This is a genomic window from Trichocoleus sp. FACHB-90 (assembly GCF_014695505.1).
Taxonomy (GTDB): Bacteria; Cyanobacteriota; Cyanobacteriia; order Cyanobacteriales; family FACHB-T130; genus Funiculus; species Funiculus sociatus.
On record NZ_JACJOK010000069.1, the window covers coordinates 57672 to 172105 of the forward strand.

General features: G+C 45.2%; 110 protein-coding genes, 3 pseudogenes and 1 riboswitch (2 of these 114 cut by a window edge). Of the genes and pseudogenes, 57 read left to right on the plus strand and 56 right to left on the minus strand.

The genetic code is table 11. The annotated features are described in order from the left end of the window. Window positions 1-36, minus strand: partial view of a sensor histidine kinase gene (locus tag H6F74_RS19735; protein ID WP_190443897.1) — the 5' end (the start) only. Its footprint begins 1206 nt before the window's first position; only the first 36 of its 1242 coding nucleotides appear in the window; it begins with the start codon at window positions 34-36; its stop codon lies beyond the left edge, outside the window. 173 nt (window positions 37-209) lie between these two features. Further along, window positions 210-539 carry a DUF1830 domain-containing protein gene (locus tag H6F74_RS19740; RefSeq protein ID WP_190443898.1) on the minus strand — a complete coding sequence of 110 codons (330 nt, stop codon included), beginning with the start codon at window positions 537-539 and terminating at the stop codon, window positions 210-212. A 205-nt stretch (window positions 540-744) separates the two neighbouring features. Further along, window positions 745-972: riboswitch (cyclic di-AMP (ydaO/yuaA leader) on the plus strand. Window positions 973-1073: 101 nt separating this feature from the next. Here H6F74_RS19740 and ntrB point away from each other — a divergent pair. The 5 genes from ntrB (at window position 1074) to H6F74_RS19765 (ending at window position 7107) form a co-directional block, all read left to right on the plus strand. Beyond that, window positions 1074-1922, plus strand: coding sequence for a nitrate ABC transporter permease (gene ntrB, locus H6F74_RS19745; RefSeq protein WP_190443899.1), 849 nt, complete (start codon window positions 1074-1076; stop codon window positions 1920-1922). Window positions 1923-2173: 251 nt separating this feature from the next. Then, a complete protein-coding gene (locus H6F74_RS19750) occupies window positions 2174-3628 on the plus strand; it encodes an ABC transporter substrate-binding protein (protein ID WP_190443900.1) in 1455 nt (484 codons plus the stop codon). A 72-nt stretch (window positions 3629-3700) separates the two neighbouring features. After that, on the plus strand, window positions 3701-4537 hold the full coding sequence (locus tag H6F74_RS19755) for a nitrate ABC transporter ATP-binding protein (protein WP_190443901.1): 837 nt from the start codon (window positions 3701-3703) through the stop codon (window positions 4535-4537). A gap of 59 nt (window positions 4538-4596) precedes the next feature. Then, window positions 4597-5328 carry a universal stress protein gene (locus H6F74_RS19760; RefSeq protein ID WP_190443902.1) on the plus strand — a complete coding sequence of 244 codons (732 nt, stop codon included), beginning with the start codon at window positions 4597-4599 and terminating at the stop codon, window positions 5326-5328. A 441-nt stretch (window positions 5329-5769) separates the two neighbouring features. Beyond that, window positions 5770-7107: an SLC13 family permease gene (locus H6F74_RS19765; protein ID WP_190443903.1), complete on the plus strand. Its 1338-nt coding sequence runs from the start codon at window positions 5770-5772 to the stop codon at window positions 7105-7107. Between the two features lie 82 nt (window positions 7108-7189). Here H6F74_RS19765 and H6F74_RS19770 read toward each other — a convergent pair whose 3' ends face one another. From H6F74_RS19770 to H6F74_RS19780, 3 genes are read right to left on the minus strand one after another with little or no spacing between them, the layout of a single operon-like run. Further along, a complete protein-coding gene (locus H6F74_RS19770; RefSeq protein WP_190443904.1) occupies window positions 7190-7399 on the minus strand; it encodes a chlorophyll a/b-binding protein in 210 nt (69 codons plus the stop codon). A 44-nt stretch (window positions 7400-7443) separates the two neighbouring features. Continuing rightward, window positions 7444-7641: a high light inducible protein gene (locus H6F74_RS19775; RefSeq protein ID WP_190443905.1), complete on the minus strand. Its 198-nt coding sequence runs from the start codon at window positions 7639-7641 to the stop codon at window positions 7444-7446. 44 nt (window positions 7642-7685) lie between these two features. Continuing rightward, complete coding sequence (locus H6F74_RS19780; protein WP_190422335.1) at window positions 7686-7886, minus strand: chlorophyll a/b-binding protein; 201 nt, start codon at window positions 7884-7886, stop codon at window positions 7686-7688. Between the two features lie 1029 nt (window positions 7887-8915). Here H6F74_RS19780 and H6F74_RS19785 point away from each other — a divergent pair. From H6F74_RS19785 to H6F74_RS19805, 6 genes are all read left to right on the plus strand, one after another. After that, window positions 8916-12062, plus strand: coding sequence for an MFS transporter (locus H6F74_RS19785; RefSeq protein ID WP_190443906.1), 3147 nt, complete (start codon window positions 8916-8918; stop codon window positions 12060-12062). Between the two features lie 158 nt (window positions 12063-12220). Next, window positions 12221-13549 (plus strand): arsenic transporter, encoded by a 1329-nt coding sequence (locus H6F74_RS19790; RefSeq protein ID WP_190443907.1) that lies wholly within the window; start codon window positions 12221-12223, stop codon window positions 13547-13549. Between the two features lie 193 nt (window positions 13550-13742). Further along, window positions 13743-15380 (plus strand): ATP-binding protein, encoded by a 1638-nt coding sequence (locus H6F74_RS19795; RefSeq protein ID WP_242022220.1) that lies wholly within the window; start codon window positions 13743-13745, stop codon window positions 15378-15380. 124 nt (window positions 15381-15504) lie between these two features. After that, complete coding sequence (locus H6F74_RS30615) at window positions 15505-15636, plus strand: hypothetical protein (RefSeq protein WP_277875828.1); 132 nt, start codon at window positions 15505-15507, stop codon at window positions 15634-15636. A gap of 56 nt (window positions 15637-15692) precedes the next feature. Continuing rightward, window positions 15693-15878: a hypothetical protein gene (locus H6F74_RS19800; protein ID WP_190443908.1), complete on the plus strand. Its 186-nt coding sequence runs from the start codon at window positions 15693-15695 to the stop codon at window positions 15876-15878. 138 nt (window positions 15879-16016) lie between these two features. Continuing rightward, complete coding sequence (locus H6F74_RS19805; RefSeq protein ID WP_190443909.1) at window positions 16017-17873, plus strand: PAS domain S-box protein; 1857 nt, start codon at window positions 16017-16019, stop codon at window positions 17871-17873. Window positions 17874-17924: 51 nt separating this feature from the next. Here H6F74_RS19805 and H6F74_RS19810 read toward each other — a convergent pair whose 3' ends face one another. The 6 genes from H6F74_RS19810 to H6F74_RS19835 all read right to left on the minus strand — a co-directional run bounded on the left by H6F74_RS19810 (window position 17925) and on the right by H6F74_RS19835 (window position 25302). Further along, window positions 17925-18374 carry a hypothetical protein gene (locus H6F74_RS19810; RefSeq protein ID WP_206756332.1) on the minus strand — a complete coding sequence of 150 codons (450 nt, stop codon included), beginning with the start codon at window positions 18372-18374 and terminating at the stop codon, window positions 17925-17927. Window positions 18375-18392: 18 nt separating this feature from the next. Further along, complete coding sequence (gene secF / locus H6F74_RS19815; protein WP_190443910.1) at window positions 18393-19370, minus strand: protein translocase subunit SecF; 978 nt, start codon at window positions 19368-19370, stop codon at window positions 18393-18395. Further along, complete coding sequence (gene secD / locus H6F74_RS19820; protein ID WP_190443911.1) at window positions 19367-20794, minus strand: protein translocase subunit SecD; 1428 nt, start codon at window positions 20792-20794, stop codon at window positions 19367-19369. The genes secF and secD overlap by 4 nt, the downstream gene beginning before the upstream one ends. Window positions 20795-20898: 104 nt before the next feature. After that, the gene (locus H6F74_RS19825; protein WP_190443912.1) at window positions 20899-21882 is read right to left on the minus strand and encodes an alpha-ketoacid dehydrogenase subunit beta; all 984 of its coding nucleotides are present in this window, start codon (window positions 21880-21882) and stop codon (window positions 20899-20901) included. 232 nt (window positions 21883-22114) lie between these two features. Beyond that, the gene (locus H6F74_RS19830) at window positions 22115-22459 is read right to left on the minus strand and encodes a DUF4870 domain-containing protein (protein ID WP_190443913.1); all 345 of its coding nucleotides are present in this window, start codon (window positions 22457-22459) and stop codon (window positions 22115-22117) included. Window positions 22460-22722: 263 nt separating this feature from the next. After that, window positions 22723-25302 (minus strand): PAS domain-containing protein, encoded by a 2580-nt coding sequence (locus H6F74_RS19835; RefSeq protein WP_190443914.1) that lies wholly within the window; start codon window positions 25300-25302, stop codon window positions 22723-22725. A 411-nt stretch (window positions 25303-25713) separates the two neighbouring features. On the opposite strand from H6F74_RS19835, the gene H6F74_RS19840 reads away from it, so the two are divergent. The 16 genes and pseudogenes from H6F74_RS19840 to H6F74_RS19905 all read left to right on the plus strand — a co-directional run bounded on the left by H6F74_RS19840 (window position 25714) and on the right by H6F74_RS19905 (window position 41225). Further along, window positions 25714-27363 (plus strand): peptide chain release factor 3, encoded by a 1650-nt coding sequence (locus H6F74_RS19840; RefSeq protein WP_190443915.1) that lies wholly within the window; start codon window positions 25714-25716, stop codon window positions 27361-27363. Window positions 27364-27827: 464 nt separating this feature from the next. Then, window positions 27828-30506 carry a zinc metalloprotease HtpX gene (locus tag H6F74_RS19845; protein ID WP_190443916.1) on the plus strand — a complete coding sequence of 893 codons (2679 nt, stop codon included), beginning with the start codon at window positions 27828-27830 and terminating at the stop codon, window positions 30504-30506. A gap of 411 nt (window positions 30507-30917) precedes the next feature. After that, entirely contained in the window at window positions 30918-32525 is a 1608-nt protein-coding gene (locus H6F74_RS19850; protein WP_190444102.1) for a cyclic peptide export ABC transporter, read from the plus strand. Between the two features lie 267 nt (window positions 32526-32792). Further along, entirely contained in the window at window positions 32793-33002 is a 210-nt protein-coding gene (locus H6F74_RS19855; protein ID WP_190443917.1) for a hypothetical protein, read from the plus strand. Between the two features lie 16 nt (window positions 33003-33018). Next, window positions 33019-33828, plus strand: a complete 810-nt coding sequence (locus tag H6F74_RS19860; protein WP_190443918.1) for a lycopene cyclase domain-containing protein — start codon at window positions 33019-33021, stop codon at window positions 33826-33828. Window positions 33829-33875: 47 nt separating this feature from the next. Beyond that, window positions 33876-35336: an RtcB family protein gene (locus H6F74_RS19865; protein ID WP_190443919.1), complete on the plus strand. Its 1461-nt coding sequence runs from the start codon at window positions 33876-33878 to the stop codon at window positions 35334-35336. Window positions 35337-35499: 163 nt separating this feature from the next. Next, window positions 35500-36384 (plus strand): GTP-binding protein, encoded by an 885-nt coding sequence (locus tag H6F74_RS19870; RefSeq protein ID WP_190443920.1) that lies wholly within the window; start codon window positions 35500-35502, stop codon window positions 36382-36384. 4 nt (window positions 36385-36388) lie between these two features. Continuing rightward, window positions 36389-36820: an archease gene (locus tag H6F74_RS19875; RefSeq protein ID WP_190443921.1), complete on the plus strand. Its 432-nt coding sequence runs from the start codon at window positions 36389-36391 to the stop codon at window positions 36818-36820. Between the two features lie 397 nt (window positions 36821-37217). Then, window positions 37218-38681: a hypothetical protein gene (locus H6F74_RS19880; RefSeq protein ID WP_199301441.1), complete on the plus strand. Its 1464-nt coding sequence runs from the start codon at window positions 37218-37220 to the stop codon at window positions 38679-38681. Window positions 38682-38836: 155 nt separating this feature from the next. Then, window positions 38837-38986, plus strand: coding sequence for a hypothetical protein (locus tag H6F74_RS29450; RefSeq protein WP_199301443.1), 150 nt, complete (start codon window positions 38837-38839; stop codon window positions 38984-38986). Continuing rightward, window positions 38956-39069, plus strand: a pseudogene (locus H6F74_RS31110) (archease); the annotation flags it as partial. The gene H6F74_RS29450 and the pseudogene H6F74_RS31110, both read left to right, overlap by 31 nt. 661 nt (window positions 39070-39730) lie before the next feature. Continuing rightward, a pseudogene (locus tag H6F74_RS31115) lies at window positions 39731-39943 on the plus strand (high light inducible protein). Window positions 39944-40057: 114 nt separating this feature from the next. Then, window positions 40058-40201: a chlorophyll A-B binding protein gene (locus tag H6F74_RS19890; protein ID WP_190444104.1), complete on the plus strand. Its 144-nt coding sequence runs from the start codon at window positions 40058-40060 to the stop codon at window positions 40199-40201. Between the two features lie 37 nt (window positions 40202-40238). After that, entirely contained in the window at window positions 40239-40415 is a 177-nt protein-coding gene (locus H6F74_RS19895; protein WP_190443922.1) for a hypothetical protein, read from the plus strand. 251 nt (window positions 40416-40666) lie between these two features. Further along, window positions 40667-40992 (plus strand): annotated as a pseudogene (locus H6F74_RS31120) (hypothetical protein); the annotation flags it as partial. 2 nt (window positions 40993-40994) lie between these two features. Then, the gene (locus tag H6F74_RS19905; RefSeq protein ID WP_190443924.1) at window positions 40995-41225 is read left to right on the plus strand and encodes a hypothetical protein; all 231 of its coding nucleotides are present in this window, start codon (window positions 40995-40997) and stop codon (window positions 41223-41225) included. Here the strand turns inward: H6F74_RS19905 and H6F74_RS19910 are convergent. The 9 genes from H6F74_RS19910 to H6F74_RS19945 form a co-directional block, all read right to left on the minus strand. Continuing rightward, window positions 41197-42165 (minus strand): hypothetical protein, encoded by a 969-nt coding sequence (locus tag H6F74_RS19910; protein ID WP_190443925.1) that lies wholly within the window; start codon window positions 42163-42165, stop codon window positions 41197-41199. The two genes, H6F74_RS19905 and H6F74_RS19910, sit on opposite strands and share 29 nt — an antisense overlap. Before the next feature lie 571 nt (window positions 42166-42736). Continuing rightward, window positions 42737-43291, minus strand: coding sequence for a general stress protein (locus H6F74_RS19915; RefSeq protein WP_190443926.1), 555 nt, complete (start codon window positions 43289-43291; stop codon window positions 42737-42739). Between the two features lie 903 nt (window positions 43292-44194). Then, window positions 44195-44689 carry a DUF2243 domain-containing protein gene (locus tag H6F74_RS19920; RefSeq protein WP_190443927.1) on the minus strand — a complete coding sequence of 165 codons (495 nt, stop codon included), beginning with the start codon at window positions 44687-44689 and terminating at the stop codon, window positions 44195-44197. Window positions 44690-45067: 378 nt separating this feature from the next. Further along, window positions 45068-46081 (minus strand): transposase, encoded by a 1014-nt coding sequence (locus H6F74_RS19925; RefSeq protein ID WP_190444105.1) that lies wholly within the window; start codon window positions 46079-46081, stop codon window positions 45068-45070. A 494-nt stretch (window positions 46082-46575) separates the two neighbouring features. Continuing rightward, entirely contained in the window at window positions 46576-47568 is a 993-nt protein-coding gene (locus tag H6F74_RS19930; RefSeq protein ID WP_190443928.1) for a PAS domain-containing protein, read from the minus strand. A 678-nt stretch (window positions 47569-48246) separates the two neighbouring features. Next, window positions 48247-49050 (minus strand): phytanoyl-CoA dioxygenase family protein, encoded by an 804-nt coding sequence (locus H6F74_RS19935; RefSeq protein ID WP_190443929.1) that lies wholly within the window; start codon window positions 49048-49050, stop codon window positions 48247-48249. A 966-nt stretch (window positions 49051-50016) separates the two neighbouring features. Beyond that, complete coding sequence (locus H6F74_RS30120; RefSeq protein ID WP_190443930.1) at window positions 50017-50958, minus strand: WGxxGxxG-CTERM domain-containing protein; 942 nt, start codon at window positions 50956-50958, stop codon at window positions 50017-50019. A gap of 14 nt (window positions 50959-50972) precedes the next feature. Then, window positions 50973-51143, minus strand: a complete 171-nt coding sequence (locus H6F74_RS29670; RefSeq protein ID WP_206756333.1) for a hypothetical protein — start codon at window positions 51141-51143, stop codon at window positions 50973-50975. Between the two features lie 270 nt (window positions 51144-51413). Further along, window positions 51414-52496: an iron-containing redox enzyme family protein gene (locus H6F74_RS19945; protein WP_190443931.1), complete on the minus strand. Its 1083-nt coding sequence runs from the start codon at window positions 52494-52496 to the stop codon at window positions 51414-51416. A gap of 249 nt (window positions 52497-52745) precedes the next feature. Between H6F74_RS19945 and H6F74_RS19950 the strand changes: the two genes are divergently transcribed. Beyond that, complete coding sequence (locus tag H6F74_RS19950; RefSeq protein WP_190443932.1) at window positions 52746-53333, plus strand: Uma2 family endonuclease; 588 nt, start codon at window positions 52746-52748, stop codon at window positions 53331-53333. 137 nt (window positions 53334-53470) lie between these two features. Beyond that, window positions 53471-53827, plus strand: a complete 357-nt coding sequence (locus H6F74_RS19955) for a hypothetical protein (RefSeq protein WP_190443933.1) — start codon at window positions 53471-53473, stop codon at window positions 53825-53827. Here H6F74_RS19955 and purQ read toward each other — a convergent pair. After that, window positions 53791-54465, minus strand: a complete 675-nt coding sequence (purQ, locus tag H6F74_RS19960; RefSeq protein ID WP_190443934.1) for a phosphoribosylformylglycinamidine synthase subunit PurQ — start codon at window positions 54463-54465, stop codon at window positions 53791-53793. The two genes, H6F74_RS19955 and purQ, sit on opposite strands and share 37 nt — an antisense overlap. Before the next feature lie 80 nt (window positions 54466-54545). After that, complete coding sequence (gene purS, locus H6F74_RS19965) at window positions 54546-54824, minus strand: phosphoribosylformylglycinamidine synthase subunit PurS (RefSeq protein ID WP_190421235.1); 279 nt, start codon at window positions 54822-54824, stop codon at window positions 54546-54548. A gap of 157 nt (window positions 54825-54981) precedes the next feature. Between purS and H6F74_RS19970 the strand changes: the two genes are divergently transcribed. Further along, complete coding sequence (locus tag H6F74_RS19970; protein WP_190443935.1) at window positions 54982-55386, plus strand: Fur family transcriptional regulator; 405 nt, start codon at window positions 54982-54984, stop codon at window positions 55384-55386. A 50-nt stretch (window positions 55387-55436) separates the two neighbouring features. Here H6F74_RS19970 and H6F74_RS19975 read toward each other — a convergent pair whose 3' ends face one another. After that, window positions 55437-56420: an SPFH domain-containing protein gene (locus tag H6F74_RS19975; protein ID WP_190443936.1), complete on the minus strand. Its 984-nt coding sequence runs from the start codon at window positions 56418-56420 to the stop codon at window positions 55437-55439. A 44-nt stretch (window positions 56421-56464) separates the two neighbouring features. After that, the gene (locus tag H6F74_RS19980) at window positions 56465-56965 is read right to left on the minus strand and encodes an NfeD family protein (RefSeq protein WP_242022223.1); all 501 of its coding nucleotides are present in this window, start codon (window positions 56963-56965) and stop codon (window positions 56465-56467) included. 198 nt (window positions 56966-57163) lie between these two features. Between H6F74_RS19980 and H6F74_RS19985 the strand changes: the two genes are divergently transcribed. Continuing rightward, a complete protein-coding gene (locus tag H6F74_RS19985) occupies window positions 57164-59179 on the plus strand; it encodes a protein phosphatase 2C domain-containing protein (RefSeq protein ID WP_190443937.1) in 2016 nt (671 codons plus the stop codon). A 112-nt stretch (window positions 59180-59291) separates the two neighbouring features. On the opposite strand, the gene H6F74_RS19990 is transcribed toward H6F74_RS19985, so the two are convergent. After that, window positions 59292-59465 (minus strand): hypothetical protein, encoded by a 174-nt coding sequence (locus H6F74_RS19990; protein WP_190443938.1) that lies wholly within the window; start codon window positions 59463-59465, stop codon window positions 59292-59294. Between the two features lie 36 nt (window positions 59466-59501). On the opposite strand from H6F74_RS19990, the gene H6F74_RS19995 reads away from it, so the two are divergent. Continuing rightward, complete coding sequence (locus H6F74_RS19995; protein ID WP_190421300.1) at window positions 59502-59726, plus strand: ferredoxin-thioredoxin reductase variable chain; 225 nt, start codon at window positions 59502-59504, stop codon at window positions 59724-59726. Window positions 59727-59773: 47 nt separating this feature from the next. On the opposite strand, the gene H6F74_RS20000 is transcribed toward H6F74_RS19995, so the two are convergent. The 3 genes from H6F74_RS20000 to H6F74_RS20010 all read right to left on the minus strand — a co-directional run bounded on the left by H6F74_RS20000 (window position 59774) and on the right by H6F74_RS20010 (window position 62014). Beyond that, window positions 59774-59998 (minus strand): hypothetical protein, encoded by a 225-nt coding sequence (locus tag H6F74_RS20000; protein WP_190443939.1) that lies wholly within the window; start codon window positions 59996-59998, stop codon window positions 59774-59776. Window positions 59999-60061: 63 nt separating this feature from the next. Beyond that, on the minus strand, window positions 60062-60853 hold the full coding sequence (locus H6F74_RS20005; RefSeq protein WP_190443940.1) for a YdcF family protein: 792 nt from the start codon (window positions 60851-60853) through the stop codon (window positions 60062-60064). Between the two features lie 111 nt (window positions 60854-60964). Continuing rightward, window positions 60965-62014 carry a saccharopine dehydrogenase NADP-binding domain-containing protein gene (locus tag H6F74_RS20010; RefSeq protein ID WP_190443941.1) on the minus strand — a complete coding sequence of 350 codons (1050 nt, stop codon included), beginning with the start codon at window positions 62012-62014 and terminating at the stop codon, window positions 60965-60967. A 114-nt stretch (window positions 62015-62128) separates the two neighbouring features. Here H6F74_RS20010 and H6F74_RS20015 point away from each other — a divergent pair, with 114 nt between their 5' ends. Then, on the plus strand, window positions 62129-62782 hold the full coding sequence (locus H6F74_RS20015) for an HAD-IA family hydrolase (protein ID WP_190443942.1): 654 nt from the start codon (window positions 62129-62131) through the stop codon (window positions 62780-62782). 174 nt (window positions 62783-62956) lie between these two features. Here the strand turns inward: H6F74_RS20015 and H6F74_RS20020 are convergent, their stop codons facing one another. The 5 genes from H6F74_RS20020 to H6F74_RS20040 form a co-directional block, all read right to left on the minus strand. Then, a complete protein-coding gene (locus tag H6F74_RS20020) occupies window positions 62957-63484 on the minus strand; it encodes a hypothetical protein (RefSeq protein WP_190421251.1) in 528 nt (175 codons plus the stop codon). A 142-nt stretch (window positions 63485-63626) separates the two neighbouring features. After that, entirely contained in the window at window positions 63627-67883 is a 4257-nt protein-coding gene (locus H6F74_RS20025) for a hypothetical protein (protein WP_190443943.1), read from the minus strand. Window positions 67884-67899: 16 nt separating this feature from the next. Further along, window positions 67900-68490 (minus strand): phage tail protein, encoded by a 591-nt coding sequence (locus H6F74_RS20030; protein ID WP_190443944.1) that lies wholly within the window; start codon window positions 68488-68490, stop codon window positions 67900-67902. Between the two features lie 14 nt (window positions 68491-68504). Beyond that, on the minus strand, window positions 68505-68699 hold the full coding sequence (locus H6F74_RS20035; protein ID WP_190443945.1) for a hypothetical protein: 195 nt from the start codon (window positions 68697-68699) through the stop codon (window positions 68505-68507). Window positions 68700-68790: 91 nt separating this feature from the next. Next, on the minus strand, window positions 68791-71148 hold the full coding sequence (locus H6F74_RS20040) for a substrate-binding domain-containing protein (protein ID WP_199301445.1): 2358 nt from the start codon (window positions 71146-71148) through the stop codon (window positions 68791-68793). Window positions 71149-71363: 215 nt separating this feature from the next. Between H6F74_RS20040 and H6F74_RS20045 the strand changes: the two genes are divergently transcribed. Further along, window positions 71364-71573, plus strand: coding sequence for a Nif11-like leader peptide family natural product precursor (locus H6F74_RS20045; RefSeq protein ID WP_190421259.1), 210 nt, complete (start codon window positions 71364-71366; stop codon window positions 71571-71573). Window positions 71574-71849: 276 nt separating this feature from the next. On the opposite strand, the gene H6F74_RS20050 is transcribed toward H6F74_RS20045, so the two are convergent. The 4 genes from H6F74_RS20050 to H6F74_RS20065 form a co-directional block, all read right to left on the minus strand. Continuing rightward, window positions 71850-73835, minus strand: coding sequence for an ATP-binding protein (locus tag H6F74_RS20050; protein WP_190443946.1), 1986 nt, complete (start codon window positions 73833-73835; stop codon window positions 71850-71852). After that, a complete protein-coding gene (locus H6F74_RS20055; RefSeq protein ID WP_190443947.1) occupies window positions 73832-75175 on the minus strand; it encodes a DUF4255 domain-containing protein in 1344 nt (447 codons plus the stop codon). Before H6F74_RS20055 ends, H6F74_RS20050 begins: the two co-directional genes overlap by 4 nt. A gap of 112 nt (window positions 75176-75287) precedes the next feature. Further along, on the minus strand, window positions 75288-75962 hold the full coding sequence (locus H6F74_RS20060) for a response regulator transcription factor (protein WP_190443948.1): 675 nt from the start codon (window positions 75960-75962) through the stop codon (window positions 75288-75290). 91 nt (window positions 75963-76053) lie between these two features. Then, window positions 76054-77199, minus strand: coding sequence for a HAMP domain-containing sensor histidine kinase (locus H6F74_RS20065; RefSeq protein ID WP_190443949.1), 1146 nt, complete (start codon window positions 77197-77199; stop codon window positions 76054-76056). A gap of 245 nt (window positions 77200-77444) precedes the next feature. Here H6F74_RS20065 and H6F74_RS20070 point away from each other — a divergent pair, with 245 nt between their 5' ends. The 8 genes from H6F74_RS20070 to H6F74_RS31125 all read left to right on the plus strand — a co-directional run bounded on the left by H6F74_RS20070 (window position 77445) and on the right by H6F74_RS31125 (window position 82432). Beyond that, entirely contained in the window at window positions 77445-78002 is a 558-nt protein-coding gene (locus H6F74_RS20070) for a Pvc16 family protein (RefSeq protein WP_190443950.1), read from the plus strand. Window positions 78003-78047: 45 nt separating this feature from the next. After that, the gene (locus H6F74_RS20075; RefSeq protein WP_190443951.1) at window positions 78048-79766 is read left to right on the plus strand and encodes a phage tail sheath C-terminal domain-containing protein; all 1719 of its coding nucleotides are present in this window, start codon (window positions 78048-78050) and stop codon (window positions 79764-79766) included. 83 nt (window positions 79767-79849) lie between these two features. Next, on the plus strand, window positions 79850-80320 hold the full coding sequence (locus H6F74_RS20080; RefSeq protein ID WP_190443952.1) for a phage tail protein: 471 nt from the start codon (window positions 79850-79852) through the stop codon (window positions 80318-80320). Window positions 80321-80424: 104 nt separating this feature from the next. Then, window positions 80425-80925 (plus strand): phage tail protein, encoded by a 501-nt coding sequence (locus tag H6F74_RS20085; RefSeq protein WP_190412609.1) that lies wholly within the window; start codon window positions 80425-80427, stop codon window positions 80923-80925. Between the two features lie 121 nt (window positions 80926-81046). Continuing rightward, complete coding sequence (locus H6F74_RS20090) at window positions 81047-81553, plus strand: phage tail protein (protein WP_190443953.1); 507 nt, start codon at window positions 81047-81049, stop codon at window positions 81551-81553. Beyond that, a complete protein-coding gene (locus H6F74_RS20095) occupies window positions 81540-81899 on the plus strand; it encodes a hypothetical protein (protein ID WP_190443954.1) in 360 nt (119 codons plus the stop codon). The genes H6F74_RS20090 and H6F74_RS20095 overlap by 14 nt, the downstream gene beginning before the upstream one ends. Before the next feature lie 9 nt (window positions 81900-81908). Further along, window positions 81909-82289 (plus strand): phage tail assembly protein, encoded by a 381-nt coding sequence (locus tag H6F74_RS20100; protein WP_190443955.1) that lies wholly within the window; start codon window positions 81909-81911, stop codon window positions 82287-82289. Next, window positions 82283-82432 (plus strand): DUF6760 family protein, encoded by a 150-nt coding sequence (locus H6F74_RS31125; RefSeq protein ID WP_347269536.1) that lies wholly within the window; start codon window positions 82283-82285, stop codon window positions 82430-82432. The genes H6F74_RS20100 and H6F74_RS31125 overlap by 7 nt, the downstream gene beginning before the upstream one ends. Here H6F74_RS31125 and H6F74_RS20105 read toward each other — a convergent pair. Beyond that, window positions 82407-82592 (minus strand): hypothetical protein, encoded by a 186-nt coding sequence (locus tag H6F74_RS20105; protein WP_190443956.1) that lies wholly within the window; start codon window positions 82590-82592, stop codon window positions 82407-82409. The genes H6F74_RS31125 and H6F74_RS20105 overlap by 26 nt on opposite strands. 30 nt (window positions 82593-82622) lie before the next feature. Next, complete coding sequence (locus H6F74_RS20110; RefSeq protein ID WP_190443957.1) at window positions 82623-83420, minus strand: DUF928 domain-containing protein; 798 nt, start codon at window positions 83418-83420, stop codon at window positions 82623-82625. Between the two features lie 508 nt (window positions 83421-83928). On the opposite strand from H6F74_RS20110, the gene H6F74_RS20115 reads away from it, so the two are divergent. The 3 genes from H6F74_RS20115 (at window position 83929) to H6F74_RS20125 (ending at window position 87462) form a co-directional block, all read left to right on the plus strand. Further along, complete coding sequence (locus tag H6F74_RS20115; protein ID WP_190443958.1) at window positions 83929-86244, plus strand: CHASE2 domain-containing protein; 2316 nt, start codon at window positions 83929-83931, stop codon at window positions 86242-86244. A 58-nt stretch (window positions 86245-86302) separates the two neighbouring features. Further along, entirely contained in the window at window positions 86303-86632 is a 330-nt protein-coding gene (locus tag H6F74_RS20120; protein ID WP_190443959.1) for an ArsR family transcriptional regulator, read from the plus strand. A gap of 68 nt (window positions 86633-86700) precedes the next feature. Further along, complete coding sequence (locus H6F74_RS20125) at window positions 86701-87462, plus strand: MinD/ParA family protein (protein ID WP_190443960.1); 762 nt, start codon at window positions 86701-86703, stop codon at window positions 87460-87462. Between the two features lie 30 nt (window positions 87463-87492). Here the strand turns inward: H6F74_RS20125 and H6F74_RS20130 are convergent, their stop codons facing one another. The 5 genes from H6F74_RS20130 to dxr form a co-directional block, all read right to left on the minus strand. Further along, window positions 87493-87711, minus strand: a complete 219-nt coding sequence (locus H6F74_RS20130) for a hypothetical protein (RefSeq protein WP_190443961.1) — start codon at window positions 87709-87711, stop codon at window positions 87493-87495. Between the two features lie 63 nt (window positions 87712-87774). After that, entirely contained in the window at window positions 87775-88476 is a 702-nt protein-coding gene (locus tag H6F74_RS20135; RefSeq protein WP_190443962.1) for a tetratricopeptide repeat protein, read from the minus strand. A gap of 238 nt (window positions 88477-88714) precedes the next feature. Beyond that, a complete protein-coding gene (locus H6F74_RS20140) occupies window positions 88715-88975 on the minus strand; it encodes a hypothetical protein (RefSeq protein ID WP_190443963.1) in 261 nt (86 codons plus the stop codon). A 72-nt stretch (window positions 88976-89047) separates the two neighbouring features. Beyond that, on the minus strand, window positions 89048-89998 hold the full coding sequence (locus H6F74_RS20145) for an Rpn family recombination-promoting nuclease/putative transposase (RefSeq protein WP_190443964.1): 951 nt from the start codon (window positions 89996-89998) through the stop codon (window positions 89048-89050). Between the two features lie 76 nt (window positions 89999-90074). Continuing rightward, window positions 90075-91268, minus strand: coding sequence for a 1-deoxy-D-xylulose-5-phosphate reductoisomerase (gene dxr, locus H6F74_RS20150; protein WP_190443965.1), 1194 nt, complete (start codon window positions 91266-91268; stop codon window positions 90075-90077). 232 nt (window positions 91269-91500) lie between these two features. Between dxr and H6F74_RS20155 the strand changes: the two genes are divergently transcribed. The 4 genes from H6F74_RS20155 (at window position 91501) to H6F74_RS20170 (ending at window position 96089) form a co-directional block, all read left to right on the plus strand. Next, on the plus strand, window positions 91501-92607 hold the full coding sequence (locus H6F74_RS20155; RefSeq protein ID WP_190443966.1) for an SIS domain-containing protein: 1107 nt from the start codon (window positions 91501-91503) through the stop codon (window positions 92605-92607). Beyond that, on the plus strand, window positions 92600-93877 hold the full coding sequence (locus H6F74_RS20160; RefSeq protein ID WP_190443967.1) for a mannosyltransferase family protein: 1278 nt from the start codon (window positions 92600-92602) through the stop codon (window positions 93875-93877). The genes H6F74_RS20155 and H6F74_RS20160 overlap by 8 nt, the downstream gene beginning before the upstream one ends. Window positions 93878-93989: 112 nt before the next feature. Beyond that, window positions 93990-95384: a DUF2079 domain-containing protein gene (locus H6F74_RS20165; RefSeq protein ID WP_190443968.1), complete on the plus strand. Its 1395-nt coding sequence runs from the start codon at window positions 93990-93992 to the stop codon at window positions 95382-95384. 30 nt (window positions 95385-95414) lie between these two features. Next, window positions 95415-96089, plus strand: coding sequence for an acetoacetate decarboxylase family protein (locus H6F74_RS20170; protein WP_190443969.1), 675 nt, complete (start codon window positions 95415-95417; stop codon window positions 96087-96089). A gap of 273 nt (window positions 96090-96362) precedes the next feature. On the opposite strand, the gene H6F74_RS20175 is transcribed toward H6F74_RS20170, so the two are convergent. The 3 genes from H6F74_RS20175 to H6F74_RS20185 all read right to left on the minus strand — a co-directional run bounded on the left by H6F74_RS20175 (window position 96363) and on the right by H6F74_RS20185 (window position 99838). Beyond that, on the minus strand, window positions 96363-96842 hold the full coding sequence (locus tag H6F74_RS20175; protein WP_190443970.1) for an orange carotenoid protein N-terminal domain-containing protein: 480 nt from the start codon (window positions 96840-96842) through the stop codon (window positions 96363-96365). A 305-nt stretch (window positions 96843-97147) separates the two neighbouring features. Next, window positions 97148-97924: a Uma2 family endonuclease gene (locus H6F74_RS20180; protein ID WP_190443971.1), complete on the minus strand. Its 777-nt coding sequence runs from the start codon at window positions 97922-97924 to the stop codon at window positions 97148-97150. Between the two features lie 555 nt (window positions 97925-98479). Next, window positions 98480-99838, minus strand: coding sequence for a 1-acyl-sn-glycerol-3-phosphate acyltransferase (locus H6F74_RS20185; protein ID WP_242022225.1), 1359 nt, complete (start codon window positions 99836-99838; stop codon window positions 98480-98482). An 81-nt stretch (window positions 99839-99919) separates the two neighbouring features. On the opposite strand from H6F74_RS20185, the gene H6F74_RS20190 reads away from it, so the two are divergent. The 3 genes from H6F74_RS20190 (at window position 99920) to H6F74_RS20200 (ending at window position 103318) form a co-directional block, all read left to right on the plus strand. Then, window positions 99920-101725 carry a proline--tRNA ligase gene (locus H6F74_RS20190; protein WP_190443972.1) on the plus strand — a complete coding sequence of 602 codons (1806 nt, stop codon included), beginning with the start codon at window positions 99920-99922 and terminating at the stop codon, window positions 101723-101725. Between the two features lie 63 nt (window positions 101726-101788). Then, window positions 101789-102601 (plus strand): DUF2993 domain-containing protein, encoded by an 813-nt coding sequence (locus H6F74_RS20195; RefSeq protein WP_190443973.1) that lies wholly within the window; start codon window positions 101789-101791, stop codon window positions 102599-102601. A gap of 90 nt (window positions 102602-102691) precedes the next feature. Further along, window positions 102692-103318 (plus strand): GerMN domain-containing protein, encoded by a 627-nt coding sequence (locus H6F74_RS20200; RefSeq protein ID WP_190443974.1) that lies wholly within the window; start codon window positions 102692-102694, stop codon window positions 103316-103318. 72 nt (window positions 103319-103390) lie between these two features. On the opposite strand, the gene H6F74_RS20205 is transcribed toward H6F74_RS20200, so the two are convergent. Continuing rightward, a complete protein-coding gene (locus H6F74_RS20205) occupies window positions 103391-104287 on the minus strand; it encodes a Uma2 family endonuclease (protein WP_190443975.1) in 897 nt (298 codons plus the stop codon). Window positions 104288-104342: 55 nt separating this feature from the next. Then, window positions 104343-105557 (minus strand): RNA-guided endonuclease TnpB family protein, encoded by a 1215-nt coding sequence (locus tag H6F74_RS20210; protein ID WP_190443976.1) that lies wholly within the window; start codon window positions 105555-105557, stop codon window positions 104343-104345. Between the two features lie 677 nt (window positions 105558-106234). Here H6F74_RS20210 and H6F74_RS20215 point away from each other — a divergent pair. Continuing rightward, window positions 106235-106714, plus strand: a complete 480-nt coding sequence (locus H6F74_RS20215) for a GNAT family N-acetyltransferase (RefSeq protein ID WP_190444109.1) — start codon at window positions 106235-106237, stop codon at window positions 106712-106714. Between the two features lie 366 nt (window positions 106715-107080). Here H6F74_RS20215 and accB read toward each other — a convergent pair whose 3' ends face one another. From accB to H6F74_RS30620, 3 genes are all read right to left on the minus strand, one after another. Beyond that, window positions 107081-107596, minus strand: coding sequence for an acetyl-CoA carboxylase biotin carboxyl carrier protein (gene accB, locus H6F74_RS20220; RefSeq protein WP_190443977.1), 516 nt, complete (start codon window positions 107594-107596; stop codon window positions 107081-107083). 256 nt (window positions 107597-107852) lie between these two features. Next, complete coding sequence (efp, locus tag H6F74_RS20230; protein WP_190420829.1) at window positions 107853-108416, minus strand: elongation factor P; 564 nt, start codon at window positions 108414-108416, stop codon at window positions 107853-107855. Between the two features lie 365 nt (window positions 108417-108781). Then, window positions 108782-108910, minus strand: coding sequence for a hypothetical protein (locus H6F74_RS30620; protein WP_277875830.1), 129 nt, complete (start codon window positions 108908-108910; stop codon window positions 108782-108784). A gap of 14 nt (window positions 108911-108924) precedes the next feature. Between H6F74_RS30620 and H6F74_RS20235 the strand changes: the two genes are divergently transcribed. Together H6F74_RS20235 and H6F74_RS20240 are read left to right on the plus strand one after the other, a co-directional pair. After that, the gene (locus H6F74_RS20235) at window positions 108925-110064 is read left to right on the plus strand and encodes a peptidylprolyl isomerase (protein WP_190443979.1); all 1140 of its coding nucleotides are present in this window, start codon (window positions 108925-108927) and stop codon (window positions 110062-110064) included. Window positions 110065-110103: 39 nt separating this feature from the next. Beyond that, window positions 110104-110445 carry a hypothetical protein gene (locus H6F74_RS20240; RefSeq protein WP_199301447.1) on the plus strand — a complete coding sequence of 114 codons (342 nt, stop codon included), beginning with the start codon at window positions 110104-110106 and terminating at the stop codon, window positions 110443-110445. A gap of 39 nt (window positions 110446-110484) precedes the next feature. Here the strand turns inward: H6F74_RS20240 and H6F74_RS30125 are convergent, their stop codons facing one another. Both H6F74_RS30125 and H6F74_RS30130 read right to left on the minus strand, forming a co-directional pair. Then, a complete protein-coding gene (locus H6F74_RS30125) occupies window positions 110485-110856 on the minus strand; it encodes a Uma2 family endonuclease (RefSeq protein WP_242022229.1) in 372 nt (123 codons plus the stop codon). A gap of 10 nt (window positions 110857-110866) precedes the next feature. Further along, window positions 110867-111118 carry a hypothetical protein gene (locus tag H6F74_RS30130; protein WP_242022231.1) on the minus strand — a complete coding sequence of 84 codons (252 nt, stop codon included), beginning with the start codon at window positions 111116-111118 and terminating at the stop codon, window positions 110867-110869. A gap of 136 nt (window positions 111119-111254) precedes the next feature. Between H6F74_RS30130 and thiL the strand changes: the two genes are divergently transcribed. After that, window positions 111255-112247 (plus strand): thiamine-phosphate kinase, encoded by a 993-nt coding sequence (thiL, locus tag H6F74_RS20250; RefSeq protein ID WP_190443980.1) that lies wholly within the window; start codon window positions 111255-111257, stop codon window positions 112245-112247. Window positions 112248-112366: 119 nt separating this feature from the next. On the opposite strand, the gene H6F74_RS20255 is transcribed toward thiL, so the two are convergent. Beyond that, window positions 112367-113380: a type I glyceraldehyde-3-phosphate dehydrogenase gene (locus H6F74_RS20255; protein ID WP_190443981.1), complete on the minus strand. Its 1014-nt coding sequence runs from the start codon at window positions 113378-113380 to the stop codon at window positions 112367-112369. 137 nt (window positions 113381-113517) lie between these two features. Between H6F74_RS20255 and H6F74_RS20260 the strand changes: the two genes are divergently transcribed. Next, window positions 113518-113733 carry a hypothetical protein gene (locus tag H6F74_RS20260; protein WP_190443982.1) on the plus strand — a complete coding sequence of 72 codons (216 nt, stop codon included), beginning with the start codon at window positions 113518-113520 and terminating at the stop codon, window positions 113731-113733. A gap of 263 nt (window positions 113734-113996) precedes the next feature. Here the strand turns inward: H6F74_RS20260 and nadD are convergent, their stop codons facing one another. Then, window positions 113997-114434, minus strand: the 3' portion of a protein-coding gene (nadD, locus tag H6F74_RS20265; RefSeq protein ID WP_190443983.1) for a nicotinate (nicotinamide) nucleotide adenylyltransferase. Its footprint extends 165 nt past the window's final position; 438 of the gene's 603 nt are visible here — the last part of the coding sequence; its start codon lies off the right edge, out of view — the gene reads right to left on this strand; its stop codon occupies window positions 113997-113999.

Here is a 114434-nt window from a genome sequence, read left to right on the forward strand (position 1 = left end):
TTCAGATTTATTGATGAGTAGTTGACTAAAATCCATTATGGCTTAGGCGCTCTTGAGTCTTTAAGCGTAGCACTTCCTAAATTTACCTTACCTTAAGGAGTACACGAGCTGACTAAGCCCAATGTTTTTGAGCGCCTACCTAGCCATTGAAAACCCAGCTTTATGCCTCTAATTCATAATCAATTTTAGGCTTAGTTAGCTGACTGTTTTCATTCCAACTCGCTGCTATTTTCATAAACGCGCAGGAGATCGCATTTGATTTTATCGACTAATTTTGTACTTCCTTTCATGCCTTTCTCAATTTCAAGTTGAGCATCGGGCATGGCATCAAAAAATAAACGCTCTCCCGGAAAAACTATCTTTTCAAAATTAAAGTTATCAATATTAGTAAGTCGTGCAATTTGAATTTGGCTAGTAGAATTAGTATAGAAGCAAAGGATTTGCTCAGAAGATTCAGAAGCCAGAGGGGAAAGTGTTTCAAGGATAGTTGCCACCTTATAACTCCTATAATGTTTAGTTATCTCTTCTATTTTTAACATAATGTATTTGCACTTCGCCACACTATCTGCCTAAAGAAAGGTGATAGGTTAAGCATTGATGTATAGCTGGATTCAAACTTACAAAATTTTAGAATAAATGACAGTCAACTTTTCAGTACAAATACGGAGACAAAAAATATAAAAACTTATATGCCGTGAGTAAGATAGACGAATTATAAAAGGAGTGTTAAACTCGACAGAGGTTTGAGTAAGTCAGCCTAATCCAGTGTTTTGCAGCCTATAAGTCGGCCTGGAAGCTGGAGCGGAGGAACCAAATTTTGGGGCATATCTGGAACAAGGTGATAGGTAGAAGGCAAAAGGTGGAATAAAAAGATTATTCATCCTTCCTCTTTGATTCTTCATCGAACGTCTAGAGGGGCATCTCTCAGCCCTAGCCCGTCAGCTAACTTCGTAGGCATTGAGAGGAGACTGGTAAAGTCAGCATTTTTCGGAATGTTCTGAACTTGTCAGTGTCCCCGGCTGGTACTGCTCTCGTTTCGTGTACCAAAAAGAGTGACTCTGAGGAGCTTCATAATGATATTGCAGCTGAATCTGTCTGCGATCGCTGTTGCTGGGCAGGTAGCCTGGAAACGAGCAAAACCTGTGATAGTCCGGGATGTAGTTATACTTCCTGCCCTTGGTTTTTTGGGGTTGATATTACTGTGGTGGATGGTAGCCTTGTGGCGAAGCGATTTGATGCCCACCCCAGCCCAGGCTTTAGTTGCTAATTTGGACTTTATTCTCAACCCCTTCTATGAACGCGGCCCCGGAGATTTGGGGATTGGATGGTTATTACTAGCCAGTTTGCGACGGGTATTAATTGGTTTTGGACTGGGTGCGCTGGTGGCAATTCCCATTGGTTTTCTGATCGGGATGTCCAAACCAGCGATGATGGCACTCAATCCCGTAATTCAAATTCTCAAACCCGTATCGCCGCTAGCTTGGCTACCTATCGCCTTAGCTATCTTCAACTTGGCAGACCCCTCAGCAATCTTTGTTATCTTCATCACCTCTTTGTGGCCTACGATTATCAACACCGCACTGGGGGTTTCTAGCGTTTCCAAAGATTATCTAGATGTAGCACGAGTGCTGGAAATGCCACGCTGGCGACGGATAACTAAGATTATTTGGCCTGCAAGTTTGCCATACATTTTTACTGGTTTGCGGATTAGCTTAGGTATTGCTTGGCTGGTAATTGTTGCTGTAGAAATGCTCACTGGTGGAATTGGAATCGGCTTCTTTGTTTGGGATGAGTGGAGCCGCTTAAACCTGAGTTCCGTATTTCTAGCAGTGCTGGTAATTGGCTTAACTGGGTTACTTTTAGACTACGCAGTTGATCAACTTCAGGCTTTAGTGACTCACCGCCGTCCTAAAGCTTCTTAGAAACATCCGGCGAATAGAATTCGCAGCTACGCAAACAAAACTCGCCGAAGCTTGCGGTTTCAACATACTTAATACTTACATAGCCTCGCATTCTGCGGACTTAACTTGCATCGCTGCACATTATCTTCGCTAGGGCTAAGGTACGCTTTCTACAGGAATTGCTGTTAAATACTCAATTCCTGTGATGACTAATAGGTAACTGTTAAACCCAGTGGCGTTTGGTTGAGTTAAAGCATTAAAAAACCAAAACTATGAGTTACACCCCAGATTGGACGCGACGAAAATTTCTTGAGGGCATGGGTGCCACAGCAGCAGGGATGGCATTATCTTCATGTACAATTAGCGGCGATCGCTCTGCCAAAGGACTCACCGAAGAAGCTAGGGCAATCGAACAGGTAGTAAAACCTGGCGATTTAGAAAAATCTGACATTACCGTTGGCTACGTTCCCGTTAATGACTGTGCGCCCTTTGCGATCGCATGGAAAAAAGGATTTTTCCGCAAATACGGCCTTAACGTCAAACTCATCCGCGAAGCTAGCTGGGCAACCTCCCGCGACGGATTAATATTTGGGCGCACCGATGCCGCGCCTGTTGTCTCCGGAGCCGTAACTAATGCCAGAATCGGAGCCGAAGGCGCACGCCACGCTCCCATGTGTGCCGCTATGGTAATTCACCGTCACGGTAACGCCATGACGATGAACAAAGCTATGTGGGATTTTGGGTTGCGCCCCTGGCATGAGTACCAACAACAGTATGGCGATCGCGCTTTAGAAGAATTTGGTAAACAATTTAGAGCCTACTTTGACAGTCAACCACCAGAACGCAGAGTTTGGGCTGTTGTACTCAGTTCATCCATTTACGAATACTTCGTCCGCTATTTATCTGCCGCCGCCGGAATCGATCCCATCAAAGAGTTTCGCGTCATCATCGTTCCCCCGCCGCAGATGGTTAGTAACGTGCGGATTGGTGCAATGCAAGCCTACATGGTTGCAGAACCTTGGAATACACGAGCAATTTACGAAAAAGCAACTACAGGCGAACAGGGAATCGGTTTTACCTTCGCTCAAGGTAAAGAAGTATGGTTGGGACACCCAGACCGACTTTTGGGAGTGATGGAAGAATTTATTGATAAAAATCCTAAAACTTATCGTTCCCTGGTCAAGGCAATGATTGAAGCCTGCCAGTATTGCAGCAAACCCGAAAACCGCCAAGAAGTAGCCACGCTACTTACCGAGCGCTCGTTTACGGGTGCAAAACCTAAAAAAGGCCCAGTGGATAAGTTTACGCGCCCTGCAATTATGGGTGAATACAACTATGGGGGCTTTGATGGCAAAGACCGCACTATAAAATCCACTGACGGCACAATTTTCTTTGATATTCCTAACGGTATTCCCAAAGAGCCAGGAGAACATTCAACGTTTCTCTGGCGCTCCAGAAGCATTTGGTTGATGACTCAAGCAGCTCGTTGGGGACAAATTAAGGAATTTCCTAAAAATGCCGAACAACTGGCAAGCAAAGGCTGGCGAACCGACCTCTATCGCAATATTGCCGCAGAAATGGGAATTGAGTGTCCTAAAAATGATTACAAAGTAGAACCACCTGATGTATTCATCGACAAAAAAGGCTTTGATCCCAGCAATCCAGTGGGGTATCTCAACAGTTTTGAAATTCGGGCGAACCGTCCTACTCGTTTCTTCATGTCTTAATTAATAGCCATTAGGTAATTGGGCAGGCGATTAAAAGGCAATTACAACTCATCTAACATTCAGGAGGCTTTTATGACTCAATTTACTTCTTACTCAACAGGTACTAATGAAACCTTACCTGGTAATGGTTTTCTGGAGATTGAAAATATCGTCAAGTCCTACCCAACTGCCGATGGAGGTGAGTTTGTAGTTTTGGACGGTGTAAATCTCACCATAAAGGAAGACGAATATATTTCTGTGATTGGGCACTCTGGCTGTGGCAAATCAACGCTACTCAAGATGGTAGCTGGTTTAGAAAAAGCCACTTCCGGCTCAGTGCGACTGGAGGGCAAAGAGATTCGTAAACCTGGAGCCGAGAGAATGATGGTATTTCAACATTACTCTCTGTTACCGTGGTTAACGGTCAAAGAAAACATCCGTTTGGCTGTGGATGAAGTCCTGAAAAAAGCCACCCGTGCCGAAAAAATAAGCATTGTTAATGAACACCTAGCAATGGTGAATTTGAATGCCGCCGCCGACAAATATCCCGATGAAATTTCCGGCGGTATGAAACAGCGGGTAGGCATTGCACGGGCCTTAGCAATTCGCCCTAAAATGCTGTTAATGGATGAACCTTTTGGGGCATTAGATGCGCTGACCAGGGGGAAATTGCAGCGACAGGTACTCGATATTTGGGAAAAACAACGGCAAGCGGTAATGATGATTACCCATGATGTGGATGAAGCGTTGTATATGTCAGATCGGATTGTGCTGATGACGAATGGGCCTCACGCCAAGATTGGGGAAATTTTGGAAGTGCCTTTTCCTCATCCACGCGATCGCCAACAAATCCGCGAATCTAAGGAATACTACGAGCTACGCAACCATGCTCTAAATTTCCTAGATCGCTACTTCACTCAAGACGAGTAAATTCCACCCGCCTCTTATCTCTTATCCATCATTTGTTTTATTTGAATGAGGTAAAAGCTGTGAATATTAAGCCAATGTTGGTACGCCTTGAAAGCGCAATCGGTCGAAATGATTTAATGGAACAAATGATGTTGCTGCCTGGGTCAGTTTCATCATCTTCTGTTAACACTGAATCCAAAAAATCAGTCAACTTAATCGTTGGTTACAACAGATCCCCCAGCAGTCAAACCGCTCTGGATGTCGCTCTGTGGATTGCCCATCAAACTCGTTTAGTCACCAAGAAGCAAGTCACAGTTCAAATTGTCTATGTTGTAGATGACAATTCCAGCAATCATCATCCAAATTTCTTCGACTTTAAGCCAGCAAGTAACCCATCAATTCAATACAGCCCATTAAATTCCAAAGCATCTGCATTCAAGTCTGCAACACCTGTCTTTACTCAACCAACACATCAGCCAGTAGCAGCAAGCCCACGGGTGACATCGGTAGATCCTTCCTATTTCAGAGCAATGTTCTATCAGGATCAATTCGCGCAAGCAAACCGAGTCTTATCACAAGCAAGAAGCCTTGCTGAAGAATGGAGCAGTTCTTTCAAGGCTCATCTCCGCTTTGGTTGCCTTGCGGCGGAACTAAAGAAAGCTGTTGAAGCTGAAGCGGCAGCGGCACTGCTGCTAGGCTGTAATTCTATCAATCATCCGCTTGTCCAGCAACTAGGTGATGATTTCCCTTGTCCGGTACTGGGTATTCCTAGTGTGCTAAATTTGCAGGAGGATTTTAACCAAGACCAGTAGCCATAGTTGTTGTGAAAACTTGCTACTACTTATACCGAGTTGCCGTCAAACACATCCTTATTAACTCTCTTAGAGGACGTCTGAAAAGTCATAATCGAGACGCTTAGAGGGTGGAGATCCCCCTTGCATCCCCCTTCTCAAGGGGGACTAAGACTTGATTCTCCCCCCGATGAATTGGGGGGCTGGGGAGGATCAAACTAACTTTTGACACTGGGACATCCTCTTAGGTTGGGCGATAGGGAAACCCAACCTGCTATCAGTGAATGCAACTTGGGATCAATGCAATTGAGGAGGGGGGGCAATCACGATCCGTGTAAATGGATCGTGATTGCCCCCCCTCTTTAATCATTCTTTGAATGTGCGACACTACAATTATTATTTACTAACTAATTTTTCCAGTAAGATGCAAGCAGTAATAAAATTCAGCCCTTGAGGTATTGTGTGGAAAACTGGCAAGGCATTATTGCTACCGTAACATTTATAAGTGTCATTGTATTAATCATGACCGAATGGCTGCACCTAACGATTGCTGCCTTTGTGGGAGCATTGCTACTGGTACTTACCAACGTCATGACTTTGACAGAAGCTATTGACTACATCAGTAAAAGTCATGGAACGCTGGGCTTATTCTTTGGAGTCATGGTACTCGTGCGGGCATTTGAGCCAACCAAGATATTTGACTACTTAGCAACTCAAATGGTGCTGCTAGCCAAAGGGGAAGGCAAACGGCTATTACTAGGTATTGTAGGCATTACTACCCCAATTTGTGCAGTTTTACCCAATGCAACAACAGTAATGTTGTTGGCACCTTTAATTCCCCCAATGGCACAAGAAGTAGGGGTAGATTTTGTTCCCTTACTGATTCTAATGGTATTTGTTGCCAACAGTGCTGGGCTATTAACGCTAGTTGGAGATCCAGCCACATTTATTGTGGGTGATGCAGTCAATATCAGCTTTACAGATTACTTAACTCGCCTCAGTTTAGGTGGATTAATTTCTGTTTTGACAGTTTGCATCATGTTACCTTTCTTATTTCCCAAAACTTGGCGCAAAAAGTTGGACGATTTGGAGCATCTGCCACACCCTAAAATTAATCATCCGCGAGTTTTGGCAGTAGGCGCCTTAATCGTAGCTTTCGTGCTGATATTTTTTGTGGTAGGAGAAACGCTACCAATTCCTATGTCACCTGCCACAGTTGCTTTATTAGGAGCAGCTTTGGCAATGCTCCTTTCTCACCATAGCAAGATTGATACAGTCAACAACATATTGCGGGATGTTGACTGGAGTACCTTGCTATTTTTTATGTGTACTTTTGTACTAATTGGAGGTTTAGAAAAAACCGGAGTTATTAACGGATTATCAGGAGTATTAGCAGTAATATTAGGACGCAATATTTTCTTGGGTTCCCTACTTTTGCTATTTTCAGTAGGTATACTATCGAGCGTTGTCCCTAATATCCCGCTAGTGGTGGCAATGGTGCCGTTACTCAAACAGTATGTAGTTAACGTCGGCTTTGTAGGATCAGAAGTGCTAGAACCGGGCTTTCAAGGGCAGTTTCCACCGGAAGTTCTACCCTTATTTTATGCCATGATGTTTGGTGCCACTTTAGGAGGAAATGGCACTTTAGTTGGAGCATCTTCCAACATCGTAGCCGCGGGAATTTCTGAGTTACACGGGCGGCGAATTTCGTTTAAAACTTTTCTGCGTTACGGCATCCCAGTAGCGGCAATACAACTTATTGGCGCAGCTTTGTATGTGATAGTGCGATTTTTACTCTAGACGATGCAAATTTAGTATATTAGCCAGGAAAAATAAAAAGGCAAAAATGATTCTTTATTTTTGCCTTTTTATTTTTACCTTTTTAGTGGGTGTATGAAACCAGGTGCAGCACGTCGCGAAGTACGCTATAGCCAGCCAGATCCCAAAGTAAGTAGGCAAGAAAACCGATCATAGCTAAGCGTCCATTCCACAGTTCGGCTTGGGGATTCCAACCAAACAGGAAAGCATTACGATCTTTACCATTGTACTCAGTAGCAACAGGTGGAGTTGTAGTTGTAGGGCGAGATTGCATTGTTTTTGGCTCCTGAATAAAGTGTGTAGTGAAGGGTTTAATTGTTATTTAATTATTGGCAGTACGTCACGAAGGAAGCTAACGCCGGCAATATCCCACACTAGGTAGGCCATAAAACCGATGGCGGCTAAGCGTCCGTTCCACAGTTCTGCTTGGGGATTCCAACCAAAGATAAAAGCGTTACGGTCAACGTTGTTGTAAGCTTTAGCAACAGGAGGTAAATCAAGGGTGTTTTTTTCCATTGTTTTTGCTCCTAACAATCAATCAAAATGCGGACTAGAGAAATTTAGTATCCAACCAGGTTCAGCACGTCGCGAAGTACGCTATAGCCAGCTAAATCCCACAGTAGGTAAGCAAGAAAACCAATCATTGCTAAGCGTCCGTTCCACAGTTCGGCTTGGGGATTCCAGCCAAAGATAAAAGCGTTACGGTCAATACCATTAAATGCTTTGGAAGTTGTAGGTAAATCAGTAGGGCGAGTTTCCATTGTTTACAGTCCTTAATAAATCTTTGTACTTTTATACTAAGCATCCTCATTGGATAGGCTCTCTGCCTGTAGTAGCAACCTGCACACCCTTCTAAGGGAGGATTTTGAGGTATTTTGGGAAAGGTAAGCCTATCGAAAGAGGGCAAGAAAGAGTCAGGGCGACAAAATTCTTCTTCTCGGCTAAGATAGGACGCTTTTGAGGTATTTTGGGAAAGGTAAGCCTACCGAAAGAGGGCAAGAAAGAGTCAGGGCGACAAAATTGTTCTTCTCGGCTAAGATAGGACGCTTTTGTTGCTAACAGCGGGTAGGAATATCATTTGTGTAGAGATTTGATGGGCTACCAACCAATCCCTCCAACCAAGCAAAAAAGGGGGCTAATGTGTAGCGTCACTAATGAAAATAGGTATAAATTCAATCAGGTGTTAATACCTAAAAAACTTAGCTTATCGACAATAATTTCCCAGTTGTAGAAACTTGAATTAGCTATAAATGACTTCTGGGTGTTTTAAGCAAACAAATTAAATAGAGAAAGCTAGACTTTCGTTAAATATTATTGCTTTACTACTTAAATTGAACTGTTAGTCGCGATCGCATCTTCTCCCTCTAGCTGCTCAAAAGAGCAGCTATCCTTCCGTAGCGTAGCGCCCTCATCTTACCAAAGGCATATATTTCAGACCTCAGGAGGATGCTGTAACCTGCCGTAGTCGGCGATTCTGACGTACATAGGCGATTTTTGCCACAAATGCCACAAATACAGAGTTCCTGCTTAAGTAGGTGAGTAGAAAGAAGCCAAAAACACAAAAAACCCGTTTTTTTGAAAAAAGCGGGTTATGTCGTGGTCATTATACTCTTAAATTGGCCAGCATAACTTGACCAAGAATCAAGAATGAGTGAAAAAGTGGCAAAAAAAAAGTAGGCTAAGGGTGCCAAAAACGCAGATTTTCGTGGCTGATAGTGGAGGCAGTTCATAATGACTACTTACTTAATTTATAATTTGCGCTGGCTTTAAGGTTCTGGGAAGGAAAAACCATGTTTGAAACTACGTCAGGAATAATGGAACTGGACAAAGCGCTATTTTGGATAGGGCAACTTACGCCAGTCGATCCAGCAGTAAACACGCCAGAACGAGCGGCACTTGTATTTTCAGGGCCAGAGTTTTTTGTGGCGCTGATTGCTGGGGTGGTGCTGGCGTTTGCATTGCAATTACTGTTAACAAACCTCTCCGTCGCCGCCGGGATTTCTTACTTAGGTCATCAATCAGATTCAAGTTCTAATGATGATAATGAATCTGGTAGCTTGGGCGGGACAATTCGCAAAATAGGGACAGCAGTCGGAATTTGGACGCTGGTGACTGTCACCATTGCGTTAGCGATCGCGTGTTTCCTGGCTGTGAAACTCACCCTGGTTAGCAGTAGCGGTTTAGGTGCCATTATTGGTTTGGTAATTTGGGCGACCTACTTCTGCCTGCTATTTTGGGTAAGTTCAACGACAGTGGGATCGTTAGTTGGTTCAGTCGTTAATACTGCAACCAGTGGCTTCCAAGCAATTGTCGGCACAGCAACCGCCGCCATAGGTGCACAAGCTGTTAACAATCAAGTTGTATCAACCGCAGAGGCGGCAGCAGCAGCAGTGCGGCGAGAACTGGGATCGGGGATAGATCCTTCCAGCATCCGCGAAACGCTGGAGGATTATTTAGGCGCTTTGCGTCCCCCAGAACTCGATATGCAAAAGATTCGAGGTGAATTTGAAAGATTGCTGAGTGACCCGCAACTAAAAGCGATCGCTAACACCGACAATCTCCGCAACATCGACCGCCAAACCTTTATAAACTTGGTAAGCGATCGCACAGACCTTTCAAAACGCGACATGAACCGCATCGTCGATCAACTCGAAGGCGTGTGGCGGCAAGCCGTGGGATCGCGAGAGCAACAAACAGATCGGATGGGCGAACTGCTCAACTATCTGAAGTCTGCACAACCTGGTCAAGTGAAGTCAGATGATATCAACGCCAAACTCGACCAGCTGATTGCAGAGATGCGGGACTCTAAGAAATCCGATCAAAAATCAGCTGACGAAGCAGCTCCTGGCCCAATTCAGCTAACCGTTCAGCAGGGTTTAACTAGCCTCATGGGATTGGCAATGGGACGCACGGATCTCTCAGATTTAGATGTGCAAACCATCTTAAGTTCGCTCTCCAAAGCTAAAAACAAAGTAACCGAGCAAACTGACAAACTAGCGACACAAGCAGGAGTTAAACCAGAACTCCCCTACAGCACCATTCGAGCCGATGTAGAAAACTACCTGCTCAACACCTACTCCTGGCAGATCACCCGACCAGGACTCAACCGGGAATTCAAAGAAGTCATCTACGATCCCCAAGCCGATCCGGGGACAATTCGCCGCGAATTAGAGCAACTAGACAGGGGGTATTTTGCCAACCTGCTGCAACAGCGGGGCGTATTTACCCAAGACAAAATCAACGACATTGCCGATCAATTAGAAGGTATCCGCCAAGAAGTTTTGGTGACAGTGCGCGCAGCTGAGGAAGAAGAAAAGACGCAGATCCTGCGTCGCCGAGTGGAAGAATATATCCAAACAGCTCCCACAACTGAACTCACTGCACCAGGCATCAACGACAATTTCAAAGGGGTGCTAGAAGATCCAGATGCCGACCACGAGACACTTGAGCGTCGCCTTGCTTTGTACGATCGCTATGCCTTGATGCAATTGCTTCGGGGACGTACAGACATCACCGAGGAACAAGCCGATCAAATCAGTGCCAATCTGGAACAATCACGCGATCGCGTCCTCATTGAATCCCAAGCCCTGCAAGACCGGGTAAAATCCGAAACCGAGGCGCTGTGGGTGAATTTAGAGTCTTATCTGCGGAACACAGGTAAAGACGAACTGAATCCCGAAGGCATCCAGCGGGATCTAAAAACTCTTCTTTCCGACCCGCAAGCCGGACTATCAGCGCTACAAGCAAGGGGTTCTCGCTTTGACCGCGATACCTTAGTCCAGCTACTAAGTCAGCGGCAAGACTTGAGCGAAGATCAGGTCAATCAAATCATCGATCAGGTGCAAAATTCTTGGAGCAACGTTGTCCACGCACCACAAATGGTCATGGATAAAGCCAAACAGCAGGTAGACAAAACCAGCACTGCTCTAACAGATTACCTGCGAAACACAGGTAAGGATGAACTGAATCCCGAAGGCATCCAGCGGGATTTGACCAGACTGCTCTCTGACCCCAAACAAGGTGCGACCGCACTGCGGCAACGTCTGTCTCAAGTAGACCGCGATACTTTGGTGAAGCTGCTGAGTCAGCGGCAAGACCTCAGTGAAGATCAGGTAAATCAAATCATCGATCAGGTGCAGGGTACGATCAAAAACATCGTCAGAGCGCCCCGTCGCTTTGCCACCCGGACTCAGACACAAATTCAAGATTTCCAAAGCACCCTGGAAGACTACCTGCGGAATACTGGCAAAGACGAACTCAACCCAGAAGCAATTAAGCGCGATTTGCAGTTGTTGCTGCACGATCCGCGCACCGGAGTTGAGAGTATAACAGATCGCTTGTCGCACATCGACCGCGATACGATGATCTCCCTAGTGTCGCAACGGCAAGATATTTCTGAGGAAGAAGCTACCCGAATTGTGGATCAAGTCCTCTCGGTACGCGACCAATTTGTTGAGCAAATTCGCAGCATTCAGCGGCGAATTCAAGACACGGTTGACGGCATTTTTGCCCAGATTCGCAACTACCTCAACTCGTTGGATCGCCCGGAACTCAACTATGACAGCATCAAGAAAGATGTTCGCCAGTTGTTTGACGATCCGCAAGCTGGGTTTGATTCGCTTAAAGATCGCCTCTCCCATTTCGATCGCAACACTCTGGTTGCGATTATGTCTTCCCGTGAGGATATCTCCGAGGCAGATGCGAACCGACTTGTCGATCAAATTGAAGGCGCACGCAACAGCGTACTGCAACGAGTGGATCGCCTCCAACAGCAAGCCCAACGCCGCTTAGACGAAGTGAAGTATCAAGCGCAGCGACAAGCGGAAGAAACCCGCAAAGCTGCTGCCTCTGCTGCTTGGTGGCTGTTTGGGACTGCGGCAGTTTCAGGTATTGTCAGCGCGATCGCTGGCGCTTTAGCTGTCGCCGGAACCCGTTAAAAGTAGAGACCTTCTATACTTCCCAGGCTCCCGTCTGGGAATGAGATGAACCAAATTTATTTCAGCCTCTCTAAGAGAGGCTTTTTTTTATATTAATTACACCTTTAGGCAGATTTAGTATTATGCCAAAAGCGAAGTAAGTATATGCACAAATAGCCATGAGCTTGACAGCATCTTCTGTTTGGGCGATCGCTATCTTTATCCTCACTCTTACCCTCGTCATCTGGCAGCCGCGAGGTTTGGGAATCGGCTTTAGCGCCGGGGGAGGAGCATTGCTGGCACTTGCCACAGGTGTTGTCAGCTTGCAGAACGTCCCCCAAGTCTGGCAAATTGTCTGGAACGCCACCTTCACTTTGGTGGCACTGATTATAATTTCCCTAATTCTGGATGAAGCTGGATTTTTCCTTTGGCTGGCACTTCATATCGCCCGGTGGGGCAGGGGTAGCGGCAATTTACTTTTTGCCCTGATTGTGCTGTTAGGAGCAGCTGTTACAGCAGTATTTACCAACGATGGTACCGCCTTAATTTGGACACCAACTGTGATGGAAATGCTGCTAGCACTGGGGTTTGGCAGTCAAGCTATCCTTGCCTTTGTCATGGCTTGCGGCTTCATTGCCGACGCCACCAGTCTGCCCCTATCTGTCAGTAACCTGGTTAATATCATTTCCGCCGACTATTTCCAGATTTCCTTTTTGCGCTACGCCTTGGTTATGGTGCCAGTGAATGTTGTCGCAGTTGTCAGCAGTTTAAGCGTCCTCTGGTTCTACTTCCAGCGAAACATCCCCAGTAGTTATAGTGCCACTCTGCCAAACCCGTCTACTGCCATACGCGATCGCCTAGTGTTCCGTTGGAGTTTCCCCATTTTAGGCTTGCTACTAGGCGGATACTTCCTAGCCGAACCCTTAAACATACCCGTTTCCTTAGTCGCTGGGTTGGGCGCATTGGTCATGCTAACTTTAGCGGGGCGATGGTTCCAACCCTCAGTCCGCCCAGTCATTAACCTCCGCCAAGTTTTGCGAGTTGCCCCTTGGCAAGTAGTTCTCTTCAGCTTGGGAATGTATCTAGTCGTCTTCGGGTTGCGGAATGCTGGCTTAACAACTTTCCTCAGCTTGAGTTTAGAAAATCTATCTCAGTGGGGAATCACCCTCACCACAATAGGTACAGGCTTTTTGGCAACTCTGCTGTCGTGCGTAATGAACAATTTGCCCACTGTGTTAATTAATGCCTTGGCAATTCAAGACATCAGTAGTTCTTCCCCAGAGATCCGCGAGGCAATGATATATGCAAACGTCATAGGCTGCGACTTGGGGGCAAAGATAACGCCCATTGGCAGTCTGTCTACTTTGCTATGGCTGCACATTCTAGCTCGTAAAGGACTCTTTATCAGCTGGGGTGAGTATATTCCCATTGCCCTGATCCTGACATTGCCAGTGCTATTTGTAACCCTTTTAACTTTGGCAATCTGGCTACCCTGGCTAGTTGCCTAATTATCCCAGAGATAGAGGCTTAGTTCATGAACGCTTCGTAAAGTTTAAGCAAGTTTAAGTAAATTTACTTTGTTGATCTTCATCACAAAATCCGGAACGTCAGATCACAAGACTGTATTAATCAGTGTCAACACGCAGTTTTTGAAAAAGCTGAATACTAGCATAGCGATTCAGTAAATATAGAGAGGTGCTTATGGTACTGATGCCTAAAACTTTTCCAGAAAACACTTCTAACTGGCGCATCTACTCAGAAGAAGCCCGTGGCTGCCAAAAGCAAGCAACGCCGTTGTCATGGACTAATAAAGCATCAGAAACCGTAGTAGCCTGCCAGCCAACTCAAGAGTTTGAACAACGTCCCGTAGAAGCGTCCCTCCAAGCATCGCCTCTAAATTTGGATTCCACACTGGAGGAATTAACTCTCCACGACGCTTGCATCGATTTGGAATGTACCGCCGAGGAAGTAAGTAAGCTTTTTGAAGCTAACCCGTTGCTTCCAGGCATCATTATTGCCGACGGGGGTAATTTCGTAGGGATGATTTCGCGGCGGCAGTTTTTTGAGTGCATGAGCCGTCCCTACAGTTTAGAATTATTTTCCAAACGTCCTGTACTGGCGCTATACAGCTTTGCCCAAAGCAAAACATTAGTATGCGATCGCAACGCCTCAATTGTAGAAACAGTGCAGCAGTCATTAGAGCGATCGCCTGAATCAATGTGCGAACCAATTGTAGTGCAACTATCAGGAGCCTACAAACTCTTAGACGTGCATCAGTTACTATACGCCCACTCGCAAATTCATCAGTTAGCAACAGAAGCCCTGCGGCTATCAGAAGCGCAATCTAGACAACAAGCAACCAAACTAGAACAAACCCTGTACGAACTCCAGCGCACCCAAACCCAACTAATTCAGACAGAAAAGATGTCCAGCCTGGGGCAAATTGTTGCAGGTGTCGCCCACGAAGTTAATAACTCCGTCAACTACATACACGGTAATTTAGCTCATGCCAGCGATTACGCCTACGACTTGCTGCACCTAGTGCATCTCTATGCCAAGCATTATCCCGAACCTGTCCCCGAAATTGAAGAGGAAATGAAGGCAATTGACCTTGATTTTCTGATATTAGACTTGCCGAAACTCCTATCATCAATGCAACTGGGATCAGAACGCATTTGTGATATTGTTCTTAGCTTGCGGAACTTCTCCCGACTCGACGAAGCCGAAGGTAAGCCAGTCGATATTCACGAAGGCATTGATAGCACACTACTATTTTTGCAAAACCGGCTCAAAGGGCAAGGGCAACGTCCCGACATTGTTGTGCATAAAAAGTATGGCGACCTTCCTTTAGTAGCTTGTAATGCTGGAGAACTCAATCAAGCATTTATGAATATCCTCTGCAATGCCATTGAAGCTGTGGAGATGAGGACTGAGGACTGGGGGCTGGGGACTGGGGACAAGGGACAAGGGACAAGGGACAAGGAACTGGGTAAGAGTCCTTCCAATTCCCAATACCCAATCCCCAATCCCCAATCCCCAATTCCACAGATTCAGATTTGCACCGAAGTAGGAGATAACAATCAAGTATTAATTCGCATTACAGACAACGGTGTTGGGATGACATCTGAAGTGCAGCAACGTCTATTTGACCCTTTCTTTACAACAAAATCTGTAGGCAAAGGTAGTGGTTTAGGGTTATCAATTAGTTATCAGATTGTAGTAGAAAAGCACTGTGGCAAATTGACCTGTGTTTCCGAACCAGGCATTGGTACAGAGTTTGTAATTGAGATTCCCATTCAGCAGTCCAATTGTGAATCTACTCTCTCTCGGTGCGCGTGAAATTTGAGTTATTAGTATTAGTATAAAACGAGCGATACCACCTACCCCCTTAAAAAGGAGGTAGCCCACCCAGGAATATAGAGAGTTATATCAAAACTTGCTTATAAGCTCATCAATTACTATTTTGACTGAAAAATTGCTTCAGCAGCATTACGATGCTAATCAGTTGCCGATGGAGTGGCTGAAAAGCGGTTGTGATTTATCTCCCTTTAGGCGATCGCATATTGAAGACACTCGATTATTTACCCATCGCTGAGATTGAGCGCGATCGCGTCCTAGCCTCCCGTTGCGCGGACGAGAGTTTATTCGCCCTTGACTAAGCCCACCCCAGGCAGGCTGCGCCAACAGTCGTGGCGGAAAAGCCTTGCCAAAGCTTGTTCCCTAGTGTTAGATAAAATGCGATCGCGATTTTCCTTTGAGATGAAAATCCCCATCCTCTGCAACCGGGCAGCAGGGATTTTACAGCAAAATCCGAATACTTTATATAATTTTCGTTAATAATTGTCAAGGCATCCATAAAAAACTATATTATGTGTAAACTCCACATAAAGATGTCAATTTAGTAAAGACCTAAGTCTCGGTAGAAATCAGGGGAAGCATGGAGGAGTGCATTTAAGGAAAATAGGTAGGTGAAAAATGACAATGCAGGCGGCAAAACCCCGAATCAGCGATAGCAGAGGATTAGAATTCAAGAAAAATCGTTTTTTTACGCTCTCTCTGGATATGTTTTTCGTAGCCGGTTTCGACGGCTACTTCAAGCAACTTAACCCGATGTGCGAAAAAACACTGGGATTCACAACCGATCAGCTTTCGGCTAAACAGTGGATCGAATTTATCCATCCCAAAGACCGTCAAGCTACCATCGCTCAGTTGCAGGAAATTTCCAGTAGCACAGAAACTATTTCCTTTGAGAATCGCTTTCGCTGCAAGGATGGCTCCTACAAGTGGCTTTTGTGGAACGCCGCCGTCTGCCATGAAGAACAACTGATTTACGCCACCGCCCGTGATATTACTGAGCGCAAACAATCAGACGAGGCGCTGCGGGAAAGTGAGGAGCGCTTCCGCTTGTTAGTCAAGAATGTCAAAGACTATGCCATTTATATGCTGGATACCAGCGGCAAGATTATCAGTTGGAACAAAGGTGCAGAAGGAATTAACGGCTATCAAGCCAGTGAAATCATCGGTCAGCATTTCTCCAGCTTTTTCCCCAGCGAAGATATCCAAAAAGGCAAGCCAGAGCAAGTCCTGAAGAAAGCGGCAATAGAAGGCCGGGTTGAATGCGAAACATTGCGCTTACGCAAAGACGGTTCGCAGTTTTGGGCAAATGTCGTAGTAACAGCCTTGCGAGGCGAAGACGGATGGCTGCGCGGCTTTGCCACCGTGACGCGCGATATCACTGAGCGCAAACTTGCACAAGTGGCACTGGAAAAAGCTAACGACGATTTAGAAAGACGAGTCGAAGAACGCACCACTGAGCTAAAAGCAGCCAACGAGCTTCTTTTAAAAGAAGTTGTCGAGCGCAAAGCGGCTGAGGAAGCCAGAGGGCAATCAGAAGCACAATTGAGAGAAAAAGCGGCCAAGCTAAAACAAGCCTTGAGCGAATTAAAACAAACTCAGGCCCAGCTGATTCACAGTGCAAAAATGTCCAGTTTAGGGCAGTTGGTGGCAGGTGTCGCCCACGAAATTAACAACCCCGTCAGCTTCATCCACGGAAACCTGGAATACGCCAGTCACTACATTGAAAGCTTGATGGAGTTGTTGCAGCTGTATGGAAAGCATTATCCCAAACCAGCTGCGGAAATCGAAGATTTCCTCGAAGAATTCGACCTAGATTTTGTGATGGCAGATATGCCCAAACTGCTGTCGTCAATGAAGTTGGGGGCGGATCGCATCCGTCAAATTGTCTTATCGTTGCGCTCCTTCTCGCGCCACGACCAAGCGGAGAAGAAGTCTGTCAATATTCACGAAGGCATTGACAGCACTTTGAAATTGATGCAAGACCGCTTAAAGGCTACTCCAGGGCAGAAAGCGATCGCAATCATTAAAGAGTATGGCGACCTGCCACCCATAGACTGTTATGCTGGTCAGCTCAATCAGGTATTGATGAATATCCTTAGTAATGCCATCGATGCTTTGGAACTGGGGAATCGGGAATCGGGAATCGGGAATGGACAAGATTCTTCCGAAATTCCCACCCCAGAGATTCGGATTTGCACCGAGGTTGTAGATTCAGATCATGTCCTCATCCGGATTATTGACAACGGTTGCGGGATGACCGAGGAAGTACGTCGAAAGCTATTTGACCCTTTCTTCACCACAAAATCAGTGGGCGCAGGTACAGGACTCGGCTTATCTATTAGCTACCAAATTGTTGTAGAAAAGCACGGCGGTCAATTAACCTGCGTTTCCGAACCTGGGAAGGGTGCAGAATTTTTGATTAAAATTCCTATTCACCAATACCGTTCTCAACCAATTCTGTCTCGGTGCGCGTGAAAAGAAATCAAAAGTCCTCATTCCCAGCCTCGGACTGGGAACGAGAGAATTTTATTGACAAACCCACTTCCAAAGTGGGTGTGTTTTCCCCTGTTGGCGAATTTGACAGACCTGTTGCTCTAAGCGTTGTTGTTCCCGATGAGGCATTCCCAACAAAATGTTACGACTTTGCCAGACTAAAACGGATACGGTCATGCCAACACAGAAGGCGAGTCCCAGTGTCGGTAGCGGATTATAAAAAAGACCATATCGCAATGCCGCCCAAGTAAAGTGTTCCCATATCAGAGAAATTGGGTAACGCAAGCCCCACAAGCTTAAGGGACCAACAGTAATCCAGAGTAACCCGGCAACTAACCATCTGCCGTAGACAGTAAGCTGGTGTAACCTTTGCACTTGTTGCCCAAAGCTAGGGTCATCCGAGGGATGAAGGATGAAGGATGAGGAATGAATTGGTTGCTCATCTGGCTTGTGGTCTGATTGATCGCCGCTTGGCTGATTCATTCTTTTGCCTCACCCAATTCAGATTTCATCGGAAGTTCTTGGTTCAGTGGCGGGAATGCCCTTGGATTGACCTGTGCGCTCTCGCCACCATGCCAATAGGGTACTGGCAACGAAGATACTGGAATAAGCACCAGCAACGAATCCAATAATCAAGGCTAAGGCAAAGTTTTTCAGGGTATCGCCGCCAAAGAAGAAGAGAGCAAACAAGGTCAACAGCGTAGTTAAGGTGGTGTTGATTGACCGCGTTAGGGTTTGATTAACTGCATCATCAACAATCTGATTAATATGCAGCTCTGGATTGAGTTTGACAACTTCCCGAATTCGGTCATAAATCACTACGGTATCGTTGACGGAGAAACCGATGATGGTTAACAGCGCCACAACAAATAAGCTATCAACTTCAGTGCCTAGAACCAAACCAAAAATGGCGAAGCTGCCCACGGTAATCAAAACATCGTGAAACAGGGCTGCAAAGGCGAAGAAGGCATAGTCTAGCTGGAACCGAAATGTTAGGTATATAGTGATGCCAGCGAAGGATAGGATGAGTGCCAGGAGTCCAGAGGCAAAAAGTTGTCGTCCGAGGGTAGGGCCAACAGTGTCTATCTGAGTTTTTTGGGGGTCGAAGGCTCGGAGTTCGCTTAAGGCATTTTGCAGCTTGGTGCGTTGTTCAACATCCAGTGCTTTGCTACGAATTGATAAACCATACTGGGTTTCACCGCCAACGTTTTTGGTTAAAACTTGGATGCTGCTGTCTGCCAAACCTTGAGCAGCTAAAACTTCCCGAACTGCGGGAATGTCGATGGGTTGGTTGCAGTTGTCCGGCTTAGAACAGTCGAGTTCAAATTGTAACCGCGTGCCGCCGACAAAATCCAGACTGGGACGTAAGGGCGCACCTATCTGCGTCCAGTTGATTGCCATCGCAATGATGCCCGCGAGCATGAAGACGCCGGAAATTGTCCACCAGAGCGATCGCCTTTTGATTACACTTATTTTCATTGTCCTGCCCCTGCCTGAGATTTTCCAAATGCTTGCAACTTCGGAGCATACAGTTCCGGTTTGCGTAATTGTGGAAATCCTATCGCTGTCATTAGCAGGGTACGACTACAGGTAATCGCTGTAAACATACTCACCAAAACTCCAATAGCCAGAGTGAAGGCAAAACCCTTCACCAAACCTGAACCCAGCCAAAACAAGGCTCCACACGCAATCAAGGTGGTCACGTTACTATCTAAAATGCTGGAAAACGCCCGGTAAAAACCAGACTCTACAGAGCGATATAAACTCTTTCCGGCTCTTAATTCTTCCCGCGTCCGCTCAAAAATCAGGACGTTGGCATCAACTGCCATCCCGATACTGAGAATAAACCCAGCAATTCCCGGTAGGGTTAAAGTGACACCTAATAAAACAAAGGTAGCTAATGTCAACAGCGAGTAGATAACCAAAGCGACATCAGCAATTACGCCTGGTAGCCGATAATAGACACCGATAAAAATCAGTACCAAAGTCAGACCCCCAACACCAGCGTAGATACTGCTTTGGATACTATCTCGTCCCAGCGTTGCTCCTACTGTGCGGTTTTCGATTATTTCTACTGGGAATGGTAGGGAACCGCCTCGCAACTGAAGGGCTAATTCGTTAGCGGTTTCTAAGGTAAAATCGCCGGAAATTTCGGCATTTCCGCCTGTAATTCCAGTTTGGGCATATTTTGGATCAACACCGGGAGCGCTAATCAGCTTATTATCCAGAAAGATGCCCAGCCTGCCGCCATTTTTGGCTACATCTTTGGTTAATTGTGCAAACTTTTCGGCTCCGTCAGGATCAAACCTGATACCTACAGCCCAAATGTCACCATTTGGTGTGGGTTGAGGAAGGGCATTTTTCAGGTTTTTGCCTGACAGCCCGGTGGGTTCAAATGCTTCTCGTTCGAGTTCAGAGATTTGTTGTTGCTTTTGGGCGATCGCTTCTTTATTTTGGGCGATCGCTGTCGCATCTCCTTTCGCCTCCAACTGCTGCTGTTTTAGCAGTAATTCCTGCAACTCGGTTTCTCTGACACCCAGTTGCGTTCCTACTACCAGGTTCTGGCGGCGAAAATCCAGCACCGCTGTACCACCTAGTACCCGTTCTGCCTGTTGCGGGTCGCTCACCCCCGGCAACTGTACCAAAATTTGGTCTTGTCCGACAGTTTGCACCAGGGCTTCCGACACCCCAAGACCGTTAATTCTGCCTTCTACTATCTTCAAAACCGCGTCTAAATCTTCGCGCTTGATTTCCTTGACCTCTTTTGTGGGTTTCACCTGAATTGTCAATTGTGACCCACCCTGGAGGTCTAATCCCAGCCGAATAGGTATTCTGATAACCACGGTGATGGAAGCAATCACCAAAACCAGGATTAGGGCTAATAAGGAACGCTGTCTCTGCATACCACGACTTGCTCAAACAAATGCTATGATAATCCCTTTTGGGCGAATCCAGCAGTTTTGATGGTTAGTCTAGTAGGACAGGCAAGACACCTGTCCTAGACAAATTAAACTTGTAAGGCCATCATCTTCTGCACAGCTTCTACAATTTGCTCTGGTTGCACAATTGTCAGCCGTTCCAGATTTCCGTTGTAAGGTGTCGGGATATCCTGGGAAGAAAGTCGCAGCACTGGTGCATCTAGCTCATCGAATAAGCGATCGCTAATTGATGCTGTCAATTCCGCAGCAATTCCACCAGTTTTCATACATTCTTCAACGATGATTACCCGGTGGGTTTTCCGCACGGAAGCACCAATGGTATCAAAGTCTAAAGGCTTGAGGGAAATCAGGTCAATCACCTCTGGATCGAAACCTTCCTTTTCCAGGTTTTTCACAGCTTGCATGACGTGGTGACGCATCCGCGAATAGGTAATAATTGTTACATCTTTACCTTGTCGCACCACTTCTGCCTTATCCAAAGGCAACACATAGTCTTCCTCTGGCAAATCTTCTTTCAAGTTGTACAGGAGGACGTGTTCAAAGAATAAAACTGGGTTATCGTCGCGGATGGCGGCTTTTAGCAGCCCTTTGGCGTTGTAAGGTGTGGAACAAGCGACAATTTTTAGACCGGGTACTGCCTGAAAATAAGCTTCTAATCGCTGAGAGTGTTCTGCACCCAGCTGACGACCGACACCGCCGGGGCCGCGAATCACCATCGGGATTTTGAAGTTACCGCCGGAGGTATAGCGTAGCATTCCGGCGTTGTTAGAGATTTGGTTGAAGGCGAGGAGCAAAAAGCCCATGTTCATGCCTTCAATAATCGGTCTTAATCCGGTCATAGCGGCACCAACTGCCATCCCTGTGAAGCTGTTTTCAGCAATGGGGGTGTCTAGTACGCGCAGGTCGCCGTATTTTTTGTATAAGTCTTTGGTAACTTTGTAGGAGCCGCCATAGTGACCAACGTCTTCACCGAGAACGAATACAGCTGAATCGCGTGCCATTTCTTCGTCTATGGCTTCGCGGAGGGCGTTGAAGAATAAAGTTTCTGCCATTTCTAGGGTAAGGAGGAGTAAGATTTAGGTTCAGACTAGGATTTTACCGTTTTGGGGCAGTGAATTTTGCAAGCGATCGCACATCACAAGCATTTGCAATCTGGATGCACCAAACACCCCAGTATCCAAGATATAAAACCCGTTTTCTCTCGAAAACGGGTTTTATATTTTTGTTTTATGTGTCTACTTAACTATAGCCACGAAAGATTTAGCGATCGCAACAGCCTAAAGACTACAGTAAGCGAAAAATAAAGGGATAGCGGTAAGCTTGGTCAGTATTGCTCAAACTATGGGTAATTGCAAAAATTGTTAGTCCCCAGTGGAGAAGAAACCCTAAAGGCACCAGGATAAAGCCCAGTAAACCAAGGGTTAGAAAAACTAACACTCCAATAATCGCCCCATACAACCATACATTGAAGTGGAAGTTGATGGCTTCCTTAGCATTTTCTTTCACAACTGGGTCTTCGGATACGAACCAAATCGCAATCGGTAGCCCGATAGACACAACTGCGGTGCTAAAAAAGATTGAGCCATGAGCCAGTGCCGATAGCAACTTCCGCTTGTCTGTGTCGTACATCCTTCCCCCTAATGCAGATAATTCTTTTCTGTTGCCTTGAATGTAACACGCGATCGCCGGGGGTGAGCCGCACTATTAAAGCGGCTTCCCGTACCTAAAAAAGGCTCTCCTGCAAAAGTAAATAAGCACAAGACTTACGCAGTTAATTAGTGAATGCCTGATTCTGTCGTAAGGGCATGGCAATGCCATGCCCTTACAGTGTGTTGACGTGCGTAAGCCCTAACGCACAAATAAATTTTGCTTATTTTTCCCCCAATTACCGATTAGCAATTACCAATTCCCACTTTTTGCTGAATCGGAATCCGGATGACAAATTCCGCCCCTTGAGTTGGTGCGGAAACACACTGCAAGATACCGCCATGCTTTTTCACAATTTGATAGCTGATTGACAACCCCAAACCAGTCCCCTTGCCAACGGGTTTAGTGGTAAAAAATGGGTCAAACAGCCTACGCCGAACCTCTTGGGTCATGCCACAACCATTATCAGCAATCCGAACGACTACCCAATCATTTCCCTGAAGTTCGGTGCTAATCCTAATCTCTGGGATTGGGGATTGGGGATTGGGAATTGGGAATTGGGAATTGGAAGGACTCTTACCCAGTCCCTTGTCCCCAGTCTCCAGTCCCTTGCCTCCAGTCCCCAGTCCCTTGTCCCCAGCCTTCATATCCAGCGCATCAATGGCATTAGTGAGGATATTCAAAAATACCTGATTCAGCTGCCCTGCATAACACTTGACTGGTGGCAGCTTCCCATACTCTTTAATTATTTTAATTTCGGCGTGTCTTCCTCCTTTTTCCCAAGCTAGCGCCTGAGAATGCAGGCGGTTTTGCAGAATTAGCAGCGTGTTGTCAATACCTTCGTGGATATTGACAGCCTTCACCTCTGCCTCATCTAGCCGCGAGAAGTTCCGCAAAGATAAGACAATCTCGCGGATGCGGGTTGCTCCATTCTTCATTGATGACAGAATTTTGGGCAAGTCTTGTGCCAGAAAATCCAAATCGAGTTCTTCACTCAAAGTTTCAATTTCAGCGGATGGTTGGGGATAGTGTTGCTGGTAAAGGCATACCAAAGAAAGCAACTCTTGGGTATACTCGCTGACGTGAGTGAGATTGCCGTAGATAAAGCTTATTGGATTGTTAATTTCGTGAGCCACACCCGCCACTAACTGTCCCAAACTGGACATTTTTTCGCTTTGAATCAGTTGTTCTTGTGTGCGTTGGAGTTCTTGGAGAGTATGTTCCAGCTGCTGGTTCTTTTTTCTCAACTCGGTTTCTGATTGTCGCAGGGCGTTTTCTGCTCGTTTGCGATCGCTAATATCAGCTACGATGGCACCAATAGCCATCGGTTTACCATCCTCTCCGGGTATGGCAAATTGAGAAGCCACCCAATGACACATTACCCCTGGTTGCTCCGCTTTTTCGCTACACCCTTCAACGTTGAGAACCGATTCTCCTGTTGTTAGTATCCGGCGATAAATCGGCTCAATTAGTGGTGCAACATGGGGAATAACTTCACCAATAGGTCTTCCGATAAATCTTTCCACATCCAAGCCACAGATTGTTTCTGCTAACGCCTCGTTGACTTGCAAATACCGCAGTTGGTCATCTAAAATACACATTCCCACAGGTGCGGCGGTGATAAATAAATTTAACAATTGCTCGCGCATTGCTAATTCTTTTTCTAGGATTTTACGCTCGGTAATATCTCGCGCCACAATGATAACCGAGTCTTCCTGAATTGGTGAAATGCTATTGGCAAACCAATATTCATTGTTTCCAATTATCATGCTGTATTCCGTATTCACCGTCTGTCGTTGTTCTAAGGCGCGGCGGATATTGCACAAAAAGGCATCAGCTTCTGCTTTCGGAAAAACTTCGTGTAGGGTTTTGCCTATTAAGTCTCTTGGCGGTTTGTACGATAGTGAGGGATTTGTGGGAGCAATTTTTAGATAGCTACCTTTAGCGTCCATAACTATAATTACATCAGACATTGCCGCAAATAATGCTCTCAGTTCAGCGACTGTAGCTTGCAACTCTTCTTCTGCTAGTTTGCGAGCAGTAATATCTTCGTATGTACCAAGAATTCCGATTACATTACCTTCATCGTTATGTAGCGGGACTTTATTTGTATCTACCCAAGTCTGTGTACCATCAGCTTGAAGTTGGGTTTCGATTATGTGATACTCAGGTGTATCCGTTGTCATTACACGCGCATCGCACTGGCGGAAAAAGTCAGATTCCTCGCGCTTCCAAGCCAATTCGTAGTCTGTAAGCCCAACAATATCCTCTGGATTGTTTAAGCCAGCTGCGAGGGCAAAGTTACGATTACAACCCTGGTAAACTGAGTTTTTATCTTTCCAGAACAAGAACTGCGGAATGTTGTCCATTGCCAGATGGAGCTTTTCCTCGACAAGATAGCGCTTCTCAATTTCCGTTTCCAGTTTGCGATTGGCTTCTTCTAGCTGGGCGGGGCTGGGCAAGGTTAAGATTTTCGGAACCAACGACAACAGCACAATTCCGGTAGCAACGGACACTATAGCCGTTAGTGCTTTCACCAACCCCGAAATCCAATATATCGGGTGCCACAACGTCCATATCTCCAAAAGATGCCCTGTACCACAAGCAACAATAAAGGTGCCAAATAAGATGAAAATCCAGTCGAAGGGCAAATCGCCTCGCTTGCGGACAATTGTCACCAGTAGTAAGGGAATTGAATAATAAGCTAGGGCAATCAAAGAATCTGAGAGGATATTTAGCCCTACTAGCCCTGGTTTCCAGAGGTAGCAGTGTCCGTGAGGAATAAATTGATTTGAAGTAAATATATTTTGTAAAATTTCTAACATAAAATTTTCTTATTTTTGGCGCTTTTACCCAGATAAGAAGAACGAGTATCGAGCCAATGATTGGGGCTGCACGGGTAAATTCATTCTTTATGTAGAGGGCAGATAGGGTCTCTTCAGAAGAATTACCCAATTATCGACCGGAGCCATAGTTATAACAGCTGCTGACGGCTGAAGCTCCTAAAGTGCAGTAATAGGATTCATTTTAATTTTGCTCATTAAAGCAGAGCTGTTAATCCGAAAATATACGGAAAGTAGCGATCGCAATATCCCTGAGAACGTTAAAAATACGGGCAGTTTAGGTGGTTAATGGCACCTACATGATATAGTAAATATATAAAGAGAAACTTTAAGCTTTATAATTATTAGCTTTGATAATTATTATTTTTGCAAAGCCACGAACAAATTATCAGAATGGTAACTGATTCACATCTCCAAGAAACGACAATTAAAGCCGAATTACAACAAGCAGTTGAGCGGCGGCGCAACTTTGCGATTATTTCTCACCCCGACGCGGGTAAAACGACGCTGACTGAAAAGCTTTTGCTGTACGGAGGCGCAATTCACGAGGCGGGAGCAGTCAAGGCGCGACGGGCGCAAAAAAAGGCAACATCTGACTGGATGGAAATGGAGCAACAGCGGGGAATTTCGATTACCTCGACGGTGTTGCAGTTTGAGTACGAAAATTGTCAGATTAACTTGCTGGACACTCCCGGACACCAAGACTTCAGTGAGGATACTTATCGCACTTTGGCAGCAGCAGATAATGCGGTGATGCTGATTGATGCGGCTAAGGGTTTGGAACCGCAGACACGGAAACTGTTTGAAGTGTGTCGGATGCGAAATCTCCCGACTTTTACTTTTGTAAACAAACTCGATAGACCAGGACGCGAACCGTTGGATCTGCTGGATGAAATCGAGCGGGAGTTGGGATTGCAGACTTATGCGGTAAACTGGCCGATTGGGATGGGCGATCGCTTCAAAGGTGTCTACGACCGACGAGAGAAAAAAATTCACCTGTTCGAGCGCAGCGAACACGGCAAGCGCGAAGCCATTGATACGGTTGTAGAATTAGGCGATCCTCGGATTGAAGAACTTTTAGAGCCAGAGCTTTACTACCAACTCAAAGACGATTTAGAACTCATAGAAGGCGTGGGGTCAGAACTTGACTTAGATTTGGTTCACGCTGGCAAAATGACACCCGTATTCTTTGGTAGCGCCATGACCAACTTTGGTGTGGAGCAGTTTTTAAACGCCTTTCTGGATTATGCCTTGAAGCCGGGTTCGCGCAACTCCACCAACGGCGAAATTCCCCCGACTTATCCAGAATTTTCTGGCTTTGTCTTCAAACTCCAGGCGAATATGGACCCGAAGCATCGCGATCGCATTGCCTTTGTGCGCGTCTGTACTGGTAAGTTTGAAAAAGATATGACGGTAAATCATGCCCGTACTGGCAAAGCTGTTCGTCTGTCTCGTCCCCAAAAACTATTTGCCCAAGACAGAGAATCAATTGAAGAAGCGTATCCAGGCGATGTGATTGGTTTGAACAATCCCGGCGTATTTGCGATTGGTGACACAATTTATACTGGTCAGAAGCTGGAATATGAAGGGATTCCCTGCTTCTCGCCGGAAATCTTCGCTTATCTGAAAAATCCTAACCCTTCCAAGTTCAAGCAATTCCACAAAGGCGTTTCCGAACTGCGGGAAGAGGGCGCAGTACAAATTATGTACTCGGCGGATGATGCCAAACGCGACCCAATTCTGGCAGCAGTGGGACAACTGCAATTTGAAGTGGTGCAGTTCCGGATGCAGAATGAGTACAACGTTGAGACTTTGTTGGAATTGTTACCTTATAGTGTGGCGCGTTGGGTTGATGGTGGTTGGGAAGCGTTGCAAAAAGTTGGGCGATTGTTCAACACTGTCACGGTAAAGGATAGTTGGGGTCGTCCGGTGCTGTTATTCCGAAATGAATGGAATTGTCAGCAGGTGCAAGCAGATCACCCAGAGTTGAAGTTGAATGTCGCAGCGCCTGTCGTTGCGGGACAACAACCAGTGGAGTTGTAAGTTAAGGATAGTTGTAACGTTGATTTTGGTTGCCGGTAGGGGCATGGCATTGCCCATCGGTGTCAATTTAAGGCCTGGCGACTGGAAGTCGCGGCTAAACAAACTCAGTCCGCCTACCCTTCGGGAACGCTAAAGCGAACGCGGACTGACGAAATATCAAGGTTCTTTTAACCCGCGCAGGCGGGTTTTGTTTGTGTAGCTGCGACTTCCAGTCGCCAAGCTAACGTTAAGTTGACACCAATGGGCATGGCAATGCCATGCCCTTACAAAATGTCGCAATTTTCTAAGGGTTGTATGAAACCACCCTGCCTCCCTAGAAGTCCAGAGAGATAGAAGAAATGATACAAATGTAGCCAAGATGCTACGGATATAGGAAAGATTTTGGGCGAGGCAAAATCCCAAATTTTGATACTTGAGAGCGGAAGTATGGGTATCTTGGAAGGACGCCGAGTGAAAGAATTTTTATGGCTTCTCTACCTGACCCATCTCTGGACGATGGTCTAACAGCCCTGAAACAGGGAAATTACCAAGATGCGATCGCTCACCTTGAAGGTGTCTGCGAGGTTGATCTCAGTTCAAAGTCAGTCGTCCGCGCTCAGATGGGGCTGGTGGTTGCTTACGAACGCACTGGCAAAATTGAGAAAGCGCGATCGCTTTGTGTCGCCCTCAGTCAAAGCAAATATCCCAAAGTTAAAAGCTGGGCGGAGCCTATCAAAGCTAAGTTGGATCAACGTTATCCTCAAGCGCCCCCAAAATCTGAACCTTCACCGGAAACGGCAGATGTGACTGGGTTTGCCCCTCTCAACGAAACAACGCCAGCGCTAGAACCGCCCCCAAAATCTGAACCTTCACCGGAAACGGCAGATGTGACTGGGTTTGCCCCTCTCAACGAAACAACGCCAGCGCTAGAACCACCACCAGCGTCCGATGTCACGGGGTTTGTCCCTCTCAACGAAACCCCACCCCCACAAACCCGCACGGGGACGGGTTCTAATATTGCTGATGTCCCTTTCCAAACAACTGCAACAGCGACACCAACGGACACATCCCAGCCTGATAAAAAAGACGTAAGTGCGCCTGTACAAAAGGCAGTAAAAGGGAATACACAAGCAGAGTCTCCCCGATCTCCTTCCCGGTCAGATGGGAACGAGAATAAACCACTCTTAGCGGCGGCAATTTCTGAGACATCTGTAACTGATAACACCAGTAAAGATGCGGATGAATTGCCTGTTGAACAGACGCGATCGCCTGCGTCTTTACAATGGAAGCAAGCTGGACGCGCCCAAGGATGGAAAGCTATGAAAGCAGTACAACAAGAACGTTTGTGGTTGCTTCAGGCTGGAGTTGCGATCGCTTTATTTTGGGCGATTTCGCTTTTACTTCAGTTCGTGATGACGGCGACGAACAACTTCTTGCTCAATATTCCCTTTTTGCAACCTATCCAAGCTTTTTACGAACAACCAACCGGGGTTGTAGTAATAGTTTTACTGTTGCTTGCGTGTTTGTCGCCTTGGATACTCGATCTTATACTCAAGCACTTTTATGGCATCCAACCCCTGTCTCTTTCTACGCTGTCTAAATTCAGCCCAGAGGCAGCTAAAATGCTACCGCGCTATTGCGGACAAAAGCGCTTAAAGTTGCCAACTTTAAAGATATTACCTAGTAGCGCTCCAGTTGCACTGACTTATGGAAATTTACCCCAAACTGCCCGCATCGTAGTTAGTCAAGGGTTATTAGATCAACTGGCAGATGAGGAAATTGCCGCCATCTATGCAGGTGAGTTGGGGCATATTGTCCAAAATAGGCTGGTTGGAATTGCGATCGCATTTGGGATGTTTCTAATCGGCGGCTTTTTCTACTTGTTAGGATCGGATTGGGCGTTTAATTGTTGGTGGATTGCCTTAGCGTGTTTGCCGTTGGGAGCGAATTTGGCAGTAATTTCCCTGGTCGTCTTAGTCGCACAGCTTGCTTACATAGTTTATTGGCAAGTAGCGCGTTGGGGGGACAGAACTCAAAGTCCTGTACTAAAAATACCTGCGGCGGTTATTTCGGCTTTGAGTTACGGCTTATTTTGGCTAACTCGCGCTTTAGGTTTGTGGTTGTCGCGATCGCGATTTAATTATAGCGATCGCGTGGCGACAGATATCACTGGCAACCCCAATGGACTTACCCGTGCTTTACTTAAAATTGCCATTGGCATTGCCGCTGATGTCCAACAACATCAATCAACTAGCTGGCTTTTAGAAAGCTTCGACTTACTGATGCCAGTGGGACACCGACAGGCGATCGCTTTGGGTAGTGTCACGCCTCTTACTAGCTTTGAATCAGTTCTGCAATGGGATTGTCTCAACCCGTCTCGTCAGTGGATGACGATTAATAACTCTCATCCTTTAATAGGCGATCGCTTGTACTTAATATCCCTCTACGCCCGTCACTGGAAGCTGGAAACCGAACTAAACTTCACTCAAATACCCTCACTCAAAACCCCAAAAACGAAGCTAAGAACTCCAAACTCCAAACTCCTCTTACAAGGTGCGCCCTTTTTTGGCATCTTGTTCGGTTTAGCCTTGGGATGTTTATTTTGGCTGCTGGGTTGGATTGGTAGTTTCTTCGGAATCCGGCAACTTGTCTGGATGCTGGACGATTACTGGACTATTCTTCTCGGTTGCTTACCGATAGGTTTTGGCCTTGGCACCTTTTTGCGGATTAATGCCTTTTTCCCGGATATCAAACCAGGCAACTTGCAAGATCCCAACCTGCCAAAGCTCTACGCCAGTACCGCCACTCTCCCTGTGGATAGTAAGCCAGTACGTATGCAAGGAAAACTCTTAGGGCGGCGAGGTATGAGCAATTGGCTGGGACAGGATTTAATCTTGCAAACTGACACGGGTTTAATCAAATTACACCCTTGTTCCCAGCTAGGCCCCATTGGCAATCTTTTACCCTCATCTCGTCCCGGCGATCTGGTAAACCTTCCTGTCACCGCCATTGGCTGGTTTCGTCGGGGGGCGACTCCCTGGATCGATTTGGAAACTCTGCGATCGCAAAGCGGTATAACTACTCGCTCTTACCATCCTATCTGGTCAACAATTTTGGCTTGTGCAGCTGCGGCTTGGGGAATTTACATTATTTGGCGCGGCTAGTCAATATCTCAGGTTTTTGTGCATCTAAATTTCCATAAATCTACACTTGGGGAGAGTCGTTGGTTGCCTGCAATCGAGTAAAATAGACGACAACGATTGACAAAAAACAATTAATTGGTCTTATTTTGTAACGAAAAGTTGCGATTTTCCTAGTAAATGTGTTACATTTGTTTACATAGGAAAGTCATTATGCTAGACGCAGCTTCGCTTTTGGAAAGATCGCAAGGGCCGCTTTTCCGTCTTGGCATCAGGTTTTCCTCCTCCCAACACAGCAAGCTTGACCAGCCCACGCGAGTGGCTGGTTTTTTTTTTGCAGATTGGTTGTGTGTAAAATTTGAGTCAAGCGTCAAAGTAGGGACATGGCATTGCCATGTCCTTATAGATGTATCGCACCCAACAAGTCAGACAAAAATGAATCTAATCGGGTTTCTTCTGCGTGCGTCTTGGGTTACAGTAGCGATCGCAGCCTTTACAGGTTCCATCAGTGGAGCTTGTAGTGCTTTCCTCATCGCCTCGATCAACAACGCCCTCAGCAGCAACAACACATCCACAAATCAACTACTCTGGGGTTTTGTGGGATTAGCCATCGTCACCCTTGTAACTAGCTTAATCTCCGGATTTTTGCTGGTTAGTTTATCGCAAGAAGCCGTTTATAAACTGCGACTGCACTTGAGCGGTTTAATTTTATCATGCCCCTTGCGTCACCTAGAAGAACTAGGAGCGAACCGGATTTTAGCAACATTAACAGAAGATATACAAGCAATCTCTATTGCAGTGTTCAACATTCCTTTCCTTTGCATTGACATTGCCATAATTTTCGGGTGCTTAGTTTATTTAGGCTCGCTTTCCTGGGTAGTATTACTAATAACGGTAGTATTTTTAGTTGTCGCCATTGGTAGCGTTCAATTTCTATTATCTAAAGCCGATCGTCTTCTAAAACTTGCTCGTGACGAACAGGATCGGCTATTCAAGCACTTTCGCGCCATCACAGACGGAATTAAAGAACTCAAACTAAACGTTCGTCGCCGCGAAGCCTTCCTCACCGAAGAACTCCAAGTCACTGCTGCATTGTCACGAGATTACAGAGTCACCAGTTTAAGGATTTTAGCGATCGCTTCTAGTTTTGGCGACCTTCTCTTTTTCATCCTTCTTGGCTTATTAGTATTTGGTCTTCCCCAACTTACAACAATTAACACATCCGTTCTATCTGGATATGTCCTCACCCTTACCTTTATAATGCGGCCGATTCAGAGCATCTTACAAATACTACCCGGACTCAGCCAAGCCAGTGTTGCTTTACAAAAGATTGATACTTTAGGCTTATCTTTAGCCAGCCGTTCCGAAAATATTCCCCAAGATCAACCTGACCCGGAGCCATTTTTCAAAAGTGTAGAACTCACCCAAATCAGCCATACTTATCGTAGAGAACAGGAAGAAAGTAATTTTACCCTTGGCCCAATTAGCTTGACTTTTCATCCAGGCGAACTGGTTTTTATTGTTGGCGGTAATGGCAGTGGTAAGTCCACCCTTGCTAAAATTATCGCTGGTTTATATATTCCTGAATCGGGGAAAATTCATCTGAATGGAGAACAAATTACTGATAATAATAGAGAATCTTATCGTCAGCTATTCGCCACAGTATTTTCAGATTTTTATTTATTTGAGCGCATTTTAGGGATTAATATTAACAACCTCGATAGCCAAGCCCAAGAGTATTTAAGACAACTTCAGTTAGAGCATAAAGTCCAGATAAAAAATGGCGTACTTTCCACCACAGAACTTTCCCAAGGACAGCGCAAGCGTCTTGCTCTCCTCACCGCTTACCTGGAAGACCGCCCGATTTACCTATTTGATGAATGGGCATCAGATCAAGACCCTTTCTTTAGGGAAATTTTCTACAAACAACTTTTACCAGAGCTTAAAAGTAAAGGTAAAACCATACTGGTAATTAGCCACGATGATCGCTATTTTCATCTAGCAGATAAAACAATAAAACTAGACTACGGAAAATTAGCGTAGGTTAAGTACCGAAACCCAATTACCAAAAGCATCAGATACGATAAATCGCCTCTGGAACAACTCCTAACTCTTCCATATAAAAATGCTTTTAAATCTCTTGCCTGAAAATTTCTGTATTTATAATAACAACTTAACTTCACGCAAGGCTAACTCCTCTGGCATAACTACCCTCCACGCTAAGGTAGTTCTTAAGAACGAGGTAGCCCAAGAGCAGTTTCTCGAAGATAGATAGCAGAAGAGTTATGTAGGACGCAAATAGAACCGCCAATGGAACCGACACACGGCAATACAAATACAGCACGGGATCTGGTAAAACCGGAAGACAAGAACTCTGATCCAATTACTCAGGTACAACGGGATAGTGTAATTACCTCTGAAGACTTGCCTCCAAAGCCATTTCGGATCAGCATTACCCTAATTAGCCTGCTGCTGCTTTTGCTTTTTGCTGGCTTTTACTTCGGCATCATTAACGTCTAGAACATCAGCAGCAACAATGACCTATTTGGCGTTTCACCTTGTCTTTATCCTGCCACCGCTCCTCCTACTGGCATGGCTTCAGCGCCAACCTCTGGCTGGTATGGGAGGAGTTAGGGCTTGGTTGGGGCTACCGCTAATTGCACTGGTTGCAACAATCTACACCACCCCGTGGGACAACTACCTGGTTTGGCGCGATGTGTGGAACTACGGCGCGGGTCGTGTAATAGGTACGATTGGCTACGTACCCGTGGAAGAATATTTATTCTTCATCCTTCAGCCACTCCTGACGGGTCTTTGGTTCTATTGGGTGTTTCCTCGCACCACCGAACCGGTAAAGCAGGAGGATTCTGCTTGGCTGCGAGCATCTGGCATCGTTTTCTGGCTCGTTCTCAGCATTGCTGGAGCTTTCATGTTGCAGTCGGATAAGACTGTGTACATGGGGCTAATTTTAGCTTGGGCAGGCCCCGTACTGGCGCTACAGTGGGGAGTTGGAGCAAAGCAACTCTGGGCGAGAAAAGACGCTTGGCTGATTGGCACTCTGATCCCTACAGTTTACCTGTGGATAGCCGACCGCATCGCCATCGGACAGGGCATTTGGAGCATTTCTGAGACCTATAGCATTGGATTTAAGCCGTTTGGGTTGCCGATTGAGGAGGCGACGTTCTTTTTAATCACGAACCTGCTAGTGGTGCAAGGACTTTTACTGTTTCTATTGGTGGGGAATATGCGATCGCTCTTACCACTCATCTCTTTCCCTATTCTTAATAATGGGCGACCAGAACTTCCAAAAGCTCTTGCTCAGGTAGAGCCTAACGATACGGTTTGAGATGGTTGCCTCTATTTTCCACATCACCTTTTGGGAGTAAAACCGAGATGCCTATTAAGGAATTTTTAGAACAAATTTCTGACACAGTATGGGAAATTCCGGTTTCCTACAAGGAAGGGATGCGCGTTCCCGCCCGGATTTATGGAACAGAGAAGATCATTTCCGAATTAGATGAAGCGGTATACGACCAAGTAACGAATGTCGCGACGCTGCCAGGAATCACCAAATATGCTTTGTGTATGCCCGACGGACACTTTGGCTATGGTTTTCCGATTGGTGGCGTGGCGGCGATGGATGTGGAAAAGGGAGGCGTAATTTCCCCCGGCGGTATCGGTTTTGATATCAATTGCGGAATGCGCTTGATGGTTACAAACCTGACCTACCATGAAGTCAAACCCTATATTAAAAAGCTGGTAGATAGGCTCTACGAAAGGGTTCCGGCTGGAGTGGGAAGCAGCGGTTTTGTGAAATTGTCCCGGAATGACTTTCGCAAAGTGGTCGAACAAGGCGCTCAGTGGTGCGTTAATAATGGCTATGGTTGGGAAGAAGATTTAGAACTCGTTGAAGAAAACGGCTGCATTAAAGGTGCTGATTCTGCAAAGATTAGTGATAAGGCAATTGACCGGGGTTTCAATCAAATTGGAACTCTAGGATCTGGCAATCATTATTTAGAAATTCAAGTTGCTCGAAAGCACGATATTTTCGATCCAGAGTTAGCCAAGACGATGGGAATTACCATGCCAGATCAGGTGGTGGTGATGTTCCACTGTGGAAGTCGCGGATTTGGTCATCAGGTGGCAACTGACTATCTGCAAAGATTTTTAAAGGTAATGGATAGCAAGTATGGAATTAAAATACTTGATCGAGAATTAGCTTGTGCGCCCTTTGATTCTCCGGAAGGACAAGCCTATTTTTCTGCGATGAAATGCGGCATCAATATGTCTTATGCCAATCGTCAAGTGATTCTGCATCGCATCCGCGAAGTATTTTCGGATATCTTTGAACGTTCGGCGGAAGACTTGGGGATGCACATGGTTTATGATGTCGCCCATAATACCGCCAAGCTAGAGAGTCATGTTGTGGATGGGAAAAAGCGATCGCTCCTCGTCCATCGTAAAGGTGCCACTCGCGCTTTTGCACCGGGAATGGCAGATATTCCGGAACGCTACAAGAATATTGGTCAGCCGGTTATCATTGGCGGCAGTATGGAAACCGGATCTTATTTATTAGTCGGCGTACCCACTGGCGATCAGACTTTCTTCAGCACTGCACACGGAAGCGGACGCACAATGAGTCGTACCAAGGCGCGAAAAGCTTGGAAGGGAGAAACACTCTTGAAAGATATGCAGAAGAAGGGTATTTATGTCCGCAGTACTTCAATGTCTGGACTAGCAGAAGAAGCGGGTGCAGCTTACAAAGACATCGATGATGTGATTGAAGCGGCTGAGTTAGCGGGGATTAGCAAAAAGGTGGTGCGGTTGACACCGATTGGAAATATTAAAGGATAAAGCAAATTTAACATTTGCGCGATCGCCTGATGCACAGAGACACAACAACACTCTTGTATTCCGGCTAGTCTGCGACGTAGGGGGAGCCTTTAGCCGGAAGTAAATGTATTCTCGCTGGAATTTCTTCAATCATCGCAGTGCAGTTCCATCAAAGGGATAGTTTATGCAGGTACGCACGCCACTTACAGTCATTACGGGGCCACTCGGAAGCGGAAAAACAACTCTGCTTCGTCACATTCTCGACTCTTTTCCTAAAAAGATTGCCATTTTGATGAATGAATTTGGCGAGATTGGTATCGATACTAAAATCATTCAAGGCAAAAATGTCCAAATGGCGGATTTGGGTGGCGGTTGCGTATGCTGTTCGCTGCTAGGAGAATTTGAAGCCGCTGTCAATGAAATCATTGATAGTGTTGACCCGGATAATATTGTGGTGGAGACAACTGGGGTTGCAGAACCAGATGCGCTGGTGTTCGACATTCAAGAAAGCTTAACCAAAGTGCGGCTGGATGGGGTTGTGACGGTTATCGATGCAGATGCAATGGTGAAATATCCGTCTGTGGGACATACAACTCGGATACAAATAGAAGCAGCAGACACTCTCCTTTTGAACAAAGTTGATTTGGTTTCCGAAAACGAGTTAAAGGCAATCGAAGATAAATTGCGCTCCTTCAACGAAGTTGCCTCAATTTTACATACTAAGCGATGCCAAGTAGACCCAGATTTACTATTTGGTATTGGTCGAGAGCGAGTTCAACCGCAACCTCATCACGTTCACCAACTTGAATTTGAATCCTTTAGCACGACAAGTCCTGCCACTTTCGATCGGCAATGTTTTGAAGAATTTGCCGACTCACTTGGGACAGATGTTTATCGGGCGAAAGGTTTTGTACGATTTCCTGAAGGAAACTATCTTTTTAATTTCGTGGCTGGACGTTGGGATCTGGAGCCATTTGAGCAACAGGGGACGGAGCTAGTTTTTATCGGCAAACAGGTAAGCGATCGCAAGGAAGAAATTATTAGTCAGTTAAAGTCGTGTGAGCAATAATCCTATGCCTTATGAGTTTCTTGAAGATGTTGCCACTGCTGATATTGCTTTTCACGCTTGGGGAAAGGATTTAGAGGAGCTTTTCATCGCGGCGGGTGATGCAACCATGAACGTGATGATTGATAATCTGGATGCGATCGCGCTAACCGAGACGCGCACCTTCAGCTTAGAAAACGATGAATTGGATATGCTGCTGTTTAATTTCCTGCAAGAATTCATCTACTACAAAGACAGCGAGTTACTACTGCTGAGGGCGCAGCAGGTTGAGATATCCGAGAAAGATGGAGTGCATCAGCTAAGTGCGGTTACGAAGGGAGAAAAGCTAGATAGCGATCGCCATCAACAACGGGTAGATGTCAAAGCGGTTACTTTACACCAGTTCCAATTGGAAAAAACAGATGACGGTTGGACAGCAATGGTAATCCTTGATATTTAGCGCGTGTCTGCAAAAAGGCTTTGCAAATTGTAAATGCCGATGCGGATATTTATAAGATTGCAGCGAATATAGCAGTTCTCTATCGAGTGGAACATAGGTTGTTTGTAGGGGCGCATGAATTGCCCCTACTCTGTAGTTTCTCAAAGAATGACTAATTCTCCTTTAAGTCAGTGACAGTCGATTTAAATACTCTGACCGGGGAAAATATTATCCAAGCTAAGCCTCTCTAGCCTACGGCACGCTACGCTAACGCCGACTCACCAAAAACCCAAGTTTGGAAACCTGCGAAGGCAGATTTCGTCTTTCGTCTGTATATCCATAACTTACAGGATACCCTTATCCTTCCAATCGCAGTGGGTATTTATAAACATCCTTTCAAGAGGAGATTTTTCCCATAATGCACAATTTGATAGAACCACTGGGTAACTGGAATCCCCAACTGTTGCGGGAACTCAAAGGCCGTCTTAAACCTCGCAACATTCTGCTGGCAACTGTTATCTCTGTGCTGGGTCAATTTGGAATATTCATGTATTTTCAAACCCAGCTGCCGAATTCTGTTAACCGAATCGCGGATATCTACAACAAATATTGCACGGGTAAGCCCCTTCCTAATAGTAGTGAACCGCAATGCTTGGGGGATGGATTAGGCAATATTGTCATCAAGTGGCAATTATGGTCACTAGACCGATTTATATACCTGAGCATTATTGGCATCTTAATCCTGTTACTAGCAGGAACCTATTTGCTAATTAGTGATTTGGCTACTGAACAACGTCGCGGCACCCTGAATTTTACTCGCCTCACCCCTCACTCTACTGCGGGTATTTTGACGGGAAAACTGCTGGGGGTTCCGATTTTGATTTATCTGGTAGCCGTCGTTGCAGTTCCTTTCCATTTGTGGGCTGGACTCGCCGCCAAAATTCCTTTGGGAGAAATTTTGAGTTTCTATGGGGTTCTCGCTGGTAGCTGTATTTTCTTTTACAGTGCTGCGTTGCTATATGGGATTGTCAGTTCTTGGCTAGGCGGTTTTCAAGGTTGGTTGGGCAGTGGTATGGTTCTTGCTTCACTAATGCTATCTAAGGGAATAAGTACCACCAGTTACTATAATTCCACTACTTGGCTGAAGTTACTTAACCCCTTTTGTCTAATCCCACATTTGTCTGCTAGTTCTTTTAATGAATCTTTCGCCACAGGGTTAGAAGGTTTTAAGTGGTTTAGTTTACCATTGGGTAATAATGTTTTCACTGCCGTCGGCTTTGTGCTGTTGAATTACGGCATTTTGACTTGGTTTATTTGGCAGGCTTGGCAGCGTTGCTTTCGTAACCCCAATGCCACTATGTTAAGTAAGCAGCAGAGTTATTTGTTAACTGCTTGCTTTACAGTTTTGACTCTAGGATGTGCCAATTACAACTCCATAGAAAATCGTAGCGTTTACGCTGCGCCGCTGTTAGAAAACCTCTTGGCGCTATCGTTGTTGAATCTGTTGCTATACCTCTGTTTAATTGCTGCTGTGACGCCTCATCGCCAAACTCTACAGGATTGGGTAAGCGCTCGACCCAAGAGGGGTTCTAATAGCAAGAGATTCGCTGATAGCTCGTTGGTAAAGGACTTAATTTGGGGTGAAAAAAGTCCAGCGGTAGTAGCGATCGCGCTGAATGTAGTGATTGCGATCATCCCCTTGGCTTTATTTATTTTACTGTCCCCTGCACAATCAGCTACTGGTATAAATGCTGCTGTAAAAGTAAATGAGAGCAGAACTGGGGCGTTGTTTGGTCTTACTTTAGTGGCTAGCTTAATGCTAATTTACGCAAGCATAGCCCAACTGCGATTATTCATGCGAACTCAGCAACGGACGCTCTGAGCAGCAGGTACGCTGGGGGCAATAATCTTATTGCCCCCAACTATTTTTGTAGTACTGGGAATTGGCAATTTCGCTCCATTGGCGGTGCTGTCGCTGTCTATTGTCTTTCCCTTCGCTTTCTTACTAAACCAGGAGAGCGTTTTTCTGGTAATTACGTGTCTGGGACTAACACTGGTATTACTGAACCTGCAACTGACACGCCAGTTGCGACAAGCAGGCAAGCAAATCAAAGGCTCCAGCCACGTCACCTCGTAGTGAGAAACGCGCGATCGTTGTTGATGGCGATCGCCATCAACACCAAGTAGATATCAAAGCTGTTAGTTTACACCGTTTTCAACTAGAAAAAACCGATGACGGTTGGACGGCGATGGTGATTCTTGATATTTAGCGCGTGTCTGCGAATTTCGGAATTGAGAGCGATCGCGCAGCAGCAATTTATGAGCGCGATCGCACCTTGGTCTATTCCAGTTCAAGTTGAGCGATAGGCTAAAACCTTTCGCAACGCTTACGCGCTTTTCTCAATTTCAGCTTGGGTGGTGGATGCGATCGCCCCAAATTTCCTCTTCCCTCTTTTTATTACTTTTCTACTGAACCCTTACCCAAAGTTTTCCAAAATACATCATTCTTTGTACATAGAAGCTGCTCCCAAAAGATTCCTCAGATTTTTTTATAATATTGATTCACCACTTTGAGGCTAAATATTTTATCCCCCCTACCCCTTCCTACCCTTAACAAGTTGATATGCCGTAAACTCATAAAAAAAAAGTGAGGGGGATGTCTTTTCGTAAACAATTAGTGTATAAAACTGCTTCAGATGTTTACCCAATACTAATTCACCATTTTGAGGCTAAATATTTTATCCCCCCTACCCCCTCCTCTGCTTAACAATATGAGGGGCGGTAGGTAAAGGAGTAGTTAATTCGGGGGGATTATTTTTTTCCAGATAGATGAGTAAATTTGTGTAATATTTCCCACTTTAGAAAGAATATTATAAGGTTTATTGCAAATATTATAGTTAAAAGTAAACAGTTTGGAATGAGCTTATGCAGATTGTAGATAGACAAGAAAACTTCAGCTATAAGCACTACAGCAGTGAATGGAAGTAGGGCTTTACCCCTAGTGCTGAGATTTGGAATAGTCGTCTGGCAAGGGTTGGAATGGTTATTGCCGTCCTCATTGACGTATTTAGTGGTCAGGGAGTGCTGCACTTTTGGCGAATACTTTTAAAAAGGCAATATATTGCTAATCTTTCCTCTTTGTAATTACGGATTTTTGAATCTGAATTTGCTCTTTTAATCAAGTCGTTGTTGAAATCTAAAATATGCAAGCACTGCCAGAAAAAAACAGAACAAAAATACACTGAAGCTGCTGTCAACATAGAACAAGGCTTTACACCAAATTCAGAAATTTGGAATAGTCGCTTTGCCATGATTGGTTTTGTATCAATCCTTATTATTGAGGCTTTAAGTGGACAAGGTATTGTTCACTTTTGGAGCGATACCCTCAGCAATCTCTGGTAATTGTTGTAATCAATAAGAAACATAAACTAGGACAACCATGAAAACTGAAGACACAAAAAATACCAACACTTCTGAACAAACTCCTGTGCAGCATGATAGCGAAACGCCTCTTCCTAAGAAACCGTCTTTTCTATTTATCATCAGCACTTCAGTAGGACTTATCACCATTATCACCGTAGTTATAAGTCTTTATCGCGGAATCGCTGGGTTTTAATTCTACTCAATAGAGGTTCTAAACGTTGGCATTTCCTTAAGGAATTGTCAACGTTTTGATTTTTATAAAAAATTAACTAACTCAACTTCAGGTAAACCCAATATAGAACTAGAAAGCCTACCTCGACGGAGACTGTCCTAGAAACTGAAAGCGCAGTTAGAGCTATTGTAAGCAGCAAAAAAGATCCACTAATTTACTCCTGGTACGCTCTAGAAACGCGATCGCATCTCCGAATAAAATAAAATTATCGCTTACTACGAGCAATCTTAGCTCTACTGTGGGCAGACCGCAGGGACTGGTGTTTCGGGGTAAATATGGGAGTTTACTATCAACCCCAATTAGCGGCAATTGTACCGGATAGCTTTCTGAGTTTAGGAGTAGAGCGATTTAAGCCTAATAGTAGACTCCGACTAAGCTACTTACTCATGAAGGATACATGAGGGAATGGCTCTATTGGTATGACCAGAATGGCAATCGACTTATTCCACCAGAGGAAATAATTAGGCAGGAGCGTCAACGAGCAGAGCGTTTAGCGGAGCGGCTGCGCCAGATGGGAGTTGACCCCGATACTCTGTAGAAATGCGATCGCTTACTGCTGAGTCACCAACATCTTTATCCCCTGTTTTGGACGGCGTGTTAACAATGGTTGCAACACAACTGGACAATCTGGTTGTAGTGTTAGATGAAATTTTTGCGCGATCGCTTCCACTTATTCCTACTGAAGGTATCTCGATTTTGGATGATTTTAGATTGGAAATTGAGAAATCTCCCTTCCAGTCCCCTACTCCCCTACTGCTTCAATTGCTCTAAGTGGTTGAGGTTCTAGGTTCCTCGCACCATATAGCTCAACGAATCTTCTCATAAGCCACATTGTTTCTCGATCTGAACGCCGACTTAAGTTGACTAAACGGTATATATTTCTTTCTGCTAGTTTACGCAAGTAGGGTAAATCTTCAAACAGTGTCAAACAAGCGGCAAAATGCAAGATGATTTGCAACAATGGTTTGGGCCATTCCAGATTACTGTAGATGTCTATAAACAACTTATGCTCATTCTCATTCAGAGGAATAGCACTAAACATTACAGTTATATGTTTGTTGTTGTAGACCGGAATTATCAGCTCTACAGTATAGGGAGTATGCAATATTAATCCCGCTTCAACTATCGGCTGCCTCCAAATCCTCAGAGCATTGGCTGGAGAATCTAAAATGGTTTGAAACTTAACCATTCCACCCAGTTCTGTTGGCTGAGTCTGGCTAACATTAATCACTTTTAAGTTATTCAGGCTGAAATTGTGAATCGTCTCCAGATGTTTTAAGTTCAACAAATGATAGATTTGACAGAGATAGGGAACAGGCAAAATATATTCCTGGCTGATCATATGTTGATCTTGCAGTTCAACCATTCTGGATTGAACTGTAGATATATATACTTCATCCAGATAAGGATTTGAATCTTTCCGGTATCTTTCGACCGTGCTAACACCACCGCTATTAAATGTTTGCTCTGGTTTCAAACATAGCCAACTTCCAAAAAAGAAAAAGGCGGTCAATAATTGGAAGATTTCTATTGGAGAGATATATCCATCAGCCAATGAAGCAAAACTTCTATCGGTGATTCCAAAAAGCCAAGATGGAATACCAAACGCCCAAATATTATTTTTGAGCTTGGTCATCAAAAGAGAAAGTTCTAAAGATTGAATGTTCTGTATAGTTTCAGAACCTTTGGTGGGCAATATACCGCTAGTCATAGCAATTCAAAAAAATTATTTTTAAAGCTTCTCAGCACAAACTATCCCCGAAAGGATAGACCGGATAGATGCGTAAGCGTTACTTAGACTTTTACCAATTTTTCTTTGTGATGCTATACACCATATTTTCCCTACTCTCCTTAAAAAAGGAGACTTCAAAAGAGCGCAAGTGTAGCGCAAATCTAGCCAATTGGTATTAGTAGGCTCGCTTTGGATATTTAATGGTGAAATTTAAACCTCGATAAAACATCTAGATAAGAGCAGTTGCTGTTTTATCGCAGATATTTCAGAAAGGTATTCCTTCTAAGAGCATATTTGTGCCTATATATAAAGTAACACGTAATATTTTTTAACACCCTCTATCCCAGGTTAAGAGTGACTTTATACCAAAATAAGGAAGGCGGGTAAAGTCAATATGTATTAAGATAGAGAAAGTAGGGTTTAAAGATCACTTGTATTAGGCGGAAATTGGGGATTGGTGAAGAGGAAAATCCCAGCTTCCCGTAATAAAGAGGGCGAACCTTCCGGCCCGCCCTACAAAAATCATCCTTTGTTTGTGCTGTCCTGAGTATTAAACGTGTGCGGGATTAAAAATGCCCCAATCTTTAATACCCTTATTGCTTAAGATTGCTTCAGCGCGATGAATCTCCTCATCTGAGCCATGTACTATAAGCAAATACTTGCCTAGATGGAGGCGATCGCTATAACCTCTAGCTTGTTCTTCGGGAATGCCTAAATCGGTCATCGCCTTAACCAAATTATTACTAGCTAATGCTCCCAATCCAGTACCCGCCACGCCAGTAAGTAGCGCCACGCCAAGGGAACCCGCTGCTAAGACTGGGCCTACACCGGGAATTGCTAGACTGGTCAACCCAACTAATATAGTACCCCAGGTAGCGCCTGTGACAGCATCAGCCACCACTCCTGTTGCAGATCCTACATCTTGACTACCAACGCGATCGCTCATCTCGGCACCGCTAAGCTGATCGTTGTGGTCTGCATCCCTAGCAATGACAGAAACTTTGTCCATTGGGAAGTCTGAAGCTTTTAATTCATTGATTCCCTGTTGGGCTTCTTCACGGTCAGAAAATACTCCAATACCATGTATGCGATCGCTTACTTCCATATCTTCCTCCACCTATAAATGCAGAATTACTTTGATATTTTTGTGGTTTTAGTCCGCTTTTTTTAAGAGAAACCAGGTTATGAGTGCCTTGCTCCTCTTAGCTTTACGCTGTACTCCACAGTTAATACTTCTTGGTTAATAGCCGCCACCCTCAAGGGTGCGGCTACACGGACAAAGGCTACCCTTCGGCAGCCTCAAGAAATTTTAGCCGTTGCATTAACAGACATGGTTTGTGCAGCATCGAGGCAAAATAGCCTGATGGCTTAACCGAGAAGTGTTGACTTCACAGCCGTACCTTAAACTTACCTTTACTCGGATTGTCCTATCTTCCCACCGGAGATACAGCTTACTGTTAATTTAGTCTGTTAAATAGAATACAAAAACATCTCGGAAGTAGCAATATTGGCTCCTCCTCAAGGAAGATGGGAAATTACAAGCAATGTACCTGAGTAGCGTAGGGATATATTTGCGAGCATTGGGATACACCCGACAAGTGGATGCGATCGCTTCCTACCTTGCTTATTCTATGGCTAGGAAAACATGAGAGCTAATATATCCAGTGCCACCACTTACCTATAATAAACCTCTTGCATAAATGCCTTGAACTAAAGTACTCGCAAAGCGAGAAGCAAGCTACAGGCTTAAAGCTAAAACCCGTTTTAACGGGTTGAAAATGTTTGCCAGTCAGCTAAAGCTGACTTTGGCTTTCAGCCCGAAATTTATTTCAGGGCTAACTTTTGCAAGAGGTCTAATGGTTAATTTATCTTAAGACACGTTTACTGCCTCTTATTTGTTTGCTGTCGTCAAGTTTTAATTGAAGAGCCTATGGTTATTTTTTTAAGGTTGTAAATTGGCTCCAGTTGTTGCGTAAATGCAAAAAGATTTGGATACAAAATTACAATTTTAGCTTTTGATTTCAGTAGTTGCGATTTCCCGCCCTCCATCTCGCAATAGAATCCCACCGACCACAGCAAGAAGCGCACCAAGGATAAGAAATCCAATATCCCAGGCAAGTTCATTAGGCCCAGATTTTACATGATGAATGCCGAGAATGTGGTGGTTAATTATTCCTTCAATTACGTTGAAAGCACCTGCACCAACAAGCAAAGCTCCCCCAAAAGTCTTTGATTTCCCCACAAAATCGCCACGCAAACCCGCACGCCACAGCAACAAGAGTCCAGCTATAGTCATGGCGTATGTGCTGGCATTGAAAAGACCATCCCAGAAGGTATTTACTTCAAAATTGCCGATGTTCGTAGTAGGCTGAACGCTTGTCAGCATATGGTGCCATTGAAGGATTTGATGCAGCATAATGCCATCAAAAAATCCGGCGAAGCCCATGCCAAGAAGAATACCAGCAATAATTAGTAGTCTGTGTTGGTTTTGTTTAGTTTCCATATTTATTAGTCAATTAACAAATCCAGGCTAATATCGACTAAATCTGGGGTGTAGGTAGGCTTACTACATCCTCAGCAGTCACAAAAGTATGCCCAGCAATGAGACAGCGTAACCCATTGGTAACGAAGTTGTACTCATCCCAAAGACCGAAGAATCGATAGTGCGGATTATCAGTGATGAGAGATGCACCTTTAAAATCCGCTCCTCTGTAACTAATAGAGTTTACTTAAAAATAGTTTTAAGTTTATTTTTTTTTACTTCTTCGTGTGTAAAACATTGGCTGTCTTTATAAACTTTCATATGTGCAACAGCAAAAAATCAGGACTTACGCAACTGTCACAAGCAATGGCGCTTGCACTCTCGCCAAGTACCCAAAAACTAAACGATAAACATGGGAATGTCCGGACGTTTTAGTTGTTTAACTAAATAATTTGACAACAATCCATGCTTAATTTGATAAATGGTTTGTCCACTTTGATAAGCTAAATTTTTCAGCCTAAGCCAGACTAAAATAGCACAGGCAATGTGGTTTCTTTGAATCCGTCCTTTGCGACATTGGCATGATTCAATACCAGTCAATTGCTTTAATTCTCTATGAAACTCCTCAACCTTCCAACGCACCTTACACACTTTTTGTACAACGTCCGTCGAGTCTTGAGATAAATCGTTTGTAGCGATAAAATCCGTTCTATCGGTAGAGACAGTCACCCGGAATAGTTTCACTTTCTTTGCCCCAGGAAACTTTTTTATTTTAACTATTTTACCTGATTCTAACTCCTCTTTATCCCAAGATAATAATTCAATTTTCTGATAATCTTTTTCCTTGCCCGTATCATCAACAAGTCGATTACGTTTGAGAGGGCAATAATAATATTTACCCAAATCATCAATATATAACATCAATTTATTTGTGGCATACCAACTATCCATTAAGACGGCTTTAAACGGTAAACGTTTATGGTATACAAGGTTTTGCAGCATCTCCATCACATGGTCTATCTTTGTTTTTCCATCTCTTTGGGGGTCATAAATACGATAGTCAACTACCCAAAATTTTCCAACCTCATGATTGACATATATACAATTTGTTAGCCCAATTCCTTGGATTACACCATGTTCGTTCCCGCTGTACTGCCGTTTGCTTGTTTCTATTTCCGTAGCATATCGTTTATCAATTACTGTACCATCAAAAACTAGATAGGCGTTATCATTTATTTCTATGATATCTTTGACATTATCCCAAAGTAAACGTGGCGTTAGCTTTTCATTCTTAAGATAGCGATTGATTTTATCATGGCTAATCTGCCCCAAATGGTCTGCCAAATTGGTAAGAGTATAATTAATTTGACTACTTAGTAAGTATTGGCAATAGTTAAGTTTAGTAAATTTCATCATTCTCTTCTGATTCTGATGCCCGACGCTCCTAATTTTCTCATAAAATGTTAAAGACATCCTGACGCTATCAATTACTATTACTAATTTGAGTAAGAGCCTCTTTGGCGGTTGACTGTAAATAATACATCCGTACTATTGAATGGCGCTCGGGTGAGCCAGTTGCGTAAGTCCTGAAAATGTTGAAATGAATAAAATTAAAATTTATTTTTGTTTTCGCAATTTTAATTAATAAAGACATGATAATTAACAATTTAATAGTCTAATTATAGAAAAGTTTTATGTGGTTTGAGAAACCCAACAAAAACTTATGCGTCTTGGGTGAGGTTCCTCTACTCAACCCAACTTCTACATTGCTTGCAATCAGTGCAGGAGTATGTCAGCAATTACCATTTATCCACAAGTGAATGTTCGCAAAGCAATTTCGAGCGCGATCGCGTTATCGGCATACTTGAAAAAAAATCACTTTTGTTTGGAAACCCCACCCTCACCGTTTACGGTGAGGGTGGGGTTTCCAAACAATTTGCATCATTGGAATGCTCTAGAGGAATGTAGCGTTGGCGGGAGAGAAAATGCTTAATTTCTCCTCGTTCGTTGTGGATGGGGGCGCAATTAAACTGCACCTTATATTCCTTACCATCCTTGCTGTAGTTTATTGTCTCACCCTGAAATGGTTGTCCCTGCGACAAGTTCCGACGCAATTTCTCTAAGACTGAGCGATCTGTTTTAGAGCCTTGCAGGATACGTGGTGTTTTGCCAATAATCTCTTCGGCAGTATAACCCGTCATTTTAGTAAAAGTTGGGTTAACAAAGAGAATTTTTGGGCCAGGTTCATCAAGTTCGGCTGATGTGATAACGATGCACTCTTCGATCTGTTGCACAGCTTCTTTGAGTAACCGCAGTTCCTCTCCTTCTTCCTCAACGAGAGTGATGTCCCGCAGAAGCCAACGCAGAGCGATCGCTTTGCCTCCCCAGTTGCGGATAGTAGCTACCGTCAGGGACACATCCATAGACTGCTCCCTATCGCGCGATCGCAAATGCACTTTCCACTCCTCAAGCCGATCCACTTGGCAGAGCCGATTTAGTTCCCAACGAAACGCTCGACGCTCTTGTTCAACTACAAACAGAACCAGCGGCTTACCCACCAAGAACCGCTGCGGGACGTTGAGCATCGTCGCCGCAGCGCTGTTTGCCTCCTGAATGACCCCTGCCATATCAGTCACCAGACAGGGTGGGATAAATTCCAATAAGTCTTGGTAGCGCTGGCGTTCCGCTTGGGCTACCTGGTGAGCCGCAGCAAGCTTCTGATTTAATAAGCTTAACTGCTCCTGAGCTACTTGAAGTTTTTCCAAAGCAGCATACAGCTCCTCGAAAGATTCTAATACTAGGTCTTGTTGCTGTAAAATCGATTTACGAGCGTACTCGTTCAAAGTAGCTGCGCGCCAGTGTGCAACCTTTATATCCTGAAAAAATTCATCGAAATTCATATCATTTCTGGCTCCATCTTTTTTATCAACGTGTTTATCTAGGTCTATGTGCGGATTTTTCTAACAAGCACATAAGCACTGGTTGCTATCCCTCAGCTCTTTTCTTCAGTAATGGTGGCAGGAAACCGTGGGTTTAAAGATTAGGTGGACGAGCCAGAATCAACCTCTGTAGATAGGAGCATCGGCTTTTTGTATCTACGCTAAACAATTCAGCATACTACTACAGTTCCGGCTACAAAACTTTTGTAAAACTTGCAGTATTAGTAGTTTTTCTATTAAGTATCCTTAATGCCTTCTTAGCGCTGATAAATCGCTATCTGAAGCCAATTAACCAACTTACTCCAAATTAACCCGGCTGTTTTATCTATTCGTCTGCCTAAAGGCACGATCGAGTTTTGATTTTATCTGTAAATATCTATACAAAAGCCTTTGGTGAAGCGCTTTAGGGGCTTGGAGGCAATACTGCTGGGATAAGGCTTGCTCCCCCTTAGCCGCTTAGAAATTGTTTAAGTCCCGCTAAGGCTAAGCAAGAAACTTTGGGATGGAATGCGATCGCATTCCAAACATCACAAAAATTCTCCTAAAACCAATTACCCTGTCTCATCTGCAAATATTCAACAAAATGCAGCTGGGCAAACAGGGTAATTTAGGTGTCGGTTTTAATCCAATTAGATATTCTTAGTAAGCGTAAGACTGATAAACCTCAACTTTGGGTTTTTCATCAACGGATTCGACAATCGGATTAAAACGTAACAAATGGCGGGCGCGTTCCGAGAGGGTATCGTAAGTAGCACGCGGGACATGAATACACACCTCCGGACGATATAGCCAGCGACGACTATAGCCAATTACCACCATCGGGCGTGGTGTTTCCGTATAGTTAGGAGTACCCCGGTGCAGACCCCGCACATCGCGGATCATCACATCACCTAGTCGCATCGTGATCGGTTCTAACTTTATTTCACCCGACTCCATGCGGCGCAGTCCTTCCTCCTTTGAGATCATGTGCGTACCGCGCACAATCTCCATCGGGCCGTTTTCCAGGGTTATATCTACGAGTGGAAAGTTGACTGCAAGCTGGAAAGGTGGTGTTTCTTCACCAGTTTCCGGGAAAAGTGGCGGCGCATCTCTATGCACATCTTGATATTCAGATCCCAGTAAGGGCGTGTCCGTCGCCAGCTGACACATGACTGCATCTTTGCCTACCAATAGCTCAACAATTGCCAAAATATCGTCATCTTCGTAGATACTGGGGTCAGCAAAGGGAGCTGTGAAGGGAAGGGTGACATAGTAGCGGGATGTGCCGCGATTACGCAGCTTACCTTCGCGGGCGATGTGATCCGAGAGCATTGGCGCGAAAGCCTCACGCCAGGAATTGAGTGTTGCTGGAGAGAAGTAATTGGGCAACACGCAATAGCCATCGTTCAGAACTGATTGGGCGAACGATTGGATTTGTTGGTTGTTATAACGCTTTGTCATCATATTTTGATTTTAAGCATTCATATAGCGGCTTGGTATTTGTCTAGACTCCAGTTGTAACAACCATTAATAAATACTTCTACCCCTTCAAGCCACTAGGTTTAGCGTTGAAATGAAACTTCATAAACCCAATATTTTGTAGCGCAGTTTTAACTTGTTGCTGGATTTCAGTAAGGGGCTTTTGTGTATAAATGATTACACGCACTCTTAACGTTGAAGCAATTCTTCAGGTAGACGGTGGTGAAAACAATAGCAGTTATCTTGTCTATTAAGGACAACAGATCAGAACCTGTGGTTAACGCTCCTGGGAGCTTCTACAAGGGTTGGGAAAATAAGGCATTAACTCCTAAGTCTCCGCTAGACTCATGAGCCATAAGGTACAAACCAATGCGATAAGGTCGGCTATGCGGTAAGCGTAGAGTCTACAGCATAGAAGCTCCTTCAGTAACAACTGGGAAGAGAGCTTACGCAAAATGGCGCAAATACACTTTGCTAGGCTCGCTCCTAGTGTGGGAAGCGTTCCGGGTTGTAGTAGAGGTTTACGCGATCGCATATGTCACGATTACGCTAGCTTCTCGCTATTGTAAAAATCCTTAACACTGCCCTTGGCTTCCACCCAGAAACTCCCAGGTTTTTTTTCTTATACCCATCTAAAAAATATTACGCTATAGCAGCCCTAAACGATTTGTGAATGCGAGATGCCCGACTTCTTTGAGAAGTCGGGCATTTAGATATATATTCATTACTCTTAAATTTAAGATATTTTACTGAAAAACAAGTTTTATTGCTTTGAATACTAAAACAAACTTGCGATCCCACCAATTTCCCAGAACACACTTTTAAGAGGTGTGTTCTGGGAAATTGTCTATCTCAGCCGTTGTCTAGACTGTTGAAATTAAAACGCTTAATTTCAACAGCCAGAATTCGCCACCATAACCTTACTGCCATCCGCACTCGCAGCAGTTTGGATTAGCGTTGACGCGCAGGTTCTGGGGACTTGCGGAACAAGTTGGCTAAACCGATTAAACCAAGCAAACCTAGCCAGCCCCAGGAATTGCTATCACGTGTTTCAGAACGAACTCCAGAGTAAGTGGTTGTCCCAGTAGTATCACCAGGAGTTGTCGTCGTGGCATCAGGAGCCGTAGTTGCTCCAGTCGTGGCATCAGGAGCCGTAGTTGCCCCAGTCGTGGCATCAGGAGCCGTGGTTGTCCCAGTCGTACCACCAGGAGTTGTCGTAGCACCGTAAGGAGCCGTGGTTGTCCCAGAAGTTGAACCACCTGCACCTGTCGTTCCTGTCGTTCCTGTTGTTCCTGTCGTTCCTGTCGTTCCAGTAGTGCTATCTGCACCTGTTGTTCCTGTCGTTCCAGTAGTTCCAGTAGTGCTATCTGCACCTGTTGTTCCAGTAGTGCTACCTGCACCAGTCGTTCCTGTCGTCCCTGTTGTTCCAGTAGTTCCAGTAGTGCTACCTGCACCACCAGTCCCTGTCGTCCCTGTTGTTCCAGTAGTTCCAGTAGTGCTACCTGCACCACCAGTCCCTGTTGTCCCTGTTGTTCCAGTAGTGCTATCTGCACCTGTTATTCCAGTAGTGCTACCTGCACTACCAGTCCCTGTTGTTCCAGTAGTTCCAGTAGTTCCAGTAGTGCTACCTGCACCACCAGTCCCTGTTGTTCCAGTCGTTCCAGTCGTTCCAGTCGTTCCAGTAGTGCTACCTGCACCACCAGTCCCTGTTGTTCCAGTAGTTCCAGTAGTTCCAGTAGTTCCAGTAGTGCTACCTGCACCACCAGTCCCGGAACCCGAACCACCCGCACCACCGCCAGTCTGGGCAGAAGTAGGCAAAGCTAAGGGTAGAGTGGCTACAGTCAGGGCAAAAGTACCAGCAAACAAGATTCTGGACAAATGAGAAGGCTTCATAGTAATGTTTTCTCTTAATTTTCTAGACAGCTGTGGTTTTTGATGTTGCCAACAAGGTCTCGGCAACTTAATTGGCGGTTGAATTGAAAACAGTCATAGGTTTTGCGATCGCGCAGCACCGATTCAGGAAAATTCTTGTTTTGGTTAGGGTTGGAATTGCCAGAGGTATTTGCTATTTTTCTCAAAACTTATCGTATGTAAAGCAGATTAACTGCTATTTTTTGCTACAACTCCTACCGGAAGATAGACATAGTTCTACTTAAAGAATTGACCTGATATTAAGCTAAGCTGTGCTTTTGAATACAGTAATTACTGTAGGCAGCCTGATTGACTGACAAAACTCCTAAAACCCTTGAAAAATCGTAGTAGCGCGGCAAGCTTAATTTGCTGGGGTTATTTCATTGGGGATACTTTGAAAGTACCCCCTACACAAGGAGAGAAAATTAGAAATCCAATTACCTTTCGGCTTCGCGGACAGATCGCACGACGGCGGAACCTGCGCGATCGCCCATCAGCTTTTCTTGGTCATACCCTAGCACCAGCTGCCACGCTTCACCTGGGTATTGCTCCGCTAGAGGCAAAGCTACATCATCTAACATCCACTGTCCGTGGCGTTCGTCTTCCTTAATGTGCAGTTCCCAATAACCCATCGCCGCCGCTGATAGTTGCAACCGTTGCGCTGCGGCTAAATAGTTCCTGTACCATGAAGGGCCAGCCACTTCAAAATAGGTCAGTCCACCGCAGTAGCGTAAGAAGTAGATTTTACGCTCCGTCACGAGGAAGTTATGATTATCGCAAGCCAGCACTTCCCAAGGTACTAAATCAAAGTATGCCTCTGGCTCGGTGTTCATCCCAAACTCGTTAAGCATCTGGGCAAAAAATGTAGAATGCTTGCGAGTATAACGACCGTTACCGTACTCTTCTAGCAGCACTTTGGTGAGCGTACACTGCACCTCATTTGCCGCACCACCCAGGATACGAGACAAACGGCTGCCTTCGACTAAGCCATCAAAGGAACCAATTGCCAGCAGGTGACGATAACCTGCCTCAGTCATCTGTTCCCGCAGATAGCGACTATCATCTGACAAAGATGGATCGAGATCGGCAGCTACACGATCAATTAGCGCTTGCTTGGGATCAAGTTTTTGCAGTGCTGCTACGTCAATTTGGGCTATTTCCCAGTCTTGCCAAGCTTCCTCAATTTGGTCGCGCACTAATTGCAAGTAGATAGACCGCTCGTTAGTGTAGTGTCGCAGATCGTCGTACCAAAACAGTTTGAGGCGATTAATGCGATAAAGTATACGCTGTAAAAAGCGGTGTGCGGCATCATCGCCCGGTGCGTCTTCATATGCACTTTTCAGCGCCGCTCCCATTGCCGTTTCAAAGTCAGTAGCGATCGCTGGTTGTGCTTGTATTTTCTTGTCTAAATCTTCCATTTCGAGCAGATTTATAAATTGCTGCTCGGCTCGATCGTAATTTGTGGATTTTAATTGAGCTGTTGGCGTACTTTTCGCCTCAGAGTTAGTAAGCGAATTCATAATACTGGGTCTATTCCTTTGTTACTCTTACAATCCGCAGATAACGTTTATTCGGTTCAGATATTTACATTTATTAATAATAGAATTTATAAATTTTATTCCTAACTTCCTAAAGAGGGAACCTTTTGTCAGCCTGTAGATGGAAATAAAAAAAACTATTAAATGCTATTAAAACCAGATGATGCGTCAGGTTTTAGCTCACAACTAGACTAGAAAGTGTATACCAGAGGAAGATGTAGGGATAAGTCTATGCAAACGGCTGCGATCGCATTGCCTTCAACTCTCGAATTGAAAATCGATTTGACTGATGAGCAGTTTTGGAAGCTGTGTCAGAACAACCGCGATTATAGATTTGAGCGCACAGCAGCGGGAGAATTAATTATTATGCCACCTACAGGTAGCGAAACTGGCAACCATAACTTTGATATTGCCGTAGAGTTAGGAATCTGGAACAAACAGACTAATCTAGGCAAAGGCTTCGACTCTTCAAGTGGCTTCACACTGCCTAATGGCGCAAATCGTTCCCCTGATGCGTCTTGGATTCGTCGCGATCGCTGGGATGCTTTAACCGCCGAAGAACAACAGGGATTTGCTCCCATCTGTCCCGATTTTGTGATTGAGTTGCGATCGAAGAGTGATTCTCTCAAAGAATTGCAAGAGAAAATGCAAGAGTACATGGAAAATGGCGCTAGATTGGGTTGGTTGATAGACCGAAAAAACCAGCGAGTGGAAATCTATCGTCAAGGTCAGGATGTGGAAATTCTAGAAAATCCGGCAACTTTATCAGGGGAAGATGTTTTACCTGGGTTTGTATTAGATTTAAAACAAATTATGTAGTTTTATTTAGACGCGCTAATACTCTTTTTTAAGAAAGCGATCACCTGTCTATGTGAATAAATGTTATCAACAGCAGAGAGTGTGATTCTCTAAAAAGAAAAGTCTTGTAAAATTTTGCAATTCGATACAATAAAATAATGCTCGACTTAAATACCTTATCCGAATTCTCGCGCACCCACTGTATCGCCATTTGTGCGTTTCTGGTTCCAGCCAACTTGGTTGCTACCACGCTGACAGTAGTTGCCGCTGCACGCCGTCGTCCGCCAGTCCAAGTATGGCGGAGTGCGATCGCGGCAATTTTCTTTGCTTTAGTAATGGTATTTCACGTCTGGACTTGGTTCCAGATAGGCGTGGTGATGGCTCCTACCTACATCCTGCTGTGGCTGGGAAGCACTTGTCTTGTCGCCAGCCTAGCAGCGATCGCCTACAATCACCACACCACTCGCTCAAGCCGCAACTACGCCACTGCACCGACTGCTGCTAACAATCCTTGAAACAGTTTTATGCCATCAGTGCCGCCCAGCATAGCGTCTGAGGCGCGTTCTGGGTGCGGCATCATTCCCAGTACATTTCCCTTAATATTGCAAATCCCTGCAATATTATTTATAGAACCGTTGGGATTGTCTCCTTCATAGCGGAAGACGACTTGATTGTTATCTTCCAACTTTGCCAGAGTATCGGCATCGGCGTAATATTGACCTTCGCCGTGGGCAATTGGTAATGTGATAACTTGCCCAGATTTGTATTCTTGCGTCCAAGAGAGATTAGTGCGCTCGGCTTTGACAGGAGAGCGATCGCAAATAAAATGCAAATCCCGATTTCGTACCAAAGCCCCAGGTAACAATCCCGCCTCAGTTAGCACCTGAAAACCGTTGCAAATACCCAAGACAAACTTACCCTGTGAGGCGTGTTCGATTGTTGCTTTCATTACTGGGGAGAAACGAGCGATCGCGCCGCAACGCAGATAATCCCCGTAGCTGAAACCACCCGGAATCACCACCACATCTAAATCCGAAATATCAGTTTCTTCATGCCAAACCATTCGCGTCGGCTGAGAAAGCATATCGCGAGTCACATAGGCGACATCGCGATCGCAATTTGAACCTGGAAAAACCACAACCCCAAATTTCATTTTTTTTCCTTCTCCCAAAAACCCTCCTTCCTCTTAGCCCCTCCCCGTTGACGGGGAGGGGTTGGGGTGGGGTGAAAAACCTAAATCACGCCTGTCTGCGCTTCCACCTCAATTAATTCAAACCGATAATTTTCAATTACCGGATTTGCCAACAACTGATCGCACATCCGATCCAATTGCTGACGCGCCTCATCCTCCTCAGATGCCGTTACCATCAGCTCAATGTACTTCCCGATTCGCACCTGCTCGACATTTTCATATCCCAAATGCTGCAAACTCGACTGTACCGCCGTGCCAGCTGGATCGAGAACTGAAGGTCGGAGCGTCACGTAAATTTTAGCCTGATATTTCAGATTCACAGACGATTCCCCAATTTTTCACTTCCAATGTCACAGATGTACTATTTTAAAGCTGGACGGGTGCAAGATGGGTGATCTTCGATGATCTAACGTGGAAATAGAGACTGTTATCAGTTAAAACCTGAAAAGATTAAGAATATCTAAACCAGATGAGACCATGAAAGCCCAACGCACCCGCAGTCAGGATCGGATTCTGAACCTGCTCAAGACAATGAACCGAGCTGTCTCAGCTCAGGATATCTATGTAGAACTTCGCAATCGCGATCAGAGTATGGGTTTAGCAACAGTTTATCGCTCTTTGGAAGCTTTGAAACTAGAAGGCGTAGTGCAGGTGCGGACGTTGGCTAGTGGCGAATCGCTCTACAGCAGTGTCCAGCAAGACAAGCATCACCTGACTTGTTTGCAGTGTGGAGACTCAATTCCCATCAACGAATGCCCAGTTCATAATCTGGAGACGCAGTTGCAACAGTCGCACTCCTTTAAGATTTTTTACCACACGCTGGAGTTTTTTGGACTATGCGATCGCTGCTCTATCGCTCCTGTTGCTAGTGAAAACAGCTAACTGAAGGATAGCTAATGGCTAATTGTTCATCGCCATTAGCCATTAACTAATTAAGCGTCTTCGTCTAAATCTAAAAATTGCGGCTGATTAGATTCTCCCACAATCGAGCGAAGTCCCTCCAAAGTACCAGGAATGCTGCGGGGGTCCATAAACATCACCTTGCTGCTGTCACTCTTGCCAATCGTCGTCCCCATTTCGATATAATTTTGGGCTACTAAGAATTGCAGAGCTTCTTGGGCATTGGCATCAGTTTTGAGGATTCTTGAAATCACTTGCATCGCCTCAGCTGTAGCCTGAGCTTTAAGAACTTGCTGTTGACGTTCGGCTTGAGCTTTGAGAATGATTGTTTTTTGTTGACCTTCCGCCTCCAGAATTGCAGATTTTTGACGAGCTTCTGCGTCTAAAACTTGCGCTTCAGCCCTACCTCTAGCAGAGTTAACTGCTGATTCTCGTTCGCCTTCAGATGTCAAAATTGCCGCCCGTTTGCGACGTTCTGCCGACATTTGTAATTCCATTGATTCCTGTACCGCCTTGGAAGGAACAATATCTCGCAGTTCTACCCGCGTGACTTTTACTCCCCAAGGATCGGTAGATTCGTCCAGTTCTTTTAGCAAAAGTTCATTAATTTGAGTACGGGCTGTAAAGGTTTCATCTAGTTCTAATTTACCCATTTCTGAGCGAATTTGAGTTAATACTAAATTCACCATTGCTGACTGGAGATTTTCCACTTTATAGTAAGCTTTCTCTAAATCCAAAATTCGCCAGTAAACTACAGCATCAGCAGTGATAGAAACGTTGTCGCGGGTAATACATTGCTGGGGAGGAATGTCTAGAACTCTTTCCCGAATGGTTGCTTGATAAGCTACTCTTTCATAAACTGGAATAACAAAATTTAGACCCGGCTTGAGTTTCTTGCCGTTATATTTACCCAAAGTTTCCACTAAAGCTTCGTTTCCTTGGGTTACAATTTTGACACCTGAGAGGGCAGAACCACCCAGGACTAAAGCTATCAATAAACTAAAAAATGATTCCATTTTAAACCTCGTTCTTTGTAACTCGTCCGATTAGAATATTAGGACTATGACTTCAACAGATTTGCTGGCAGCACAATCAGAGTTGTGCCTTCGCGTCCCACAATGTAAACTTTTTGATTGGGAGCGATCGCTAGTTTCTCATCCCCACACCTTGCCCGCCAAGAACTACCTTCGTATAGAACCCTACCCGTCTCTCCTGGCAAAATCTCTGAAACGGTTTGAGCCTCGGTAGCATTTTCAATAGACGATACCCGACGCTTCGGCATCAAGCGATGGCTGAGGTAGACGAAAGCAGTGGAAAGCACCAGCCAAAGCGCCACCTGAAAAGCCCCCTTCAGTGGTAGCAGCATCGTAACCAGCGCCACCACAAAAGCGCCCATGCCCATCATAAAGGCGGTAAAAGCCGTTGGTACAAACAGTTCTACTAAGCAAAGCATTGCCCCTACTATTAACCAAAACATAGTCAGGTTCAATCCAAAGAAGCTTCCCAGCAACCCCATAAGTGGAGAGGTATTTATTTGCCTTACCAGTAACCAGATCGTCATAAAACTCAATCCCTTCTTGATAGCAGGCGTGAGTGTAGTTATTGAGGTACAATCCACTATTCCACTCTAGCCAGTTAGGATTGGAAGACATCGTGACTTTATTATTTACTACAACACTTCATCTATGTTTCCGAGGAAAAAACTCAATTTTTCTTATTGACAGTATGATTTAAGATTTTTGTATAAAAACTTTAATTTATGAACAGTTCCCAGTTTCAACGCGAACCGAAGGACATCCTCTTAGGACATCGCTATCTTTGGGCAGCTAACCCAGCCGCAGCAGCGATCCCACCTGGCGAGTTAGTACAAGGCAGATATCAGGTTGTTGCACCTCAAATTTGGCGGGATACCCTTCCCGAACAGCCGCCTCACCCCGAACAGTTGCCAAACAGCGTTTACCCTTACCTGCGTTTGTATCCCCAGCGCCTCCACGTCCCGGAGGCTTATGGATACGCTGTGCTAGAAACTTCGACTGCTGCTGTCGAAATTCTCTTACTGGATGCGCCAATAGATGCGACTGGCAAGCTTGTCCCTTCTTTGGTGGAAGCTTTGCCGCAAGCACCAGCAGTGCGTCAGATTTATTGGCTTTGGCAAATTTTGGAACTTTGGAAACCTTTAGCAGATAATGGTGTATCTTATAGCCTTTTAGTGGAAGACAATCTTCGGGTAGACGGGTGGCGGGTGCGCCTATTGGAACTTTACGCCGATCCAGTCGAAGACACGGGTATAGGATTTTCCCCAACACATAACGGTAATGGTGCATCAGACAAGTCAGATGTTGTTACCCAAGCATTTGTGGAACTGCCACTGGAAGAAAGCGCAACTTTTGTTCCTAGTCTCTATGACCTGGGTTCGTTATGGGCTAGATGGTGTAGATTGATACACGTATCGGTGGCGACGCAGGTTTTAGAGATATGCGAACAGATGCAAGCCGGGAATACTTCCGAGAAAGCGATCGCCCAAAAGCTGAATCAGCTATTACTGGAACAAGCCGCCCTTTTGCCCTTGCGCTTGCGGGTTGCTGGAGCAACAGATACTGGCCCTCAGCGCGACCACAACGAAGATACTTGCTATCCCACAGTACAGGATTCAAAAGCAGACTACACTTCTCTGAATGACCCACTGCTTCCCCACTTGAGCATCGTTTGCGATGGAATTGGCGGTCACGAAGGCGGAGAAGTTGCCAGCCTTCTAGCAGTACAATCCCTGAAGTTGCAAGTGCGGGCGCTTCTGGCGGAGGTGGCAGAACAGACGGAAATGGTGCAGCCTGAACTCCTGAAGGAGCAGCTGGCAGCAAGTATCAGAGTGGTGAATAACCTGATTTCCTCCCGAAATGACGAACAAGGCAGAGAGTCCCGGCGACGCATGGGAACGACGCTAGTTATGGCGCTTCAGTTGCCACAAAAGATTAGTCCCAACCCGCAAACCTTATTAGACAACGCCCACGAACTCTACATCGCCAATGTTGGGGATAGCCGCGCCTACTGGATTACTCCCCATTCCTGTCAGCAGCTGACTGTAGACGATGATGTTGCTTCTAGGGAGGTGCGCTTGGGGCGCAGTTTCTACCGCGAGGCATTGCAGCGCCCCGATTCTGGCGCACTTACGCAGGCGTTGGGTACGCGGGATGCTGAGTTTTTGCGTCCCAACGTGCAACGGTTCATTGTGGAAGAAGACGGCTTGCTGCTGCTGTGTTCCGATGGTCTAAGCGATAACAACTGGGTTGAGCAATCTTGGGCGGATTTCGTGGAGCCTATTATGCAAAGCAAGATTCCTCTAGAGGCAGCGGTTCAGTCATGGATTGAGTTGGCTAATCAAAAGAATGGTCACGATAATACGTCTGTGGTAATTACTTACTGCCGCGTTTCCCCAGAGTATCCAGTGTTACTCAACCTTGGGGAGATAGGCAGTAAAGCTCTAATGCCAACAGTCAACCTGCAACCTGAGATTGTCGAAGGGGCAGTTTACGCTGAGGCTGTGCCTTCTCAAGAAGTTCCGGTTCCGGCAACGCCACGACAGCGCCGCCATAAAACTTTAGCTTTATGGTTGGGGTTATTGCTGCTGCTGATTGGAGGCAGTATTGCTGGGTTGTACGCTTGGCGGAAATATGATGAACGGGGGTTCAATCAGATGCGCGATCGCATTTTTCCACCCTCAGCCCAGCCTCTACCCTCGCCAGATACTGCCTCCCCATCACCGCTACCACCACCCTAGGGGCTGGGGACTGGGTACTGGGTACTGGGTGAAGAATCTTCAAGGGTTCCCAATCCCCAATCCCTAATCCCAAATCCCAAATCCCCAATTCCCAATCCCTAATCCCCAATCCCTAATCCCCAATCCCCAATCCCCAATCCCTAATCCCCTTAGTACCTTCCTGTGCAAAAATATAAAATTGTTCAAAATAGCACTTTGCTGGACGCTGGGTAGAGAGAAGCCGCTGGATAGGCAATGCTCCCAGTTCAATGTTGTGGAAGCGGGAATCCCCGCTTGCAGACTGCACCAGTTTGGCTCAGATACCCAGCCGGAGATTGTAAGAATGAAAGTTGGCGATCGCGTTCGCGTCATCAAATCTGTAATTGTTTATCACCATCCTGAAAACAGGGGTAAACCTTTTGATGTCAAGGATCGGGAAGGAGAAGTTATCGGGTTTGCAAATGAATTACACGGCAAACCCATAAGCGCTAACCTTCCCGTTGTAATCCAGTTTGAGAAAAAATTTAGAGGTCATTTCCGCGAAGATGAAATAGAAATCATCGAGTAGGCTAATTGCTAATGGCTAATTGTTGACTGCTATTAGCAATTAGCCATTTATTTCTTACGGCGATTAAACCAGCCGAATATGTTGATGTCACCCCGCATTTTCTGCAACTCTCGGCGGTTGCTTTCTGCCGTCATGTAATACCATTCGGAGTAAGATTTTAACTCTTCCCGGTATTGCACTTCTCGGTAAAAATCGTGAGTCGCCCGGTATGTGGCAAAGACTTCAGCAGCTGGTTGAGTCCCAATGATAATTCGTAGTATCTTTTGTGACATGATGATTAGGGGTTATTTATTTTGGATTTTGAATTCAATCTAAAATCTAAAATCCAAAATTGATTAAAGCCAGCCTCTCAGGCGATAGATTACTATTCCAATGTATTCTTTTAAAGCTCTAGTTGACCGTTGTAACCTTTCCGCGTCTGGTAGAACATTCAGCACGGTAGATTGGATGCTGCTGTTGGTTTCGCGTAAGTCGGTTTGTGTTACCAGAAAGTCGGTAGGTGCTGCGATCGCTTCTATGCCCTGACGCTTGAAAATCAGCAGCGATCGCGGCATATGAAATGCTGAAGTAACTAATAATACCCGACCAATCCCTCGCGATCGCAGGATTTGCCGCACATTCACTGCATTTTCGTAGGTGTTGAGCGAAGTGGGATCTTGGAGAATAGCATCTTTTGGGACACCTAATGTTTCCAATATTACCGCCATATCCCCTGACTCCGACGCTCCAGATCGTCGCCAGTCAATACGTCCGCCGCTGGCAATTACCAGCGGCGCTTTGCCCTTGCGGTATAACTCGGCACCATACAGGACGCGATCGCCTTCTTCGCTCAAATCGACACCGGAACGGGGTGGCGAAGCTGGCTTAGTAGCGCCTCCCAAGATGACGATGGCTTCTGCCGATGGGAGTTCTGCGGCTGAGAGATTTTGCCATTCCAGGCTTCGCATCAAAGCGTTACTCACCCAGCCATTACTCCCCACCAATAGAGCAATCAAAGCCAAAGAAATCGGTATAGGAGTCCAGCGCGATCGCTTCCACCACAATACAAGTGCCACAACCATCAGCACGCAGGCAAATCCCAAAGGGTAGAAAAATAGCGGTAGCAGTTTCGAGAGAAATAAAAACATAAAAGGTTAAATAGCAGCAACAAACAGAGGGGATTCAGCGCATAAAACTGACAGCCCTCATCAGAGAGAAGTATAAGAGGTCTAGAGGGAAATGGAAAATTAGCCATTAGCCTAGTTGATATCTTCTCTCACCACTCCCTCAATTTCTAGAATCAAATCGGCACCATAAACTTTGGAGGGTGTTTGAAAACCTACACTCACCTGTCCGGCAAGCACCTTGGTTACAATTGCCAAAGCCGTCATTGAAGTGAGAGTATAACCTTCCGGGCATTGTAGCCGCGATCGCTTGCTTGAGCCAGAATCTGACACCTCTCCCCACAGCCTAGTTACACCTTCCTTTCTCTGTGCATCTGTTGGCCCTGGCGCTTGAGATTGAATTAGACGTTTCTGTAAATTCTGTACTATAGGCAACCCCAGCAACCAGCCCAGATATCGACTTGCCACCATAGCCCGATAAGCAGATTCGGAGACAGCCGTATAAACCTCAATGTTGGGAATCCCTGTGCTGTAAAAGGCTGTAGATACGTCTCCCCAAGGAATTGTCGTGGTTAAAACTGCGCCTTGTCCAAAATCAATCATCCGAGTTTTCCAGGCAGCAGGAACCGGAGTAAGAACCCCACCACGCCGTACCAAACCGCCTTTATCCTGCGCCTCCACCATCGTCGTTGCAGTTCCTCGCGACATATTACCTGCGGTGAAACCAAGGGCGAGATGTGTTGCTGAGGGCATCTGTGCTTTGAGGTAAGATGCTAGACAATCAGAGGGGACGACATCAAAGCCTACGCCAGGAAGCAGCATCACTCCTGCGGCCTTGGCTTCAGCATCTTTGGCAGCCGCTGCCTCAAAGACTGCGACTTCCCCGGTAATATCCAAGTAGTGAGTTTTCGTCCGCAAGCACCCTTCAACCATTGGCTGTGAGGTTTTAGAGAAGGGGCCAGCACAGTGCAGTACGGCTGCTACATCCCCTAAAGCCGCATCCACGGCAACCGAATTGTCTAAACTAAAGGCGCGGTGTTCTAAACCAAGGGATGTCGCTAGCGGCTCCAATTTATCGGCATTGCGTCCAGCCAGGATAGGGCGTAACCCTCGCTGCACCGCTAATTTGGCGATGAGGGTTCCGGTATAGCCGTTAGCACCGTATAACAAAAAGTTTGATGACATTGGTAAAGGTATAGATACACGCCAGACAGAACACATCCCGCTTTGCGATCGCTGTATTTGTGCTGCTTCTTAAATCGGGATATTCTTCTATTGTGCCGTCTTGCTTGGAAAACTATGCTTGAAGCAATTTTATTTGACTTGGACGGGACTCTGGTAAACACTGACCCAATCCATTACAAGGCTTGGCAGGAAATATTGAGAAACTACGGTTTAGAAATTGACGAAACCTTCTACAAAACCCGGATTAGTGGACGACTTAACCCAGTTATTATTCAAGATATCTTGCCACACCTGTCGATAGCAGAAGGGGAACAATTAGCTGAAGATAAAGAAGCTTATTTCCGGGAATTGGCACCAGAACTAAAGCCGCTGGATGGACTTTTGGATATGCTGGCATGGACGGAGGAATTGAAGTTGCAACGAGCTATTGTTACAAATGCTCCACGCAAGAATGCCGAATTCATGCTAAAAGTTTTGGGATTGACAGATGCTTTCGCCAAAGTTGTTTTAGCTGAAGAAGCAACAGCGGGCAAGCCTGACCCTGCTCCTTATCAACTGGCTCTGAATCATTTTGGCATGAGTGCCGAACAAGCGATCGCATTTGAGGACTCTCCCTCTGGCATTCGTTCATCTGTAGGCGCAGGAATTACTACAATTGGCATCGCCTCCACCCACGACCCCAAGGTTCTCGACGCATCTGGGGCATTATTCACTGTTGCTGATTTCACATCTTCCCAGTTGTGGACGTGGCTGGTTTCTCCCTCTTGACCCCTTCCCCACCTTGCCTACTATGAGGCGACCGCCTCATAATCTATCCCAAGGGGGAAGCAAAGACTTTAGCCGCAGCGTGCTTAGTGCCGCCATCAAGGGCTAAAATTCCAGACACTATCTACTTGAATCCCTCCGCCATCTAAAGAATAGCTAGAGTTTTCACCTTAAAGACTACTGATTATTGCTGCGGTTTTCCCGACTATCCCCGGTGCGGTTCACACTAGAAGGAGCCTCCGGATTGCCTGGGGGTATAAGTATATCAACCTCGTGGAGTGTCAAGTTAGCCGAAGCACGCACAGGCGTACCATCAGGCAGAAACATGGTCAGTTCGTAGGACAATTGTTGCACAAAGCAACGCAAGTATTCCTGAGCGCCCCAGGTAAACAGATAAACTGGTGGAACCTCTTGACCATCGGGAAACTCAACAGCTTTTTTCAATTTGTTGATGTACCAGAGGACGCTTGTGCCTTCTTCGTAGGTATCAAACAGGATATCTGAGATGGTGAGCTTGTAAGGATCGATACTTTGAAAGCTGACTTTGGGTAGTCCCTTCCCAGTCCGCGCTCCTTGAGAGGCATTAATTTGAACGCTTCGATTGAAGGATAGTTTGGTGGGATTGAACATAAATTCGATGGTATCCACACCCTGTGCTGGAATCTTGGGAATGAGTTTGGCTTTGACTAGGCGAGTAGTGGACATAATATTCTCCTAAGTAATGCTACTGGCATTTTTTTTAGCGGTGCGACATTCAAATTTTTGAAACAGCCTATGGCTTTCCCGTATCAATTATCATTAAAGGCAAAGTTAATCCGATTTTTGCAAAATCCAAAATGGTATAACTTTACCAAGGCAGGCGACCGGAGTAGTTGTTCCCTCTACGCTCTCTTTCTATCTCCAACCGTTGCTTTATAAAACTGTAAATTTCACGAGCCAGAATCTCCAGGTTATCAACTCCTTCGTCTTCTGAGAAATCTTTGTCTGACTGATGCGCCTCTACTTCGCTACCACCAGATGATTCCATCAACTGTCTAAGAGCTTCCATCCCGGATGCTGATGTGCGCCCGGAGGTATTGGAATATGCTTGGATAACACCGTTCGCCCTATCGGTATGTGGGGAATCAACTGTTGAGTACGAGTTTCTGGAATCTGACGAGGAAATAATCGGCTCTTGCCAACCCCTCTCCTCTAAGAGGGGCTGTACAATCATTGAGTTGCTTGAGTCTGATGTAGTCTCACCTATTAAGTCGGCGATGCTAGACCATGATGTTGGTATAGTTTTAGCGATCGCAGAATCTCTTGCTAAGGGGATTGAAGATTGGTTGGATTCTGGTAAATCTCCCGCCTGTTGCGATCGCAATTTTTCTTCTTCAAAGGAGGAAGAAATGCTTCTTTGAATTGTCGGCTTTACTTCCGAGTCCCCAAATTCTTGTCCCTTATCCCCTTCCTCTGGCATTTTCTGGATACGGGTAGGTAACTTTGAAGGCGAGAGCAAGGATTCTTCAACGTTAAGAGTTGTCTGTTCTGGAAATTTGGAACCGAGCAAATTGGACTGAGTTAATGGGCTGAGGATGGATAGATTTGTCAAAACTGTAGGCAATTGAGGGATTTCTTCAATTTGCTGGCGAGGCTCTGTTTCCCCTAAAGGTTGGATAATATTGGCTTGTGTATTCGGCGTACTTTCTGACACCTGTTTGTTATCGGTGGCAGAAGATATCGGTGCAGCTTCTTCCACCTTATCAGCCAAATCTTCCCTAGCTGTCGGCACCTGGGATTGTGCAGATAACTGATTATCTAACAGAGGTTGTACAACGCCGCTTTCTGTATTCGCTGTAATTTTTGACACCTGTTTGTTAGAAGTGTCAGAAGATATGGGAGCGATCGCTTCCTCTACCCGACGAGCCAAATTTTCATGCAGTTGAGTCGGTATCGGCGCAACAGAAGAAGGTGCATTGATTTCTGAAACTGCTTCTTCTGTTGCCTTCCTGGGTTCCTGTTCCGATAGAAGTTGAACAAGCGGAACATCTGGTGTCGTGACCGAAGATGCCAGAGAAGGGGCTGTGATGTCTGATTGGGTAAGGGTTTTCTCAGAAGCGATCGCTGGCATTTCTAGTGATTCTACCTTCCGTCCCACAGAAAACGCCATCGCTTCCGTAACATTTGACAACACTGCTACCTCACTCGTTTGTTCTGCGGCTGGCTGTGGTGGTAAGGGTGCTGCGTCTGGTGTAGTTTTCTGCTCAATTCCTTCGGTTGTAGCTGGTGTTTGAGTTTCTAATTGCGCTTGTACTTGAATTGAGTTTGTTGTCGTAACTTGCGGCGTTTCCTCTAACGTTGTGACAGAAGCTAAAGCTGCGAATTCTGACTGAGCCTTATTTACTTTAGACGCTCCTTCTGGTGAAGTTCCCGATTCAATTCCTTCAGTTTTTGTAGTTAGTATTTTACTTTCTAATCGTGGTTGTACCGTCGCGTCTGTAATCGTAACTTCCGGCGTTATCCTTGTTGCAACTTCTTCCTTCTCTTGAGTTACTTCCCCAGTTACTTGTGAGGCAGTTACTGACTCAATTCCTTCTGCTGTTGTAGTTGGCGTTTCTGTTTCTTTAAACGCTTGTACTTGAGTTGCGTCTGTAATCGTAACTTCCGGCGTTATCCTTGTTGTAACTTCTTCCTTCTCTTGAGTTACTTCCTCAGTTACTTGTGGTGCAGCTACTGACTCAATTCCTTCTGTGTCGTCAGCCGATATTTTACCTTCTAATCGAGGTTGTACCGTTACGTCTGTAACCGTAACCTCCGGCGTTGCTGCTGGTGCGAGTGCTTCTTCCTGTTGAGTTACTTCATCAGCTACTTGTGGTGCAGCTACTGACTCAATTCCTTCTGTGTCGTCAGCCGATATTTTACCTTCTAATCGAGGTTGTACCGTTACGTCTGTAACCGTAACCTCCGGCGTTGTTGCTGGTGCGAGTGCTTCTTCCTGTTGAGTTACTTCATCAGCTACTTGTGGTGCAGCTACTGACTCAATTCTTTCAGTTTTAATAACTTGTGTTTGTTTTTCTAATCGCGGTTGTATTTGAGTTGCGTCTGTAATCTTAACTTCCGTCCTTATCGTTGGTGCGAAATCTTCCATGTCTTGAGTTACTTCATCAGCTACTTGTGGTGAAGCTCCCGACTCAATTCCTTCAGCTTTAATAACTTGTATTTGATTTTCTAATCGCGGTTGTACCCTTGTCTCTGTAATCCTAACTTCCGGCGTTGTTGCTGGTGCGAGTGCTTCTTCCTCTTGAGTTACTTCATCAGCTACTTGTGGTGAAGTTCCCGACTCAAGTCCTTCTATGTTGTCAGATGATCTTTGATTTTCTAATCGCGCTTGTAACGTTGCATCTGTAATCGTAACTTGCGGACTTATTGTTCGTGCAAAATCTTTTTTCTGTTGAGTTACTTCATCAGCTACTTGTGGCGCAGTTACTAACTCAATTCCTTCAGTTTTAATAACTTGCGTTTGATTTTCTAATCGCGGTTGTACTTGAGTTGCGTCTGTACTCGTAACTTGCGGACTTATTGTTCGTGGAAAATCTTCTTTCTGTTGAGTTACTTCATCAACTACTTGTGATGCAGTTCCCGACTCAATTCCTTCAGTTTTTGTAGTTGGTGTTTCTGTTTCTTTAAACGCTTGTACTTGAGTTGTGTCTGTACTCGTAACTTGCGGACTTATTGTTCGTGCAAAATCTTCTTTCTGTTGAGTTACTTCATCAACTACTTGTGGTGCAGTTACTGACTCAATTCCTTCAGTTTTAATAACTTGTGTTTGATTTTCTAATCGCGGTTGTACCCTTGCCTCTGTAATTCTAACTTCCGGCTTTGTTGCTGGTGCGAATGCTTCTTTCTGTTGAGTTACTTCATCAGCTAATTGTGGCGTAGTTACTGGATCAATTCCTTCTGTCTTGTCAGATGATATTTTACTTTCTAATCGCGGTTGTACCGTTGCGTCTGTCCTCGTAACTTGGGGACTTATCGTTGGTGTGAATCCTTCTTTCTGTTGAGTTATTTGAGAATTTACTTGTGGTGCAGTTACTGGATCAATTCTTTCTGGGTTGTCAGCTGATATTTTACTTTCTAATCGTCGTTGTACTTGAGCTGTGTCTGTACTCGTAACTTCCGGCGTTGTTGCTGGTGCGAAATCTTCCTTCTGTTGAGTTACTTCATCAGTTACTTGTGATGCAGTTCCTGACTCAATTCCTTCAGTTTTAATAACTTGTGTTTGATTTTCTAATCGCGGTTGTACCCTTGCGTCTGTAATCCTAACTTCCGGCGTTGTTGCTGGTGTGAATGTTTTTTTCTGTTGAGTTACTTCATCAGCTACTTGTGGTGCAGTTCCTGACTCAATTCCTTCAGTGCTTTCAGCCGATACTTGACTTTCTAATCGCGGTTGTATTTGAGTTGTTTCGGTAATCGTAACTTCCGGCGTTGTCGCTGTGTCTAATTCTTGTTTCTCTTGAGTTATAGAAGCTACTTGTGGTGCAGTTATTGACTGAATTCCTTCAGGGTTTTCAGTTGATATTTTACTTTCTAATCGCGGTTGTATTTGAGTTGCGTCTGTAATTGTAACTTGCGGCGTTTCCGAAAGAGAAGACAAAATGGCGACATCTTCTTCCTTGCCTTGATTAATTTTATAAGTTACTTGTGGTGCAGTTCCAGGCTTAATTACTTCTGTCCTCGAAGCTTGTTTTTCGGTTTCCAATCGAGGTTGTATCAGCGTGGATTCTTTTAGCTGCGCGACGACTGATGGTGCGGCTGCTGATGTAATGCCATCAGAGGCTGCAACCGATTTACTCAACTGTGAGGCTTGGGATTCGGCGAAAAAGGGTGAATTGTCGAATGGATTGTCCGGCGGCACTTCATCCGGCATTTCGCGGGAAAAAAATACCGAAGGATCAAATGCTGTAATTGCCCTTGCTCCCAGCGGATAGAGAAATTTCCGGCTAATGAAATTTTGTCCTAACGGATTAGCTGGAAGCAAGGGATTTTTGAAACCAAGGGGTTCCTGGGATGTTGTTTCTCCATCGGGAAGATTGTTCTGGGGCTGGGTGTCTTGAATTTCCGCCATATATTTGTGCTAATTACTAGGCGAAGTATCCCAATTTATCGCGTCCGCCAGAAATCGAGGAGCCGCCAGCACGTGAGTTATCAACTTGCAAAGTTTCGTATGCTAGAGTCAACTCTTCAATAGCCACTGTGCCAGAATCAGCGTTTAATGCCGGTGCTTTCCAAGAAACCGGAACGGCACCGATTAGCGTCCAACACTGCATCGTTTCTCCGGCCTGGTTAAAAACTAGAATATTGACGTTGCGGCGTTCTTTTTTCGGCAAATTATTACCTTTATTGCGTCCAACATCGCTCAATATTTTACTAATCCAATTCCAGAAGGTTAAATCATTGGTGATGCCACGTTTGAGTGTCACATCAGAAAATTCTGCCTGGCCCAGAATAATTCTCTGCTGGTCGTTGACACCACCTTCCAAGCGTTTTTGCGCTTTTATAGTGACACCCAAGCCTTGGCACTCTGTGAAACACGCAGTAATGTTACTCTGAATTTCTACATAAAAGCGATTGGCTGTAACGTAGTTCAGTTCGCGGGTGCTAGTGCCATTTTTGTTCTGTCCGTTATTCTGACTTGACACAGATGACTGTGATTGTGGCAATGGAAGTGCCATCAAAATTATCCTCCTTAGTTTCTACTGCGTTCTCGTTGACGGCGCAAATCTTCAATCATCAGTTTGTATACTTGGTCGCTAAGCTGTCGCAGCAGTAGAGGATCTTGCAAAACTTTAGCTGCTGTCTTTGAAAGCGCACTTCGGGAGTGTTGTATGCTCTGATTAGCTACAGCATCCTTCTGCGCCTGTGGAGAACGATAATTTACCATAACCAAAACCCAGACCTTACTGCTATTTTATGCCTCTACCTTAGTGTCGATCAGTAGCGGAAAGTCGAATTTGAGCTAAATTTAAGAATTTTTAATTTGGTGGTAGCGGTTGCAAAGGCACGAGCCCTGCTTTACTCAGCAGACGTTGTGCTTCGCGGGTTCTCAATAGCTCAGCAAACTTTTGACCGACCGGGGGACGACTGTTATCTCCAGAATAAACTACAGCAATGGGATATCCCAAGGGATAGCTTCTATTTCTGAAAACTTCGACGTTAGGGCGATAACTTCCTTTATCATCGCACAAGTCTGTTGTGGGATTTACGGGATTACCGTTGTCTTGAATTAAAGCTTGTACAGCCGTCTTATTTCCATCTATTAAAGCCAGAGGATAAGCTGAACATTGACCGAAAACTTTGCTGAGCGTACCAAAAGCAATTCCCCCAACTTCATCATCCTCAAAATCTCGAATCACCTGTCGCAGAGTCTCAAAAGTGGACATCTGTTTAATTTCTTGCGAGTACGGATCTTTAAACAAAGGTGGTGGCTGCTCGCCTTTTTGAATTAATCTTCTAAATAAAGCAATTTCTTGAGCATTTTTGAGGACTCTTTGCTCAAAAATTTGTACTGCTTCAGTTTCTTTGGGAATATAAAGTTTTACTGGTATATCGGGGCCGCCTAGCTGTTTCCAGCTTGTAATTTCGCCTGTGTAGAGTTTACGCAATTGCTCAAAAGTAATCTGCCCCTTTAAAGCCTGTGGAAGGCTCTTATCCCTTTTGGCATAGCTGAAGGCAACAAACACTACCAAACCATCATAGGCAACTTCTTTCGATTTCAGCTCTGGTGCTAATTCATTAACCAGACCGGAGATGGCAAAGTTTGCTTTTCCGGACATTACTTTTGCTATTGCTGCTTCTCCTGAAGGCTCTGGTTGATAATTTAGCTGTAATTTTGGCTGACGTTCTAGGAGCTTTTCTTCTAAAGTTTTATCCTGGGATATTATGTTTGCGTGTCGCAGTATATAGCTCCAGGTTCCCGCTTCTTCCGCTGTGTAATTAAATTTACCGCCAGGAATAGCAGAGATGTCCTTGATGCAGCAAGTTAGAAAGTCGTTATCGGCAAGATTTCCGGCTTGGGATTTGGGGATTAGCGCCCAAACAAGTATCCCTAACAAACTCAATCCCAGGATACCAAATAGCCAGTAGGGAGGGCGACGTAACTTGGTATGGTCGTCTTCTGGTGACGCTGTTTCTACAACTAAAATATCAATATGTTGATCTGGGGGTAATTTCAATAGAGCGAGTCGCGCTTCTTCGGCACTTTCAAAACTCACATCTAGCCCGATAAGACGAAGGATAAACGTCTTCAGGTGAGGCTCTACGGGAGGCCATTGTCGCTCATCTCTGGGGTCAATAAGCTGATGGGAAGGGTCAAGCGATCGCCCTACCAACAGGTAAAAGCCCACATATCCCAATGCTACTAAATCTTGGGCAGGCGTGGGAATGATGATTTCGGTGTTTGGCGGATCAAACAAGCGTTCCCAGAGAGCCAAGTCGCACAGATGTATAAAAAATTTCTCCTTGTCTCCTACGTATAGCAAACTATCAAGGCTGATATTGCCATGAGCCATTCCCTGCTGCACCTGGCCGGAAGGCAGGCTAAACTTTTGACCGTGGAGAGATTCCAGGGTTTGCAACACTTGGTTGAGAACTAGGCGGACTTGCCAACTGGTCATCGCACCACTGGCGGCGAGGTAGGCGCTGAGAGTTGGGTATGTATCTAAATTGCCGTTGGTAATGAGGTAACAGCGTTCCTCAAGTCCGTCAGCAATGGCATCCCAAGGCTGACGCAGGCGCAAATCCTGAACTCTTCCATCTGCTAGACTCAAACCTGCTACTAGCTCAAAGGTTTGCTTGCGCTGGCGGGTTTCTTCTTGGCTGAAGGAACGGTTGGGGAGCAGGTATTCTTTAATGACAATCGGCTGCTGATCGGAAAGTTGGGTTCCGTGGTACAGACGGCCCATACCGCGCTTTCCGACTAAAGTTTCTACTCGATATCTGCCGCGCCGTCCCCGAATTTCACTTTTTTCCGGTAAGGTAGCTGGAAAACCGCATTCTAAACAATACTTGGCTGTTGGCTCTCGCTGGAGGGTCTGTTGCGGCAAGTTACAGGCTAAGGGATCGCTATACTTGCAACGATAGTATCTGTAGTGAGATTCAGTTGAGTAGTGGGATTCAAAGGAGTGGACTTGCGCTGTAAATTGCGGCGGTGCGTCAACAAGGGCGGTTTGTTCTTCTGGGGTTGGCGGATCTAGTTCGGTTTTGATTTCATCAACTATTGGTGCCAGCCATTGGTATCGGCTTAACCAATTGTATTGGGTAAGCCTGATTGGAGGCGCATTTCTGCTCAGATACTCTCTTAGTAAAATTTTGGGAATGTTTGTCAGCGCCACCGAAAACTCTCCGAATAATAAATAGGTGGACTATGGGATTTTAAATTTTGGGTGAAAGGATTTTAAATTGGTTATTAGTAATAGTTTTTTCTCCTCTCTAATCCCCAGAACAGGAGTCCCGCCTGTGAATCTCCGATTTTGCCGAAGCTGTTGCTCAAAATATCTCCCCAATTTGTTAAAGTAACATTGATTTAGCGCGATGGAAATATGAATTTATGGCAAAAGAAGAAGTTACAAAACTTTTCAAAGCTGTTCAAGCTGACCCGGCTTTAAAGGAGAAGCTTAACTCTGCACCTAATTTAGAAGCGTTTGTCAAGATGGCTGAAGAATCTGGCTATAGCTTCACCGTGGAAGAATGGAATGCGGTTACTGGCTTTGTTGTGGAAGAATTGGAGGGTGAATTATCAGAAATTCCTGGGTTATAAATTTTCAAAGGAAGTATAGAGTTAGTAGCGATCGCTTTCTTTAAAGATTATATTTTTATTGAAGCGATCGCTTCTTTCCTTTACTAGCTTATGCCTTTACAGGAGGAAGATGGGGTTTTTAGCTGAAGTCATATTTAGCGATATCAGGAATTTTTCTAGTGTTACATATTGTTTTAAGGTAGTAGTAAACACCCTAATAAAATTTAACGTTCTACATCTTTCTAAAGGATGAAGTTTGAAATATCTGTCATGTTTAAGAGGTAAGCGATCGCATCCTCACACCCAGCCTTTCACTTCCGTATCGGTCAGAGGTCTTTCTAGCTTCACATATTCGCTCTTGGCAGCTTGCAAAACGTGTTTCATACCCACAGGCTCCCCGGCATCAGCTGCGATAAAAGCTGCATTCAAAGCAATATTGCGGATGTTACCGCCAGCGACATTTAACTGTGCCAACTTACGTGCCTCTAGCCCCTGCGTTGGCGTTTTATTGGGAAAGATGCGTTGCCATATTTCGGCTCTCTGATTAGCATCGGGGAAGGAAAATTGGACAATAAAACGAATCCGGCGCAGAAAAGCTTGATCCAGCGAACCTTTCAGATTGGTGGTGAGAATTGCCAAACCTCGGTATGATTCCATACGCTGTAACAGGTAGCTGACTTCAATATTGGCATGGCGGTCGTGGCTGTCTTTCACCTCAGAACGCTTGCCGAATAAAGCATCAGCTTCATCGAATAGTAGAATTGCCCCCCCAGCTTCAGCAGCGTCAAATACGCGCCGCAAGTTCTTCTCTGTCTCGCCGATGTATTTGCTGATGACAGAACTCAAGTCAATGCGATAAAGGTCTAGCCGCAATTCTCCAGCGATTACCTCTGCTGCCATTGTTTTACCTGTACCGCTAGCACCAGCAAATAAAGCGCTGATGCCTAAGCCGCGTCCGCCTTTCCCGGCAAATCCCCAACTTTCGTAAACCTTGGCGCGTTGACGGACGTGGGCGGCAATATCGCGCAGAACTTGGCGTTGTGTCTCTGGCAATACCAGCTCATCCCAAGTGGCTCCTGGGATAATGGGTTGAGCCAGGTCATTAAGACGCGATCGCGCTTGAATGCGGCAGGTATCCCATAATTGATTGTGAATGGGGGAATCTTCTGCTTCTGCCTGAGTTGCAAGCTTTCCTTTTGCTTCTGCACAAGCAGCGTAAATTGTGGTGGCGCTGAGGGTGAAATGGGAAACTAAGGTTTCGACGTGTCCGTTTAAGCTAATGGCTGCATCGCCCAAGGCCGCTTGCCAAATTGCCCGCTGTTCGCTGGGGCTTGCTTTGGGAACTTCAATGGCGATTAGGGGACGCTGGCGTTGTTTGCGGCGATCGCGACTGATAATTACCAATGGAGAACGGATGCGCTCTACCATAGTTGCGATCGCGCTTTCCCGCAGTCCCTCCCCTACATCGGTGTCGTCCCATTCCAGTAACAGCACGCTATTACTCAAAATAGCTTCCCGTTCCCACAGCCGCATTAGGTTATTAAGTTCGTTGATGCCTGTGGGAACAGTGCTGGCAAAGATGGCGTTCAGATTCATTTCTAAAAGTTCGCAGGCTTTCAAAGCGATCGCTTGCATACTGGCAACGTCATCCCCACACAAACAGATAATCGGTAAAACCGCCTCCTGTGATGCCTCAATCCACGTCTGAGCCAGCCTTTGAGCTAGTTGATGGTGCGACGGCACTAAAATGTTAACAGCGGCGACAGGCTCCACAATACCCATTAGTCGCTCATCTAGATGCTGCACGCCAGCGATATAGTGCAGTATCTGCTCGTCAATTCGCAGGGGTGCAGCGGTGAGTGCATTGCCCGATCCAACGTCAATCAGTCGCCACCGACGTAAAGGAGCGTTAGGCGTTAAAGCACTCCATTCCGGGTTTGGTAAAATTGTCAGAGCCAAACTAAAAGTAGGATACACCCGCTCTTGGACACCTTGAGCGATCGCGCACAAACTTCCCCAACTAGCATCAAGTTCCATCCCAACGCACAACAGCAGCAGATCCCGCTCAAAATTCGACAGCCCAAAAGTTGAGCAAAGCTTCTCCAATGCTCCATGAGGCGAAAGCTCATTTTCAGGCGAAAAATATTCTTCCTCCTGTTCCTTGTCCGGCTTCCCTTGCGCCAGCCGCGCTTGACGTTGTAACGCTTGACGCACCGGAGCCAGTGCTGCCATCAAGTAGTGCTGGTTAGCTTGCTGCAAGTTGTTAGTAGCCGTGACATTCATGAAATTATTACCTTCGGACTAATATACTGCTGGAATGTTGGGCTGTCCTTGTCCATATCTACACTCAGCAGACTTTCTGCCCCATCTACGTGCAAACGCACCAGATACTCCCCAGGCTTCACATCTCGCACCGGAACAGTCACCAGATTAGTATCATTTCGACGTGGCAAGGCATCGAAAAGATAAGCCACAGGATTATTAATTGACCGTTCATTGAGTGCCATAACCACCCGCTGCTTGTTGCCAATGGTGACATCGACTTGCACTATCACATCAGCTGAGTGCAACTCATCTCTACTTTCCTCTATATTTGAGACGCTAACCTCTGTTATGGTTGGACGCAGCACAAAAGGTGCAACATTTGACTCGACGCCGCGCTGGAGACTTCGCTGTAAGCTTAATGTTGGTGTCGAGTTGCCTCTAGAAGTTGCCGCCGACTCAACTCCCGGATTCGATACCGCTTCTGTCCCAGTTGAGATGCGGTGAATCACCTGCAAACTTTGTACACCTGCCTGTAGGGAAGAAGCAGGGAACGAGGAGAGAGGCAAGACAATCTGGTTATCCTGAACCTCTGAGGGTATCACCTCCACCTCACCCAAGCGCACTTGAGTAATACTACTCTTCAAATGCTTACCCCAAATCACCAATGTGCTGTCTGTCGAGATCGGCTGAAACCTTCCAGCTTGGGACACAACCCGATCTATCACTGGTTGATTTGGGAACGGCATCACACCGCTAAACTTGTAGTCGCGCACTGGTAGAGCTTTTTGGGCTGACTCTTCCCCTTCGATTATCACTACAGTAGCGCGGTAGGCGACTGACAAGGTGTAGGGAGTTTGAAAGAATACCGACCAAACTTTGGATAAATCTTCTAAAGATAGATCCATCGGCACAAAGTCAATTTCTTCTACCTGTTCAGAGAGGTTAGAGTCAGCCAAGTAGGTGAAGTTAGAATCGGCGATTGTGTCCCAAATCATCTCCTGTGTCAAAGTCGATTGATCCTTGAGAGTACGGACTACGCTCCCTAAAAGTCGTTGCGGTTCTAACTCAACTTCATTGCCATAGAAACTGATCATGTAATGCAAATCTAAGGCATTGTGCGATCGCTTTGCCATTTCTCCTTTCCGGTTGCGATTCCGCACATCAGCGTTGTTCCGCCACACGGAATTGAGCGTCACTTGATAAAGATACAGATTCACTCCCGTTTCTGGCGTGCCACTCCCCAAGTTACTAGGTCGTACCATTGTCACTCTTGCGCCATCTACGTCTACTTGTACTACAGCCTGCAAAGTTCTTTGCAAGGCAGCGGTGACAGTAGCGATCGCTAAGTAATTGCTCATAAAATAGCTTTTAGCCGTCAGCGGTAAGCTTTTAGAATAGCTTGGTTTATTTTTTTCCAAGTTTAGCCAAGACTAACATTTGAGTTCATAAACGGATGGTTAATCCCTTGCCTTAAGCACTAACTAATCCAAGTTTTAAGGCTTTCACAATTGCTTGAGTCCGACTCGTAACACTTAATTTTTCAAATATAGCTGTCAGGTGAGCTTTGACTGTAGCAACTGTGATGTAAAGATGTCGGGCAATTTCTTCATTTGAAGATCCTTCAACTAACCAGTGTAAAACTTCTTGCTCTCGTTCAGTTAGGTGAATAGCTTTACCTGCGCTCAACGATCGCCCTGCATAAAAGTTAAACAAGCGGAAAAAGCAGGTTGCTACTTCTGGCGATAAATACACTTCTTCTTTCATTACTGTGGTAATTGCTTCACACAGTTGAGTAGCTACGCGATCTTTAAACACATAGCCGCAAGCACCTGCTTGCATTGCTCGAAATACCCATTCGTCTTCCCGATGTCCTGAGAGAACCAGCACTTTCCCTTTATAGGACATTTCTCTGAGACTCAGCAAGGCAGTAATTCCATCCCCTGGTGGCAATTCCATATCCAGCAAAATCATCGCTGGTTTTTGTTCTACAGTTAATTTTAATGCTTGCTCCACACTAGCAGCTTCGCCAACAACATCGAATTTTAAAGAGTCGTTAGTACCTAAGAATCCTAGTAAAGTTCTTATCCCTTGACGAAAGCGTGGTTCATCATCGACTAACAAAATAGAAATTGGCTGGTTATTCATGGCTCATTAGTTATCGATAAGCTAAGAGTTGAAACTTTTCAATCCAACTTTCAACCCTTGACGGGAAACAAAGAACTGACAAAATTTGTTTTTAATTATTTCGAGGTAGAATAAGCGAAAATTGTGCGCCGCCGACCGAGAGATTTTCTACCCAAATACTCCCTTTATGGTCGAGGATGATTTTTTTAGCGATCGCTAGCCCCAAACCCGTACCACCCGGACGCTTAGAGTAGAACGGCGTGAATACTTGTTTCAGGTCTTCTTGAGAAAGTCCGCTCCCGCGATCGCTAACTTCAACTATCACTTCCATTGCAAAAACTTGCCAATTGCAAGTAACTATTCCTCCTTCCGGACTAAAATGAATTGCATTACTTAACAAGTTGTCAAAAACTTGCTTCATCTGCCACCGATCCACCGCCACAATTACCGGCTTATCCGGATAGCAGATATCTACTTGTTTTTCCTCTAACCACGGTCGCAAACCCTGAATACTCTCAGCTAAAATTTCCCGCAGGTCATAAGGCGCTACGCGCAATTTTGCCTGCTGTCCGCAGTAAACCAAATCTGTTAAATTAGCACTCAAATCATCCACAGTTTCCCGAATAATCGTAGCCTGTTCTTGCAAACCTCCTGATTGCAACCCCCGGCATAAATTTTCCGAATAAAGACTAATCAGTGCCAAAGGATTTCGCAGTTGATGTTCTGCACGGCGTAACACTTGCTCAAGTAACTGAATCTCAGCTTTTTGACGAGAACACTCCCGAAACATAGCCAAGTAGTGACTAAGTAGTTGAGCTTGTTGCTCTATACACTCCTGCTGATGAACAGATAGAGAATATTCGCTCCATAGCATTAGATACTCAGGCCTAGAGCTATGCTGACTAAGAGCGCAAACATAAGCATTGTAGGGACATGGTACCGTATCCCGACGCGGGGTAAATACACGCGCGATCGCATCTGGCAACCAATCTTCCCACCACACCACAGAAAGGGGATGGGGAAAGCCTGCGTAAATACTACCCTGCTGCTGTGTATAATGAGCAACAAATTGGCGCATCCCCGTATCAGAATCCTCGTAGACAATCCAAGCTGCCACAATCGGCACTTGCACCGCTAACTGTTCAATATGCAGCTTGCAAATACTTCTAACATCGGCAGACGACGGTGTACCCAGTGAACCGATTGTGGAGGTAGGTGGACGTACCTCGCGAACCAACTTTTGTATACCAACCTTCATCTGTAACTCCCCGACGTACACGATAAATCAGCAGTGTGGAATAGGGTGCAGCACCTAATAGGGCATTCAGCCTGCGGAACTTGTCATCATCCCTGAGAAGTAAATGACCCATCTAGCTTAGTCCCAGAGTTCCGTAAATACGCCTATTTACACACAATTTTTAAAGTTTCGACCAAAGTCTAATAAACACTCTAGAGGTGTCTACCTAATCTAGACCTATACAGCCTAAGCATCTATCTAGTCTTATGATCCCTGCTACTGCCCAGACTTTGGCAGAAATCCTGGCTGGCGGGACTTCTCTGCTCAATACAGAGCAAATAGATTTCAACCACCCTGGTATGCGGCAGGATATAAGGCCAGCGCTGAACCTGTACTGCTACAACATCGGGGAAAACGGTCAGGTAGACCGCAGGCTTAACCCGGAAAAAACGCATACAGGCACTCTTAAGCGTTCCCCCTTATGGTTTGATATCTCGTTCCTGGTGAGTGCCTGGGACTGTACCGCCTTGGGAGAACAACGTCTACTCTCAGAAGCATTAACAATGCTGTTGCCTCATCGCCCGATAGCAGAAGAGTTGCTGGTTCCAGCACTACGCGGTCATGGCAACTTGTCAATGATCGTTTCTGCCATTGGCTTTATTGAAGCAGCAGCTTTATGGAGTGCGCTGGGTGTTCCATTACGTCCAGCCTTATATGTGACAGTGACGGTTCCCTTCACCTTACAAGGGCCGAACACACCTAAAGAAGTAGTAAAGAAGCGAGAAAAAATTATGAGTTTTGAATTCAAAACTCATAACTCATAACTCCTCGCGCCCATTATCCACCACCCAAAAAAGGAAGACTACGCCATGCCGATGGATTATTTTGCTCCTGGTGTCTACGTCGAAGAAGTAGACCGTGGCAGCCGCCCGATTGAAGGCGTAAGTATGAGTGTTGCTGGGTTTGTTGGCTTTACCGAAGATGTACGCGGTGACGCCGAACTGTTCAAACCCATGATGATTACCAATTGGAGCCAATTCCTAGAGTATTTTGGCAAACAAGGCTCCGATGGTTACACAGATTTCAACGCCTACCTCCCCTTTGCCGTCAATGGCTGGTTTATGAACGGCGGTGGACGCTGTTGGGTGACTAGCATTGGTACCAAACTCCCCGGTTCAGAACCACCCGCACCAGAGGAAACAGCCACCAAGCTTAGAACCTCTGGAAATCGTCCCTCTTTGATGTTTGCTATCAAGCCATCCGAAGGCGAAGAGGATGACAGCTCAGCTCTTGCCTTATCCGGTGGACGAGTCAATGTTTCCATCCTCCCCGATGAACCGAAAGCCCCTGAAGACCCAGAGGCAGAACCCCCACTGAACACGGGGGAATATTTTAAAGTCATTATTAGTCGCGGTGGCGAGAAACTCGAAGAGTATACCCACCTGACAATGAACCCGGATGTCGAGGCGCAAGTCGGTACCTATGTCGTCACTGCAATCAATGAAGGTATCGGCGACCAGCAGGCATCTCAATTTTTGTCCGTAACCGATATGTCCACCAGCGGACAACCCCTGTCTCGGCGACCTGTCAACGGCACCTATGAAGTCAGCCCTCCACCCGTCATTTCTAGCCGCGAGCGCTTTCCAAGGGATGTGAATGGGGCGCGTGATGACCGCACGGGTGTACAAGGGATTTTTGAAATTGACGAAGTTTCCATGATTGCTTGTCCAGATTTAATGCTGGCGTACCAACGCGGTCTGCTGGATTTGGATCAGGTTCACGGCATCATGGAAATGATGGTTAGTATGTGCGAAAACAATGCACCCAGCCCCAACTACCGCATGGTAGTTCTCGACCCGCCACCTTGCAAGGGAGGCGGCGAGCCTGTACCCCCTGAGCAACAAAAGCCTCAGCACGTAGCTCAGTGGTTAAATAACTTTAATCGTCGTTCCATGTTCGGCGCGTTGTATTATCCCTGGATTAAAGTGGCGAACCCACGCAATGCCGGACGACCGATTTTGGTTCCCCCCTGCGGTCACATGATGGGGATTTGGTGCCGCACCGATGAGACTCGTGGCGTTTTTAAAGCACCCGCCAACGAAGTTCCTCGCGGTGTCCTGGGTTTAGCCTACGAAACTAACTTCCGCGAACAGGAACTGTTGAACCCTGTGGGGATTAACTGTATCCGCAACTTCGCAAACTACAACCGAGGCTTCCAAGTTTGGGGCGCACGCACTCTGGTAGAACCCGCTAATGTCCAGTGGCGCTATATCAGCGTCCGCCGTCTGATTAGCTACATCGAGCGCTCGATTGAAATCGGTACCCAGTGGGTTGTGTTTGAGCCTAACGATCAAGATTTGTGGGCGCGAGTTACCCGCACTGTTAGCAATTTCCTCGAACGGCTGTGGCGTGCAGGGGCGTTGTTCGGTGGTTCGCCTGGTGAATCGTTCTACGTGAAGTGCGATGCCAGTATCAACACCCACGAGACGATAATGCTGGGTCGTCTGTATGTCGAAATTGGTGTCTGTCCAGTCCGACCAGCAGAATTTGTGATCTTCCGCATCAGTCAGTGGTCTCCTAACCAGTAGGTTAGAGTCGTTAGTTTAGATATCAGCCTTAGAGCTGATATCTAAACTGAATATTGAAAAAATTTGTAAGGAGGTCTTGCACAATGGCTATTATTACAGTTGAGAATTTTGAATTAGAAATCAAGGGAGTAGGTGACGGTCTACAGTTTAAAAGTGTTGACCTGCCAGCTTATAAGACTGACGTTCAACATGGTGATGCCATAATGTCTGGTGCCAAGGGATCTGTACGGCAGACTCTTACCAAGAAAAGGGAAGCAGCGGTTCAAATCACTTTAGTAACCCTAGCTAGTGGAGATGCAAAAAGCACTAGCTCACTGATGCGAAAGTGGCTGCTACAGTGTATGCCAAAAGCAGAGGACGGTGGCGGTTTTCCTACGAGTGCCAGGATGGCAGAAGGCGTAATTAAATCCTATAACTCAGCCGGAGAAATGGTAGATTCGTGGAAGATGAGCGGAGTTTGGATTTGTAAATATCAAATCGGGAAACTCAGTGCAGACGGTGGTTTGCTTGAAGAAACCTTTACGCTACAGGTTGACCAATTCGATCCAGCTTGAGCTATCTAAGTCTGGGTGTTTGAGACAATACTCTTAATTTTGTTCGCTTTAAGAAGCGATCGCAATCATTCTTTTGTACTTTGTAATTGATTGGAAGGTTATTTATGGCTGATGCCGTTGAGTTACTATCTAGTGATAACTACGATGTAGCAATTGGTGATATCAAAGACATCATTATCAAAGAAGTAAGTGGGATGTCAGTAGATATGTCCCCAAAGGGTGCTGATAATGCCATCGGTTCTGGCCCAAAGGGAAAATCGCTGGTTCTCAGTGTTCCGAGTCAACCGAAGTATGGCGAGATAACGCTAGTTTTGGTGCCAGGAGCGCATCAGGGGGGAAATGACGATAAGCTGTGGGAGTGGTACAAGGATTGCGCCTCGAAAGCTAACCTTGGGGAAGCAGCAAAAGCGCGAACTTTACGTAAAGAAATGACAATTAATGTCTATTACTCCGGTTCAGAGGGAAAGGTGGGGTTAACCTACAGTTTTGTAGGGGTGCTTCCCAATAGTTTTGATGTTCCTAAGCGGGACGCAGGGAGTAGCGAACTGGAAACTTGGACGCTTAAGCTTAACTACGAGCGGATGAAGTTTACTGTATCGGCGTAGTAAGGAATATACTCAATGCAAAACTGCTCTGGTGAGGTGAGGTGAGATGCGATCGCGCTCCATTTCACCAGTCAGTGATTTATATAATAGAAAGTGAATTGGTTGTAAGGCGGTATCAACTGTGACAGACTTTCCTGAAATTCTCACAACTTGCCGATTTTACCTGGAACTAAAACTCGACGGAAGTAATGATGCGATAGACGGCTACTTTATGGATTGTAGCGGCTTTAAGTCTACCCAACAGGTGATAGAAATCTCCGAGGTGACACCTCAGAAGTGGGGCAAAGATGGAGAATCTCAGGGTCGAGTTGTCCGGACAAAAATTCCTGGTAATGTTAGTTACAGCAATATTACCTTGCGCCGGGGTCTGACTTGTTCGATGACGTTGTGGAACTGGATTCAGGCTGTGCAGGACGGAAATTGGGGTAAACAACAGCGCGATGGATCTTTAGTAATCTATAATCAGGCAGCCCAAGAGCAGTTTAGATTTGAGTTTAAACGAGCATGGCCTACTAGCTATAAAATTGCAGATGTTAATGCTGTTGGAGGCGATATGGAGATTGAAGAGATAGAAGTGACTGTTGAAGAGTTAAAACGGATTAATGTAGTAACGAATGATTCAAACTGAGTTTGAATTTACTTTACCAAAGGGGTATCTCGATAGTGATGGCAACATTCACCGCAAAGGCGTAATGCGTTTGTCGAGAGCAATGGATGAAATTGTCCCCTTGCGCGACCCTCGCGTTAAATCAAATCCTGCTTACGCTACAGTAATTATTTTGGCGCGCGTGATCGTTCGGCTGGGAGCCTTGGAAGAGGTTACGCCTTCAGTTGTTGAAGGTTTTTTCGCTTGTGATTTGAATTATCTCCAAAAATTTTATCGTCAGATTAATGAACTAGAGCAGGAAAATTCTGAGTCGAACGTGGTGACAAACCCGTTACCAAATCCTGCACTGACTCCTGATTTTGAGTAACCCGACGAGATGGACAGCGATCGCATACTCTATACTGAATTTGAATTTATCCTTCCTAGAGGATTGGTGGATGCAAGTGGGGGCGTTCATCGCCAAGGCGTGATGCGTCTAGCAACTGCAAAAGATGAAATGTTTGTCCAAAAAGACCGGGGGGTGCAGGATAATCCCGCTTATGCAGTTTTGGTGATGCTCTCGCGAACTATTACTCATTTAGGCGAACTATCAAAGGTAACTCCTGAATTGTTGGAAAATCTTTTTTCTCTAGATTTGGCGTACTTGCGGGAGTTTTACAATCGCATCAACCAACAAGGTGATGTTTACATTCCGGTTCAGTGTCCTACGTGCAATAGTCAATTTCAGGTGGAGCTTTCTCTAGCGGGGGAATCTTAGGCTACCCCTCTGATGCGCTGCGCGAGGAGGTAGCCTTAATTGCTTTTCACTTCCACTGGTCTTTAGAAGACATCCTCAACTTGGAACACAATGACCGCCGGAGTTGGGTGACGGAAATTAGTAAGATTCAGCATCAGGAATGATGTCATGTCCGGTAAGCCCAAAATAAAAGAAGCCCACCCCACCATCGTCTGAGGCTTTGCCTCCCCCGTTGGCTTGCTCTGTAGCAAGGTGGTTTGATTTATTAAAAGAAAATTCTGTAACGTTGATTTTGGTTGGCTGTAGGGGCTTTTTGATTACCATGCCCCTACAAAATTGACAACGTTTCAATGACTAGGGCGTGGAACTTGTGCTAGTTTCTAACTTAATTAAAGGTTCCTTGGCAACTGTGCCGAGATTAACGGCTTTTAATAAGTCTTCCCAATCTGTTACTAAGCTGGAATCGTTAGGAGAAGCGTTGCGTAAATTAGCTAGAGATGCGATCGTGTCGAGCCAAAGTCCAGCCTCAGCGTACAAAACTGGGCGATCGCGTTCTGTTGCTTTCTCTAAATCCTTAACTAAGGTGGCACTTGGTTCAATTCGTTGCACCCACCCTTCTACAAAAATATCTGCTGCCCTATCCTCAGCGTCACAAATAACTGAAAACGACCAACGATATTTTTTACCAACTTCCAGCTGTGGAGAATCAGCGTCTGAGGGAAGGCTGATGCTAACAATACCAGCAGTGCTAGGAATGGGAATTTTTGTTTTGTATAGTGCCTCCTGCTGGTTTTCCTCGTCATGCAACGTAAACTCGGCTTGTTCGGCGCTACTAGAAGGAATAGCAACAAATAAGGTCGGACGCTCTGCTACAGTCAATCCCACATTAGTATCTGGCAATAATGCCATTACAGACTTTCCTTGATTGCTACAGTTTGAGCTACCACGCGATGCTCCCGGTTCTCTAGTACGGGGTGCGCCGACTTTTGGCAATCTAAATCTCAGGCGACCTGAGCGCGCACGGTTGGGGGTTGTTTGCCGTATCGGTGTTTGTGGCGAGTCTGCTGTGGCTGGAATGCTGGCGTACAGCGTTAGTCCCACAGACAAGGCTAAGGAAAGTGTTGTGAAATGTACAGAAGATTTGTTCAACATATATTTTTTTCAAGTTGTAGCACTTTAACCCAGCAAGCAGCACCTCTTCAAAGCATACGCTTTGCAGTCTGTAGGGACAAGCTTAACCAGGACATTGTAATTTGTAAACAGAGACTCTTTTATCTTCAACAATGTTTCTCTACTTTCCTGGGAAATAAGATAGAAAATTTAAAGATGCGATCGCTCTTGTCTGGTTTTTAAGTTGATTTTTTTACTTTTAGCCTATTGGGAATATTTCAATGCTATAACTGCTATAAATTATCTCTCATGTCAGCCTTTTTTCTTCTGCTTCATTGAAAATTTAATTGACTTATCCATTTATTTGTCCAAAACTTCATTAAGTTTTGTAAGGTTGGAGAAATAAAATTTAAGAGCGACGCAGAAGCTCATCAATCAGCTTTGCCAAATACATTGGGGCAGAAAAAATCTTAATTTTGAGTTTATCTGCAAAGGCGACAGATTGAGCGACAATTGACACTCTAGCCCCTAGAGAGGAGGTGGCAATTATATGATTTCTCGGCTCAACTCAAAAATTCGCTCCCTGTTATCAAACACCAACGCAGGCACAACAGCATTAAACTTTGGCGGACAGGTAGTTCTCACCAGCGTTGTAATTACCGGCTTGGTAGTAGGAGCAAGAGCGCTGGGGATGCTCCAGGGACAGGAGCTTGGTGCGTTTGACCAGCTAATTCGTCTGCGTCCTGATGAAGGGCCAGATAAGCGCGTGTTGCTGGTGGAAATCACCGAGGGAGACATCCAAGCGGAGAAGGGATGGCCTTTGTCTGATGCGACAATTGCTAGAGTTTTGCAGAAACTAGACGAGTATGAACCGCGAGCCATCGGTATAGATATTATTCGGGATGTTCCCGTCAAAGAGGGAAATGCAGACTTATTGAAGGTGTTGAAGGGAAGCGATCGCATTATAACTATCTGCCAACTGAGTGACGGTAAACAAGCAGGATTTCCGCCACCACCAAGCATCCCACCAGAGCAAGTTGGATTTGCTGATTTCGTCAAAGAGCCGGATGGATGGGTGCGCCGCAGTCTCTTAGTTGCAAGTCCCCCAGCCCCGAAAGTTCCCCTAGAGAATGCCCACCTATGCAGCGATCCCGAAGAGCAACTGACATCTTTGGATATGTCTCTAGCACTAATTTACCTGCAAGCTGAGGGAATTGAGGCAGAACCTACACCCGATGGAAACCTGAAAATCGCCTCAACTGTATTCAAAAGCCCCGACAAAAATGCTGGCGGATATCGGAACGCCGATATGGAAGGTGTGCAGATGCTAATTAATTATCGCTCTGCAAATGAGCCAGCCAACAAAGTAACGCTCACAGATGTACTCAAGGGTAAAGTCGATCCGGCTTTAGTAAAAGATAAAGTTGTGCTGGTTGGCTACACAGCAACCAGCGTAAATGACGACTTTAACACGCCTTACAGTGCTGGTCAGGAAGGCACCCAGAAAATGCCCGGAGTGACCATTCACGCTCAAGTTGTCAGTCAAATCCTCAGCGCAGTGCTGGATAAACGACCCCTATTTTGGTACTGGAATGAGTGGGGCGAACTTTTCTGGATTTGGGGTTGGTCGCTGGCGGGAGGCATTTTAGCATGGCGCATTCGCCGTCCCTGGCTGCTTGGTATCGCTGGAGGCGTAGCAATAGTCGTTTTGTATGGAACTTGCTACGTTTTATTTCTCCAAGCTGGGTGGATACCCCTGATACCGCCAGCATTGGCACTGGTGGCGACAGCTGGCGGTGTTTTGCTCGTAGAAAGAGGCTACGCCAAGGCAATCTATAAAAGCGTCAAAGGTTTCTTGAAAATCGATATTGAGATTGATGAAGAAAAGAAAGAGCGCCAGGTAGCTGAAATTACAGAAACTGACTATTTTGTGGAGTTGCAGGAAAAGGCAAAAAATTTCAGAAGTCGAGGCGGCACCTCATCTAAGGCAAAAGCTCAGCCTGCATCCGAAGCCATTGAAACAACTGAAAAAAACGACGATTACTTGCAGCAGTTGCAGCAACAGGGGAAAAATTTGCGCCCTCGGCACACCGATGTCGAGATTGAAGCAAATCCACTGACATCAGAAGCAACAGTTTCACCCCAAGTTGTAATAATTGATGAAAGCAACAACTACTTGCAGCAGTTGCAGCAAAAGGCGGAAAATCGGCACAGGGATGTCGAAATTGAATCAAATACACAGTCATCAGAAGTGACAGTTTCCGCCTCTGTACCTGTAATAACCGAAGAAACCGACGACTACTTGCAGCAGTTGCAGCGAAAGGTGAAAAGTCGGAAACATCGGCACAGGGATGTCGAAATTGAATCAAATCCACAGACATCAGAAGCGACAGTTTCACCCCAAGTTGTAATAACTGAAGAAATTGATTATTTTGAGCAGTTGCAGCAAAAGGCGAAGCTGAAGAATTGGGATGCAGACGGGCCTGAAGCGGCAATCGAGATCGAAGAAGATACCCAGGTAAGTCAAAACGCCCAAACTGCTGAAGAAGACTACTTCCAGCAGTTGCAGCAAAGAGTGCAACTGAAGAATTTGGACGCAAACAGAGAAACTGAAGGCGTAACTGAGATCGAAGAGGATTCACAGGTAAGCCAAGACGCCCAAACCGCTGAAGCAGACTACTTCCAGCAGTTGCAGCAAAGAGTGCAACTGAAGAATTTGGACGCAAACAGAGAAACTGAAGGCGTAACTGAGATCGAAAAGGATTCACAGGTAAGCCAAGACGCCCAAACCGCTGAAGAAGACTACTTCCAGCAGTTGCAGCAAAGGGCGAACAAGCGACAGAAGACAGAGGATGAATCTAAGTGATGGGGATAGGAGCGATCGCTTTCAACATTAATTGGCTTAAAGTCAAGGAAGGAAGACTATGACTAAGGAAACGACATCTGGGGAACAAGAGACAGATATTAGTCTGAGTATGGTCGATGCGATGAGTTTACCCGACCAAGAGCGGAAACTCGTCAATTGGATGATGCGTCACAAAAGCGTATCCTTAGCGGAAGTGGTGGCTCATACTGGCGCGGGTGAAGATATTGCCCGCGCACAGCTAGACACCCTGATAGCACAAGGATTTGTGCAAGAAGTGGAACAGGGAAGCGATCGCTACTACCGACCTCGCCTTACCTCTAAACGGCGCAGCAAGTTGTCTACAGATATCTGGCAAAGTTTAGACGAGAAGGCACCAGGGGAAGAGTGATGAGTTAGGAGTTTGTAGAGACGCGATTTATCATCACGTCTTGAGTTATGAGTTAATTGAGGTAAATCATGTCAAAAATCGTGTCCATCCACTCATTTCGGGGTGGCACCGGAAAATCGAACTCGACTGCTAACCTAGCTGCGATAGTTGCTCGCTTTGGGCATCGCGTTGGCATCGTTGATACGGATATCCAATCCCCCGGAATTCATGTGCTTTTCGGTTTCGATGAGGGTAAGATAAAACACTCTCTCAATGATTATTTGTGGGGGCGCTGTTTAATTGAAGAAGCTGCTTATGATGTCACCTCGGTTTTGAAAAAAACGGGTAATAAAAACAGCAGCATTTACCTGATTCCTTCCAGCATAAAAGCTGGAGATATTACCAGAGTGCTGCGCGAGGGATTCGATTTTGGTCTGCTCAATGATGGGTTTCAAGAAGTAATCGACGCTCTAGATTTAGACTACTTATTCATTGATACCCATCCAGGGCTTAATGAAGAAACTCTGCTTTCTATCACTATTTCTGATATTTTGGTTTTGATTTTGCGTCCAGATCGCCAAGATTTTCAGGGTACTGCTGTGACAGTGGAAGTTGCCCGAAAGTTGCAGGTTCCTAAGATGTTGCTTATGGTGAATAAGGCTCTACCTATTTTGGATTTTGATGCTTTAAAGCAACAGGTCGAGAAGACATATAACGCACCGGTAGCAGGTATTTTGCCGCTTTCGGAAGAGATGATCCAAATGGCAAGTAGCGATTTGTTCTGCTTGCGTTTTCCAGATCATCCGTTAAGCAAGGTTATGGAAAATGTTGCCAAAATGATTATGGCTTGATGGCTAATAGCTAATTGGAATTAGCTATTATTAGTTGCCTGTAACTAATTGCCAGAGGGTTTGAGGAAGTTGAGTCACTTGTTGCCAAAGGTCTTGAGGGCCAATGCCAAAAAATAGTTGTAAAACAAGAACAATTGCCGCAACAAGAATGGCAGTGCTGATACTTGCCTTCACAACTTTAACCAGCAAGGTGAAGATTAGCCAGGAAACTATAATTGCGGCGATGAAAATGATTAAGTCTACTGGCATAGCGAATCAAGAGTATTTATTGCTGAAGAGAAAGTTTTCGCAGGGCATCTCACCAAATCGAGATCAAACTGTTTGGCGTTCGGCTACTGATTGTTGCAAATCTTTGATTTTATCCAGTGCATCTTGATATAACCTTTGATTGCCTTGTTGTTTGCCGAGGTCGGCGGCTTTCTGAAAATCTGCGATCGCGTCCTGTGGGTTTCCTAATTGAGCTTTGGCAGTTGCCCGGTTATAGTATGCTAGGGCATCATTGGGATTAATTTGTAGCACCTGGTTATAATCAGCGATCGCTCCCTGCTTATCTCCAAGAGCGGCGCGAATATTTCCCCGGTTGCCATAAGCTTCGGCAAACTCAGGATTAAGACGAATTGCTTGGTCGAAGTCTGCGATCGCTTCTTGATAGTTTCTCGCTCTGATGCGAGAGATTCCTCGGTTGTAGTAGGCTGTATCATCCTTGGGATTGACACGAATCGCTTGGTTATAATCTGCGATCGCTCCTTGTATATCTCCCATGTCATCGCGGGCATTGCCTCGATTTACATAAGCTCCCGCAAAGTTGGGATTGAGACGAATTGCCCGATCGTAATCTTGTATTGCTCCCTGGTAGTCTCCGTTGTGGTACTTTTCTAATCCTTGTTCGTTGAAGTCATCAGCGCTTCTTTCTTGTGTGAGCGTTTGGGGTGGTTGAGCATAGACAGCAGGAGACAGTCCACCAATGGAGGTAATGATTCCCAAGATAGCGATCGCTCTATGAATGTGATTCATAATTTTTGCTGACAGAAATAAAAGTATCAACTTATATATACAAGATGTTATGGAATTTTTCCGCAGGTTTTACCTTTTCTAATACTTTACTTCATGCCAAAACTTCCTATATTGCCTGTGGATGATGAATGCGATCGCCTTGAGGCTACTCTTGAATCGTGGCACTCTATATTTTTTCTTTTATAAATCCCTCTTAATTTAGGTAAAAATCGCTATTATAACAACTTAAAGCGTGAATTTATAATTGCTCAGATTCAGACCTAATACTGTTGATAAAATCCCAAAATTCTGACAGAGAAGTAATAGTTATCCCTTTCCTAAAGAAACTTTTTAGCACAGACAAGTCATCAATGTCATTAATCACCTCTACGATAGATTGAGGAACGACTTCAAAACGAGCTTCTAAAACTTCGATAACATTCTCTCTCGCACTTTCCAATCGCCCTTGTAGTTCCCACCTTGCCATTGCTCTCGGCTCAATACTTGTAATATATGGCATTTGCTGCTCCTCCTGATAACGACTTATTTTTTCTTGAATATTATCTTCCAATTCTTCTATTAATCGGATTACTCAGTTAACAAATTCCTGAAACCCTGACATAGAAGCAATAGTTATCGCTTGTCTATGGAGTGCCTTTAGCACAGACAAATCCTCAATGTCATTAATCACCTCTACGATAGATTGAGGAACGACTTCAAAACGAGTTTCTAAAACTTCGATAACAGCCTCTCGCGCAGTTTCCAGTCGCCCTTGTAGTTCCCCCCTTGCCATTGCTCTCCGCTCAATACTGGTAATATATGGCATTTGCTGTTCCTCCTGATAACGACTGATTTCTTCGTCAAAAGTATCCTCTAAGTCCTCTGGTAATTGCATCACCCAGTCAATGAAGCGAAATAACTCTAGTATATCTTGGCGTTCATAGCCGCGTTCATACAAGCCTCTGACCAGCCTCAATTTCCACTGTAACCGACTAAATTTATCGCGGCGCGTTGCTTTCGCTTTCAAATGGGCCATGACTACTATAGAAAATGGGTTGCTACTCTGCTCTAGTTCGCTCCATCGTGCGTCATAATCTAAGAGTTTCACTATCGGAAACTCTAAACTTGCTCGACAACCAAAGAGGGTGTAACTGTAACTATTGGGTCGCCAATTCTGTTCGTCATCTGCCAATACTGCGAGACTTGCTACTTGTCTCTCATACCTGTCAAAAATGCGGTAGTTGTAGGTGTACATACGCTTGGCAAAGCTTGACTGAGATTTGCTTTGGACTTCGATATGAACTAATACCCAAGCTTCCTCGCCGTTTTGTAACCATACTTTTATCAGTTTATCGACTCGCCGCATTCCAATCTCAGCATCCCGCACAATTTGCTGTAGTTCGTTGTCAAGAGATTCATAATTTCTCGACCAGTTAATCTCAGCATGAGCTTGTGGAAAAAAGAATGCCATGAAGTCTTGAAAATAGGTTTCGATGACTTCTTTCCAATGACTATCGTATTCATCGGGTTGATTCTTGGCCATACGATCGCGTCCACAGCTATAGTCTATTTATTTTAGCGATCGCTGCGGTTTTGGCTATATCAATGATGAATTTATCTTAGCTAAGGAAGAGAAGGCGATCGCGTCCAATCTTCTCTCTTGCCGCTAAAACTTCCTGCCTTGCCCATTCATCGGCTGCTACAATGTCATCAAGAGAAGGATTTGGTCGATTGTCGGATTGATGGCGATCGCATACATATTCAATACAACGCGGAATATCCAAAAATTCAATTTTTTCTTCCAAAAATAGCGCTACAGCCTGTTCATTTGCCGCATTCAAAACAGCAGGCATTGAACCACCAGCTCTTCCCGCTGTATAGGCAAGTTGCATACAGGGATACTTTTGATGATCTGGTTCTTTGAAGGTTAAATTTCCAGCTTTTACTAAATCTAACTGTTGCCAATCTGTATGAATTCGTTCCGGCCATGACAACGCATAAAGCAGCGGTAAACGCATATCAGGCCAACCCAACTGAGCTAAAACTGAAGTATCTTGCAACTCAATTAATGAGTGAATAATACTTTGGGGATGAATGACAATATCGATATGGTCGTAATCCATGCCAAATAGGAAATGAGCCTCAATTACTTCTAGCCCTTTATTCATCAACGTGGCGGAGTCTATAGTAATTTTTTTACCCATTGACCAATTAGGATGCTTTAGGGCATCTGCAACTTTAACTGTTGCTAATTTTTCTACAGGCAAATCCCGGAAAGCACCTCCTGAAGCCGTGAGCAAAATTCGCCGCAAGCCGCCCATTTTAACCCCTTGAAGGCATTGAAAGATGGCAGAATGTTCTGAGTCAGCTGGCAGCAACTTAACGCCATATTTCTCCACCAAAGGCAGCACAACTGGCCCCCCAGCAATTAGAGTTTCCTTATTCGCCAGAGCAATGTCTTTTCCAGCTTCAATTGCGGCGATGGTTGGCAATAGACCTGCACAGCCGACAATACCAGTGACTACGATTTGGGCATCGTTGTAACGGGCAACTTCAATTACCCCGGCTTGGCCCGCAAGTAGGACGGGCTGGGGGTCGAGGTCTTTTATCGCCTCTTTCAATTGTGACAATTTCTCTTCTTCGCAGATGGCTGCTATGCTTGGGCGAAACTGTCGTATTTGTGCGGCAAGCATTTCTACGTTGCGTCCAGCTGCTAACCCTACAATCCGAAACTGGTCAGGGTACTGAGCCACGATATCTAGCGTCTGAGTTCCAATTGATCCGGTAGAGCCAAGGAGAGCGATCGCTTTCATATTTATTTAATAATTCGCTGTACTTTACACTATACGATTGTTTGGGCTGTCTTAGTCGTTGGTCATTGAAACGTTGCCGGATTGAAAAGTTAAAACCTTGTCAGGTTCTAACTTTTCAACCTAACAACAATAATTTATACTCAATTTTTAACCTCGACGGGCAATTGACAAAAGATGATAATTATGTTTTTCAACTTTAAGAGTAGCCGAAATTAATTTAACGGAGATACTGATGAAAGAAAATAAAATTGAAGATTACACGCTTAAGGAAATCCACGAGCAGTCAGCCGTGGTACAAGCTTGTTTAGATGCTTTTACTAATCAGCGAATACCAGCATTAGGTGAACAAATCATAAATTTAGGCGTTTCCTCTAAGTTTTACCTTGATATAAACCAAATTCAAATTATTGCTTGTGGTAGTAGTTTGTATGCCAGCTTAGTAGGTAAATACTTGTTTGAACAAGTGGCAAAAGTTCCCACTATAGTACATGATGCTGCGGAATTTCGAGATGCACCACCGCCCCCAACTGCTAACACACTTATCATTGGCGTTACCCAGTCTGGAGAAACCGCAGATACACTCGCTGCGTTGGAAATAGAAAAAAATCGTAGGGTGAAGCAGCGACTTTTAGGAATTACCAATAAAACAGGAAGTTCTTTAGAGAAACTGGTAGACCATACTATCCATACGCAGGCAGGAATTGAAGTAGCGATCGCTGCCACAAAAACGGTTGTAGCTCAGTTGATAGCGTTTTACTGTTTAGCGCTTGATTTGGCTCACTACCGCCAAATTTTATCGGTGGAACAATTACATCAAATCATGGCACAATTACGACAAATTCCTGCCAAAATAGACATAGTTTTGCAAACCCAAAAAGACGATATTGAAAAATTAGCACAAGATTTAAAGGAAACACAAAATTGGATTTTATTAGGACGAGGTATTAACTTTCCCATTGCTTTAGAGGGAGCATTGAAGCTGAAAGAAACTAGCTATATTCACGCCGAAGGTTATCATAGTGGAGAATTTTTGCACGGGCCAATTGCCATCCTAGATTCTAAAGTTGCTGTAGTAGCGATCGCTATGCCTGGTGTCGTTTACAAAAAAGTCCTTGCAAATGCTCAGAAAGCAAAGGCTTGTGGTGTTCGCCTAATTGGGGTAACATCCATCAAGTCTGAGATATTTGATGATGTGTTGTCTGTACCTGAAGTAGACGAATTACTCTCTCCTTTTCTAACAGTTATTCCCCTGCAACTTTTGGCTTACTATCTCGGAGTGCATCGGGGAGTCGATGTTGACCGCCCCAGGAATTTAACTAAGGCTATAACTCATGAATGAATCTGAAACAGTCGATAGAAAAAAAGTTTTTTTAAACAATGGTTTCATCTTTGCAGCGGGAATGTGGCTAATTAGCAGACTCGTGATTTTGATAGCAATGATGTTAATTGCTCCGTTGCTTCCGGCTCCACCAGGTGGGGTTGCGCCTACCTTTGGCTGGGGAGTTTTCGATTATTGGGATAGTGTACATTATCGCGCGATCGCTACTACTGGCTACGAATATATCAATGATGGGAAAGGGCATAATGTTGCCTTTTTTCCCCTATTCCCTTTAATTGTTCGTGGAATAATGCTCTTTGGCTTACCGTTTGAAGTAGCAGGAACATTAGTAAACAATTTTGCTTTTTTGGGCGCAATAATGATTGTTTACCTTTGGGTAGAAGAAAATCATGGAAAAAATGCTGCAAGGTGGTCAAGTGCTGTACTGGCTTGGTGTCCGTTTTCTCTATTTGGAACGGTAATTTATACAGAAGGGCTGTTTCTTTTATTAAGTACAGCCGCTTTGAGAGCATTTGATAAAAAACAGTATTTTTGGTTAGCTTTGTGTGGTGCATTAGCAACTGCAACTCGACCCACTGGGATAGCACTTATCCCTGCTTTTTTGATAGTAGCGTGGAGACAACGCAGACCCCTGATTGCCTACGTTTCCAGTTTAGCTACCGCAGTCGGTTTGCTGCTGTTTAGTTTGTATTGCTGGATTCGTTTTGCAGACCCCTTAGCATTTGTCAATGCACAGCGGGGATGGCGACCAACCGTGGGGTTTGATTGGCAAGGTTGGGGGAAAATGCTGATGCAAATTTCCGTGGGAACAGCAAACTGGAAACACGGCTCAATTGTAGACCCTTTGCATCCACTGCTATTTTTAATTATTGTCGGTAGTGGCTTTTTGTGGTGGCGATTTCAGAAAAAATTAGGTGAGGTTAAAGTTAGATATGGTTTTTGTTTGTTATGGTTAATTTTATGGCTCGTGGCAGGCGATCCGTTGATTAATACGGTCGCTTTAGTAGGCGGCGGCTACTTGTTATGGCACTTACGCAAGCAGTTGAGTTTGGTAACAGTAATTTATGGTTTTTGTGGCTTAGGATTAATTTTGAACTCTGGAGGTACTTGGTCAATTGGTCGGATTGCTTATGGAATTGTATCACTAGCGATCGCTCTTGGTTTATTACTTTCCCGTTATCCGCGTTGGGGATACCCTACAATCGGCTTTTTCACCATCTTTCTTGCCAGTTTATCTATTAGATTTGCCCAACACCTTTGGGCAGGGTGAAGATTCGATTAATTCAGCAATTAATCTATCAAAGCAATTGGTGGAAATTTCCTCTAATAATATAAGGGATCAAGAGAGATTTACCCTGTGCCTGAAGCGTTTCAAACATATTATGAAAGAAAAACTGTTAAAGCCTGGTGCTGTTGCGCTAACAATCGGCATAAGTATCTTAATTTTATTTGCGTGTAGCAGCTTTAGACACGCAATGTTTCAATCGGGGGCTTTTGACCTGGGAATTTACGATCAAGTAGTTTATTTAATCAGTCAACGAAAGCCGCCAATTTCTTCTATTCTTGGCTTTCATCATATGGGAAACCATGCAGCTTGGGCAGTTTATCCGCTGGCTTTATTTTACAAAATTTCCCCAAATGTTCACTGGTTACTGATAGTGCAAGCTGTTGCCTTATCTTTGGGTGCATTACCGATGTGGCACCTTGCACATCAGGCGGGGTTAAAACAATCCCAATGCGTAGCAATGGCAGCGGCGTACTTACTCTACCCGCTAATTTTTAATGTTAATTTATTTGAATTTCACCCGGAAGTTATGGCTGTTCCCGTCTTTTTAGCAGCGGTATGGTGTGCTAGGGAAAGTAAAATTGGGTGGTTTTGTTTAAGTATTATTTTTATTTTGGGATGTAAAGCTGTCTTATCTCTAACTGTAGCGGCGATGGGTTTCTGGCTGCTGGTGTTTGAGAAGAAGCGTTTCTATGGTGCTTTTGCCCTGTGTGCTGGTGTTGCCTGGTTCCTCATTGTAACTCAGGTGGTTATTCCGTTCTTCAGCAGCAGCGAAGCCGCAGCAGTGGAACGTTACAGTTATCTCGGCAATTCAGTTTTGGACATTGCGAGAAATTTAGTATTTAAGCCAGAGTTAGTGTTAGGAAGAATATTCTCAATTAATACTATAAACTATTTAATACTTTTAATTTTGCCGTTAATTTGGGGCCTTTTACCGCAGCATTTAACTCCTTTGGTGAGTGGTATTCCTGCTTTCATGTTAAACATTCTTTCCGACAAACCGCATCAACGGGATTTAATTCATCAGTATTCTTTGCCAATTTTGCCTTTTCTGCTGCTGGCTGTAATTTCTAGTCTTGCTGCTAATCGCAGTTGGTTGAAAAATAGAAAGGCGATAATTCTCTGGTCGCTAGTGGCTTTCTTAGCATTAGCAAAGTATGGGTATTTTTGGTCAAAATATCAGATTTCGCTAGATAATTGGCAAGCAACGCGGGAAGCGATCGCGCAAATTCAAACTTCTGATGGTGTCTTAACTACCCACAGAATTGTCCCCCATTTAACCCACCGCCGCCTGATCCAGTTCGTTGACGATTTTAATCCCCCACCCGCCGATCTCTCAGCCTTTGAGTATGTCTTGCTGAATGTGCGTTATCCCGGCGGATCTGGTAATCGAGAATTTGCTGCCAACTTTGTCAATCAACTCAGAAATGCACCGCAATTTCAATTAACCTATCAACGTGATGATGTTTATTTGTTTAGAAAAAAGTCTTAATAAAATTAAATAGGATTTTAGGAGTTTCAAATGACATATCCCCAGGCACCTTGGACGCTTCAAGGTTACGCATTACAAACCTTGCATTTGGTAGATATTCCCAAAGCGCGTCCTTTCATCCCCCCAGAGTTTGAAATCGTCTCTGTATTCCCAGGAAAAACCCTAGGCGGAGTTTACTTATCCTATTACGGCACAGGTTCAGTATTAGAGTACAGCGAGTTAATTGTTGTCCCTGGTATCGTCAGCTATCAAGGCAAATTTGGCGGTTGGGTTTCCCATATTTATGTAGACAATTCTGATTCTGTTGCTGGTGGACGAGAAATTTGGGGACTACCCAAAGAAATAGCTGAATTTACCTGGCAAAAAGGCGACAATTCTTTAGTCACAGTCCGTCAAGGCGATAAGCAGTTGTGCAGCCTCAGCTACACAAACACGCCATTACCCCTTTCTACCTGGTGGCGACAACCCTTAGCCGGATCTGCCTTCAGTACCCTAGACTCCAATGTGCTATTTTTCAAAACTGGATTAGAGTCTCAGCTAAAGGCAGTTAGTGGCAAATTGGAAGTACCTGCAATTAGTCCTTTCTCCCAGTTAGGCTTAGGTCAGCCTTTGGTAACAGTTTACTGCGACCAAATGCGTATAGTTGTAGATGCGCCGGAAGTAGTGGGACACACAGCAAGAGAAGCTGAGTTTAGCTATCGGTAAGCACTAGAACACCAATTTATAACAATTGTATTTGGGTTGACCGAAATAGCAAAACGCAACAAATGCTTATATTGCATTTGTTGCGTTACCTCAAACACCACTCGCAAGGGCGTAGGAAAATACGCTTTTCGTGTGGCTAACCTACTATTTTGTTAACTTTGTTTGTCTAGAGCCACCTTAAAGGGCGATCGCAAAAATCAAAAAAACCGCTAATTGCTTCCCCAATTAGCGGAGGATGATTGAGAGGAATCAGCCCGATATTTACTAATCTTTCTAGATATCAGATCCTGGCGCAGCCTCAGCACCCATAGGTAATACAGCACCACGTAAGAAATCAATTTGCTGCTGAAAATCCATGCCTTCAATTTGCGCTAACAAGTCTTTTCCTTCTTGGGGAAGTTCATAATTAGGAGGCATAGGAATGATAGTACCGTTGTCCATTCCTTGCGCTAAAAAGTACCAGAAAGCCAGCTTAGTTTCAGGACTCAAAGAGCCGTATTCACGGCTAATCTGAGTATTAGCATTTGTGGCGATATCACGCTGAACTTGCAGCTGTTCTTCATGGGAAAGTTCTTTAACTTGATTGAACAATCCCTCTGCAATTTCAGAGCCAGAAGCCCCTGGAGCCGCTGGTGTGATTGATTTACCCATCTTGGTGTAAACAAACCACAGCAATCCTAGCTGATCGTCTACATTCAAGCCCTTAAGAGCTTCTTTACCTTTGTCGTAGCTACCCGTAGTGGTGAATGTCATAATGCCCTCCAAAAAATCAATAATTGCTTAGTTTCCGCAGTTACTCAGAAAACTACTTTGAAAACTACTTTTCGCTTTCTTAAAGAAAATTAACTAAAAATCGATGATGGTTTAACCCCGCTGAAGATAGATTACGATCCCCAAGACAAATCCATCAACGAGAGGGTAGATAACTTATAAATTTATAACCAAAGGAAGATATGAAAAAGTAAGCGATCGCGCAACACTTTAAAAAAATCTCAGAAGGCGATCGCTCTTAGAATTTAAACAAGTAAGGTAAGGTAATATCTGCTAATTTACAGCGTTTAACTGCTCAGTTCCTCTACTTGGGCTACAGACAAACCAGTTAACCGACCTACTTGTTCTACACCCATCCCTTCTGCCAGTAAGTTGCGTACCGTCTGCTGCAACTGAGACTCTGCTTGCTCTGCCCGTAGACGTTCCGAGTCTGCCCGCAGGCGTTCTTGTTCTTCCGGAGTTGGTAGCAATTCTCCCTCCAAAGTTGCCCAGCGCAACCAGGTAGCATCAATTCCTTTGTAGTTACCTTGCCAACGCTGCAACGCTAAACCCAACGATTGGCTTATTAATTGGTTCTGAGCATTTAAAGACAGAGGTTGATAAACTCCTTGCTGGAGAAAGAAACCAGCCCAATCATCGGGGTTAAAAGGGTCAAACCAAAAATACTCTGATACGCGCAACTGATTTTGATAAATCAGTTTTTTCTCATTTTTATCTAGCTGGGCGGTGCTGTCTGAGAGCAACTCAATTACCACATCTGGGGCTTTTCCTTCTTCCCAAACCACCCAACTTAAACGTTCTCTTTTTGGTACTCCCAACACAGCAAAAAAGTCTGGGCCTCTAAAGTCTTTGTTGCGAACCTGCTCCATACTGAAGTATACAAACATATTGCCGCCTACATAACCGTCCGAGCGTTCTCCCAGCCAAGGTAGTAGGGTATCAATCAACAAATCCATCTGGACTTTATGCCGTTGAGATTCCATCGGAATTCCATCATCATAGGGAAGTTCTGCCTGGGTTGGGGGCAGCGTTACGTCATGTTCAACTAGAATAATGTTTGACATGGCTTTTTAACTGTTGAGTACCCGTTTTTAATACTTTCATATTACTTGATAAGTAGATTGTCGGGCGAGCAAAGTTATGATTTTGTAATAGGGCATTTTTGATGATGCTCCAATTTATTTTAGTTTGAGAAAGAAGGGAGTTGGAGCGCGATCGCCTCCTTCCTTACCTACCCTCACTTAAGATGTATGATAGATACTACTTTCATCACCGAAGCACATATGCAAGCCTATAAACTCAAGGTAAAAATTGAATGATTGGGTCACTTGATTATTACAAAACCGATTAATCTAAAGCTGGGAAATGTAGAAATTATCATCTTAGAGTAAGCTGAAAATGGCACTGACTCCTTTAGTAACGAGCCACTGGATACGACACCTTAAAGACAAGTTCCAACTAAAATCAAGGCTTTAAGAGACTGGTTTGCTAAAACCTAGCCTGCTCCACCTGATTTTGATGCAGATGAAGCTAGATGGGAAGGTTTAAAGGAGAAACACAAGCTATGAAATTTTTGTTAGACATACGTCCAAGCAAGCTACAAATTCCTTAGAATTTCACTAAATTAAACTCTCTATTGCGTGTTGCAAATCTTTAGTCAAATGGGTTACAGCAAGTTTGGCACCGTGACGATTTTCTTGATAAACTGCGTAACGTTCTGAAACAGATATTGGTTGCCCGATAGTCATCTCTACTTGTTGATTGCCAAGACGAGGGCGTTCAAAAGGATTACTATTCTTGATGCGAGTCACCATATCCCATAAAAGTAAAGTTGTCTCAACAAAGCGCTCTACGGTTGGTTTTTCTATAACATACTTGCCTGTAACTGCTACAAAAGTTTCTACCAAGCGCATATGCCATATATGACTGTTTGCTTCGTCAGCTATTCGATTGGCTAATGCCCTTTCTAGGGGAGACAGCGCTTTTATATTCTTGTATTCTTCTCGATAAATGTGATTCCAACCAGCCTGCTCTAGGCGACGACAGCGGTCAATCACAGTTCCCTTGGGCGGTAAGTCAAAATATTGCTCTGCAACTTGTAGCGCCGCATCCATCAAAGCTTGAAGTCGAGCTTCCAAGGCTTCATTCTTCGGCAAAGTTTTATGATAAAATCTGGTATAAAAATCCTCCATTAATGAGAGTAAATGCTCCCCTAAACGATACAAGCGTTTATAGAGAAAATGAGGATTTAAAACATCAGGCTCAGCATCTGCATATGCGGGTAAACCGCTAGATGCTTCCAATTCACTTAAAAGCTTTTCTAAAGACTTCCAGGGAGCTTCAATGTAACGATATTTAATCCCCACTGGCACAATCAAAACTTGCTCGGAGCGTCCAGCTTTGAGCAAATCTTCAACACACCAAAAACCTAATTGAGAGATACCTGGTTCTAGTGGACTGATAATTTCATTGTGACCGTTGGTGGCACCTTCTGGGGCAGCTGCCATCGGAAACTGAGCATTAGCAAACAAGTCACGCGCCGACTTTAACCCTAACCAGTCTGCTTTGCCTCTATGAATGGGGGTGCCACCTAAGCGAGAATAGATCCAGCCCATGTGTGTGCCTGCCCATAGAGGAATTCCCCGGTCATAGATAAAGTGGAAATGTAGGGGATTTTGCAAGGATACGCCTTGTTGTTGTGCTACCCGTGGCACCAATTTCCACATCAAGTGAGCCATGCACAGCGCATCTTCGGCGTTGGGATGGCGAAATGCCATTAGGAAGCGGATTTTTCCGTCCTGAAATTGGCGATACAGATCGACCAAAACCTCCACGTTGTCGGCTTGAATTTGAGTAATTGCTGTATGCGATCGCATCCAAAACGGTAGCACCATCTGGACGGAGCGTAAAACTAGAGGATTGAAAGCTGGCGGAATAAATTCTAGCGGTGGTTGAGCCTGTATCATGAAATCTGGCAATGTCCTATCCTTATAACTTGCGACTAGACATCCTAGACTTAGCTTAGATAATAATTTTCCCATCTGTAGAGGCAACCACTGATGCGACTGTCACAAATGCTTTTTGTTACGCTGCGGGAAGATCCAGCGGAAGCAACAATCCCCAGTCATAAATTACTGCTCCGTGCAGGCTATATTCGTCGCATCGGTAGCGGTATTTACGCCTATTTGCCCTTGATGTGGCGAGTGCTGCAAAAGGTTTCCCAAATCGTGCGCCAAGAGATGAATGCAACAGGCGCTCAAGAGTGTCTGCTGCCACAATTGCAACCAGCAGATTTATGGCGAGAATCGGAGCGCTGGGATACTTACACCCAAGCTGAGAATATCATGTTCGCCCTCACAGACCGACACAAACAAGAATTGGGATTAGGGCCGACGCATGAGGAAGTAATTACTAGCGTAGCTCGTGATATGATTCGCTCCTACCGTCAGCTACCACTGCACCTCTATCAACTGCAAACCAAATTCCGGGATGAAATTCGCCCCCGCTTTGGCTTGATGCGCGGGCGAGAATTCATCATGAAAGATGGCTACTCGTTCCACACCAATGAGGAAAGCCTGAAGAAAACTTATCAGGATATGCACCAAGCTTACAGCAATATGTTGCGACGGTGCGGTTTAGCTTTCCGAGCGGTAGAAGCTGATTCTGGCGCTATTGGTGGCTCTGGTTCCCAAGAATTTATGGTACTCGCTGAGGCGGGTGAAGATGAAGTTCTCTACACCGAAGATGGACAGTACGCCGCCAATGTGGAAAAGGCTGTTTCTTTGCCACCGGATGCGGAAGAATCCTCATTTACAACTTCCGAAAAACGGGAGACGCCGGGAACAGAAACTATCGATAAACTGTGCCAATTTTTAAAGTGTCATCCTACCCAACTTGTAAAAAATGTCCTCTACCAAACTGTTTATGACAATGGCATGACAGTTTTGGTGCTGGTAAGTATCCGAGGAGATCAAGATGTTAATGAAGTCAAGTTGCAAAATGAGCTGACAAAGTTAGCCCCACAGTATGGCGGGAAAACTATCATCGCCTTGACGGTACCAGACGCAGAAGCGCAGCAAAAATGGGCGGCAAAACCTCTACCTTTGGGTTATATTGCCCCTGATATTACTGATGACTACATCACTGGAGATAAGCAAATACATCCTAAGTTTGTGCGCTTAGTTGATAAAACTGCTGTTAATTTAAAGAACTTCGTCACAGGTTCTAATGAAAGTGGCTACCACGGAGTCGGGGCAAATTGGGGTGAGCAATTTAAGCTACCAGAAATGGTATTGGATGTGCGAAAGGCAAGATTAGGCGATCGCGCAATTCACGATCCCAGTCAAACTCTCCAAACTGCCAGAGGAATTGAAATCGGTCACATTTTCCAGCTAGGCACCAAATACTCTGTAGCAATGGGAGCAACTTACACCAACGAACAAGGTGAAGAAGTACCTTTAGTAATGGGTTGTTATGGTGTTGGCGTGTCGAGACTGGCACAGGCTGCGGTAGAACAATCTTATGATAAAGATGGGATTATCTGGCCTGTAGCGATCGCGCCTTATCAAGTCATCATTTCAATTCCCAACACAGGCGACACCAAACAAGTCGAAGCTGCTGAACAACTCTACACTCAACTCAATGAAGCGGGAATTGAAACATTATTAGATGACCGCGACGAACGCGCTGGGGTAAAGTTTAAAGATGCCGATTTAATTGGGATACCCTATAGAGTGGTTACAGGGCGATCGCTCAATAATGGCAAAGTGGAAATCGTCGAACGAGCCACCCACAAATCTCAGGAAATTTCCCTTTCGGAAGTAGTATCTACCTTAAAAGAGTGGATTTCTACCGCTGTTGCATAACTACATCAATACTCATTCCCAGCCTCTAACTGGGAATGAGAAGTAAATAATTAATATTAACTAATGGAACTTATAGCCATCTTTTTGTCTGGGATACTAGCTCTCGTCTCACCTGTTGGATTAGTTCTCGATCGCACAGTAGAGAGCGCCATCCGCTCCCGATTTGATAAAGTAGAGCAATTGCAAGTCCGCATCGACAACGCCCCCAACTATCAAATTGTCCAAGGAAAAGTCGAGCGAGTGCGGGTTGCAGGGCGGGGGTTCTGGCTAACACCAGAAATCAGAATTGCAGCTTTGGAACTAGAAACCGATCCCCTTGACATTGATGTAGCGCGTTTGCAAAAGCGGGGAAAGGCTCCAGTGACGACTTTACTAGAGCAACCTTTACAGGGGGGATTGCGTTTAGTTATCACCCAGGAGGATATTAATAAAGCTTTACTCTCACCGACTGTAACAAAGCGTTTGAGTAAACTGGCAAGCCGTCTTTTGGGCAGTTCAGCTGAACTTATAGTTCAACGCTATGAGTTTGTCAATCCCAAGATAGAACTTCTGGGGAATAACCGAGTGCGTTTGCAGTTGGAATTACAAGAACAGGGAGCGGATAAACTGAGTGTATCGGTGGAGACAGGGGTGAGTGTTGCCGAAGAAACTAAGTTGCAGTTAATTGAGCCGTCGGTTTCGGTTAATAATACGCCAGTACCACCCCCAGTAGTTGCTGCTTTGCTGTCCACTGTGAATGACCGATTGGATCTCAGTACCTTGGATGATGCTGCGATCGCTCTTAGAATCCTAAAATTAGATGTAGATAGGGAACAGCTAGAGGTAGCAGCATTTGTGAAAGTAAAAGCGCCAACTGCTGTACCTAGTGTGCGTTAGGTTTTTCCGGAGCAGCGCCCCTTTCAAATGTATTTCTCATCAAAACCTCCTCACAAAAATCCCAATAAATCTTTAAGGAGGGAAATTAATATGCAAGCTCAACAACCAGTCCGCCGGATGGCGATCGCGATCGCACTCGGTATGTCGGCGCTAGTTTTTGCGGCGTGCGCTCCAGAAGAGCCGCAGGCAGTAAATCCAAACACGTCTCCCACAACCTCTCCGGCTCCCTCTCCGACTCCCATCGCCCAAGAGTCGCCCACGCCGTCTCAGACTAAGCCCCAGGCAGCCCAGAAGACAGTTGAAGTCTATTGGCTCAAAAGTAGTGGCAACAATATCGAGGTGGTGCCAACTCAGGTCAAAGCGGCAGCCGCAGTCAAATCGCAAGCTCCTCTCAATGAGGCTTTCAATAGTTTGCTGGCTGGGCCAACCGATCCGGGTTACAGCAGCACTATTCCCAAGGGAACCAAGCTCAGAAGTTTGAAGGTTCGGGATGATGGTGTTTATGTGGATCTATCTCAAGAGTTTACCAGTGGCGGCGGCAGTACCTCAATGACAGGTCGCGTGGCACAGGTTCTCTATACAGCCACCAGTGAAAATCCCAATGCCAAGGTTTGGCTGAATGTAGAGGGAAAACCTTTAGACGTTTTGGGCGGTGAAGGTTTAGAACTAGATCAGCCACTCACAAGGCAAACCTTTCAGGAAAATTTTAAACTGTAGTTTTTGCTTTGCCATTCATAGGGGCGGAGTTTCCCTGCCCCTACAGAAAACTGACTCAAACAGCGGATAATTCTACAATTGATTGAAGAATTGCTCTAAAGATCCTACCGTCAGCGCTACCTCTACCAAATCTTCCAATTGATTCAAATTAAGTATTTGTAATCTTGGCTCGATTTCAGTAGGAACGTCCCCAAAGCGAGTGGTGAGTAAACGCAACAACTGTCGCAAAGCGCCTTGCTGTAAACCTTGCTCGATTCCTTGCTGTAAACCTTGCTCAATTCCTTGCTGTAAACCTTGCTCGATTCCTTGCTGTTGCGCCGCCTCCTCTGGTAAGGGGACAACATTACCAGCTTGGTCATAGAAGCGCAACCACACCCCCGTAATTCGCTCCAGCGTTCCTTCCCAAGTTCCCAACCACAAGCCTAACCGCTGACACCAAAGCCATCCTTGCTCGTTCGGTGTTAGGGGCTGATACTGTTGATTAACATCCAAATGCCACCCCCGTAAGGAATTGGGATCGAACGGGTCAAATACGTAATAATCCGGGGTACGGAAAATCTGCTCGTAAATATCCTTCTTAACTCCCGTGTCTACCGCCGCTGTGGAGGGTGACATCAGCTCCACAATTACATCGGGATAGCGACCATTTTCTTCCCATACTACCCAGCCTTGGCGGTCGGTTCTACCATCCACGTTCAACACTACAAAAAAATCCGGCCCCCGGAAGTCTCGATTACGAGCTTGAGTGCTGCTGTAGTAAATGAACATATTGCCCCCCGCAAAGTAATCATTGCGGCCAGCCAATGGGATTAGCATTGACCGAATCAGGACATTCATAGCAATGCGGTGGAGATTGCTTTCCAAGGGTTCACCATCATCAAAAATTAAATCTGTAGGTGGCATCGGCGGTTCCCACTCTACCACCTGCCTCTGGGATTCCTGTTCTTGGGTTGTCTGGGGTTGCATCATATCAACCTGCCATCAAATTAAATAATTATAGAGAGTGAACTACCCAACGCCAAGCTTACGCTATGGCGTGGGCTTCTGACTTCACGGGGGATTGCGTCAGCTTAGACTTTCGCCCTTGCTTCCGACTCACATCCCCTCCATCAGCAGCAGTCCTAGTTCCTAAGACCGATAGTATTCTGATTCCCTCTGCTCTGATATTGATTGCGGCGTTTCCGTCTCTATCATGGTGAGTGCCGCAGTTGGGGCAAGTCCAAGCCCTAACATCTAGCGGCATCTCACTTATTTGATAGTGGCAATTTGAGCAAAGTTTAGAGCTGGGAAACCATCGGTTAATTTCTACCAATACCTTACCCTCACGGTCTAACTTGTAATGCAAGAAATTGACGAACATTCCCCAACCCACATCAGAAATTGCTTTGGCTAGTTTGTGATTACGAACCATGCCCTTAACGTGAAGGTTTTCGACTACGATGACTTGATTATCGTCAACAAGCTTTCTCGACAGCTTATGCAAGTAGTCTTGACGGACATTGTTAACCCGTTCGTAAACTCTAGCTACTAATTTTCTGGCTTTATCTCTTGACTTGCTTCCTTTCTCCTTTCTGGCTAGTTTTTGTTGTTTTCTTTTGAGATTGCGCTCATGTTTTGCTAAATGCTTAGGGTTGGCGTATTTAGAAGTTTTTTCGCCATCGTGAACAATGGCGAAATCCTTCAAACCTAAATCAATACCCGCAACTTTTCCATCAGTGCTAACTACTGGATTATCCCCGTCTAATTCCATCAGTACAGAGGCATAATACTTGCCTGATGGGGTCATGCTGACGGTTACAGTCTTAATTTTTCCTTCAATCTGTCGATGAAGTTTAGCCTTGACTATACCTACACGACCGGGAAACTTGAAGCAACCATCAACAATTTTGACTGACTGAGGATATTGAATTGATTGCCTATTCTTCTTGGCTTTGAATCTTGGGTATTTAGCTCTACCCTCAAAGAAGTTTTTATAGGCAGTCACCAAATTAAGCGTAGTAGCCTGCAAAACCTGAGAGTAGCATTCAGAGAGCCATTCAGTTTCCTTCTCTTTTTTGAGCCTTGGTAAAAACTTGTTCAATGCAACTTGGGTTAAGCCCTTGCCCGTTGCTTTGTAGGTTTCAATGCACAAGTTGAGGGCATGATTCCACCACCAGCGAGAGCATCCAAAGTGTTGAGCTAGTATCTCTTGTTGTTCAATTGTTGGATACAGCCTGACTTTGGCGGCTTGATGCTGCATTGCTTTTACCTCTTCTTATCATTATAAGCATTTTTTATAAGCATTCTTGATAGGAGTGTTCGAGATAGTTTGCAAATTTTACCGGGATTGACCGGATAAAATTTGCTTGGGGGATGTCCATGTTGTTACTGAGCTTGTCGAAGTATCCCGGCGCTGACCTAGAAGTACAGCGCGGGACTTATAGCCTCCCCCAAACCCCCCACCATTAGTTAAAATCAGCACTTCCAGCTATTGCAGTAAGTCGGCGGTTCAGCTCTATCCTACTAAAGTTTCCTCCTCAGCGCGATCGCACTTAACGGCTAATGGTATCGCTCAACTGCAATCGCACTTTTACTGATAGGGATTGATTGCGAAACTTAGCAATCAATCCCTAACTCGATAGAGCTTGTTTAAATTCTGGAGTTTAGACTAAGGCATGACAAAATAACTCAGAGGTACTGAGTTAATGAACTATACTGATCAACAAAACAAAAGTTAAAGAGTCAAGCCGACTTTGACTTGTGTTTTTTTGGGCGATCGCTTCACGAAAAAAAAAGGTATTACAACTAAAGTCGTGGCAAAATTCTGATTCCAACTGTGGCAATATCATGGGTATAACGACAAGCATTCACGTAACACGGCTTAACCCGATTTTCTGTGATGCTACTGATACCCTGTCTTCTGAAGCCCATACCGAAATGCAAATTGAACCATACGACCCCCGCCAACTTGATGCCGTTATTCGTCTTTCGCTTCTGGCATGGACTCCGGTCTTTGATTCGATTCAGAATGCGATGGACTTTGACGTGTACCGAGCATTTTATCCCGACGATTGGCGTGTAAGCCAGCAAAAGGCTGTCGAGGAAGTCTGTGCTGATGCAGAGACAAAGGTGTGGGTTGCGATAGACTCTGGTTCAACCGTGGGCTTTGTAGCGGTGAAACTCCACTCGGAGAGTAGCATGGGTGAAATCTACATGATCGGCGTCGATCGAGACTATCAACGTCGAGGCATTGGCACCGCTCTCACGCAATTCGCTCTTGATTGGATGAAAATTGCTGGGATGTCCGTTGCTATGGTCGAGACTGGAGGCGATCCTGGCCATGCCCCAGCACGTTGTACCTATGAAAAGCTGGGTTTTGGGCTTTTACCGATTGCCAGGTACTTCAAGAAGTTGTAGGTGCGGAGGGTTTGAAAACGATCGTATCTCAGAAAAATCGTAGTAGCACATCCGAGATTTGTCAGTCAATCAGCTGCGTTGGATTACGTTTAAGTAGGTAAAGTTTACCGTATTGCCTAAAGCACAAAGATACTTAGTTAAATATGAAATAAATTGTTTTTGTCTAATCTTCGTTTCCTTTTTATATTATTATTTTGGGTTATTATATTAAATAATGGAAATATTTGCACTTGTTAATAAACGTCAATATTTCCATTATAAAAATGCGATTATTAGATAATTAGATCGTACACAAAAGTAGCCGAAAAAACAAGACTTTTCTTGAACATTTATCGCACCTCGAATTGCAATCTAGAAACAGGAAAATTATTCTGGGTTAATCCGCATTAAGGGTTGCCCATATTCGACGGGTTCGCCGTTTTGAACCAAAATTTCCATCACAATACCAGACACTTCAGCCTCAATTTCATTCATCAGCTTCATTGCTTCAATAATGCAGACTGTTTGCCCGGTACGGATGCGATCGCCTACCTCGACAAATGCAGGTTCATCGGGTGCCGGAGAGCGATAAAACGTTCCCACCATTGGGGATGCCACCTCTGGTAATTTGCGATCGCTATTGGGAGCAGCAACGGGAGCAGCCGCACGGGAAGGCACCTCAATACCCGGACTAGGTAGCACAGGAATAGGTGCTGCTTGGGCGGGAGGCGCAACGCTGGGGCTATCGCTTGTTGCTAGGGCAGGTGGATCGACTGGAGCGATAAAGCGCGGCGCTTTCCGCACCGTAAGTTCAAAATCAGCGCTTTTTAATGTCAACTCCGCAATATCGGTTTGCGCGATCGCCGCCAGCAGTTCGCGGAGTTCGTTGAAATCTATTGACATGACGGGAATAATGAAGAATGAAGGATGAAAAAAAGAATTAAAAATGCCAAGTTAAAAATTTTAAAAGCGAAATTTTTAACTTGGTATTTTTAATTCTTCCTCTGACTTATACCATTTTGTTTGAGACTTGCGGATTTCAAATTCTGGACTTGTGTATTGGCTTTTAGTTGACAATCCAAAATCACGCGATGTTTTGGGAAGAATCCATCTCCTCAAAAATCGCTTCAAAATCCAAAATCCAAAATCCAAAATGGTATTAGGCATTTTCTCGACCCAGATAAGTATCGGTACGAGTGTCAACCTTAATTCGTTCGCCGACAGTAATAAACAAAGGAACCATTACCTGAGCGCCAGTTTCTACAATTGCTGGTTTTGATCCCCCCGTAGCAGTATCTCCCTTGAGACCCGGATCAGTTTGGGTGACTTCCAGCACCACCGAGTTAGGTAGTTCTACTTCCATTATCTGCTCGCCCCAGCGGATAACGTTCACTTCCATGCCTTCCTTGAGGTATTTCACGCGATCGCCAATCTGATCCGTTCGCAGAGAAGCTTCCTCATAGGTTTCCATGTCCATAAACACGAACTGGTCGGCCTCTTTGTAGGTATGCTGCATCGTCCGCTTTTCCAGGTTGGCTTGCGGTACCGTTTCAGCAGCCCGGAAGGTGCGCTCCACCACACTACCTGTTTGCACATTTTTCAGCTTCGTCCGCACAAACGCTGCACCCTTCCCTGGCTTGACGTGGAGAAATTCCACCACCCGCCACACAGCGCCATCTAATTCAATCGTGACACCGGGTCTAAAGTCGTTACTCGAAATCATGAATCTCTATCTTGGGGAGAACAATCGGCAATTCATTTTACCGCACTAGGGACTGGGGACTGGGGGCTGGGGACTGGGGATTGGGGATTGGGGAAAAGATATGAGATATGAGATATGAATTCATAACTCATATCTCATATAGCGGTTTTAAGATAGTAGTCTTAAATAATTCGTGAAGGCGAGATGCCTGACTTCTCTAAGAAGTCGGGCATCTAAAGGGCTAGTGTCTTACAACTCTGGCCCAGATTGCTATAGCAGCCCTAAATGATTAGTGAAAGCGGAAAAACCTGGTAACTTTTAAGAAACCGGGACTGGTGGAGATGGTAATTTTCCGTGCCTGAAATAAAATTGCTATAACTCAGCATTTAGTCCCCAGTCCCCAATCCCCAATCCCCAATCCCCAATCCCCAATCCCTAGTGAACACCCGTATGGCAAGATTAAGAATGGAGTTTTTCAGCTGACGAAAGCTTCCGCCGTAACTGGTTGGCAGCACCCAGGGATTAATTTATGCTTCAAAAAAACCGTTCTATACTCAATTGGTGCAAGCGCTTGGCTCAAACTAGCGTCTTAGCGCTACTGCTGATTACTCTCTCAGTAGGACTTAGTGCTGCTTGGTGGGACACATCAGCCAAAAGTGTCCGCGATAGTGGGTTGCCATCTGGAAATGCGATCACAGACGGAAAAGCATTGCTACGGTATGCCCTACCCATTGAGAACCAAGAAATACGGAATATGCAAAGCAGTTTGGAAGATATCGCTAACCAACTGCGAGGTAAACGCTGGAGTCCCATCACTAGCGATATTACCAGGGCAGATCGGATTCTGAGCGATCGCGTCTCCGAATTACTCGCCAACATCCCAGAGTCGCAAAAACCCGAAGCCCTTGCCCTCATAGATAACATGAAGCAGCAAATCTCCCAGCTTCGAGAGGCGGTGGAAGCCAAAGATAAAGAAGAAATCTGGACTGAGCGCGGTAAACTGCTCGACATGGTGGGACAGTTGGAAGAAATGATGGTGCAAAGCTTCCCCTACGAAGTGCCATCAGAGTACAGCAACCTGCCTCAACTCAAAGGTCGCGCCACCGTGGAAGTGGCAACCAATCAAGGCACCATTACCCTAGTGGTTGACGGCTACAGTGCGCCCGTGACTGCTGGTAACTTTGTCGATTTAGTTCAGCGCGGCTTCTATGATGGTCTAGAGTTTGTTCGCGCCGAAGAGTCCTACGTGCTGCAAGTGGGAGATCCACCAGGGCCAGATCAAGGTTTCATTGACCCAAAAACTGGCAAGTACCGCAATGTCCCCTTAGAAGTGCTAGCGAGAGGCGACCAAGAACCCGTCTATGGCATTACCTTAGAAGATGCCGGACGTTATCGCGATCAGCCAGTGCTTCCCTTCTCCGCCTACGGTGCGGTTGCGATGGCACGTCCTGAAGGCGAACCCGATGGTGGTTCTTCCCAGTTCTTCTTCTTCTTGTTTGAACCAGAACTGACCCCAGCAGGACGCAACCTCTTGGATGGGCGATATTCCGTCTTTGGCTATGTAACTGAAGGCAAAGAAGTCTTGCAAAAGCTGAAAGCAGGTGACAAGGTTGAATCTGCGAAGGTCATCCAAGGGGCGAAAAATCTAGTTCAGCCACAAGTAGGATAAACATTCAGTTGATATGTAGAGTTATAAGTAGGGTGGGCAATGCCCACCCTACTTGCTAAGAACTTTATGCCAATTCTTGAAGTAATCTTTGTAGTCGCCGCGAGTGTAATGGCAATTATGTTGTTTCATAGTACCTCGCAGCAGCAACAGCAACAAAGACAGCTAGAAAATGCTTTTTATCAATTGCTAGAAGCTCAAAATAGCTGCATTTCTCTGATCCAATTGGCAGCAGCAGCTAGAGTAGATGCTCAAGTGGCTAAGCAATACCTGGATCGTCAGATACAGTTATTAGGTGCGATGCCAGAAGTTGATAATGATGGCGATACTTTTTACCGCTTCCCGAAACTGCGTTTGCCACCTTCAGATAATGAATGGACATGAGGAGAGAGGAGGATGCGATCGCGCTTTTTCCCAATCCTCCTACTGCGTTTGACTTCTCACCCACTCGCGGAACAACCGAATCATTGCTGTTTCTCCCACAGTTTTTTGCTGTTCCAGAAACCGCAGAATTTCGGATGGTGAGAGAAAAGGAAAAGTAGGAGATGTATTGCGCTCTAAATATTGTTTCTCTTCTAACTGATAGAATCTCAAGCGTCTTCCGTCATACCGCCAGACTTCCGGCACCCTAAAGTCAGCATACAAGTCAAATTGATTAATAGAACTGCTAGTAATATCAATCTCGATGATTAAGTCAGGTGGTGGATATTGATTTAAGTCGATTTGCTCTATTTCTCGGACAATCGGCTCATTCTGGATGTAGTAGCACTGATCCGGTTCAAATCCCCTCTGCAAATCCTCACGCTTAGAAGTTCAAGGGACCTAAGCTGCGAATATTAATATTTAATTCCTCAGTTAGAGTTTCCACAAAACGTCCTAAGAGTTTTTTGTAGCCTTCATGGGGATCTAGTGGGGCCATAATTTCCAATAAGCCTCGGTCGTAAGTTAGGCGAATCCCCGGCTGTTCTTCTATATCTTTGAGCAAAGCTTGATAAGTCTGCCAGCTAATATTTCTTAACAGATATCGTTGTGGATTTTGAATTAGCGTGGTTGTCATTTTGAGACTAAACCTAGAACGTTGTTGGTAGTCACAACAGAAGTATGGGTATATTTTAGCGATCGCGCTTAGTATTTACTCAGGGTGCGATCGCTTGTTTGAACACACTCTCTTCTTTGCGGTTTGTCAAAACTCCATGAAAATTCGAGACATCGGGGAACAGGGTTTATTACAACGATTGCAACGCTTCTGTCCGGCGGAAGTCGTGGGAGATGATGCGGCTGTAATGAAAACTCAGCCGGGTAAAGAATTGGTAGTGACAACGGATATGCTGGTGGATGGAACCCATTTTAGCGATCGCACCACATCCTCAGAAGATGCTGGTTGGCGTGCTGCTGCTGCCAATTTATCTGATTTAGCCGCAATGGGCGCATCCCCACTGGGAATTACTGTAGGTTTAAGCCTTACAAGCGATACACTCGTCACCTGGGTGGAGCGACTTTACCAGGGAATAACCGAATGCTTGCAACATTACAATACATTTATTGTCGGCGGCGATATTTGCCGTTCGCCAGTCAATACAATAGCAATTACCGCCTTTGGTGAAGCTTCCCCAAATCGTATTATCCGGCGCTCATCTGCTCAAGTTGGGGATGCCATTGTCGTCACCGGAGTTCACGGAGCCTCAAGAGCGGGTTTAGAATTGTTACTTAACCCAGAATCCGGTCAAAATCTCACCGAAGCCGAGAAAGTATCTTTAATCCAAGCGCACCAGCGCCCTAAACCACGCCTAGATGTCTTGCCTTTCCTGTGGTTGGATTCCCAATCCCCCATCTCCGTTGCTGGGATGGACAGCAGCGACGGTTTAGCAGATGCAATTGTGCAAATTTGCCGATGTAGCGGAGTGGGTGCAAAATGCGATCGCGCCTCGATTCCCATTCCAGCTGCTCTCAGCCAAATGGTTTCAAACGAGCAAGCCTGGGACTGGGCTTTATATGGCGGCGAAGACTTTGAACTTGTCTTATGCCTACCTTCAGAAAAAGCCCAGATATTAGTGGAACGATTAGGCGAGGGAGCAGCTGTTATTGGAATTACTACCGAAGCCAATGTCTTGTTAGTAGACTCCTCTGGTGTCTATCCCGACAAACAACTTACCCTCAACCAAGGATTTCAGCATTTTAGTTATTAATCTGGTGTCAGCAGTTAAAACTGACTGTATGGGCTTTTGCATTGCAGCGCAAAACTCATCACTTTTAGCGACGGATTCGAGTTGTAATGCAAAAGCACTTACCAACTAACTAATTACTCTTAGCTTTTCCACTTCTTAGCCATCAGTTCAGCCAAGTCTACAACCCGCTGAGAGTAACCCCACTCGTTGTCGTACCATGCGACAACCTTAACCATGTCACCGTCCATAACCATCGTCAGACTGGCATCCACAATGGAAGAGGCATCGTGACCGCGATAATCTGAAGAGACAAGCTCCAGGTCGCTGTACTCCAGAATGCCTTTCAAGGAACCTTCAGCTGCGTCCTTGAGAACTTGGTTAACTTCTTCGGCGAACGTTTTCTTCTCAACGTTGACCACTAAATCCACTACAGAAACATTAGGTGTCGGAACCCGCAGAGCTAGACCATTTAGCTTGCCTTTGAGTTCTGGTAGCACCAGAGCCACTGCTTTAGCCGCACCTGTTGTGGTAGGGACAATGTTCATTGCTGCTGCTCTTGCCCGTCGCACGTCCCGGTGAGAAGCGTCTAGTAAACGCTGGTCGCCAGTGTAGCTGTGGGTTGTGGTCATCAGCCCTTTGATAATGCCAAAGTTGTCATTAAGCACTTTGGCAAAGGGAGCCAGACAGTTAGTGGTACAACTGGCGTTGCTGATGACAACGTGCTTATCGTGATCGTAGTTTTGATCGTTGACACCCACCACGAAGGTGCCGTCATCGTTTTTACCGGGAGCGGTAATCAAAACTTTTTTTGCTCCAGCGGTTAAATGCTTGGATGCCCCTTCCTTGCTGGTAAAAACGCCTGTTGATTCGATAATCAGGTCAATTTCCCAATCTTTCCAGGGCAAGTTTTCGGGATTGCGATCCGATGTGCATTTTACCGTCTTGCCGTTGACGATGATGGAGTTGTCATCGTGACTGATGTCAGCCTTAAACGTTCCCAACATGGTGTCATATTTCAGCAAGTGGGAGTTAGTTTTTGGGTCGGAAGTGTCGTTGATGGCAACGACTTCCATATTGCTATTTTCCCGACCCAGCCAGCATCGCATGAAATTACGTCCGATGCGTCCAAAACCGTTGATCGCTACTCTAATCACTGCTACTTGCCCTCTGTCTTTTGACCTACAGTAATTTCCTGTTGATGACCCCAATCATATCGCAAAGGGCGCTCATACATAGCGCTAACTGCTGAACAATTCGATGTTTGGTCAGGTAAGACTTCGCACAATTCAGTATGTTAGGGGATCGGCAGGTATTGCTTTCTACTCAAGCGGGTGAGTTTTTCTGGTCTGAAAAGCCAGTAGCGATCGCCCAAGTTCAACAACCGTCAGTAACTTGGCAACATAGCGATCGCTCTTTTGTGAAGCTTGAACGAGTCTGCTTTAGGAACTGGGGCATCCGTGTCCAAATCACCCTGTACACCATCAGGTTAAGCAGTCTTTTCCCCTGAATTTATATCAAAATAATTTATTTCAGCTTTTTTATCCGATAATTGCTCCTAATAGGCTTTTTTTGGCCTATTTACTTATATTGACTCTGTTTAATGACTATTATCTATTTTTTATAAGAAATAGCACAAAAAACCAAAATATTCTGGCGGCATAAACTCTCAGCGAAGCAATTTGAGATTTTAGATTGAGGAATTGGGAATCGTGTTGACTCCAAAATCAATCGGTTTCAATGTTGCGTAAGTTTAAGAACATTATTCGCCAATTAATTTAAGTAAAGTTTATGGGTATCGATGTAAATTCGGACAGCTTCCGGGACTAAGTAACGAATCGAACGTCCTTGGCGGCAATACTGCCGAATCAAACTTGATGAAATGCCCACACTTGGCATGGCAAGCAACGAAGAGCGAATCGTCATGCCTTGGAGAGCCAGCTGTTGAGCAACCTGGGTGTCATCTAGCTGGACATGAGTTGATGGACGCGGTGCCACCAACCAGTCACAGTTTGTTACAAGTTCCTGACGGCGATACCAACGGGGTAAGGTTGTGAAGGCATCCATGCCAATAATCCAGTGCCAGTGGGTGTGGGGGTATAAAGACTGGAGGTAATTCAGGGAGTGGATGGCATAATTTATAGCTTGGAGATTTGCCTCGACAGGTGCCAGAGCAAAGCTGGGATGGTCAGCGATCGCTAGTTGCACCAT

What these genes read in the sequence shown, in the direction of transcription:
- H6F74_RS20065 (WP_190443949.1), bottom strand. Translation starts at nt 77,199, where the DNA reads ATGAAGGTTGGTATACAAAAGTTGGTTCGCGAGGTACGTCCACCTACC.
- H6F74_RS20020 (WP_190421251.1), bottom strand. Translation starts at nt 63,484, where the DNA reads ATGTCCACTACTCGCCTAGTCAAAGCCAAACTCATTCCCAAGATTCCA.
- H6F74_RS20115 (WP_190443958.1), top strand. Translation starts at nt 83,929, where the DNA reads ATGATTTCTCGGCTCAACTCAAAAATTCGCTCCCTGTTATCAAACACC.
- H6F74_RS20015 (WP_190443942.1), top strand. Translation starts at nt 62,129, where the DNA reads ATGCTTGAAGCAATTTTATTTGACTTGGACGGGACTCTGGTAAACACT.
- H6F74_RS19805 (WP_190443909.1), top strand. Translation starts at nt 16,017, where the DNA reads ATGACAATGCAGGCGGCAAAACCCCGAATCAGCGATAGCAGAGGATTA.
- H6F74_RS19880 (WP_199301441.1), top strand. Translation starts at nt 37,218, where the DNA reads ATGCACAATTTGATAGAACCACTGGGTAACTGGAATCCCCAACTGTTG.
- H6F74_RS20240 (WP_199301447.1), top strand. Translation starts at nt 110,104, where the DNA reads ATGCCCACCCTACTTGCTAAGAACTTTATGCCAATTCTTGAAGTAATC.
- H6F74_RS19980 (WP_242022223.1), bottom strand. Translation starts at nt 56,965, where the DNA reads ATGACGATCTGGTTACTGGTAAGGCAAATAAATACCTCTCCACTTATG.
- H6F74_RS20050 (WP_190443946.1), bottom strand. Translation starts at nt 73,835, where the DNA reads ATGAATGTCACGGCTACTAACAACTTGCAGCAAGCTAACCAGCACTAC.
- H6F74_RS20030 (WP_190443944.1), bottom strand. Translation starts at nt 68,490, where the DNA reads ATGGCACTTCCATTGCCACAATCACAGTCATCTGTGTCAAGTCAGAAT.
- H6F74_RS19775 (WP_190443905.1), bottom strand. Translation starts at nt 7,641, where the DNA reads ATGGAAAAAAACACCCTTGATTTACCTCCTGTTGCTAAAGCTTACAAC.
- H6F74_RS20035 (WP_190443945.1), bottom strand. Translation starts at nt 68,699, where the DNA reads ATGGTAAATTATCGTTCTCCACAGGCGCAGAAGGATGCTGTAGCTAAT.
- H6F74_RS19865 (WP_190443919.1), top strand. Translation starts at nt 33,876, where the DNA reads ATGCCTATTAAGGAATTTTTAGAACAAATTTCTGACACAGTATGGGAA.
- H6F74_RS19950 (WP_190443932.1), top strand. Translation starts at nt 52,746, where the DNA reads ATGCAAACGGCTGCGATCGCATTGCCTTCAACTCTCGAATTGAAAATC.
- H6F74_RS20195 (WP_190443973.1), top strand. Translation starts at nt 101,789, where the DNA reads ATGGAACTTATAGCCATCTTTTTGTCTGGGATACTAGCTCTCGTCTCA.
- H6F74_RS19780 (WP_190422335.1), bottom strand. Translation starts at nt 7,886, where the DNA reads ATGGAAACTCGCCCTACTGATTTACCTACAACTTCCAAAGCATTTAAT.
- H6F74_RS20000 (WP_190443939.1), bottom strand. Translation starts at nt 59,998, where the DNA reads ATGTCACAAAAGATACTACGAATTATCATTGGGACTCAACCAGCTGCT.
- H6F74_RS20105 (WP_190443956.1), bottom strand. Translation starts at nt 82,592, where the DNA reads ATGGTAATCAAAAAGCCCCTACAGCCAACCAAAATCAACGTTACAGAA.
- secF (WP_190443910.1), bottom strand. Translation starts at nt 19,370, where the DNA reads ATGAAAATAAGTGTAATCAAAAGGCGATCGCTCTGGTGGACAATTTCC.
- H6F74_RS20135 (WP_190443962.1), bottom strand. Translation starts at nt 88,476, where the DNA reads ATGAATCACATTCATAGAGCGATCGCTATCTTGGGAATCATTACCTCC.
- H6F74_RS20140 (WP_190443963.1), bottom strand. Translation starts at nt 88,975, where the DNA reads ATGCCATATATTACAAGTATTGAGCCGAGAGCAATGGCAAGGTGGGAA.
- H6F74_RS20095 (WP_190443954.1), top strand. Translation starts at nt 81,540, where the DNA reads ATGATTCAAACTGAGTTTGAATTTACTTTACCAAAGGGGTATCTCGAT.
- accB (WP_190443977.1), bottom strand. Translation starts at nt 107,596, where the DNA reads ATGTCAATAGATTTCAACGAACTCCGCGAACTGCTGGCGGCGATCGCG.
- H6F74_RS19995 (WP_190421300.1), top strand. Translation starts at nt 59,502, where the DNA reads ATGAAAGTTGGCGATCGCGTTCGCGTCATCAAATCTGTAATTGTTTAT.
- H6F74_RS20170 (WP_190443969.1), top strand. Translation starts at nt 95,415, where the DNA reads ATGACATATCCCCAGGCACCTTGGACGCTTCAAGGTTACGCATTACAA.
- H6F74_RS20070 (WP_190443950.1), top strand. Translation starts at nt 77,445, where the DNA reads ATGATCCCTGCTACTGCCCAGACTTTGGCAGAAATCCTGGCTGGCGGG.
- H6F74_RS20010 (WP_190443941.1), bottom strand. Translation starts at nt 62,014, where the DNA reads ATGTCATCAAACTTTTTGTTATACGGTGCTAACGGCTATACCGGAACC.
- H6F74_RS19925 (WP_190444105.1), bottom strand. Translation starts at nt 46,081, where the DNA reads ATGAAATTTACTAAACTTAACTATTGCCAATACTTACTAAGTAGTCAA.
- H6F74_RS19910 (WP_190443925.1), bottom strand. Translation starts at nt 42,165, where the DNA reads ATGACTAGCGGTATATTGCCCACCAAAGGTTCTGAAACTATACAGAAC.
- H6F74_RS19840 (WP_190443915.1), top strand. Translation starts at nt 25,714, where the DNA reads ATGGTAACTGATTCACATCTCCAAGAAACGACAATTAAAGCCGAATTA.
- H6F74_RS19870 (WP_190443920.1), top strand. Translation starts at nt 35,500, where the DNA reads ATGCAGGTACGCACGCCACTTACAGTCATTACGGGGCCACTCGGAAGC.
- H6F74_RS20260 (WP_190443982.1), top strand. Translation starts at nt 113,518, where the DNA reads ATGTTAGGGGATCGGCAGGTATTGCTTTCTACTCAAGCGGGTGAGTTT.
- efp (WP_190420829.1), bottom strand. Translation starts at nt 108,416, where the DNA reads ATGATTTCGAGTAACGACTTTAGACCCGGTGTCACGATTGAATTAGAT.
- purQ (WP_190443934.1), bottom strand. Translation starts at nt 54,465, where the DNA reads ATGAAATTTGGGGTTGTGGTTTTTCCAGGTTCAAATTGCGATCGCGAT.
- H6F74_RS30130 (WP_242022231.1), bottom strand. Translation starts at nt 111,118, where the DNA reads ATGACAACCACGCTAATTCAAAATCCACAACGATATCTGTTAAGAAAT.
- H6F74_RS20145 (WP_190443964.1), bottom strand. Translation starts at nt 89,998, where the DNA reads ATGGCCAAGAATCAACCCGATGAATACGATAGTCATTGGAAAGAAGTC.
- H6F74_RS20075 (WP_190443951.1), top strand. Translation starts at nt 78,048, where the DNA reads ATGCCGATGGATTATTTTGCTCCTGGTGTCTACGTCGAAGAAGTAGAC.
- H6F74_RS19850 (WP_190444102.1), top strand. Translation starts at nt 30,918, where the DNA reads ATGAATCTAATCGGGTTTCTTCTGCGTGCGTCTTGGGTTACAGTAGCG.
- H6F74_RS19895 (WP_190443922.1), top strand. Translation starts at nt 40,239, where the DNA reads ATGAAAACTGAAGACACAAAAAATACCAACACTTCTGAACAAACTCCT.
- H6F74_RS20180 (WP_190443971.1), bottom strand. Translation starts at nt 97,924, where the DNA reads ATGTCAAACATTATTCTAGTTGAACATGACGTAACGCTGCCCCCAACC.
- H6F74_RS20120 (WP_190443959.1), top strand. Translation starts at nt 86,303, where the DNA reads ATGACTAAGGAAACGACATCTGGGGAACAAGAGACAGATATTAGTCTG.
- H6F74_RS19975 (WP_190443936.1), bottom strand. Translation starts at nt 56,420, where the DNA reads ATGGAATCATTTTTTAGTTTATTGATAGCTTTAGTCCTGGGTGGTTCT.
- H6F74_RS19970 (WP_190443935.1), top strand. Translation starts at nt 54,982, where the DNA reads ATGAAAGCCCAACGCACCCGCAGTCAGGATCGGATTCTGAACCTGCTC.
- H6F74_RS20215 (WP_190444109.1), top strand. Translation starts at nt 106,235, where the DNA reads ATGCAAATTGAACCATACGACCCCCGCCAACTTGATGCCGTTATTCGT.
- H6F74_RS19905 (WP_190443924.1), top strand. Translation starts at nt 40,995, where the DNA reads ATGCGATCGCTTACTGCTGAGTCACCAACATCTTTATCCCCTGTTTTG.
- H6F74_RS20190 (WP_190443972.1), top strand. Translation starts at nt 99,920, where the DNA reads ATGCGACTGTCACAAATGCTTTTTGTTACGCTGCGGGAAGATCCAGCG.
- H6F74_RS30120 (WP_190443930.1), bottom strand. Translation starts at nt 50,958, where the DNA reads ATGAAGCCTTCTCATTTGTCCAGAATCTTGTTTGCTGGTACTTTTGCC.
- H6F74_RS20175 (WP_190443970.1), bottom strand. Translation starts at nt 96,842, where the DNA reads ATGACATTCACCACTACGGGTAGCTACGACAAAGGTAAAGAAGCTCTT.
- H6F74_RS19875 (WP_190443921.1), top strand. Translation starts at nt 36,389, where the DNA reads ATGCCTTATGAGTTTCTTGAAGATGTTGCCACTGCTGATATTGCTTTT.
- H6F74_RS20110 (WP_190443957.1), bottom strand. Translation starts at nt 83,420, where the DNA reads ATGTTGAACAAATCTTCTGTACATTTCACAACACTTTCCTTAGCCTTG.
- H6F74_RS20235 (WP_190443979.1), top strand. Translation starts at nt 108,925, where the DNA reads ATGCTTCAAAAAAACCGTTCTATACTCAATTGGTGCAAGCGCTTGGCT.
- H6F74_RS19845 (WP_190443916.1), top strand. Translation starts at nt 27,828, where the DNA reads ATGGCTTCTCTACCTGACCCATCTCTGGACGATGGTCTAACAGCCCTG.
- H6F74_RS19770 (WP_190443904.1), bottom strand. Translation starts at nt 7,399, where the DNA reads ATGCAATCTCGCCCTACAACTACAACTCCACCTGTTGCTACTGAGTAC.
- H6F74_RS20200 (WP_190443974.1), top strand. Translation starts at nt 102,692, where the DNA reads ATGCAAGCTCAACAACCAGTCCGCCGGATGGCGATCGCGATCGCACTC.
- H6F74_RS19830 (WP_190443913.1), bottom strand. Translation starts at nt 22,459, where the DNA reads ATGTACGACACAGACAAGCGGAAGTTGCTATCGGCACTGGCTCATGGC.
- H6F74_RS19945 (WP_190443931.1), bottom strand. Translation starts at nt 52,496, where the DNA reads ATGAATTCGCTTACTAACTCTGAGGCGAAAAGTACGCCAACAGCTCAA.
- dxr (WP_190443965.1), bottom strand. Translation starts at nt 91,268, where the DNA reads ATGAAAGCGATCGCTCTCCTTGGCTCTACCGGATCAATTGGAACTCAG.
- H6F74_RS20005 (WP_190443940.1), bottom strand. Translation starts at nt 60,853, where the DNA reads ATGTTTTTATTTCTCTCGAAACTGCTACCGCTATTTTTCTACCCTTTG.
- H6F74_RS20055 (WP_190443947.1), bottom strand. Translation starts at nt 75,175, where the DNA reads ATGAGCAATTACTTAGCGATCGCTACTGTCACCGCTGCCTTGCAAAGA.
- H6F74_RS20165 (WP_190443968.1), top strand. Translation starts at nt 93,990, where the DNA reads ATGAAAGAAAAACTGTTAAAGCCTGGTGCTGTTGCGCTAACAATCGGC.
- H6F74_RS19915 (WP_190443926.1), bottom strand. Translation starts at nt 43,291, where the DNA reads ATGGAAGTAAGCGATCGCATACATGGTATTGGAGTATTTTCTGACCGT.
- H6F74_RS19810 (WP_206756332.1), bottom strand. Translation starts at nt 18,374, where the DNA reads ATGAATCAGCCAAGCGGCGATCAATCAGACCACAAGCCAGATGAGCAA.
- H6F74_RS19825 (WP_190443912.1), bottom strand. Translation starts at nt 21,882, where the DNA reads ATGGCAGAAACTTTATTCTTCAACGCCCTCCGCGAAGCCATAGACGAA.
- H6F74_RS20085 (WP_190412609.1), top strand. Translation starts at nt 80,425, where the DNA reads ATGGCTGATGCCGTTGAGTTACTATCTAGTGATAACTACGATGTAGCA.
- H6F74_RS19935 (WP_190443929.1), bottom strand. Translation starts at nt 49,050, where the DNA reads ATGATGACAAAGCGTTATAACAACCAACAAATCCAATCGTTCGCCCAA.
- H6F74_RS19835 (WP_190443914.1), bottom strand. Translation starts at nt 25,302, where the DNA reads ATGTTAGAAATTTTACAAAATATATTTACTTCAAATCAATTTATTCCT.
- H6F74_RS20160 (WP_190443967.1), top strand. Translation starts at nt 92,600, where the DNA reads ATGAATGAATCTGAAACAGTCGATAGAAAAAAAGTTTTTTTAAACAAT.
- H6F74_RS19930 (WP_190443928.1), bottom strand. Translation starts at nt 47,568, where the DNA reads ATGAATTTCGATGAATTTTTTCAGGATATAAAGGTTGCACACTGGCGC.
- H6F74_RS19785 (WP_190443906.1), top strand. Translation starts at nt 8,916, where the DNA reads ATGTTTGAAACTACGTCAGGAATAATGGAACTGGACAAAGCGCTATTT.
- ntrB (WP_190443899.1), top strand. Translation starts at nt 1,074, where the DNA reads ATGATATTGCAGCTGAATCTGTCTGCGATCGCTGTTGCTGGGCAGGTA.
- H6F74_RS19795 (WP_242022220.1), top strand. Translation starts at nt 13,743, where the DNA reads ATGGTACTGATGCCTAAAACTTTTCCAGAAAACACTTCTAACTGGCGC.
- H6F74_RS19750 (WP_190443900.1), top strand. Translation starts at nt 2,174, where the DNA reads ATGAGTTACACCCCAGATTGGACGCGACGAAAATTTCTTGAGGGCATG.
- H6F74_RS20210 (WP_190443976.1), bottom strand. Translation starts at nt 105,557, where the DNA reads ATGCAGCATCAAGCCGCCAAAGTCAGGCTGTATCCAACAATTGAACAA.
- H6F74_RS19755 (WP_190443901.1), top strand. Translation starts at nt 3,701, where the DNA reads ATGACTCAATTTACTTCTTACTCAACAGGTACTAATGAAACCTTACCT.
- H6F74_RS19955 (WP_190443933.1), top strand. Translation starts at nt 53,471, where the DNA reads ATGCTCGACTTAAATACCTTATCCGAATTCTCGCGCACCCACTGTATC.
- H6F74_RS19985 (WP_190443937.1), top strand. Translation starts at nt 57,164, where the DNA reads ATGAACAGTTCCCAGTTTCAACGCGAACCGAAGGACATCCTCTTAGGA.
- H6F74_RS19790 (WP_190443907.1), top strand. Translation starts at nt 12,221, where the DNA reads ATGAGCTTGACAGCATCTTCTGTTTGGGCGATCGCTATCTTTATCCTC.
- H6F74_RS20205 (WP_190443975.1), bottom strand. Translation starts at nt 104,287, where the DNA reads ATGATGCAACCCCAGACAACCCAAGAACAGGAATCCCAGAGGCAGGTG.
- H6F74_RS19740 (WP_190443898.1), bottom strand. Translation starts at nt 539, where the DNA reads ATGTTAAAAATAGAAGAGATAACTAAACATTATAGGAGTTATAAGGTG.
- thiL (WP_190443980.1), top strand. Translation starts at nt 111,255, where the DNA reads ATGAAAATTCGAGACATCGGGGAACAGGGTTTATTACAACGATTGCAA.
- H6F74_RS20155 (WP_190443966.1), top strand. Translation starts at nt 91,501, where the DNA reads ATGAAAGAAAATAAAATTGAAGATTACACGCTTAAGGAAATCCACGAG.
- H6F74_RS20100 (WP_190443955.1), top strand. Translation starts at nt 81,909, where the DNA reads ATGGACAGCGATCGCATACTCTATACTGAATTTGAATTTATCCTTCCT.
- H6F74_RS19920 (WP_190443927.1), bottom strand. Translation starts at nt 44,689, where the DNA reads ATGGAAACTAAACAAAACCAACACAGACTACTAATTATTGCTGGTATT.
- secD (WP_190443911.1), bottom strand. Translation starts at nt 20,794, where the DNA reads ATGCAGAGACAGCGTTCCTTATTAGCCCTAATCCTGGTTTTGGTGATT.
- H6F74_RS20125 (WP_190443960.1), top strand. Translation starts at nt 86,701, where the DNA reads ATGTCAAAAATCGTGTCCATCCACTCATTTCGGGGTGGCACCGGAAAA.
- H6F74_RS20060 (WP_190443948.1), bottom strand. Translation starts at nt 75,962, where the DNA reads ATGAATAACCAGCCAATTTCTATTTTGTTAGTCGATGATGAACCACGC.
- H6F74_RS20080 (WP_190443952.1), top strand. Translation starts at nt 79,850, where the DNA reads ATGGCTATTATTACAGTTGAGAATTTTGAATTAGAAATCAAGGGAGTA.
- H6F74_RS19860 (WP_190443918.1), top strand. Translation starts at nt 33,019, where the DNA reads ATGACCTATTTGGCGTTTCACCTTGTCTTTATCCTGCCACCGCTCCTC.
- H6F74_RS20025 (WP_190443943.1), bottom strand. Translation starts at nt 67,883, where the DNA reads ATGGCGGAAATTCAAGACACCCAGCCCCAGAACAATCTTCCCGATGGA.
- H6F74_RS20130 (WP_190443961.1), bottom strand. Translation starts at nt 87,711, where the DNA reads ATGCCAGTAGACTTAATCATTTTCATCGCCGCAATTATAGTTTCCTGG.
- H6F74_RS19855 (WP_190443917.1), top strand. Translation starts at nt 32,793, where the DNA reads ATGGAACCGACACACGGCAATACAAATACAGCACGGGATCTGGTAAAA.
- H6F74_RS20045 (WP_190421259.1), top strand. Translation starts at nt 71,364, where the DNA reads ATGGCAAAAGAAGAAGTTACAAAACTTTTCAAAGCTGTTCAAGCTGAC.